77 protein-coding genes and 1 pseudogene are annotated in these 83,957 nt (G+C 55.7%); 25 read left to right on the forward strand and 53 right to left on the reverse strand.

All coding sequences use genetic code 11. From position 1 onward, the window contains the following. Window positions 1-78 precede the first annotated feature (78 nt). From ACT3UM_RS21510 to ACT3UM_RS21545, 8 genes are all read right to left on the reverse strand, one after another. Window positions 79-1,152, reverse strand: coding sequence for a porin (locus ACT3UM_RS21510; protein WP_498902097.1), 1,074 nt, complete (start codon window positions 1,150-1,152; stop codon window positions 79-81). 263 nt (window positions 1,153-1,415) lie between these two features. Further along, the gene (locus ACT3UM_RS21515) at window positions 1,416-2,228 is read right to left on the reverse strand and encodes a ProQ/FINO family protein (RefSeq protein ID WP_498902098.1); all 813 of its coding nucleotides are present in this window, start codon (window positions 2,226-2,228) and stop codon (window positions 1,416-1,418) included. 20 nt (window positions 2,229-2,248) lie between these two features. Next, entirely contained in the window at window positions 2,249-2,788 is a 540-nt protein-coding gene (locus ACT3UM_RS21520) for a dihydrofolate reductase (protein ID WP_498902099.1), read from the reverse strand. After that, the gene (locus ACT3UM_RS21525) at window positions 2,785-3,603 is read right to left on the reverse strand and encodes a thymidylate synthase (protein WP_498902100.1); all 819 of its coding nucleotides are present in this window, start codon (window positions 3,601-3,603) and stop codon (window positions 2,785-2,787) included. The genes ACT3UM_RS21520 and ACT3UM_RS21525 overlap by 4 nt, the downstream gene beginning before the upstream one ends. Before the next feature lie 158 nt (window positions 3,604-3,761). Continuing rightward, complete coding sequence (locus ACT3UM_RS21530) at window positions 3,762-4,298, reverse strand: hypothetical protein (RefSeq protein ID WP_498902101.1); 537 nt, start codon at window positions 4,296-4,298, stop codon at window positions 3,762-3,764. Further along, window positions 4,295-4,594, reverse strand: a complete 300-nt coding sequence (locus tag ACT3UM_RS21535; RefSeq protein ID WP_498902102.1) for a nucleotidyltransferase domain-containing protein — start codon at window positions 4,592-4,594, stop codon at window positions 4,295-4,297. Before ACT3UM_RS21535 ends, ACT3UM_RS21530 begins: the two co-directional genes overlap by 4 nt. Before the next feature lie 133 nt (window positions 4,595-4,727). Then, window positions 4,728-5,516 carry a prolipoprotein diacylglyceryl transferase gene (gene lgt, locus ACT3UM_RS21540; RefSeq protein ID WP_498902103.1) on the reverse strand — a complete coding sequence of 263 codons (789 nt, stop codon included), beginning with the start codon at window positions 5,514-5,516 and terminating at the stop codon, window positions 4,728-4,730. Between the two features lie 177 nt (window positions 5,517-5,693). Next, entirely contained in the window at window positions 5,694-6,893 is a 1,200-nt protein-coding gene (locus tag ACT3UM_RS21545; protein WP_498902104.1) for a response regulator, read from the reverse strand. Between the two features lie 213 nt (window positions 6,894-7,106). Here ACT3UM_RS21545 and ACT3UM_RS21550 point away from each other — a divergent pair, with 213 nt between their 5' ends. Beyond that, window positions 7,107-7,907, forward strand: a complete 801-nt coding sequence (locus ACT3UM_RS21550; protein WP_498902105.1) for an NRDE family protein — start codon at window positions 7,107-7,109, stop codon at window positions 7,905-7,907. A 7-nt stretch (window positions 7,908-7,914) separates the two neighbouring features. On the opposite strand, the gene ptsP is transcribed toward ACT3UM_RS21550, so the two are convergent. Both ptsP and rppH read right to left on the reverse strand, forming a co-directional pair. After that, complete coding sequence (gene ptsP, locus ACT3UM_RS21555) at window positions 7,915-10,176, reverse strand: phosphoenolpyruvate--protein phosphotransferase (RefSeq protein ID WP_498902166.1); 2,262 nt, start codon at window positions 10,174-10,176, stop codon at window positions 7,915-7,917. A gap of 88 nt (window positions 10,177-10,264) precedes the next feature. After that, window positions 10,265-10,756: an RNA pyrophosphohydrolase gene (gene rppH / locus ACT3UM_RS21560; RefSeq protein ID WP_022519684.1), complete on the reverse strand. Its 492-nt coding sequence runs from the start codon at window positions 10,754-10,756 to the stop codon at window positions 10,265-10,267. A gap of 229 nt (window positions 10,757-10,985) precedes the next feature. Between rppH and ACT3UM_RS21565 the strand changes: the two genes are divergently transcribed. Continuing rightward, entirely contained in the window at window positions 10,986-11,642 is a 657-nt protein-coding gene (locus ACT3UM_RS21565) for a histidinol-phosphatase (RefSeq protein WP_498902106.1), read from the forward strand. 267 nt (window positions 11,643-11,909) lie between these two features. Here the strand turns inward: ACT3UM_RS21565 and ACT3UM_RS21570 are convergent, their stop codons facing one another. From ACT3UM_RS21570 to ACT3UM_RS21590, 5 genes are all read right to left on the reverse strand, one after another. Beyond that, a complete protein-coding gene (locus ACT3UM_RS21570; RefSeq protein WP_498902107.1) occupies window positions 11,910-12,326 on the reverse strand; it encodes a PIN domain-containing protein in 417 nt (138 codons plus the stop codon). Then, window positions 12,316-12,549, reverse strand: coding sequence for a hypothetical protein (locus ACT3UM_RS21575; RefSeq protein ID WP_498902108.1), 234 nt, complete (start codon window positions 12,547-12,549; stop codon window positions 12,316-12,318). Before ACT3UM_RS21575 ends, ACT3UM_RS21570 begins: the two co-directional genes overlap by 11 nt. A 229-nt stretch (window positions 12,550-12,778) precedes the next feature. Then, entirely contained in the window at window positions 12,779-13,018 is a 240-nt protein-coding gene (locus ACT3UM_RS21580; RefSeq protein WP_498902109.1) for a DUF2442 domain-containing protein, read from the reverse strand. Beyond that, the gene (locus ACT3UM_RS21585) at window positions 12,999-13,262 is read right to left on the reverse strand and encodes a DUF4160 domain-containing protein (protein WP_498902110.1); all 264 of its coding nucleotides are present in this window, start codon (window positions 13,260-13,262) and stop codon (window positions 12,999-13,001) included. Before ACT3UM_RS21585 ends, ACT3UM_RS21580 begins: the two co-directional genes overlap by 20 nt. A gap of 128 nt (window positions 13,263-13,390) precedes the next feature. Beyond that, entirely contained in the window at window positions 13,391-14,365 is a 975-nt protein-coding gene (locus tag ACT3UM_RS21590) for a malate dehydrogenase (protein ID WP_498902111.1), read from the reverse strand. Between the two features lie 243 nt (window positions 14,366-14,608). On the opposite strand from ACT3UM_RS21590, the gene ACT3UM_RS21595 reads away from it, so the two are divergent. Together ACT3UM_RS21595 and ACT3UM_RS21600 are read left to right on the forward strand one after the other, a co-directional pair. Beyond that, a complete protein-coding gene (locus tag ACT3UM_RS21595; protein ID WP_498902112.1) occupies window positions 14,609-15,730 on the forward strand; it encodes an efflux RND transporter periplasmic adaptor subunit in 1,122 nt (373 codons plus the stop codon). Continuing rightward, window positions 15,714-18,776 (forward strand): efflux RND transporter permease subunit, encoded by a 3,063-nt coding sequence (locus ACT3UM_RS21600; RefSeq protein WP_498902113.1) that lies wholly within the window; start codon window positions 15,714-15,716, stop codon window positions 18,774-18,776. The genes ACT3UM_RS21595 and ACT3UM_RS21600 overlap by 17 nt, the downstream gene beginning before the upstream one ends. Before the next feature lie 363 nt (window positions 18,777-19,139). Here the strand turns inward: ACT3UM_RS21600 and rsd are convergent, their stop codons facing one another. Continuing rightward, window positions 19,140-19,628: a sigma D regulator gene (gene rsd / locus ACT3UM_RS21605; RefSeq protein ID WP_215091320.1), complete on the reverse strand. Its 489-nt coding sequence runs from the start codon at window positions 19,626-19,628 to the stop codon at window positions 19,140-19,142. A gap of 392 nt (window positions 19,629-20,020) precedes the next feature. Here rsd and ACT3UM_RS21610 point away from each other — a divergent pair, with 392 nt between their 5' ends. From ACT3UM_RS21610 to ACT3UM_RS21670, 13 genes are all read left to right on the forward strand, one after another. Next, window positions 20,021-22,306, forward strand: coding sequence for a bifunctional salicylyl-CoA 5-hydroxylase/oxidoreductase (locus ACT3UM_RS21610; RefSeq protein WP_498902114.1), 2,286 nt, complete (start codon window positions 20,021-20,023; stop codon window positions 22,304-22,306). Beyond that, a complete protein-coding gene (locus ACT3UM_RS21615) occupies window positions 22,303-23,046 on the forward strand; it encodes an SDR family NAD(P)-dependent oxidoreductase (protein WP_498902115.1) in 744 nt (247 codons plus the stop codon). The genes ACT3UM_RS21610 and ACT3UM_RS21615 overlap by 4 nt, the downstream gene beginning before the upstream one ends. Continuing rightward, the gene (locus ACT3UM_RS21620) at window positions 23,043-23,510 is read left to right on the forward strand and encodes a MarR family winged helix-turn-helix transcriptional regulator (protein WP_240716280.1); all 468 of its coding nucleotides are present in this window, start codon (window positions 23,043-23,045) and stop codon (window positions 23,508-23,510) included. Before ACT3UM_RS21615 ends, ACT3UM_RS21620 begins: the two co-directional genes overlap by 4 nt. 24 nt (window positions 23,511-23,534) lie before the next feature. Further along, window positions 23,535-24,347, forward strand: a complete 813-nt coding sequence (locus tag ACT3UM_RS21625) for an enoyl-CoA hydratase family protein (RefSeq protein ID WP_498902116.1) — start codon at window positions 23,535-23,537, stop codon at window positions 24,345-24,347. Beyond that, entirely contained in the window at window positions 24,347-25,480 is a 1,134-nt protein-coding gene (locus tag ACT3UM_RS21630; protein ID WP_498902117.1) for an acyl-CoA dehydrogenase family protein, read from the forward strand. Before ACT3UM_RS21625 ends, ACT3UM_RS21630 begins: the two co-directional genes overlap by 1 nt. A 128-nt stretch (window positions 25,481-25,608) precedes the next feature. Next, window positions 25,609-27,276 (forward strand): benzoate-CoA ligase family protein, encoded by a 1,668-nt coding sequence (locus ACT3UM_RS21635; RefSeq protein ID WP_498902118.1) that lies wholly within the window; start codon window positions 25,609-25,611, stop codon window positions 27,274-27,276. 40 nt (window positions 27,277-27,316) lie between these two features. Further along, window positions 27,317-28,459, forward strand: a complete 1,143-nt coding sequence (locus tag ACT3UM_RS21640) for an ABC transporter substrate-binding protein (RefSeq protein WP_498902119.1) — start codon at window positions 27,317-27,319, stop codon at window positions 28,457-28,459. Window positions 28,460-28,522: 63 nt separating this feature from the next. Continuing rightward, complete coding sequence (locus ACT3UM_RS21645; protein ID WP_498902120.1) at window positions 28,523-29,443, forward strand: branched-chain amino acid ABC transporter permease; 921 nt, start codon at window positions 28,523-28,525, stop codon at window positions 29,441-29,443. Then, window positions 29,436-30,512, forward strand: coding sequence for a branched-chain amino acid ABC transporter permease (locus tag ACT3UM_RS21650; RefSeq protein WP_498902121.1), 1,077 nt, complete (start codon window positions 29,436-29,438; stop codon window positions 30,510-30,512). The genes ACT3UM_RS21645 and ACT3UM_RS21650 overlap by 8 nt, the downstream gene beginning before the upstream one ends. Beyond that, on the forward strand, window positions 30,505-31,257 hold the full coding sequence (locus ACT3UM_RS21655; RefSeq protein WP_498902122.1) for an ABC transporter ATP-binding protein: 753 nt from the start codon (window positions 30,505-30,507) through the stop codon (window positions 31,255-31,257). The genes ACT3UM_RS21650 and ACT3UM_RS21655 overlap by 8 nt, the downstream gene beginning before the upstream one ends. Next, complete coding sequence (locus ACT3UM_RS21660; protein WP_498902123.1) at window positions 31,250-31,930, forward strand: ABC transporter ATP-binding protein; 681 nt, start codon at window positions 31,250-31,252, stop codon at window positions 31,928-31,930. Before ACT3UM_RS21655 ends, ACT3UM_RS21660 begins: the two co-directional genes overlap by 8 nt. Before the next feature lie 29 nt (window positions 31,931-31,959). Next, complete coding sequence (locus ACT3UM_RS21665; protein ID WP_498902124.1) at window positions 31,960-32,367, forward strand: acyl-CoA thioesterase; 408 nt, start codon at window positions 31,960-31,962, stop codon at window positions 32,365-32,367. An 11-nt stretch (window positions 32,368-32,378) separates the two neighbouring features. Next, window positions 32,379-32,792 (forward strand): RidA family protein, encoded by a 414-nt coding sequence (locus tag ACT3UM_RS21670; RefSeq protein ID WP_498902125.1) that lies wholly within the window; start codon window positions 32,379-32,381, stop codon window positions 32,790-32,792. A 175-nt stretch (window positions 32,793-32,967) separates the two neighbouring features. Here the strand turns inward: ACT3UM_RS21670 and ACT3UM_RS21675 are convergent, their stop codons facing one another. The 5 genes from ACT3UM_RS21675 to ACT3UM_RS21695 all read right to left on the reverse strand — a co-directional run bounded on the left by ACT3UM_RS21675 (window position 32,968) and on the right by ACT3UM_RS21695 (window position 38,810). Continuing rightward, entirely contained in the window at window positions 32,968-33,846 is an 879-nt protein-coding gene (locus ACT3UM_RS21675; protein WP_498902126.1) for an alpha/beta hydrolase, read from the reverse strand. A gap of 27 nt (window positions 33,847-33,873) precedes the next feature. Continuing rightward, a complete protein-coding gene (locus ACT3UM_RS21680) occupies window positions 33,874-34,374 on the reverse strand; it encodes a disulfide bond formation protein B (RefSeq protein WP_498902127.1) in 501 nt (166 codons plus the stop codon). Continuing rightward, window positions 34,371-36,014 (reverse strand): glutamate--cysteine ligase, encoded by a 1,644-nt coding sequence (gene gshA / locus ACT3UM_RS21685; protein WP_498902128.1) that lies wholly within the window; start codon window positions 36,012-36,014, stop codon window positions 34,371-34,373. Before gshA ends, ACT3UM_RS21680 begins: the two co-directional genes overlap by 4 nt. 130 nt (window positions 36,015-36,144) lie before the next feature. Then, window positions 36,145-38,499 (reverse strand): Tex family protein, encoded by a 2,355-nt coding sequence (locus ACT3UM_RS21690; protein WP_498902129.1) that lies wholly within the window; start codon window positions 38,497-38,499, stop codon window positions 36,145-36,147. A gap of 80 nt (window positions 38,500-38,579) precedes the next feature. Further along, window positions 38,580-38,810, reverse strand: a complete 231-nt coding sequence (locus tag ACT3UM_RS21695) for a DUF1127 domain-containing protein (protein WP_050713691.1) — start codon at window positions 38,808-38,810, stop codon at window positions 38,580-38,582. Between the two features lie 121 nt (window positions 38,811-38,931). On the opposite strand from ACT3UM_RS21695, the gene ACT3UM_RS21700 reads away from it, so the two are divergent. Beyond that, the gene (locus ACT3UM_RS21700) at window positions 38,932-39,792 is read left to right on the forward strand and encodes a LysR substrate-binding domain-containing protein (protein ID WP_035577865.1); all 861 of its coding nucleotides are present in this window, start codon (window positions 38,932-38,934) and stop codon (window positions 39,790-39,792) included. Here ACT3UM_RS21700 and ACT3UM_RS21705 read toward each other — a convergent pair. The 6 genes from ACT3UM_RS21705 to yrfG form a co-directional block, all read right to left on the reverse strand. Further along, window positions 39,782-40,996: an alpha-hydroxy acid oxidase gene (locus ACT3UM_RS21705; protein ID WP_498902130.1), complete on the reverse strand. Its 1,215-nt coding sequence runs from the start codon at window positions 40,994-40,996 to the stop codon at window positions 39,782-39,784. The genes ACT3UM_RS21700 and ACT3UM_RS21705 overlap by 11 nt on opposite strands. A gap of 53 nt (window positions 40,997-41,049) precedes the next feature. After that, window positions 41,050-41,547: a peptide-methionine (R)-S-oxide reductase MsrB gene (gene msrB / locus ACT3UM_RS21710; RefSeq protein WP_498902131.1), complete on the reverse strand. Its 498-nt coding sequence runs from the start codon at window positions 41,545-41,547 to the stop codon at window positions 41,050-41,052. A gap of 171 nt (window positions 41,548-41,718) precedes the next feature. Next, window positions 41,719-43,275, reverse strand: a complete 1,557-nt coding sequence (locus ACT3UM_RS21715; protein WP_498902132.1) for a phosphoenolpyruvate carboxykinase — start codon at window positions 43,273-43,275, stop codon at window positions 41,719-41,721. Between the two features lie 300 nt (window positions 43,276-43,575). Next, window positions 43,576-44,451, reverse strand: coding sequence for an Hsp33 family molecular chaperone HslO (hslO, locus tag ACT3UM_RS21720; RefSeq protein WP_498902133.1), 876 nt, complete (start codon window positions 44,449-44,451; stop codon window positions 43,576-43,578). A 44-nt stretch (window positions 44,452-44,495) separates the two neighbouring features. Beyond that, entirely contained in the window at window positions 44,496-44,885 is a 390-nt protein-coding gene (locus ACT3UM_RS21725) for an RNA-binding S4 domain-containing protein (RefSeq protein ID WP_498902134.1), read from the reverse strand. Next, the gene (gene yrfG, locus ACT3UM_RS21730; protein ID WP_498902135.1) at window positions 44,882-45,574 is read right to left on the reverse strand and encodes a GMP/IMP nucleotidase; all 693 of its coding nucleotides are present in this window, start codon (window positions 45,572-45,574) and stop codon (window positions 44,882-44,884) included. Before yrfG ends, ACT3UM_RS21725 begins: the two co-directional genes overlap by 4 nt. Before the next feature lie 77 nt (window positions 45,575-45,651). Here yrfG and nudE point away from each other — a divergent pair, with 77 nt between their 5' ends. Beyond that, window positions 45,652-46,293: an ADP compounds hydrolase NudE gene (gene nudE, locus ACT3UM_RS21735; protein ID WP_498902136.1), complete on the forward strand. Its 642-nt coding sequence runs from the start codon at window positions 45,652-45,654 to the stop codon at window positions 46,291-46,293. A 79-nt stretch (window positions 46,294-46,372) separates the two neighbouring features. Here the strand turns inward: nudE and ACT3UM_RS21740 are convergent, their stop codons facing one another. From ACT3UM_RS21740 to nrdR, 16 genes are all read right to left on the reverse strand, one after another. Continuing rightward, window positions 46,373-46,798 carry a hypothetical protein gene (locus tag ACT3UM_RS21740; RefSeq protein ID WP_498902137.1) on the reverse strand — a complete coding sequence of 142 codons (426 nt, stop codon included), beginning with the start codon at window positions 46,796-46,798 and terminating at the stop codon, window positions 46,373-46,375. Between the two features lie 2 nt (window positions 46,799-46,800). Continuing rightward, window positions 46,801-47,130, reverse strand: coding sequence for a DUF6036 family nucleotidyltransferase (locus ACT3UM_RS21745; RefSeq protein ID WP_498902138.1), 330 nt, complete (start codon window positions 47,128-47,130; stop codon window positions 46,801-46,803). 44 nt (window positions 47,131-47,174) lie between these two features. Beyond that, window positions 47,175-47,417 (reverse strand): hypothetical protein, encoded by a 243-nt coding sequence (locus ACT3UM_RS21750; RefSeq protein WP_498902139.1) that lies wholly within the window; start codon window positions 47,415-47,417, stop codon window positions 47,175-47,177. 369 nt (window positions 47,418-47,786) lie between these two features. Beyond that, on the reverse strand, window positions 47,787-48,842 hold the full coding sequence (locus ACT3UM_RS21755; RefSeq protein WP_498902140.1) for an oxidoreductase: 1,056 nt from the start codon (window positions 48,840-48,842) through the stop codon (window positions 47,787-47,789). Between the two features lie 55 nt (window positions 48,843-48,897). Continuing rightward, the gene (ilvD, locus tag ACT3UM_RS21760) at window positions 48,898-50,742 is read right to left on the reverse strand and encodes a dihydroxy-acid dehydratase (protein ID WP_498902141.1); all 1,845 of its coding nucleotides are present in this window, start codon (window positions 50,740-50,742) and stop codon (window positions 48,898-48,900) included. A gap of 155 nt (window positions 50,743-50,897) precedes the next feature. Next, entirely contained in the window at window positions 50,898-53,072 is a 2,175-nt protein-coding gene (locus ACT3UM_RS21765) for a methyl-accepting chemotaxis protein (RefSeq protein ID WP_498902142.1), read from the reverse strand. 169 nt (window positions 53,073-53,241) lie between these two features. Beyond that, window positions 53,242-55,410, reverse strand: a complete 2,169-nt coding sequence (locus ACT3UM_RS21770) for a methyl-accepting chemotaxis protein (protein ID WP_498902143.1) — start codon at window positions 55,408-55,410, stop codon at window positions 53,242-53,244. A gap of 166 nt (window positions 55,411-55,576) precedes the next feature. After that, complete coding sequence (lon, locus tag ACT3UM_RS21775; protein WP_498902144.1) at window positions 55,577-58,096, reverse strand: endopeptidase La; 2,520 nt, start codon at window positions 58,094-58,096, stop codon at window positions 55,577-55,579. Window positions 58,097-58,211: 115 nt separating this feature from the next. Next, the gene (locus tag ACT3UM_RS21780; protein WP_498902145.1) at window positions 58,212-59,468 is read right to left on the reverse strand and encodes a DUF945 family protein; all 1,257 of its coding nucleotides are present in this window, start codon (window positions 59,466-59,468) and stop codon (window positions 58,212-58,214) included. Window positions 59,469-59,533: 65 nt separating this feature from the next. Then, window positions 59,534-60,007: a phosphatidylglycerophosphatase A family protein gene (locus ACT3UM_RS21785; RefSeq protein ID WP_498902146.1), complete on the reverse strand. Its 474-nt coding sequence runs from the start codon at window positions 60,005-60,007 to the stop codon at window positions 59,534-59,536. After that, complete coding sequence (thiL, locus tag ACT3UM_RS21790; RefSeq protein ID WP_498902147.1) at window positions 60,004-60,993, reverse strand: thiamine-phosphate kinase; 990 nt, start codon at window positions 60,991-60,993, stop codon at window positions 60,004-60,006. Before thiL ends, ACT3UM_RS21785 begins: the two co-directional genes overlap by 4 nt. Before the next feature lie 36 nt (window positions 60,994-61,029). Further along, window positions 61,030-61,524 (reverse strand): transcription antitermination factor NusB, encoded by a 495-nt coding sequence (gene nusB, locus ACT3UM_RS21795; RefSeq protein ID WP_498902148.1) that lies wholly within the window; start codon window positions 61,522-61,524, stop codon window positions 61,030-61,032. Continuing rightward, window positions 61,521-62,009 carry a 6,7-dimethyl-8-ribityllumazine synthase gene (gene ribH, locus ACT3UM_RS21800; RefSeq protein WP_498902149.1) on the reverse strand — a complete coding sequence of 163 codons (489 nt, stop codon included), beginning with the start codon at window positions 62,007-62,009 and terminating at the stop codon, window positions 61,521-61,523. The genes nusB and ribH overlap by 4 nt, the downstream gene beginning before the upstream one ends. A 46-nt stretch (window positions 62,010-62,055) precedes the next feature. After that, window positions 62,056-63,222: a bifunctional 3,4-dihydroxy-2-butanone-4-phosphate synthase/GTP cyclohydrolase II gene (ribBA, locus tag ACT3UM_RS21805; protein WP_498902150.1), complete on the reverse strand. Its 1,167-nt coding sequence runs from the start codon at window positions 63,220-63,222 to the stop codon at window positions 62,056-62,058. A 111-nt stretch (window positions 63,223-63,333) separates the two neighbouring features. Next, window positions 63,334-64,500 carry a bifunctional diaminohydroxyphosphoribosylaminopyrimidine deaminase/5-amino-6-(5-phosphoribosylamino)uracil reductase RibD gene (gene ribD, locus ACT3UM_RS21810; protein WP_498902151.1) on the reverse strand — a complete coding sequence of 389 codons (1,167 nt, stop codon included), beginning with the start codon at window positions 64,498-64,500 and terminating at the stop codon, window positions 63,334-63,336. Continuing rightward, the gene (gene nrdR, locus ACT3UM_RS21815; RefSeq protein WP_498902152.1) at window positions 64,497-64,976 is read right to left on the reverse strand and encodes a transcriptional regulator NrdR; all 480 of its coding nucleotides are present in this window, start codon (window positions 64,974-64,976) and stop codon (window positions 64,497-64,499) included. The genes ribD and nrdR overlap by 4 nt, the downstream gene beginning before the upstream one ends. A gap of 210 nt (window positions 64,977-65,186) precedes the next feature. Between nrdR and ACT3UM_RS21820 the strand changes: the two genes are divergently transcribed. Together ACT3UM_RS21820 and dsbG are read left to right on the forward strand one after the other, a co-directional pair. Then, entirely contained in the window at window positions 65,187-66,977 is a 1,791-nt protein-coding gene (locus ACT3UM_RS21820) for a sugar phosphorylase (protein WP_498902153.1), read from the forward strand. A gap of 162 nt (window positions 66,978-67,139) precedes the next feature. Then, on the forward strand, window positions 67,140-67,922 hold the full coding sequence (dsbG, locus tag ACT3UM_RS21825) for a thiol:disulfide interchange protein DsbG (RefSeq protein WP_498902154.1): 783 nt from the start codon (window positions 67,140-67,142) through the stop codon (window positions 67,920-67,922). A 74-nt stretch (window positions 67,923-67,996) separates the two neighbouring features. Here dsbG and ACT3UM_RS21830 read toward each other — a convergent pair whose 3' ends face one another. From ACT3UM_RS21830 to ACT3UM_RS21840, 3 genes are read right to left on the reverse strand one after another with little or no spacing between them, the layout of a single operon-like run. Then, complete coding sequence (locus tag ACT3UM_RS21830; protein ID WP_498902167.1) at window positions 67,997-68,401, reverse strand: DUF6691 family protein; 405 nt, start codon at window positions 68,399-68,401, stop codon at window positions 67,997-67,999. A 23-nt stretch (window positions 68,402-68,424) separates the two neighbouring features. Beyond that, window positions 68,425-68,904, reverse strand: a complete 480-nt coding sequence (locus tag ACT3UM_RS21835; RefSeq protein WP_498902155.1) for a YeeE/YedE family protein — start codon at window positions 68,902-68,904, stop codon at window positions 68,425-68,427. Window positions 68,905-68,936: 32 nt separating this feature from the next. Continuing rightward, entirely contained in the window at window positions 68,937-69,803 is an 867-nt protein-coding gene (locus ACT3UM_RS21840; RefSeq protein ID WP_498902156.1) for an MBL fold metallo-hydrolase, read from the reverse strand. A gap of 222 nt (window positions 69,804-70,025) precedes the next feature. On the opposite strand from ACT3UM_RS21840, the gene htc2 reads away from it, so the two are divergent. Together htc2 and ACT3UM_RS21850 are read left to right on the forward strand one after the other, a co-directional pair. Then, a complete protein-coding gene (htc2, locus tag ACT3UM_RS21845) occupies window positions 70,026-71,642 on the forward strand; it encodes a methyl-accepting chemotaxis protein Htc2 (protein ID WP_498902157.1) in 1,617 nt (538 codons plus the stop codon). A 257-nt stretch (window positions 71,643-71,899) separates the two neighbouring features. Then, a complete protein-coding gene (locus tag ACT3UM_RS21850) occupies window positions 71,900-73,513 on the forward strand; it encodes a methyl-accepting chemotaxis protein (RefSeq protein WP_498902158.1) in 1,614 nt (537 codons plus the stop codon). Between the two features lie 130 nt (window positions 73,514-73,643). Here ACT3UM_RS21850 and ACT3UM_RS21855 read toward each other — a convergent pair whose 3' ends face one another. From ACT3UM_RS21855 to ACT3UM_RS21865, 3 genes are all read right to left on the reverse strand, one after another. Then, window positions 73,644-74,864 (reverse strand): glycosyltransferase family protein, encoded by a 1,221-nt coding sequence (locus ACT3UM_RS21855; protein ID WP_498902159.1) that lies wholly within the window; start codon window positions 74,862-74,864, stop codon window positions 73,644-73,646. Window positions 74,865-74,882: 18 nt separating this feature from the next. Next, window positions 74,883-75,845, reverse strand: coding sequence for an HAD-IIB family hydrolase (locus tag ACT3UM_RS21860; protein WP_498902160.1), 963 nt, complete (start codon window positions 75,843-75,845; stop codon window positions 74,883-74,885). A gap of 580 nt (window positions 75,846-76,425) precedes the next feature. Continuing rightward, a complete protein-coding gene (locus tag ACT3UM_RS21865) occupies window positions 76,426-77,439 on the reverse strand; it encodes an OmpA family protein (protein WP_498902161.1) in 1,014 nt (337 codons plus the stop codon). 264 nt (window positions 77,440-77,703) lie between these two features. Between ACT3UM_RS21865 and ACT3UM_RS21870 the strand changes: the two genes are divergently transcribed. Both ACT3UM_RS21870 and ACT3UM_RS21875 read left to right on the forward strand, forming a co-directional pair. Then, complete coding sequence (locus ACT3UM_RS21870) at window positions 77,704-78,369, forward strand: hypothetical protein (protein ID WP_498902168.1); 666 nt, start codon at window positions 77,704-77,706, stop codon at window positions 78,367-78,369. A gap of 4 nt (window positions 78,370-78,373) precedes the next feature. After that, a complete protein-coding gene (locus ACT3UM_RS21875; protein WP_498902162.1) occupies window positions 78,374-78,964 on the forward strand; it encodes a FlgO family outer membrane protein in 591 nt (196 codons plus the stop codon). Window positions 78,965-78,969: 5 nt separating this feature from the next. Here ACT3UM_RS21875 and ACT3UM_RS21880 read toward each other — a convergent pair. The 4 genes and pseudogenes from ACT3UM_RS21880 to glyA form a co-directional block, all read right to left on the reverse strand. Then, window positions 78,970-79,728: pseudogene (locus tag ACT3UM_RS21880) on the reverse strand (SapC family protein). 499 nt (window positions 79,729-80,227) lie between these two features. Next, window positions 80,228-80,743, reverse strand: a complete 516-nt coding sequence (locus tag ACT3UM_RS21885) for a reverse transcriptase domain-containing protein (protein ID WP_498902163.1) — start codon at window positions 80,741-80,743, stop codon at window positions 80,228-80,230. Then, window positions 80,704-81,255, reverse strand: a complete 552-nt coding sequence (locus ACT3UM_RS21890) for a hypothetical protein (RefSeq protein ID WP_498902164.1) — start codon at window positions 81,253-81,255, stop codon at window positions 80,704-80,706. Before ACT3UM_RS21890 ends, ACT3UM_RS21885 begins: the two co-directional genes overlap by 40 nt. 612 nt (window positions 81,256-81,867) lie before the next feature. Next, a complete protein-coding gene (glyA, locus tag ACT3UM_RS21895; protein WP_498902165.1) occupies window positions 81,868-83,133 on the reverse strand; it encodes a serine hydroxymethyltransferase in 1,266 nt (421 codons plus the stop codon). Between the last annotated feature and the right edge of the window lie 824 nt (window positions 83,134-83,957).

Here is an 83,957-nt window from a genome sequence, read left to right on the forward strand (position 1 = left end):
AAAACCGGCCTCTAAGAGGCCGGTTCTATTTAATTCTGCTAGGCAGTTAACCCTTCAAGCGTGGTAATTAAACCAAGCTTAGAAGTGGTAACGAGCGCCTGTCAGGTAGTACATGTCATCGCCATCAGCGGTGATATCAGAGTCCAGGCCATCAACTTCAATGCTGATAGACTGCTGGTCAGCTTGCTGCAGTTCTAGGAACACGTCAAAGTTGCTGGAAACTTTGTAGTAAGAACCCAGCGCCCAAGAAGTGCGGCTGTCAGCATTGTCAGGGCTTACGTCGTAGACGTCAGCAGCAAATGCCCAAGGGCCAGTGGTGAAAGTACCACCTAGACCAACGGTGTCGTAACCACCGCCACGAGTGTTGCTATCGTCGCGAGTTTCGTAACCCAGACGGGCAGAGAACTGGTCGGTAATGTCGTAAGAACCGATCAGGCCATACAGCATTTCACCGTTACCACCACCGTTACCGGAGCTGTTCGGGTCAACGCGCGCTACGTCTTCAACAAAACCCAGACCAATAGTAACCGGGCCTTGTGCGTAACGAACACCACCCTGAGGAGCGATCACAGAGCCTTCACCAGACTGCTGAGCTTCAGTCAAGCCGCGCTCGCTGTAGTGCTTAAGCTGCAAGAATGCAGTAAAGCCGCTCAGGTCAGGCGTGTAGTAACCGATGGAGTCACCACGTGACTGCTTACGGTGACCAGCGAATTCCAGACCACGGTCAATGTAAACATCGAACGGCAGCGAAACAAACTGGTTGTAGAAGCTGTCGAAGTTACCCGCTTGGAAAGTACCGAACTGGTCGCTTTGCAGACCTAGGTAGCTCTGACGGACTTCGTTGAAGCCGCCATCAGTGTTGTTCTCGTCGCCAGTGAAGCGCCACTCAACACGACCGAAAGCAGTCAGGTCGCGAGACACGTCATGGCTCATGCGCAGACCAAGACGCGAGTAGACGTCTACGAATTCAGCGCCGTTGTCGATTTTCTCATCGCTACTGTTGTACTCAGGGCCGCCACCAGCAACACCCATGGCGATGCGGCCATAGACGTCAAGCTTGGTACCGTCTTGATCATAGACAGTTGCTGCTTGTGCTGCAGCAGAGGCACCCAGGGCGCCAACGATAGCAGTCGCTAAAAGTGTTTTTTTCATGATGTAAGTTCCTTAACTCGTATACTGTTTCGATCGTTGCTGCTCAGCTCTTAATAAGCTGGCAGTTGGCTTTTGCGGGCCATGCTCTTTTACCATCCACCGGTTTTTCCAGTGATATTCGGCATGTCCTCAACTAAGCCTTGTTATAGTCCAATGCTCGCAGAACAAACTCTATACCGGGATTCGAGGGAACGCAATAGAAAAAAACAGTGTTTTTTTACTATTTGTACTTTTTTATGGAACCCCTGCCGTCATGCTCGGTCTCAGCGGCCTTTGAATTTTTGCTGTAGGCCTAACAATTTGTCTTCCATGCTAAGCGGTTTACGCGGCTCATTTTTTTCGCTTTCTGCCTGTTCTACCGCCTCTTGACGGGATTTATGCGCAACAGGCTTCGGTTTGGATTGCGCTTTTTTGGGCGGTTGGTTCGCTTGTTTATCGCCACGCTTTTCTGCTGCATGCAGCGCCGCTTGTTTGTCGACTTTACCGGCAGGCTGACCATCCAAATCTACTCGCTCTACACCTTCTCGTACGGCTTTTATATAGCGAGGAAGGTTCACGTAGTTGGCTAAGGCGCGGCGAATCAGTTTATTGGGCCACTCTTCACGCTCGGCAAGCTCTTGATGAATGCCTACTTTTAGCGGCTTGGTGTGCCCCTTAAAAAACGCCTTGGGGTAGCGCTCGTACCATTGATTAAGCAGGGCGTGCGGCGAAGGTGCTGTCGCTGTTTTAGGGTCGCTAGCAGCTTCGCCGCTGGGCGCTTTCTCTGTAGTAACAGTTTCAGGTTCAGGGACTTTTTCAGGTTCAGGGACTTTCTCTTCAGCTGGTTCTTCTTCGAAGGCTTTAGTGTCTTGAGCTGCCGCCTCTGGCGCATTGTCGCCGAGCACTGCTTCGGTATGTGTTTCAGTCTCTATTGTAGTCGCGGCTTCTGAGCTTGGCTCGCTTTGGGCTTGGACGTCTTTCTGCGCCAATTGCTGTTTGAGCCACTGGTTCTCTTCACGCAGGGCTTGTAGCTCAGCTTGTGTGCGGTCAAGACGTGCTTCTAAGTCATCCAACATATTCATTAAGCTGGCAGCCATAGCCTTCTCCTTAGCCCTTTTCAGTCGGCGATACGCTCGTAGACCACAAAATCATAGCTTGGCTGCCCTACTGCTGGCTGCCCTGCTACGCGCTGCACTTCTTGCCACTCGTTAGGGTCGAAGTCAGGAAACGTGGCGTCGCCTTCTACGTCTATATCCACTTCCGTTATGTAGAGCCGCTGGGCAAAGGGTAGCGCCTGGCGGTATATTTCCCCGCCTCCCATGACCATGATCTCTTCTGCTGCTTCTATAGTGGCGTGTTGGTCGGCCAGTTCTAGCGCTGAAGGTAAGTCGTGGCATACCCGTACGCCTTCATGGGAAAACTCGGTGTTGCGCGTCACCACCACATTAAGCCGATTCGGCAGCGGCTTACCAATGGATGCGTAGGTTTTACGCCCCATTACCAGCGGCTTTGCCTGGGTAATGCGTTTGAAGAATTTTAAATCTTCGGGCAGGTACCAGGGTAGCTTGCCCTCCACGCCGATTACTCGATTTTTTGCCATGGCGGCGATCATTGCCACGGGGACTAAGGAGTCAAAGGTATCTTTCTGCTGACTCATACCGCTACCTCGGCTTTGATGTGCGGATGCGCCTCGTAAGCATCAATGTGAACATCTTCAAAACGGAATGCGAACAGGTCATCTATTTCGGGGTTAAGCACCAGCTTAGGCGCTGCTTTGGGGGTGCGCGACAGCTGTTCTTTGGCCTGATCAAGATGATTACTGTACAGGTGGGCATCGCCAAGGGTATGGATAAATTCGCCCGGTTGCAGGCCGGTCACTTGGGCAACCATGGTCAGCAATAAAGCATAGCTGGCGATATTAAACGGTACACCTAGGAAAATGTCGGCGCTGCGCTGATAGAGCTGGCAAGACAGCTTTCCATTGGCGACATAGAACTGGAACAGGCAGTGACAAGGCGGTAGCTGCATTTCATCTACCTGGGCCGGGTTCCAGGCCGAGACAATCAAGCGCCGCGATTGGGGCGAGGTACGAATTTGGCCAAGCACTTTGGCAATTTGGTCAACGCTGCCGCCTTTGGGGTCGGGCCAACTGCGCCACTGGTAGCCATACACGGGGCCTAGATCACCGTTTTCATCCGCCCACTCGTCCCAAATCCGCACGCCGTTCTCTTTCAAATAGGCGATGTTGGTGTCGCCTTTCAGAAACCAAAGTAGTTCGTGAATGATAGAGCGCAGGTGGAGTTTTTTGGTGGTCAGTAGCGGAAAACCACGCGACAAATCAAAGCGCATTTGATGGCCAAACACGGAGCGTGTGCCTACGCCTGTACGGTCGTGGCGGTCAACACCATGCTCCAAAACGGTTTGCATCAGGTCTAAATAGGGTTGCTCAAGCGCGGGCGTTGTAGCAGTCACAGAATTTCCAAATTAACAGGCGATGTAGCGGTTTATTCTAGGCGCCCATAGCGGCTCGGTCTAGCGGTGCCGGCTGGTTAGCGTTATTCGACCAACCCCGGTAAAGCTGCGCGCTGCTTTCGCGGGAGTCGGCGAAACGATGCCCAACCAATCTCAGCCTACTCATCCGGCAAACTCAGCCCCCCAGGGAGATCGGTTAATAACATTTTATTTTCTGCATAATGATGGAGATGGTTATAAGTGCTCATGAGCATAAGACTCGAATTTCGAGCAATATTGATCGATTCTGCAAATGCATGAGCATCTTCCATGTACTCATGTACCAACTGGTTGCGAAGCTTTCTAGCAATTAACCATTCTTCCACGCTATTAACAATGCCCAAGCGCTCAGCACGGCTCAGCGTCTCTATTTGGCTTCCCGGCCTTTCTGCAAGGGCCTGCAACCACCGAGGTAATAGCTTATCCGCCAGAGTGTCTTGCATACGTCCAAACCTAGAGACAAAAGCCTCTAATTTTACCGCTTCCTCTGGCTGTTCATCGAGCAAGTCCACCCACGTATGGGTAATAGACCTATCTTCAGCAAACAGCGAGCCCCAGCTGTAAGCTAAATGCCCACCCTCACGCTTCACGATTTTTAGCGTAGTCGTGAAACGTTCAACAGGAAGAAGACCATTCACGTTAGCCCTATGAGTCATATAAGCTCACTATTAGCAAGCGCTTGCTCATAAATTGACGACATAGCTGTCTCGGGATCATAAACCAAAATATCAATTGGCTGATCGCCCAACCGTAGTTGCAAACGCGCCGTCATCTTCAACATTTTCATTACTTTATCGGGCAATGGTCGGTCGCTCTTGACTAAGATATCGATATCGCCCCCTTTCAGGTGATCATCTAGACGCGACCCAAAAAGCGCAAGCTGGATATTGTCACCAAATACATCGTGACCTACTTGCCGGACAATCGCTTTCTGATCTTCGTTGAGTCTCATATCTCACCTAATCAGCCGCTCTGAACGTTCAAGATGTTTCAGTCATGCCTTAGCTTTAAAAGCTTGACTAGCCAGGAGCAAAACAGAACCACTCCTTCCAGCATTGGTTATACCTCTTATTCGGTCAAATTTTCTAGACTTTTACATCCACTGGCTGGGAGCGTGACCAGGCGATGATGACTAGGCCCAGCGCAATCATCGGTAGCGAGAGCAGCATGCCCATGGTGACCCAGCCGAAGGCGATAAAGCCGATATGGGCGTCGGGCATGCGGACAAACTCGACCATGAATCGGAATACGCCGTAGCAGACTAAGAATAGCCCGGATAAAAAGCCACGGGATGTTGGCTTAGCCGAGACCCACCACAGAATAGCAAACAGTACGACGCCTTCTAACAGGGCTTCATAAAGTGCTGATGGATGACGCGCTTCAGGCCCCATACCGGGAAATGGCATGCCCCAGGGTAGCGAAGTCACGCGACCCGGTAGCTCATGATTAATAAAGTTACCGATACGCCCGGCACCTAAGCCAATCGGCACTAACGGGGCGATAAAATCGGTAAGTGTTAAAAATGCCAGCTGTTTACGACGGGCGAATATCCAGGCAGCGAGCAATACGCCGAGCAGACCACCGTGGAAGCTCATGCCGCCATCCCATACACGGAAGATCCAGAGCGGGTCTGCTGTCCATTGCCCTAGCCCATAAAACAGTGCGTACCCTAAACGCCCACCGGCCACGACACCGATCGCGCAATAGAAGAGTAAATCGCCGATATCGTCATTATTGAGGCCGATACGCGATGCGCGCCGACAGCCGAGCCACCAGGCCGCTACAAAACCCACAACGTACATCAGGCCATACCAATGGACTTGCAGTGGCCCTAAGGAGATTGCCACTGGGTCAATCGTTGGGTAATTAATCATTTAAACTCTCTAATCTGACCAAAGGAATTAATGAGGCCTTCTCGCGGAGGTAGCCATTTAGCAACCGTAGATCGTCACCACAGGCCACCGCCACGAGGCGTGCGCCAATGTCACGTGGGCAATGATAAGTCGGCATACTCAGAAAGCCACCTTTATTGTCATTTAGGCGGCGGAGCTTTAATCGTGCGCACCTGGAAACCAGCGGGCAATCATATTAAGAAGAGTTTCAGGTTGATAGGGCTTGGCGAGCAGGTCATCCATACCGGCGGCTAGACAGGCATCGCGCCCGGCATTGTCGATATTGGCGGTTAGCGCGACCAGCACGCTTTGAGTGCCGCCACGTTTGCGCTCGTACTCACGCCAGCGGCGGGTAGTTTCAAGCCCGTCCAGAGTGGGCATAAAGATATCCATAAACACCAGATCAAAGCGGGCACTTTGTTGGCGCTCCAACGCTTTCTCGCCGCTGCTGACGCCTTCCACCTGCAGGCCTTGGGTTTCCAGCATTTGCCGCGCCAACATCAAATTGACCGGACCATCATCGACGACTAATACACGTAAATGACGCTGAGCTCCGGCGTGCTCTTCGTTCCCCACCTCTGCTTCACTGTTTAGAGCACTTTGTCCAGCATCCTGCTCAGCACCTTGCTGAACGAGATTCACCAATAGCGCACGGATATCCGAGACGTGCTCGTACACTTCCATGATATTTTGTCGAAAGCTATCGGCAATCTCTTTTTCCGCCATAGCACTTAAATGGTCTAACAAGTTATCCGTTTCACGTTGCAGCAGCGTTAAATAGCCTGACTTCAACCGCGACTCTTCCCGTGCTCTTTCACGACCTGCCATTAAGAGCTTGAGCTGGCGCTGCTGGTGATGAAGGTCGTCCAATAGGGTTTGCTCATGCTCCTGCTGGGTGTTCTTAGTCGCGGCAGTGGCCACTTGCGAGCAGTGCATGCAGCGCTCAAGACCGGCTAACACTTCATTCACACTGGCCAAGCGCTGAAGGGGTAGATGTGATTCGTCGGCAGCTCCCGGTGGAGAACATTTATGTTCGGGTAGCGAACGCGCAGCGGTGGTGCACAGGGCCTGACTATGCCGTTCAAGTTCGGTGAGTTCTTGCATAAAACGGCTATCTTTGCGCCTAGCGCGGGCTTTAACCAGCATAAGAAAAACGCCGACGTTTAAACTACTGCCGACAAGCAGAGCCGCCATTAGCCATAGCATGGTGCTCCAGGAAGCGTTGCTGGGCGACATTCCCCACACCATTGCGCCAACCACTAGACAAAGCACAATTAATGCTGCTTGTACAAGCAGCAAAGGCCACAGCAGAGGCCATACAATGGCGTTCCAAAAGTGCTCCCTTTGATAGCGTTGCATGATCTCGCCTTTCTATTGGCCGTATGGCCGCTGATAACGTGACCGCTTTAATCTTTGCGCAAACTGCCGACACTCATAAATCACCCCTTTCTGTGTGATGATTTATGCTACAAATATGATACTGAAGTAAGTGTAAGTGTACGTCTACACTTCGTTACTGTCATGCGGCTGTTGCGTTGAACGCTCTCCACCCTTTTCGTCTAAGAGTTTGTTATGTGCTTGATATCGTTTGCTTGGCAACCCGGCGCACCCACCCCTTTGCGGCTGATGGGTAACCGTGATGAGTTTTATGCTCGCCCTACCGCGCCCATGAGTGAGTGGCAAGATAACCCAGACGTTGTCGGTGGGCGTGATTTAGAGGCCGGTGGCTCATGGATGGCGGCCAAGCGTGGCGGTGTCGTGGCAGCCTTGACCAACGTACGCGACCTGCAACTAACGTTGCCAACCGGCGCGCCTAGCCGGGGCGAATTAGTCGCTAATGCCTTGCAGTGTGACGACATTGAAGCATGGCTAAACGAACTGAGCCAGGGCGAGGCACTGCGCTATGCTGGCTTTAACTTATTAGTCGCGACACCTCAGCGGCTTTGGCACCTGCACCGGGGGCGAGATCGCCTGGCCCTAAGCGAGGTGCCACCCGGCGTGCATGGCTTATCCAACGCCGACCTCAACTCCCCTTGGCCCAAGCTTTTACATGTGCGCAGTACGCTTGAGGACGCTCTTTTGCAACCAGACTGCTTCAAGACATGGCCAACCGCCGTTCAGCGCGCAATGCAGAACCCGCAAGAAGCGGCTGTCGAGGCATTACCGGATACCGGCGTTGGCCTTGAGCTGGAGCGTCAGCTTTCGGCGGCGTTTATTGTCGGCGAGCGCTACGGTACCCGCGCCACTTCGTGGCTAACCCTGGACAGCCAAGGGCACATCAAAATTACCGAACAGCGCTTTGGGCCAAGGGGACGCTTTGAGGGTGAAACCACCCTGGCGCTGGCCAACGATTCGCTAGCATCAACGCTCTAGGTTTCGCCTAGTCACGGGGTGGCATCAGGTGTGTCAACTGCCACTCATCCATACGCCCCTCTAAATGGGTATGCACCTGAGCAGGTGTATCCAGCTCCATCACTTCTTTGAGCAATATCTCGGCATCGCTAAGCGGAACCCGGCGAATGGCCGCACGCACTTTGGGCAAGCTAGGCGCATTCATGGAGAGACTGGTAAAGCCCATGGCCATGAGCAGCAGCGCCCCGGCCGGGTCGCCGGCCAATTCGCCGCATAGCGAAATAGGCTTATTCAACCGCGTGGCATCGTTGGCCAGTTCAAGCAGCGCTCCCAGCAGCGCTGGATGAAGAGCGTCGTAAAGGCTTGATACGCGTGGATTATTGCGATCCACCGCCAGCAGGTACTGAGTAAGATCGTTGCTGCCCACTGAGAAGAAATCGACGCGTTTCGCTAGCGCATCCATTTGATAGATGGTGGCGGGTACCTCGATCATCACGCCCACTTGGGGCCTAATGACAGTAATGCCCTCTTCACCCAGCTCCAGAATGGCGCGATCCAGCAGGCGTAGCGCTTCATCGACCTCTTCGACGTTGGTGATCATCGGGAACAGTACGTAGAGATTATCTAGATCGATGGAGGCTTTGAGCATGGCGCGCAGCTGCACCATCAGCACTTCCGGGTGATCCAGCGTGACGCGCATACCGCGCCAGCCTAGAAACGGATTGGCCTCTTCAATCGGGAAGTAGGGCAGGTCTTTGTCACCGCCAATATCCAGGGTACGCATCACCACCGGCAGCGGCGCGAAACCTTCGAGCTGTTCCCGATAGAGTTTGGTTTGCTCTTTTTCGCCGGGGAAACGCTCGGTAATCATAAACGGCACTTCGGTTCGGTAGAGTCCCACCCCGCCGATGCGGCTTTTGAGCAGCGCAGTGGCATCTACCGCCAAGCCAGTATTGACCATTAGCGGCATGGTGTGGCCGTCGGGCGTAGCGCTGGGCAGATCCTGTTCGTGCTCAAGCAGTTCGCTGAGCGCCTCTTCTTCGGCGATCAGACTTTCATAACGTGCCGTTAGTTCAGGCGAGGGACGCACAAACAGCCGGCCACGGTGGCCGTCCAGCACCACCGGCGCACCGCCTAGCCGCGGCAATGGTAAATCGACCATGCCCAACACTGTCGGAATGCCCATGGCGCGGGCCACAATCGCCACATGGGACGTGCTGGAGCCGCGTACCGAAACCAGCCCTTTGAGCTTATCGCGAGGCACTTCGCCCAACATGGCCACGCTGATTTCATCACCGACCAAAATGGCGTTATCGGGATAGGTTTCCGGCGTAGAGGGAGTATCTTCTTGCAAGTGGGCAAGCACCCGACGCCCCAGGTCGCGAATATCCGCCGCCCGCTCGCGCAGGTAGTTATCGTCCACCCGCTCTAGGTACTGGACGTGACGTCGCACTACGTCTGCCAAGGCGCCGGGCGCCCACTGGCCTTCGCGAATGCGTTTCTCCACCTCATCGGCCAGTGCAGCTTCGCCAAGCATCTGCTGGTAGACATCAAACAGCGCCAGCTCCTGGGCGGAGATGCGGCTTGCCAAACGCTCGGCGGCGGCACGAATTTCGCTGCGGGTTTTGCCAATGGCTTCTTTTAGGCGGGCAACTTCATAATCCTGATCGCGGGGAATCAGGTCGGGCACGCTATTTAAATCGGCAGGCGGCGTAATCACTACCGCTTCCCCCATGGCCATGCCTGGCGAAGCGGCGACGCCTTTAAACATTGCCTGACCACCGGCAAGCGCCGGACGCAACAGGTTGCCGGTGGCTAATGCGTGGGCTAATACCCCTGCCAGCTGCGCCGCCATGGTGACCAGGAAAGCTTCGTCTTCATCGTCGTAGCGACGCTTTTCGGCTTGCTGAACCACTAATACGCCAAGCATGTGGCGCTGGTGAATAATCGGCACACCCAGAAAGCTGGAGTAGCGCTCTTCTCCGGTGGCTTCAAAATAGCGGAATTGCGGGTGGGTCTGGGCGTCTTCGAGGTTAAGCGGCTCGCTGCGTTTGGCCACCAAGCCCACTAGGCCTTCGCCTAGCGGCAGTACGACGCGCCCTACCGCTTGGGTGCGCAGGCCGATGGTCTCCATCAATACCAGCGATTCAAGCTCCTTGTCGTAAAGGTAGAAGGAGCACACATCAGTCTGCATCGCTTTACGAATTCGGCGTACCATCGTGGACAGCGCGGCGTCGAGGGTGCGCGCACCGTTCACTTCCTGAATCACCCGGCGCAACACCTCAAGCATGGACGTTTTACTTTTCACTGTTATTTGCCTCGCTGAGGAATTTCCTGGCAGACTGCTGCCGCCCTACCCTGGGCAGCGGCCAATCGCCCTAATCGTCATCCTGTGCCAGGCGCTGAACGCGGGGAGACAACTCTCGCAGCGCGCGCCGGTATACCTCTCGCTTAAAAGGCACTACCTGCCCTAGCGGGTACCAGTAGCTCACCCACCGCCACCCATCAAATTCGGGGGTTGGGGTTGCCGTCATACAGATTTGGCTTTCCTGGCAACGGATTTTAAGTAAAAACCACTTCTGCTTCTGGCCTATACAGACCGGACGCGAATGTGTGCGAATCATACGTCGTGGCAGACGGTAGCGTAGCCAGCCCCGGGTGCAGGCAACAATATCAACATCGTCGGCGGTTAGGCCGATCTCTTCGTAAAGCTCACGAAAAAGTGCTTGTTGTGGCGTCTCGCTTGCATTGATGCCCCCCTGGGGAAATTGCCACGCATTTTGTCCTACCCGACGTGCCCAAAGCAGCTGCCCCTGGCTATTGGCAATGATGATGCCAACATTGGGGCGAAAGCCGTCAGCGTCGATCACGGACATCACCTTATAAATTTTCAGTTGTCCCCATTTTTCCACAAGGGTGACAAGCGTATCAATACAATATAACGCTAAGTGGTGAATGCTTACTTTGTATTAGCCCTATCGTTGGTGGGAATGGCAGGACGACTCTGCGATAATCCGCGTCCGCTATTTGCCTTACTAGCGTCTTTTACAGCACGACTGATACACCACTACTAACCACTGACTAAAAAAGGGGAGCGCCGTGAGTCTGGCCATTTTCGATTTGGATAATACGCTGCTATCCATCGACAGCGATCATGCCTGGGGCGAGTTTTTACTCGAACAAGGGGCAGTCGACCCGGTGGCTTACCGGGAAGCCAACGAGCGCTTTATGGCCGATTACAACGCGGGCACTCTGGATATGGCGGCCTTTTTGGAAATGGCGCTTAAGCCGCTGGCCGATAATTCGCCTGAACAGCTTTCGGCGTGGCATCAGCAGTTTATGGTCAGCAAAATCGAGCCTAATATTCTGCCCAAAGCGGAAGAGCTGCTTGCGCGCCACCGCACCAAAGGCGATACGCTGCTGATTATTACCGCCACCAACCGCTTTATTACTGCGCCGATTGCCGAGCGTTTGGGCGTGGATCACTTAATTGCGGTGAATCCGGAAGTCAAAGAGGGCCGCTACACAGGTCGCGTTTCGGGCATTCCCAGCTACCGCGAAGGCAAAGTCACCCGCTTGGAAAAGTGGTTGGAAGATCAAGACCTGACCATGGAAGGCGCTTGGTTCTATAGCGACTCTCACAATGATTTGCCGCTGTTAGAAATAGTCGAGCACCCCGTCGCCGTCGACCCCGACGACACCCTGCGCGAAGTTGCCAAAGAGCACCAGTGGCGGATTATGAGTTTGCGGGATTGATTGGTGTGAGGTGTGAATCGTGAATCGTGAATCGTGAATCGTGAATCGTGAATCGTGAATCGTGAAGAGTACGAAACGATTCATCATTTACCACTTACAACTCACATTTTTGTAGCGCGTGGTAACGAGAACGCGAGTTCAGCGAGCGTTTTAGGCACCCGCGGGTGGCGGCGGAACGACGCCCAGTGGCACAACACTAACCCCGGCACCGCTTTGAAACCGTAGTCCTTATAACAATATTGAGGCCTACTGAACGTAGGGAAATGCTTAGCGGTTTAGCAGAGCATCAAGCGAGACCACATTTCCCGCATGTTTCGCTGCTAGCTTGGCGTCGTCAGTGACCAACGTAGCTGCTGCTACGAATGCGGAGGCAGAGGCAGAGGCAGAGGCAGAGGCAGAGGCAGAGGCAGAGGCAGAGGCAGAGATAATACTATCTGGTAGCTTCATCTGGGTAGCACGCCGCACCTTAATCGTTTCACTTTTGACTTGATGATCCAGTTCCATTCTCGTTAACTGAGCCAGTATCGCCTTAATAGCCTGCTCTTCTTCTGAGCGCAAACCGGGAAAGGCCAAGAGTTCAAGCTCTGTGATGACAGAATATGCGTAAAGAGCTGCAGGTAGACGTAACTGGCGTTCAATAGCATTAATGAAGACATTGGTGTCTAGCAGGTAACTACCACTCATCCCGTAGTTTCCTCTGGTATTCGACTCCGTTCTGAGCGGCCAGGGATGGAGCTTTGACAGATGCGAAATCTATTCCAGCTTGACTAGCAGAGACGTTCGATTCATCTATTGTATTTTCATACAGCACAACAATTCTGGCATGTCTGTTCTTTAAATACCCATACTCCTCGGGAATTTTGACGACCCCATTCTGAATATCTGTCTCAAATTCAATGGCATGCATCGCAATCTCTCCTACACCCAAATAACTGATCCACTCATTTGACACGCTTTTTGCGGAAAATTCGAGTAGCTAAATGGGTAAGCTACGAAAACCCACCAATCCAGCTTCGTGCATGAACCCGTAGCGCGTGGTAACAAGAACGCGAGTTTAACGAGCGTTTTAGGCACCCGCGGGAGGCGGCGGAACGGCGCCTGGTGGCACCCAACCAACCCCCGGCACCGTCGCGCGCTTAAGCGACCTTTTGTGAACGAGTTTCCAACATTGCGGCAATACTCAAATGGTAATCAATATCTGGCCACTCTATGCCTGTGGCGTCACAAATAAATTGGTAATGCCGCAGCACCTTAACAGAGGCCTGCTCAAGCTCGGGATACCAGTTCATAGGTGTTGAGATACGCCTCCCATCGCTCAGCTCGACATGGAGGTAATGGTCATCAAAATGGACTTCTTTACCTGCTAAACCAGTCATTCCAAGTCTCCAAAAATTGCTGTTTATGCGAGCTAATCAACCCAAGGCACTCCTTGAGCTCCTGCTTCTTTAATGATGAATAAACCACGACTTCAGTCTCAATCTCCACTTTAGCCCAGCCATCTGACTTCATCACATGCACATGGGGTGGAGGGTGTTCATTGGCGTAAAAAAAGAACTTGAAGCCTTTTTCATTTAGTAACGTTGGCACTTCAATTACCTCTGCCTTTGAGACTAGAAGCATAGCAACCCCTAGCCATACCGTCACTTGCAAAGCCCCAGGCGAATCTCAGCAATAAAAAACCCCGCAAGCATCACACTTACGGGGTTTGGCGTTGACTGACGCTTATCTAAAAGCGTCAGCGGGCGCGTTTAGCCGAGCAGGTGCTCGACGGCTGCACGCTCTTCACGCAGTTCTTTCTCGGTGGCTTTCATCTTCTCTTGGCTGAATTCGTCAATTTCGAAACCTTGAACGATTTCATACTTGCCACCCTGGCAACGCACTGGGTAGGAGTAGATGATGCCTTCTTCGATGCCGTAGCTGCCGTCAGATGGAATCGCCATGCTGACGATGCCTTTGGAGCCCAACGCCCAGTCGTGCATATGGTCGATGGCTGAAGAGGCAGCAGAAGCGGCGGAAGAGGCGCCACGTGCTTTGATGATCGCCGCGCCGCGCTGTTGCACGGTGGGGATAAAGTCGTTTTCGTACCAGTCGCGCTCAACCAGATCAAACGCGGCTTTGCCGTCGACTTTGCACTGGGCCAGATCCGGATACTGGGTGGCACTGTGATTGCCCCAGATGATCATGTTTTCAATGTCAGTGACGTGCTTGCCGGTTTTCTGTGCCAGCTGCGTCAGGGCGCGGTTGTGGTCCAGACGCGTCATGGCAGTGAACTGACCTGCGTCAAGATCCGGCGCGTTGCAGGAAGCAATCAGCGCGTTGGTGTTAGCCGGATTACCGACAACCAGCACTTTCACATCACGGCTAGCGTGATCGTTCAGCGCTTTACCTTGTACGGAGAAGATCGCTGCGTTGGCTTCCAGCAGGTCTTTACGCTCCATACCCGGACCACGCGGACGTGCGCCTACCAGCAGGGCGAAGTCAGCGTCTTTGAACGCGACGTTCGGGTCATCAGTGGCAATGATGTCTTGTACCAGCGGGAAGGCACAGTCGTTAACTTCCATTACCACGCCGTTCAGGGCGTCCATTGCCTGGGGAATTTCCAGCAGCTGGAGAATGACGGGTTGATCCGGCCCCAGCATGTCGCCAGCGGCGATGCGGAAAATGAGTGAGTAGCTGATCTGACCGGCGCCGCCGGTAATCGCAATACGTACTGGATCTTTCATCATTGCTCCTTGATTGGTTCGCCTAGGGATGGTTCTCGCCTGAGGAGTGGCTTAACAGAACTCAAGACGCAAAGATGGTATGCCCAGCCGGGCAAAAACTCAATCAGACATGAGACTACTTGCCATTTGACACACATGCTTTCCACCCCATGGCGTGCCACTCGCTGAAAAGGCTGAGTTGCGCTATGGTGTCTTCGGCTTTTCGCCCTCCTTTCTTGTAATGCTAAGGACATGGACGCCCCCATGCGAAGAATACCCTTCTCTTATGCCTTGGCTAGCCTACTGGTACTGGCGCTGGTGATATGGCTCGCTTTTGGCAATTTTCAGCGTTTTCAAACCAGTGCGCCGGAAACCTCTCCCCGTAGCGACTCGGGGCCACGGGTTGAAATTGCGGTTCAGCAGAGCACGCCCTTTATTCCCCAGCAGATTGTTCAAGGCCAGTTGACCGCTGAACGTGAAACGACCCTACGCGCCAACATAGCGGGGTTTGTGGCTGAAAAACCGGTTGCCCAAGGCAGCCGCGTTGAGGCGGGCGAAACCCTGTTAGTGCTGGATAACGACGCCCTGCCTGAACAACTGCAGCAGGCCCGGGACGAGCTAGCGGTCGCCGAAGCAGAGTACGCCGGCGCGCGCAACCTACGCCAGCGGGAGCTGATCTCCCAGCCAGAGCTACTGCGCCTGCAGAGCGCCTTGAGCGCCAGCGCCGCCTCGGTGGCGCAGTTGCAAAACCAGCTGGATGATAGCCGCCCCACCGCCCCTTTTGATGGTGTGCTCGATCGCGTAAAGGTGGAGCTAGGCGATTTACTGCAGCCCGGCGAAGAGTGGGGCCAGTTGGTGAATGACCGCCGCTTGAAGGGTGCTGCCTGGGTGTCCCAGCAGCAGGTAGGCGATTTGAGCGAGGGCCTGCCGGTCACCGCCCGGCTGCTGAACGGCGACTCTTTAGAAGGCGAGCTGACTTTTATTAGCCACCGCGCCGAAGAGGCCACGCGCACTTTTTACATCGAAGCCACCCTCGATAACCCTGCGGGCAAACGTCTTGCCGGTGGTAGTGCGGAACTGACAATTACCCTGCCCCCACGCCAGGTGCACACTCTGTCGCCTGCCCTGCTCAGCTTGAACAGTGAAGGCCAACTGGCGGTCAAGCACCTGGATGAGAACGATCAGGTGCAGCAGACCGCCGTGGAGCTGGTGAGTGCCGATACGCAACGCGCCTACGTGACCGGCTTACCCAATCAGCTACGCCTGATTACGCTGGGGGCTGGCATGGTAGACACCGGCGAAACGGTCACACCGGTGCCCGTTGAGGAAGCCATTATTTCGCAACCGCAAGCCGGGCAGGATAGCGTTCATGCGCCAGTTGATTGATGCGGCGCTAGCCCACACCCGTACGACGCTACTGCTGTTGGTGAGCCTGCTATTAGCGGGCATCACTGCTTGGCAGATGATTCCTAAAGAAGCCAACCCCGACGTCACCATCCCGATGATTTACGTCTCGTTGTCGCTGGAGGGCGTAAGCCCTGAGGATGGCGAGCGGCTGCTGATTCGCCCTATGGAGCAAGAGCTGCGTGGTATTGAAGGACTACGCAAGTTCACCGCCCAATCCAGCGAAGGCCATGGCTCGATCACGCTGGAGTTCGACCCTGGCTTTGACCCCGACACCGCGCTAACCGATGTGCGTGACCGAGTGGATATTGCCCGCAGCGAGTTGCCTTCGGAAGCGGATGAGCCACGGGTGATGGAGGTCAATGTATCGGAGTTTCCGGTGTTGACCATCGGCCTTTCGGGGCAGTTGGACACCCGCGAGCGAATGACCATTGCCCGGCGCCTGCAGGAAGAAATCGAGGGCATCGCCGATGTGCTCGAAGTCGACATTGCCGGTGAGCGGGAAGACCTGCTGGAAATCGTCGTTGATCCGCTGGTGCTGGAGAGCTACGGGGTCGATTTTGATGCGCTGTTTAATCAGGTATCGCGCAATAACCGCTTGGTGGCAGCGGGCAGCTTGGATACCGGCGCGGGGCGACTGGCGTTAAAAGTCCCCGGTATTATTGAGTCCCTTGAGGACGTCATGAATATGCCGGTCAAGGTCGATGAGGATCGTGTCGTTACCTTTGGCGATGTGGCGTGGATCAACCCCACCTATAAAGAGCCGGAAGGCTTCGCCCGCATTGATGGCCAGCCCGCGGTGGTGCTGGAAATTTCCAAACGCGCGGGGGCGAATATTATCGCCACCATTGGCGCGGTACGTGAACGATTGGCCGAAGCCGACGACCTGCTTCCCGAGCAGTTACGTTTCACCACCATTCTGGATGAGTCGACCACCGTGGAGAATATGCTCTCTGAGCTACTCAACAACGTACTGACCGCCGTGGTGCTGGTGCTGATTGTGGTGGTGGCGGTGATGGGATGGCGCATGGCGCTGCTGGTGGGGCTTACCATTCCTGGGGCCTTTTTGACCGGCATCCTGCTGGTGTGGGCATTTGGCTTTACGCTCAATATTGTGGTGTTGTTTGCGCTGATTCTGGTGGCGGGCATGCTGGTTGACGGTGCCATCGTGGTCAGTGAACTTGCTGATCGCCATTTGCGGGATGGTCAAACGCCTCATGAAGCTTGGCTAAACGCCGCTTCGCGGATGAGCTGGCCTGTGATTGCCTCAACGGCCACGACGCTGGCGGTGTTTATTCCTCTACTGTTTTGGCCCGGCGTGGTCGGCCAGTTTATGAAGTACCTGCCTGCCACGGTGATTTTATGCCTGCTGGCGTCGCTTGCCATGGCGCTGATATTTTTGCCCACGCTGGGGCGCCTGTTTACCCGTAGCGATGCCAAGCAATCAACGACAAATCATGAAGAATCCACAACGTCATTCGGGCGCGGCTATCGCCATCTGCTGTCCAGGCTGCTGATGCACCCTGCCTGGGTGCTGCTAGTGACGGTGCTGTTAATGGCGCTGCTGTATACCGGCTATGCGCGCTTCAATCACGGCGTCGATTTTTTCCCCAGCGTAGAGCCTGATAGCGCTCAAGTATTGGTGCGTGCCCGAGGCGACTTTTCCGCCGTGGAAACGGATGCCATCGTGCAGCGAGTAGAAGCCAAACTGTCTGGCATGAGCGAAGTGCGGGCGCTGTATGCTCGCTCATTTGCCGTGCCTAACGAGCAGATGGGTAACGATGTGATTGGCATGCTGCAGTTTCAGTTTATCGACTGGCATGAGCGCCGCCCCGCCCAGGCTATTTTGGACGATATGGCCGAGCGCGCAGGGGATATTCCCGGTATTACGTTAGAGTTTCAGGAGCAGGAGATGGGCCCTGGCGGCGGCAAACCGATTGTGCTGGAAGTGAGCGCCACGAATGCTGAGGTTGCCGATGCAGGGGTTAATCAGCTAACCCAGCTAATGCGTGAACTGGGCGGCTTTACCGACATTCAGGATAACCGCAGCGTGCCGGGCGTGGAGTGGCGGGTTAACGTGGATCGTGAGGCCGCGGCGCGCATGGGAACCGATGTCACCACCATTGGTAGCGCGGTGCAGTTGCTGACCACGGGACTGCAAGTGGCGAGCTATCGGCCGCCCGAAGTCAGCGATGAAGTGGATATCCGCGTGCGCCTACCGCAAAACTGGCGCTCACTGGATCAGCTCGAGCGCTTGACGATCAATACCCAGCGGGGTCAGGTGCCCATCTCCCATTTTGTGACCCTGGAACCGGCACCTAAAGTCGGTACGCTGAATCGCATTGATGGCCGACGCGCCATTACGATAGACGCCGACCTTCCCCCCGGCTATCTCGCTGATGAGCGCCTAGGCGCGCTGCTAGAGGCTGGCAGCGACAGCCTGCCTGATGGCTTAATGGTCAATGTGGCGGGTGAGCAGGAGGATCAGCAGGAGTCGATGCAGTTCCTGGCCAGCGCGTTCATGATTGCTATTGGTTTGATGGCGCTGATTCTGGTAACCCAGTTCAACAGTTTCTATCAGGCGGGCTTGGTACTTTCGGCGATTGTGTTCTCCACTGCCGGAGTTTTGATGGGCCTACTGATTACTGGTCAAGCTTTTGGCATTGTGATGGTGGGCATGGGCGTGATTGCTCTGGCGGGTATTGTGGTCAATAACAATATCGTCTTGATCGATACCTACAACGAGCTACGCGGCCAAGGTATGACACCCGGCGAGGCCGCGCTTGAAGCGGGCTGTTTGCGCCTACGCCCAGTGCTTTTAACGGCGATTACCACGGTGCTCGGATTGATGCCGATGGTGCTGGGGATCAATGTCGATCTGTTTACCCCTGCGCTCGGCTTTAATGCCCCCTCCGCCCAGTGGTGGACACAGATGTCGAGCGCCATCGCAGGCGGCCTCACCTTTGCCACCGCGCTTACCCTGCTGCTCACGCCTTGTATGTTGGTGATTGGGGGTAAACGTCGCTGAATGCCCTGTAGGAGCCCGACTTGTCGGGCGATTAGACCCTCTACGAGCGATAAATTTTGGCGGCACAATTACTGCTGATCGCTCAATAAATTGAGCTCCTACGAAGTCCGATGCACGCATCCAGCCAATGTAGGAGCCCGACTTGTCGGGCGATTAGACCCTCTACGAGCGATAAATTTTGGCGGCACAATTAATGCTGATCGCTCAATAAATTGAGCTCCTACGAAGTCAGATGCACGCATCCAGCCAATGTAGGAGCCCGACTTGTCGGGCGATTAGACCCTCTACGAGCGATAAATTTCGGCGGCACAATTACTGCTGATCGCTCAATAAATTGAGCTCCTACAAAACCTGGGCTGTTTCTTAGGCAGGTGCTTTGGTATTTTGCGGACTGTGGGCAGCGTGTAAACGTGCGATTAACTGGTCTTCCAGCGCAAAGCGTTCGGTAAGGCCGCGGGCTAAACGGTCGATCCAGGCAGGTAGGCGGGCGATATTTTGCTCGCAGCTGAGCGTGGAGCCAAAATCGGTATCAAACTCCAAGACCATCTCGGTGGACATTTCTAAACGTTCGAGCAATTTTTCCGCAATGACAAGCGCGCTTTCATCACCAAAGGCCTGCGCCTCTTCTGAAAGCTGCGGATAGATCTCAAAGTGTCCGGCGCTGATGTAATCCATCAACAGCTCACTGAAAGTATCGATGGGTGCTTTGCTCACCGCTTCCAGCTCAGCATCACACGCTTCCTTTAGCTCGATAAAGCTAATCAATAGCTGACGACGCTGATCCAGCCAGCGGTCGATCAACGTGTGCACGCCACCCCAGCGCTCCAGGGCATTTTTGCAATCTTCGAGCATGGGGCTTTCTCCTTAAACTCACCTTTTGACTAAGCACCTTTTAAAGACACTACTTTTGACTGTGCTTAGCCGTTCAGAACAACGATAGGCCTAGGTTCGCGCCTCCTCCTACCGCTGTCAATCCCAGCGGGTACGGTTTCTTTGGTACTTAACGTTTACTGCTAATAACGCTTTTGAATACGCCGCATAAACACTGCTCTCAAGCGGCTAACACCAGCATTACATTAATTATATTTATGTTCTCACCTTCCGGTCGCCATTGCGAGTAAAGGCGACTTTCGGGTGTCAAATATTCGTCAAAATATATTTTAAACCTAAACATTTTAAGCTTGAATTTTACACATACCTCTCCTATCTTCAAAACAGAGTGTATTTTCCCGTGGAGAAGAATAATGAAAATCGCCTGCCTGGGTGGAGGGCCTGCCGGCCTCTATTTTGCTATTAGCATGAAGCTGCAGGATCCCTCTCATGAGATGGTGGTCATCGAGCGCAACCGTGCAGACGATACCTTTGGCTGGGGCGTGGTGCTGTCAGACGAAACCCTGGATAACCTGGCGGCGAACGACCCGGTGAGTGCTGAGCGTATCCGTGAGCATTTCGCTTATTGGGATGATATTGCAGTCGTTCATAAAGGCGTAAAAACGGTCTCCACCGGCCACGGCTTTTGCGGCATCGGCCGCCGCCAACTGCTAATTCTGCTCCAAGAGCGCGCTCGCGAGCTGGGCGTTGAGATGCGCTTTGAAACCGATGCAACGGAAGACACTATTGAGCAGTACCGAAAAGAGTATGACCTGGTACTCGCCGCCGATGGCCTCAACTCCCGCACCCGCCAAACCTATGCCGAACATTTCAAACCCGATATTGATGTGCGGGCGTGTAAATTCGTTTGGCTAGGTACGCACCAGACCTTCAACGACGCCTTTACCTTTATCTTCGAGAAGACCGAGCATGGCTGGGTCTGGGCTCACGCGTATCAATTTGATAAGGATACAGCGACCTTTATCGTTGAGTGCAGCGAAGCCACCTGGCAGGCGTTTGGATTTGGCGATATGAACCAGCAGGAATCAATCACGGTTTGCGAGCGCATCTTTGCCAAGCATCTGGATGGTCATGCCTTGATGACCAACGCCAACCACATTCGTGGATCGGCGTGGATCAACTTTCCACGAGTACTTTGCGAGCGCTGGAGCTATGAAAACGTAGTACTGATGGGAGATGCCGCAGCGACTGCCCACTTCTCGATTGGCTCCGGCTCCAAGCTCGCTCTGGAAAGCGCTATCTCGCTGGCTAACTGCTTGCATAGTGAAAACAGTATGCAAGCTGCCGTTGCCCGCTACGAAGAGGAGCGCCGTTTCGAGGTGCTGCGTTTACAGTCCGCAGCGCGCAACTCCACCGAGTGGTTTGAGCAGGTGGAGCGCTACCTGGATCTCGACCCGGTGCAGTTCAACTACTCGCTATTGACCCGTTCCCAGCGCATCAGTCACGAAAACCTGCGGGTACGCGACCCACAGTGGCTGGAGAGCGCCGAGCGTTGGTTTCAAACCCAGGCGGGCAACCCTGACAGTGCCCGGGCGCCAATGTTTGCGCCCTACCAACTGCGCGATATGACGCTGATTAACCGCGTGGTGGTCTCCCCCATGGCGCAGTACAAAGCCGTGGATGGCTGCCCTACCGATTGGCACTTTAGCCACTACGCCGAGCGGGCCAAAGGCGGCGCGGGCCTGGTGTATACCGAGATGACCTGCGTTAGCCCCACCGGGCGGATTACCCCTGGCTGCCCAGGGCTGTACGCCCCGGAGCATGAAACAGCCTGGAAACGGCTATGCGATTTTGTGCATACAGAAACTAAAGCCAAGCTGTGTGCCCAAATCGGCCACTCCGGCGCGAAGGGTTCTACCCAGCTGGGTTGGCAGGAGATGGACGCCCCGCTTGCCGACGGCAACTGGCCGATAATGGCAGCCTCTGAGCTGCCCTGGTCAGCGCGCAACCAAGTGCCCAAAGCCATGGTTCGGCAAGATATGGATCTTGTCCGCGATGAATTTGTCAGTGCAGCGCTAATGGCCGACCGGGCAGGCTTCGATATGATCGAGATTCACGCCGCCCACGGCTACCTGCTCTCTTCGTTTATCACTCCTTTAACCAATCACCGTGACGACGAGTATGGCGGTTCGCTGGACAACCGCCTGCGCTATCCGCTTGAGGTGATTAACGCCGTGCGCAGCGTTTGGCCCGCCCACAAACCGCTGTCTGTGCGTATTTCTGCCAATGACTGGTGCGGCGATGAAGGGATTACTCCCGACGACGCTGTGGAGATCGCTAAACGGCTGCGGGATGCGGAGGTGGATATCGTTGATGTTTCTGCGGGACAAACCTCCACCCAGGCAAAGCCGGTGTATGGGCGTATGTTCCAAACGCCTTTCTCAGACCGGATCCGAAACGAGGCATCGATTGCCACCATGGCGGTGGGCAATATTTATCAGGCCGACCATGTGAACTCGATTCTAATGGCGGGGCGCGCTGACTTGGTCTGCATTGCCCGCCCCCACCTGGCTGCCCCTTACTGGACGCTGCACGTTGCCGCAGGCTTGGGTGATAGCGAGGTCGAGTGGCCTGCGCCCTACCGGGCAGGTGCGGATCAGTTGCAGCGCCTGGCTGAACGTGGCGAGGGGTGGGTATGACGCTGTTCAAAGATAAGCGCGTGGTGATTACCGGCGGTGGCAGCGGCATTGGTGCCGATATGGCATTGGCCTTTGCCGAAGCAGGCGCCCAGGTCACGATTACCGGTCGTCGGGAAGCTGCCCTTCAAGCGGTGGCAGATCAGCACCGTCACCTTGATTTCGCCGTGGTCGACGTTACCGATGAGGCCGCCATGGTGGCGCTGTTCGAAAGAATTGGCAGGGTCGATATCGTCATCGCCAACGCCGGAGCAGCTGAGAGCGCTCCGTTCGCCAAGACCTCTTTCGAGCAGTGGCAGCGGATGCTCAACGTTAATCTAAGCGGTGTGTTTTTAACCCTGAGGGAAGGCTTGAAACAGTTAAATGACGGCGGACGATTGATCGCCGTGGCCTCCACCGCTGGGCTTAAAGGCTACGCTTATGTGGGCGCTTACTGCGCGGCAAAGCATGGCGTGGTAGGCCTGGTTCGTTCTCTGGCGGCTGAAACAGCCACACGCAATATCACCGTTAATGCACTCTGCCCTGGATTCACCGACACCCCCTTACTGGCAGCAAGCGTCGATAATATTGTGGCCAAAACCGGCCAATCCGCCGAACAGGCGACCTCTCATTTTGAATCTACCAACCCCACCGGACGCTTAGTCACCCCCGCCGAGGTGACCGCCACAGCCCTCTGGCTATGCGGCCCTAACAGCGGCGCGATTAACGGCCAGGCGATCTCAATTTCAGGGGGTGAAGTATGACGGCAGGGGATGTGGCTGGAAACAGTTTAAGCAAAGAGCGCCTGCGCTTATGGCTGCGCATGCTGCGGGTTACCCGCCAGGTGGAGTCGGAGCTGCGTGAACGGCTACGTACCGAGCACGACTCTACGCTGCCCCGCTTCGATGTGATGGCTGCACTCTATGCCGCTGAGGAGGGTTTGAAAATGAACGAGCTCTCCAAGCGGCTGCGGGTTTCCAACGGCAACGTTACCGGGATTATTGATCGCCTGGTGGAGGATGGTGCCGTGGAGCGTATTGCCATTGAGGGCGACCGACGCGCTACGCGGGTCTGCCTAACCGTGGCTGGCAGAGACACCTTTAGAGGCATGGCCGTTGAGCATGAGCGCTGGATCAATGCGCTATTTGAGGGGGTGAGCGAAGAGGACGCCCACCATATCGGCGAGTTGCTGCATCGCTTACCCGCTTCTCCTAACGATGCCCATTAATCACCGACAGGCGAGAACAACAATATGAAGAGTATGGCTGGCTTAACCCCCGAGCACTTTATCTGGGAAATGAGAGGTGGAGTCGCCGTTATCCGGCTCAACCGCCCGGAACGCAAAAACCCGCTGACCTTTGAGAGCTACGCTGAGCTGCGCGATACCTTCCGCGATCTGGCCTACGCCTCCGATGTCCACGCCGTGGTGTTTACCTCCAACGGCGAGAACTTCTGCTCCGGCGGCGATGTGCATGAAATCATCGGCCCCCTGGTGGGCAAGGATATGAAAGGCCTGCTCGAATTTACCCGCATGACGGGGGATTTAGTGAAGGCCATGCTCAACTGCGGCAAGCCGATTATCGCTGCTGTCGACGGCATCTGCATGGGGGCGGGGGCAATTATCGCCATGTCTTCGGATATCCGCTTTGCCACTCCCCGCGCCAGCACGGCGTTTTTGTTTACCCGTGTAGGGCTAGCAGGCTGCGATATGGGGGCCTGCGCCATGCTGCCGCGCATTATCGGCCAGGGCCGCGCCGCCGACCTGCTCTACAGCGGTCGTAGCATGAGCGCTGAAGAGGGCTTGCAGTGGGGCTTCTACAACCGGGTGGTCGAACCGGGAGCCCTTGAAGAAGACGCCATCGCCTACGCTACCCGACTAGCTAAAGGCCCTACCTTTGCTCACAGCATTACCAAAACCCAGTTAAACCAGGAGTGGTCGATGAGCCTGGAGCAGGCCATCGAATCGGAAGCCCAGGCCCAAGCGATCTGTATGCAAACCAATGATTTTGCACGCGCCTACCACGCCTTTGTAGCCAAACAAAAGCCTGAGTTTAAGGGGGACTAATGAGCGACAAAAGCTTTCTAGCATGGCCCTTCTTTGAGGCTAAACATCGCGAACTTTCCGAGCAGCTTGAGGCGTGGTGCCGTGCTGCACTGCCCCGCGACCACAGCGATGTGGATGCCACCTGTATTCAGTTAGTGCGCGACCTGGGCAAAGCAGGCTTCTTAAAAGGCACTGCGGGTGAGCATATCGATGTGCGCAGCCTGTGCCTGATTCGCGAAACGCTCGCCCGCCACGACGGCCTGGCCGATTTCGCCTTTGCCATGCAGGGCCTGGGAACCGGCGCGATTAGCCTATACGGCAGCGATGAGCAGAAGCAGTGGCTGGACAGAACCCGCAGCGGTGAAGCGGTCTCCGCGTTTGCCCTTAGCGAGCCCCGCTCTGGCTCTGATGTGGCCCAACTGGATACCACCGCCGAGCGCGATGGCGATAGCTACCGTATTAATGGCGAGAAAACCTGGATCTCTAACGGCGGCATTGCCGATATCTACACCGTCTTCGCCCGCACCGGTGAAGGCCTCGGCGCCAAAGGGCTTTCGGCCTTTTTAGTGCCCGCGGATACGCCCGGGCTAGAGATTCTTGAGCGCTTGGAATCAGTGGCGCCTCATCCGCTAGCGCGGCTGGGCTTTGACGACATGGTGCTGCCTGCTAGCGCTTTGATCGGCCAGCCTGGGCAAGGCTTTCGGATTGCCATGTCGGTGCTGGACGTTTTCCGCTCCACGGTCGGCGCCGCCGCGCTGGGGTTCGCCCGCCGTGCGCTGGAGGAGTCGCTTTCCCGCAGCCGCTCTCGCGAGCTGTTTGGCGCCACCCTTTCCGATCTGCAAATGGTGCAGGGTCACTTGGCCGACATGGCACTCAATGTGGATGCCGCCGCCCTGCTGGTGTATCGCGCCGCCTGGATCAAAGATCAAGGCGCCGAGCGAGTAACTCGCGAAGCGGCCATGGCAAAGCTGTTTGCCACCGATCAGGCCCAGTTGGTGATTGACCAGGCGGTACAACTACACGGCGGTGATGGCGTTCGCAAAGGCCACATTATCGAAAGCCTCTACCGGGAAATCCGCGCGCTGCGTATTTATGAAGGTGCTTCGGACGTACAGAAAGTCGTTATCGCCCGCAGCATGCTCGCGGAGGGGTAAGCAGCAAAAAGCCGAACAAGGTTTTACACCAAACAATAAAACACAACGCCAGACACCGTATCCCTGATAACGCTTCATGTAGAGGCGTCGTTAGGAATAAACAACGACTCTAAATACGGAGGTTGGTCATGTACATCCAGTCGGCCCATGCTGATACTTTTGCGCGGGATAACCTGCCACCCATTGATCGTCAGCCCGAGTTTCTGCTCGCGGGCTCCGAGTACCCTGAGCGAATTAACGCCGGCGTTGAGCTCTGCGACCGGCTGCTCGACCAGGGCCACGGCGAACGCATTGCCCTAGCGGGCAACGGACGACGGCGCACTTATCAGGAACTCACCGAGTGGACCAACCGCCTCGCCCATGTGCTGGTGGAAGATCTGGGTGTGACTACCGGCCAGCGGGTGTTGATTCGCTCGGCCAATAACCCCGCCATGGTGGCCTGTTGGCTAGCGGCTACGAAGGCAGGCGCCGTGGTGGTCAACACCATGCCCATGCTACGCACCAAAGAGCTTTGCCAGGTGATTGATAAGGCCGAAATCAGCCTTGCTCTCTGTGATACCCGCCTGCTGGATGAGCTGGTTGAGTGCCAGGCACTGAGCCCAGCACTTACGCGTATTGTCGGCTTTGATGGCACCGCCAATCATGATGCGGAACTTGACCGCCTGGCACTCAGCAAACCTGCCACTTTTAATGCCGTGGATACCGCCGCCGACGATGTGGCGCTGCTTGGATTTACTTCGGGCACTACTGGTTCACCCAAAGCTACCATGCATTTTCACCGCGACCTGCTGGTGATTGCCGATGGCTACGCCAAGGAAGTGCTACAGGTAACCCCGGAGGATGTGTTTGTCGGCTCACCGCCACTGGCCTTCACTTTCGGCTTGGGTGGATTGGCAATCTTTCCGCTGCGCTTTGGCGCCACCGCCGTGCTGCTCGAACACGCCTCCCCACCCAATATGATGGATATTATCCGCGAGTATCAGGCCACGGTAGTATTTACCGCACCCACGGCTTACCGGGCCATGCTCTCCGTACCCACTCGTCATGAGGATTTAAGCAGCCTGCGCGTCGCGGTTTCCGCTGGTGAAACCCTGCCCGCGCCGATTTATCATGACTGGATCAAGCAAACCGGCACGCCCATCATTGACGGCATTGGCTCGACGGAAATGCTGCATATCTTTATCTCCAACCGCCTGGATGACCATCACCCCAACTGCACCGGTAGACCGGTAACAGGCTACCAAGCACGTATTGTTGATGACGCGATGAATGATGTACCTCGCGGCACGGTGGGTAAGCTTGCCGTACGTGGCCCTACCGGCTGCCGCTATCTAGCCGATCAGCGCCAGCAAAAATACGTCAAAGATGGCTGGAATATTACCGGCGATGCGTTTTATCAAGATGAAGAGGGGTACTTTCATTTCGCCGCCCGCAATGACGATATGATTGTCTCGGCGGGCTATAACATCGCAGGCCCTGAAGTGGAGGCGGCACTACTGGCCCATCCCGCTGTTAAAGAGTGCGCGGTGATTGGCGCACCCAGCGAAGAGCGGGGTCAGATTGTCGAGGCTTTTGTTGTTCTAAACGATGGATTTCAGCAAGATGAAGAGTGTCAGCAAATGTTGCAGGACTTCGTGAAGCAGACCATCGCGCCGTATAAGTACCCTCGCTCCATACGATTTATCGAGGCACTACCTAAAACAACCACGGGTAAGGTTCAGCGCTTCCGGCTGAGCCAGGAACATTACCCCAGCGCTGACTCTCCCTGCACCCATATAAACAGCACCAACGTATAACCCTCTAAGCAATAAAACGATTAAAAATGAGGAATGATCCATGAAAATGATATCCTGCTTTGGCCTTGGCTTACTGCTCTCCTCCAGCCTGGTAACAGCTCACGCCGACGACGTTAAAATCGGTATGATCACTACCCTTTCAGGCGGCGGTTCGCATCTGGGTGTGGACGTTCGCGACGGTTTCATGCTGGCGCTAGAGCAGTCGGGTCGCGACGATGTGGAAGTCCTGATCCAAGACGACGCTAGACGTCCTGATTTGGCGCGCAGTTTGGCCAATGAGTTTATACAGCGTGATGAGGTCGACATTCTGACCGGCATCATCTGGTCCAACCTGGCAATGGCGGTGGTCCCCTCCGTGACTCGCCAGGGCACCTTTTACCTCTCACCCAATGCCGGGCCCTCCGATTTAGCGGGTCGCATGTGCCACGAGAACTACTTCAACGTCGCGTATCAGAACGACAATCTGCACGGCGCCATGGGTGCCTACATGCGCGAACAGGGTTATGAGCACCCGATCATCATGGCGCCTAACTACCCGGCAGGCACCGATGCGCTGGCGGGCTTCAAACACCTTTATGAAGGTGAGGTCGTCGGTGAGCTTTATACCCAGATGGGCCAGACCGACTATGCAGCCGAAATCGCCCAGATTCGTGATAGCGATGCCGACAGCCTGTTCTTCTTCTTGCCCGGTGGCATGGGCATCTCGTTTATGAAGCAGTGGGAGAGCTCCGGCGTTGAGATGCCGATCTTTGGTGCCGCCTTCTCGTTTGACGAAATCCTGATCAAGGCGGTAGGCAGTGCGGCGATTGGCGCACGCAATACCTCACTGTGGGCTTATGACCTCGAAAATGACGCCAACGCTCGCTTTGTAGAGGGTTTCCAAGCCGCCTATGACCGCATGCCGACGCTTTACGCGGCACAGGGTTACGACACCGCTAACCTTATCCTCAGCGCCCTCGACGTTGCCCACCCCGATGATCAAGACGCCTTCCGCGAAGCACTGCGGGCCGCTGACTTTGACAGCGTGCGCGGTGAGTTCCGCTTTGGCCCCAACCAGCACCCCATTCAGGATATCTACGTGCGTGAAGTCGTGGAAGGTGACGATGGTGAACCCACCAATCGCCTGATCGGTGTCGCGATTGAAGATATTCAGGACGTCTACTTCGAAGAGTGCCAGATGTAATATCGCTGCGGCTGGGCGTGGTCGCCCAGCCTTTGCTCTTTTCCTTCGCAAAGGATGTTTGACGTGTCCGTTACCCTGCTAATTGAGCAACTACTTAACGGCGTTCAGCTCGGCACGATGCTGTTTTTGATGGCCAGCGGCCTCACCCTGGTGTTCGGGGTCATGGGGTTGATCAATCTTGCCCACGGCTCTTTTTACATGGTGGGCGCCTACGCCACGGCGGCGGTCACTGCCTCGACCGACTCTTTTCTGATTGGGCTGAGTGCAGGTATTGCAGCAGCGGCATTGGCCGGCGCGTTAGTGGAACTGATTGTCATACGCCGCCTCTATCACCGCCCCCACCTTGACCAGGTATTGGCGACGTTTGCACTGATACTGATTTTTTCGGAAGGCACACGCTGGGTCTTCGGCTCATCGCCGCTATGGCTTAGCCCCCCCTCCTGGCTTACCGGGTTCGTCACCCTGCCGGGAAATACCCGCTATCCCATCTATCGGCTGATGCTGATTGGTGTGGGCATTACTATCGCGATTGCCCTGTACCTGCTTATCTCACGGACGCGATTAGGCATGCGCATTCGCGCGGGTGAAAGTGACCGCGAAATGATTGGTGCCCTAGGTGTGAATATTTCAAAGCTGTATACCGTGGTGTTTGCCTTGGGGGCTGCGCTGGCGGGCCTGGCCGGTGCGTTGGTGGGAGCACTACAGTCCGTGCAGGTCGGCATGGGCGAGCCGGTGCTGATACTGGCCTTTGTGGTCATCGTGATCGGCGGTATTGGCTCAATTAAAGGCGCACTATTCGGTGCGCTGCTGGTGGGTATTGTCGATACGCTGGGGCGCGTCTATCTGCCGCTTTTTTTCCAAGCCTTCATGCCACCTTCCGAAGCCACCGGGGTCGGTTCTTCACTGGCCGCGATGCTGATCTATATTCTCATGGCCGTCATTCTCGCGTTCAAGCCCAAGGGACTGTTTTCTGCCAATGACTAATACTACTCCCCTTTCTACTACTCCCCTTTCCCAGAACGCTGGCCGAGGCGCTGCTGACACTGTGCCAACCACTAGCACCGATAGCCACTTTGATCGCAAAGGACTTGTACAGTTAACACTGCTCGGCCTGTTATTTTTGCTTCCAGTAGCGGCTTACTTTCTGGGCCATGTTTACTACGTCAATCTTGCCTCGCGAATGACCATCATTGCCATGGCCGCCGTTGGCCTTAATCTGGCACTTGGCTATGGCGGCATGGTGAGCTTTGGCCATGCCGCCTATTTTGGTTTGGGCGGTTACGTGGCAGGTATCAGCGCCTATCACGCCTTTGATTTAACGCCGTTTATGAGCTGGCCCTTGAGTGTGCCGGGCAGTCATAGTTTGCTGGTGGTGTGGCTTGCAGCTGTCGCTCTGTGCGCGCTGCTGGCACTGGCGATCGGTGCCATTTCGCTGCGCACCACCGGAGTGTACTTCATCATGATCACCCTCGCCTTTGCGCAGATGATCTACTACTTTGCCAACTCCTGGCCCACCTATGGCGGTCAGGATGGACTGCCTATCTATATTCGTAACACCCTCCCGCTGGTCGACAGTAGTGATGCATTGACCTATTTCCTGATCTGCTTCACCGGGCTGGTACTGGCGATGGCGATCACCTCGCGGCTGATGAAATCCCGCTTTGGCGCTGCACTGACCATGGCGCGACTGAACGACGTACGCCTGGCAACAGCGGGAATCAGCCCCTACCCCATCCGGCTGGTGGCATTCGTTATCTCTGCGGCGATCACCGGGCTTGCCGGTGCACTCTACGCGGACCTGAACGGTTTTGTCAGCCCATCGATGCTCAGCTGGCACTTTTCCGGCGAGCTGATGGTCATTGTCATTCTGGGCGGTGTTGGCCGCCTTTATGGCCCGCTGGCCGGGGCGGTGCTGTTTGTGATGATGGAGACCTTCCTAGGAGGTATCACTCAGTATTGGCAACTTTTTTTAGGCTTGGTACTGCTGGGCGTGGTGCTGTTTGCCAAACACGGGGTGATGGGTTGGTTAGCCGGGAGGGAGCGCAATGAGTGATATCGTCCTCTCGCTGCAACAGCTGCATAAACGCTTTGGCGCGCTGCAGGCGACCCACGATGTTTCGCTGGATCTTCAGCAGGGCGAAATCCACGCCCTGATTGGCCCCAATGGCGCTGGCAAGTCGACCTTGATCGGCCAAATCGCCGGTAACATACGCCCGGATGAGGGCCGTGTTTTTCTAGCCGATACCGAAATCACCGGTATGAGCATTGCCCAGCGCGCTCGATTGGGGCTGGGGCGCAGTTTTCAGGTTTCCTCACTAGCAGAGCCCTTGTCGGTGATGCGCAACGTGATGATGGGCGTTCAAGCGCTGCAGAGCCACAGCTTTCGTTTCTGGAAACCCGTCGCCCGTGACCGGCATCTGCTTGAACCCGCGTATGCAGCGCTAGAGCGCATGCAGCTTAGTCATCGCGCCTGGACGCCGGTATTTGAGCTTTCCCATGGTGAGCGCCGTCAAGTGGAGGTGGCTTGCGCCCTGGCGCTTAAACCCCGCGCCCTGCTGTTGGATGAACCCATGGCGGGCCTGGGCCCGGAAGGTTCGGCAAAGCTGACCGAGCTGCTGGAAGCGCTGAAGCTGGAAGTGCCCATTCTGCTAATCGAGCACGATATGGAAGCGGTGTTTCGGCTTGCCGATCGTATTTCTGTGCTGGTCTCCGGTAGCGTTATCGCCCACGGCGATAGCCAAGCGATTAGGCAGGATCCGCGCGTTCGTGAAGCCTACCTGGGAGATTCTGATGCTTAAGGTTGCTGACATTGAAACGTTTTATGGCCCCTCCCAGGCGCTCTTTGGCGTCAACCTCGAGGTGAACGCCGGGGAAATGGTGGCGTTAATGGGCCGCAACGGCATGGGCAAAACCACCACTATTCGCTCAATCTTTGGCCTTACCCCGGCCAGCCGCGGCACCATTGAATTTGAATCCCAGAACCTGCGCCGCCTGCCCGCCTACCGTATCGCCAAAGCAGGATTGGGCTTGGTGCCTGAAGGTCGCCGCTGTTTTCCCAATTTATCCGTCCGTGAAAACCTGCTGGTCACCGCGCGCCCTGGTGAGTGGACACTGGAAAAAGTGGAAACGCTGTTTCCGCGTTTGGAGGAACGCCGAGCGCAAATGGCCAAGACCCTCTCTGGCGGTGAGCAGCAGATGCTGGCCATTGGCCGGGCGCTGATGACCAACCCGCGCCTGCTGGTGCTTGATGAAGCCACCGAAGGGTTAGCACCGGTTATTCGTCAGGAGATTTGGCGGGCGATTCGGCTGTTTAAGGAGCAGGGGCAATCGACGCTGCTGGTGGATAAGTCGTTAAGCGAAATCCTGCCTATCGCTGACCGCTGCACCATTCTTGAAAAGGGCAGCACGGTGTGGGTTGGAGAGCCAGCGGCACTGGACAGTTCGGTGCGTGACCGTTACCTGGGCGTGTAGTTGAGAATAAAGCAGGGAGGAAAACAATAATGGCGTTCACTACCCAGCGAAAAGTCCGTTTTCAGCACTGTGATCCAGCGGGAATTGTTTTTTATCCCCGCTATTTCGAGATGATTAACTCGGTGGTGGAGGATTGGTTTGAGGAAGTTCTGCACCACGACTTTAACCAGTTGCATGTGGAAACCGGGAGGGGTGTGCCTACTGCCGCTATCGACACGCAGTTCCATGCACCTAGCCGGTTGGGCGAACGGCTGACCTTTAAGTTAACGGTTCAGTCCGTGGGGCGTAGCAGCCTGACCATCCAGGTCGTCGCTTATTGCGGCGAGCAAAAGCGCCTAACCAGTGATTCAACCCTCGTATTTGTGGATTTAAGTAGCGGTAAGTCTATGCCATGGACCGAGGCAATACGCCAGCACATTACCGTCGATAACCTATAAGGATAGCCATCATGAGTGACGCCAACGTTCATCAGCTTTTGCACCCTTCTCATTGGAAACCGGCCATCGGCTACGCCAACGGCGTGCTCGCTTCCGGCCAGACGGTTTTTGTCGGCGGTCAGATTGGTTGGAATGCCGATCAGGTCTTTGAAAGTGATGATTTCGTTGTTCAGGTGAACCAGGCGCTGCAGAATATCGTGGCGATCTTAAAAGAGGCCAACGCAGGCCCTGAGCATATCGTCCGCTTAACCTGGTATGTGACCAACAAGCGGGAGTATTTAGCACGGCTTAAAGAGGTGGGCGGCGCTTATCGCGAGGTACTTGGCAAGCATTTCCCGGCGATGACCATGGTTCAGGTGGCAGGGCTTGTGGAAGATCAGGCTAAGGTGGAAATCGAAGCGACGGCGGTGATTCCGGCTGGTTAAGGACAATCAAAAGTGCCTCTAGCAGAGTACAAAGAGGTGCGCCGGATCGAAACAGCCTTCCGCGGGGGCGCTGTGAACCCGTCCTTGGGCGCTACTTTCGCCATCCATGGCGAAAGACCCCCGCTTCAGGCTATTTCGATCCTGTGATGAGAACGTTCATCATATCTACATAATTTTAATCAAGCGGAACGCTATCGTGAAATCCTTTAATCCACTCAACAAAACAACCATCGTTAAGATAGTGCTCAAGAATCGAGAAGTGATCGTCGTTGGGGAGTAGCTGCTGGGTGACCGTTTGGCCTTGCTCTCTCACATGCTCAGCATAGCAACTCATCTGGCGCTCAAACTCGTCAGACTCTAAGGCCCCTGCTACCAGATTTATCGGTGCAGCCACTTGGCACGGCAGCCATAGCGGGCTGAATTCCTGCACATCACGACCACTAAGTTGCAGCTTGGGCTGTAGCCACGACCAAGGAAAGGGGCGCAAGTCGTAGAGTCCGCTCACACATAGCGCGCCACGAATCAGTTGGTTGGGTAGACCAAAGCTGCCTTGCCAATCCGTTGACATCAGCATTGCGCATAAATGCCCGCCCGCCGAATGCCCCGAAATACTCAGCTGCTCCGGGTCAACGCCTAGCTCAGCGGCATGGGTGTAAACATAGGCCACAGCGGCCTGCGCCTGACGCACTAACTCACTAAAACGAACCTGGGGGCAGAGTGCGTAATTAACCACTGCCACCGTGATACCGGCTTTGACCAAATCATCGACGATAAAGCTAAATTCACGGTGACTCAGTGAGCGCCAGTAGCCGCCGTGGAAAAACACGTGCACGGGGGCGTGTGGGCTATTGGTATCAGGCGCACCGGCATGAAAGATATCCATGCGTTCTGCCAGCGAGGGGCCATAAGATAAATCGAGCGTTGTACGGTGAAGCTCCCGCGACGCTTCGCTACGCTCACGCCACGCCTTTACCAACACCGCCGGGTCTCGACCCAGCATCGGGTCGTAGGCGCGGTCGATCTCTTCTTGAGTCGTAAAGTGTTGATAAAGCATGTAAGTCTCCTTACCACAAACGCACGGCTAGCCCCGTTGTTTTAAAAACAGCATACGCAGCGGGGCGATTGCCAGAATGGCAAACCCAATCAACGTCCAGGCGGGTAGCGAGAGGCCAAGTAAGGAGAAATCGATGTTGGCGCACTCGCCAGAACCCGTTAACACCATGGCAACAACGTCCTGCATGGGCAGGATATCCATCATGTAATCGAGTCCAGGGCCGCAAGAAGGCACTTCATCGGCGGGCAAGCCTTGTAGCCATACATGGCGCCCGGCGATAAAGGCACCGGTGCCAACAGCAACCAGTGACAGCAGCCCGTAAATGACTTTACCCGCACGCCCAGCGGGGCTGTGGATAGCAGCAATCGCAAACACGATGCCCGCGGCGATCACCGCTACGCGCTGAAAGATACACAGCGGGCAAGGTTCATAACCGCCGATGTGCTCTAGCCCAAGGGCTACCGCCATCATTAAAACGCAGAAGGCTAAACCGGCCAGGGCTACCGAGCGAAAGGAGTGCAAAATCATTGACGAACCTCAGATGGCAGCGCCGACAGAGCGCGGGATTCACGTGCTTTAGTGAAATAGACCTGTAAGAACTCTTCAAACGTTTCTTTGTCAGCGGCTTCAATATCGTGCTGCTGCTGGTGCGATGTTTCGATCAACTGGGCCAGTAGCGCTTCGCGACTACGCTGCATCGGCTCGGCTTTCAATTGCGCGGCCTGCTCTTGAGCAAGGCTTAACATCAAATCGCTTAGCGAGCCGCCGTTCTCCTTCAGCCGTTGAAGCACTTGTGCCGATGGCGTTAGCGAAGGGTCTGCCAGGCGTGGAGCAAGGCTTGCCAGTGCGTCAGCATGAGGGGTTCCCTCCTCGACCGCATCCAGCAGGCGGGCGACTTCTCCCATCTCTGCGAATATCTGCTCGCCCCATTCCCGTACCGAGGTGGATTTACCGTGGTTAAACAGCGTGAGCTCCGGATCACGGCCGCGCTCAACCACCCAGCGACGGTTGTCGTCCAGACGGTCGCACTCTTCGTCGGATATCCATGGGCTGTCGCTGAGCAAGCACCACATCAAGAAGGTGTCCACAAAGCGCATCTGCTCTTCAGTGACGCCGAGAGGGTCGAAAGGATTCAGATCCAAACAGCGCACTTCGATGTACTCCACACCGCGTGCTTCGAGCGCCTGGCTGGGCGTTTCGTTGTGCTTGGCGACCCGCTTGGGGCGAATATCGCTGTAGTATTCGTTTTCGATTTGAAGAATATTGGCGTTTAGCTGGCGCCACTCACCATCCACGTGAACGCCCATTTTTTCATAGTCGAGCCACGGCGAAGAGATGGCATGGCGAAGGGTGTTAACGTAGTTAGATAGCGAGTTAAAACAGATTTTAAGCTGCGACTGCACCTTGTTTTGATAGCCCAGATCCGACATGCGTAGGGTTGTCGCGTAAGGCGCGTAGTAGGTATCGTCACTGAGGGAGTGCAGCTTTTCAGGCACTTTTTTGTCGTCGGGCAAAAAGCTCTTATCGATGGCCGGGGATGCGCCAAACAGATAAAGCAGTAACCAGCTATGGCGACGAAAGTGGCGAATCATGCCGAAATAACGGGTAGAGCGGTAATCGTTGAACGGGATATTGGTGGCTTTTTCCATTTCACGCAGGGCGTGCCACATATCATCCGGCAGCGATACATTGTAGTGAACGCCTGCAATCGCCTGCATGATGCGGCCATAGCGCATGTCCAACCCTTTACGGTAAACATGCTTCATGGTGCCCACATTGGAGCTGCCGTAGTCGGCAATCGGCACGCTGTCGTTACCGGAAAGCCTGGAGGGCATGCTGCCCGGCCAGATCCACTCATTTTCAAGATGGTGATAGGTGAAGGTGTGCAGGTCAGAAAGAAAGCACAGCGCTTCGCCCGGCAGCGAATAAACCGGCGTAATGTACTCTAACAGTGACTCTGAATAATCCGTGGTGATATGCGGGTGGGTTAACTTGGAGCCCAGCGCGTGGGGGTGCGGCGTTTGCGCAATGTGGCCATTGGCATCAACCCGTAGCCCCTCTTTCTCAAGTCCACGACGCAGGCGGCCCAACCGACCAAGGCGCGCACCGGGGATCAGGCGCTCGACTTGCGCGGTCAGCGCAGATGGCACAGTGAGTGGTTCAGGCAAGATGAACACTCCTTGTCAGTAAAGCCCGCCGTAAGCGGGCCTTGTTGTAGTCAGGTGGCATCGCCATCATCGCTGTTCGAAAGTAGACAACAGGATATGGCGGCAACGATCATTTTTTCAAGGCGCGCGACTATTTGCCGCCACGTGCTTTTAGCAAAGCAGCCCCCAGCGCGCCCATGGGCGCTGGTTCGTCGGTCTTGGCGCTATTACGTTGGTTCCGAGACGGGTTGCGGTTGGCCTTCCGCTGATCTCTAGTTGAGCCATCGTGCTTATTAGCATCGTTTTCTGCCTCTGGCTGGTCATCCAGGCGCATTGAAAGCCCCACCCGCTTGCGGGGTATGTCCACACTCATGACTTTGACAGTCACAATATCCCCTGCCTTAACCACGCTGCGTGGATCGTCGATAAAGCGATCCGACAGCGCTGAAATATGTACCAGGCCGTCCTGATGGACACCGATATCCACAAAAGCACCAAAATGTGTCACGTTGGTAACTGTGCCTTCGAGCACCATGGAAAGCTTGAGATCGTTGAGTGTTTCGACCCCTTCGCGGAACTCGGCAGCTTTAAACTCTGGGCGCGGGTCGCGGCCGGGTTTATCCAGCTCTTTGAGAATATCGCTGACCGTTGGCACCCCAAAGCGCTCATCGGCAAAGTCGGCTGGCTTTAACGCTTTCAGCGCAGCGCTATCGCCAATCAAGCCGCGCACTTCACGGCCGCTCTGCTTAGCGATACGCTCTACCAGTGGGTAGGCTTCAGGGTGTACGGCGCTGGCATCCAAGGGGTTATTGGCATTATGGATACGCAAGAAACCCGCACACTGCTCAAAAGTTTTTGCGCCCAGTCGGCTGACGTCTAACAGCTCTTTTCGACTTTTAAAGGCGCCTTTGGCATTGCGCTGGGCAACGATATTTTCGGCCAGCGCAGCACTCAGCCCCGCTACCCGAGAAAGCAACGCGCTGGAGGCGGTGTTGAGATCGACGCCCACGGCGTTAACACAATCTTCAATCACCACTTCAAGGCTGCGGGAGAGTTGAACCTGGGAGACATCGTGCTGGTACTGGCCAACGCCGATGGATTTGGGCTCGATTTTCACCAGTTCGGCAAGCGGGTCTTGCAGGCGACGGCCGATAGAGACCGCGCCACGTACCGTGACATCGAGATCGGGCATTTCACGCGAGGCGTACTCAGAGGCGGAGTAAACCGAAGCGCCCGCCTCAGAGACCATCACTTTGCTTAAGCGGTGTGCGGGGGCCAGTGCTTTGAGCAGTTCGCCCGCCAGCTTGTCAGTTTCACGACTGGCGGTGCCGTTACCCACCGCAATCAGCTCGATGCCGTGCTGTTTCACCAGCTTAGCCAGCACGCTCAAGGCTTCATTCCACTGATTTTGTGGCGCATGGGGGTAGATAGTGGTGTGATCGACAAACTGCCCAGTGGCATCGATGACCGCGACTTTACAGCCGGTACGCTGGCCGGGGTCGATGGCCAGAGTGACTTTCTGACCCGCCGGTGCCGCCAGCAGCAGGTCTTTCAAGTTGGCGGCAAACACTTCAATCGCGGTTAATTCGGCCTGCTCGCGTAGACGCCCCAGCAGCTCGGTTTCCAGGGCGGTGTAGAGCTTTACCCGCCATGTCCAGCGCACCACTTCGGCCAACCATTTATCCGCCGGGCGGCCCTGATCACTGATACCAAACTGCTTGGCAATCGTGACTTGAGCGGGATGAACGGGAGCCTCCTCTTCGCCGGGCAGCCGGATTGACAGGCTTAACACCCCTTCATTGCGCGCACGGAACATGGCCAGGGCACGGTGGGACGGCGCTTTGGCGAGTTTTTCATCGTGCTCAAAGTAGTCGGAGAACTTGGCGCCCTCCTGCTGCTTGCCTTCCAGCACCCGGGCGCTTAGTTCGCCCTCTTGCCATAGTCGTTCACGCAGTTGGCCAATGAGTTCGGGATCTTCGGCGAAGCGCTCCATCAAAATCTGCTTGGCGCCATCCAGGGCGGCCTTGGCATCTTCAATGGCGGGAATATCGCCCTCTGCTGGGCGTAAATAGTTCGCCGCTTCGCTGTCAGGATCAAGGGATGGATCGGCAAGCAGCGCATCCGCCAACGGCTCAAGCCCTGCTTCGCGGGCGATTTGTGCTTTGGTGCGGCGCTTTTTCTTAAACGGCAGGTACAGATCTTCCAGCCGCTGCTTGGTCTCGGCGGCGTCAATGCTCGCTTTAAGCGGGCCGTCTAGCTTGCCTTGCTCGTCGATGGCGGCCAGTACGGCGGCTCGGCGCTCTTCCAACTCACGCAGGTAGCGCAGGCGCTCATCGAGCTGGCGCAGCTGGATATCGTCCAGCGCGCCGGTGACTTCTTTACGGTAGCGGGCAATGAACGGCACGGTGGCGCCACCATCCAGCAGCTCCACCGTAGCCGATACTTGCTCGGGACGTACGCCAAGCTCAGTGGCTAGGCGGGAAATAATACGCTGATTGACATCCATAAATTGCAACTAACTCATGCAGCATTTTTAAGTGTCCACAAGGTATCACAAACCCGCTACGGCTGGCATAGCTTGAGGCATTAGCGGCGCCACCCGTGGTCGTCCCAAAACGGCCGACGTGATTCACGCTGAACCGCTTCGCGACTAATGCCAATATCTTTAAGCATATCGTCGCTTAAATGACGCAAGGTCTCACGCTCACGACGCAGTTGCTGCCAGCGATAGAGCCTTTCCCGCCAGGTGACTCTCGGTTGCCGTTTCTCAATCGACTGGCACTGTTGGTTTTGCAAGCAGTGTAACGAGCGCTCCATTTCAACCTCCCTTCGCCGCTAGATACGGCGGCATGAATAAGTGTTGAAGGAAGTATTGAACAGCGCCTACAATCAATCCAACGAATACTCTTTATAAACAACATCAGAAATATTGATACCCATGGCCACACTACCCACCATCGATCACGAGCTGCTGCGTACCTTTGTTGCCATAGTTGACCAAGGCGGCTTCACCCGCGCCGCTCAGACGGTGAACCGCACCCAATCGGCCGTGAGTATGCAGATCAAGCGGCTTGAAGAGGACGTTATTCAGCGTCCGCTGTTTGTGCGCCAGAGCAAGCCGCTGCAACTGACCAGCGAAGGCCACACGCTGCTTGGCTATGCGCGTAAAATTTTATCGCTGCAGGGAGAGGCGCTAACGCTTCTGCGCCAACCCGATATGGTGGGCCGCGTACGCTTGGGCGTACCAGATGACTATGTAATGCGCTTTCTGCCCGGCATTCTGAAAACCTTTTCCCAGGCCTGGCCGTTGGTGGATGTGGATGTCCACTGCGCCCCCTCGTCAGTGCTTTCCCAGCAGCCGCAAGGAAGCCTGGATCTGATTATTATGACGCGGGAGATAGGCGATGAGATTGGCACCATCTTAAGGCGTGAGGCGACCGTGTGGGTATCGGCGGAGAGTCACTGCACCCATTTACAGACACCGGTACCGCTTGCCCTATTTGAAGCCCCCTGCTTTTGTCGCCGCCATGCCTGCAACGCGCTTGACCGCGCAGACCGGGCTTATCGAATTGCTTACAGCAGCCCAAGCCTGGCAACGCTGCAAGCTGTTGTTGGGGCGGGGCTGGCTGTTTCTGCCTGGATGCGCAGTCTAGTTACCCCCGATATGCAGATATTGGGGGTAAAAGAGGGGTTTCCCGAATTACCCGAATCATCCATCGTGCTACTGCGCACCGCCTCTACACAGTCACCCATTATTGATAGTTTGGCTGAGCATATTGTTGAAGGGTTTAGGCTTTAATTGGCTGAGGTAAGTCGCCTGCCGTCGGTTGATAAAGGCAGGAGCGGTCTAGCTGTGAAAGGCTGGTCAGCCCCAGCAGCGCCATGTTGCGCTCGATTTCACGCTGTAATAGATCAGCCACATGCTCGACCCCGGCTTGCCCTGCGCAGGCGGCCGCGTAATTGAAGGGGCGACCGACAAAAACAAAGTCGGCGCCTAGTGCCAGGGCCTTGATGACATCAGTGCCACGCCGGAAACCGCTGTCGATCATAATGGGGATATCACTAATGCGGCGTTTAATCTCAGGTAGCACCTGCAGTGGAGAGATCGTGCAGTCCAATTGGCGAGCGCCATGGTTGGAAAGAATAATGCCATCGACCCCCGCTTGGTGGGCGCGTACGGCGTCTTCAGGGTTGAGAACGCCTTTGACGATCAAGGTATCGGGCCAAAGGCGCCGCACCAGATCGAGATAGCCCCAGTCGAAATGGCGCCGCCCCGAAAAATCCCGCGCGGCTTGACGAGATATGACGGGGGCACCCCGTTCGGCATAATTGTTCTCAAAGTGCGGCATGCCATGCTTCCACAGCGTGCGCAGGAAGGTATTAATCAGCCAGTCTGGGCGCATCAATCCATCAAACGCTAAACGCAGGCTTGGTTCCAGCGGGGAGGAAAACCCCGAGCGGCGAAAATTATCGGGATTAGGCGGTACCGGGTAATCAAGGGTGACCACTAGCTTTTTAAAGCCAGCCCGCTGGATCCGCGCAAGCAGCGCTTCGATACCCTCAGGCGTTCCCGGTAGGTAGGCCTGAAACCAATCGGCTCCTTCCACTTTGGCTACTTCCTCCATGGGCACCAGCGAAGAACCGCTCATGATCATGGGCAGATTTCGCTTGGCGGCGGCTCTTGCCAGCACTAGGTCTCCTTGATACGCCGACAGTGCGCTGATCCCCATGGGGGCGATACCGAAAGGCACTGCGTAGCGTTTGCCATAGAGCTCGGTGTGCAGATCAATCTGCGAAACGTTAACAAACGCTTTAGGTAAGAAGCAGTACTCATCAAAAGCGGTCAGGTTCGCGTGCTGGGTTCGCCCATCCTCGGCGACATGGTCGATATAGCCAAAAATTGGCCGGGGCAGCTTCCGACGCGCTAGCCGCTCAACGTCGTGTAGATTATGGATACCTGAGAGCTTTTTTTGAGCAATCAGTTGTTGAAGCTTTCCTTTCACACAACGCTCCTAATCATTGTTTTATATCGCTCCCAACGATCATGCTCGCTTCTTCAAGCAGGCACGAAGCGTAAAGCAACGCCGTTGTTACACCAGCGCAGTCCAGTGGGGTCGGGGCCGTCTTCAAAGACATGGCCTTGATGGCCACCACAGCGGGCGCAGTGGTATTCGGTACGAGGCCACACCAGTTTAAAATCCAGCTCGGTGAGCATATGCCCTTCTACGTGCTCGAAAAAGCTTGGCCAGCCTGTACCGGAATCATATTTCATTTCACTGGTAAACAGCAGTAGATCGCAACCAGCGCAGCGATATTCGCCCTCTCCCCACTGCTTGTCTAAAGGGCTTGAAAAGGCGGGCTCTGTGCCATGGTCGCGGAGAACGTCATAGGCTTCATCCGAAAGCCGTTCGCGCCACTCGTCTTTACTCAGTTCCAGTTTTTCCAGACCTGGGGCGGCTTCCAGGTCAAGGCGTGGAAAGCCAAACGAGATCCCGGGCAACGCTCCTACAATGCCTGTGAGGCCTGCCAGACCTAAAAATTGACGTCTTTTCATGGGTGTAGCTCCCATCATGCTTGGCGAGGTAAGTAGCCAATAAAAATGGGACAGTGCCATAGCGCTGTCCCATTTTTCTATCTTTTATGACTACTTAGTCGTTCTGGCGTTCGACTACTTACACCGATCCAGTGATTTTTTAGAGCGTCTAACGTGTAGGTCAGTTGCCCTTCAGGTTAACTGAGGTCCAGCCTGAATGATTGCTTCGTTGACGCCTTCGAACTTTTTGAAGTTATCGACGAATTTGGTCGCCAGCTCTTTAAGGTGGCGGTCGTAGGCATCCCGATCTTGCCACGTTTCACGCGGGTCGAGCAGGCTGGAGTCGACACCAGGTACGGCCACCGGCACTTGTAGATTGAGGCCGTCGATATGTTTGGTATCGATGTCGCGAAGTACGCCGGACTGAATCGCACTGATAATGGCGCGAGTGGTCGGAATGGAGAAGCGAGCGCCACCTTCACCGTAGGCACCGCCGGTCCAGCCGGTATTGACCAGGTAGACCTGGGCATCTTTTTTCTCGACGCGCTTGATTAGCAGGTCTGCGTACACACGGGCGGGACGCGGGAAGAACGGGGCGCCAAAGCAGGTAGAAAATGTGGCGGCGAGACCTTCCGAGGAGCCCATTTCAGTGGAGCCCACTTTAGCGGTGTAGCCGGACAGGAAATGATAAGCCGCCGCTTCTTTGGAAAGAATCGACACTGGGGGCAGTACGCCGGACATATCGCAGGTCAGGAACACAATGGCATTCGGCTCGCCCGCCAGGTTTTCGGCTACGCGCTTCTCAACGTGCTCTAACGGGTAGGCGGCGCGTGAGTTTTGAGTCAGGCTATCGTCGGCGTACTCAGGCTCACGGCGGTCGTCCAGCACCACGTTTTCCAGTACGGTGCCAAACTTGATGGCATTCCAGATGACCGGCTCGTTCTTTTCGGAAAGATCGATACATTTGGCGTAGCAGCCACCTTCCATATTGAAGACGACTCCATCCCCCCAAGCGTGCTCGTCATCGCCGATCAAGAAACGCGCCTGATCCGCCGAGAGCGTGGTTTTACCGGTGCCAGAGAGACCGAAGAAGAGGCAGGTTTCGCCATCTTCGCCAACGTTCGCGGAGCAGTGCATGGGCAGCACGTCGGCGGCCGGGAGCAGGAAGTTCTGCACCGAGAACATGGCTTTCTTCATTTCACCGGCGTAGCGCATACCCGCGATCAGCACTTTTTTGTCGGCGAAGTTGATGATCACACAGCCATCAGAGTTGGTGCCGTCGCGAGTAGGGTCACACTCAAAGTCTGGGGCGTTCACAATCGTCCACTCTTCTTTAACCGCTGGGTTGTAGGCCTGAGGGCGTACAAACATGGTGCGGCCAAACAAATTTTGCCAAGCGGTTTCGGTAGTGACGCGTACCGGAAGATAGTGAGCGGAATCACTGCCCACGTGCAGCTCAGAGACAAAGTGCTCTTGGCTGACCAGGTAATCATTGACCCGATCCCACAAGGCGTTGAACTTGCCTGCGTCGAAGGGCTGGTTAACATTGCCCCAGTCGATTTGGCTGCTGGTGGAGGGCTCGTCGACGATATAACGATCTTTCGGTGAACGGCCGGTACGTACGCCGGTCTTGACTACCAAGGCACCGTTGGCGGAGAGGCGGCCTTCGCCACGTGCCACTGCACGCTCGATTAGTTCGGCGCTGCTGAGATTAACGTGGGTTTGGGGAGCGGCTTGAGTCGTGGTCATGTCGATTCCTGGGCTTCTCTCGATTTACCGGGCGTCACCGACGCCTTAAAGTCATCCCAGCCACTGCAAAACCGGCTGGGCGCGCTGAAGTTCGGCGCATTATGGCAAAAAGAAAGCCCCCAGGAAACGGGGGCGAAGATCAAATATGTTGTAGTTAAACTACTACATAGACACTACATTTTGTGTTGCAGTGCAGTAAGAATTCATACAGCCGTTTGCAAGAACCGCCAAAATCATTGAATACAATGGCGCTCCTAGTACGGCAGGTAGACGCTTTGGCATACGCTTTCGACTACACACTTAGTGAATCGTGGGCGGTGGCGCTTCGGGGTCGTCCAACAAAGTTTCAATATCCGCTGCTGTGTAGTGATATTTCGTGTGGCAAAAGTGGCATTGGGTATCAATAGCCCCCTGCTCGTGCAAAATATCGCGCAGTTCCTCCTTGCCCAGAGAGTGCAATGCGTAGCTCATACGCTCCCGGGAGCAGGTGCAGCCAAAGCGCAGTGCTTTGGGCTCAAAAACGCGCACGGTCTCTTCGTGGTAGAGACGATGCAGTACCTCGCGCTGCTCAAGGCCGAGCAGCTCTTCTGTTTTGATCGTATCGGCAAGTTGTACGCTGCGATCCCAGGCATCCACATCCTGGTTTTGTGACTCTTCGGGTAACCGCTGCAGCAGTAATCCGCCCGCGCGCTTCTCATCGGCGGCCAGCCAGAGACGGGTTGGCAACTGCTCGGATTGGCTGAAATAGGCTTCCAGGCAGCCACCCAGTGACGCTTGATCCAGCGCAACAATGCCTTGATAGCGATTACCTTCGCGGGGATCGAGGGTAATCACGATCTGGCCTTCGCCCACCAGCTCACGGAAGCTGGCACGCTCACTAGGCAGCGCGGCGTCTTCTGCTATGCGGGCAATCGCGCGCAGTTCGCCACCGGGATTGGATTCGGCCATCAGCAGTGAAAGGACGCCGCGCCCGCGGACTTCGATACTCAGCGTGCCATCTAACTTAACGGTATCGGTAAGCAGTGCCACAGCGGCTAACAGCTCGCCTAGCAACTCATTGACCGCCGGTGGATAGGCGTGGCGATCCAACACTTCGTGATAGGCGGCCGCCAGGGTGACGATCTCGCCGCGGACATTTGTGTGATCGAACATAAAGCGTTGAATTTGATCGGACATAATTGGGCAACCTAATGTTTAACTGGGTAACTAAAGCCGCGGGATTATTCTCCCGGTTGGCGCTGAAAACGCTGAATATCGCGGCGCTGCTTTTTATCGGGGCGTTTAAGGGGGTGCTGCATCGCTTCGTTGGTAAGCCGCCGGATTTCGGCTTCTTTAGCACGACGCTGCACGCTCTCTTCGGTTTCCGCATAGAGCGTGCGCGCTTCTGGCGCGCCGCGGCGTTGATCAGAGAGGGATAATACTTCTACCTCCAATATCTCCCAGCCCTGGGGCACGCGAATAAGTGCACCGATTTCCACCTGTTTGCTGGTTTTAGCGCGGCCACCGTCGTAATTCACTTTCCCGCCCTCGATGGCTTTTTTGGCCAATGCGCGGGTCTTAAAAAAGCGTGCGGCCCACAGCCATTTATCCAAGCGTACGCTGTCACTCATTTAGGCACTCCTTGAGTTGCTGACACCTGTTGAGGAAGCTGTTCGGGTAGCAGATGCGCAAAGCGGTCTAGGGCAATAAATTCCTGTAACTCTTTTTCAGGCCGCTGGCTGTCGGGCTGTTTAATGCCTAGCAAATGCTTAATGCCAAACTCTCGAGCGCTCTCTAACACACGGGCGTTATCATCGATAAACAGCGTACGCGCGGGATCAAAGGCCTCAATTTCCTGCAGGGCAAACCAGAATGCTTGCTCCTCTTTGGCGGCTCCTACGTCCTCAGAAGAGACAATAGCGTCCAGGTAGCCTTCTAGGCCGGTGAGGGGTAGCTTCAGGGCAAGACTGGCGCGATCGGCGTTAGTGGCGAGCACGACCCTCGGGTGGGCCTGTTTGAGCCATTTGAGGAAATCCAGAGCGTCGCTACGTAGACCGATCAAGTGCTGAACTTCGCGCTTCAGAGCGACGATATCCACACCCAACTCGCGGCTCCAGTACGCCAGGCTGTACCAGTTTAGGGTGCCCTGTCCGCTAATAATGCGTGCGCGCAGCGCTTCCTGGGAGGCCTCATCCAGTTGGTGCAACTCACGGTAGCGCCGCGGCAGATGCTCCAGCCAAAAGTGGCTGTCGAAGTGTAAATCCAGCAGCGTGCCGTCCATGTCTAAGAGGACGGTGTCTATCTCGCGCCAATCAATCATTGCCGCTCCAGTCACGTTAGGAGTAAGCGTGCTATTGTAGCGTAACCGCCTTTTACCAGCCATGGAGGCCCACTGTTATGTCGACGTTCCCGCCAACGCACAACCCCTTCAATCACCCTGACGATGCCAACGTTAACCGCTCGGGGTACCAGCAAAAGCCACAGATTTTGGCGCGCAAGCGCGTTGCCGAAAGTCGCTTATTCCAGATTGAGTCATTGGATTTGCGCTTTTCTAATGGCGAGGAGCGCCAATTTGAGCGCTTAACCGGCGCTGATCGCGGTGCGGTGATGATGGTGGCGATGCCCGATCCCGACCATGTGCTGCTGATCCGGGAATATGCCGCAGGGTTTGAAGATTATGTGCTGACCCTGCCAAAGGGGCTGGTCGACCCCGGTGAAGATATTATCACCGCAGCCAACCGCGAACTGATGGAAGAGTGCGGCGTTGGCGCGCACCGTATTGAGCCGCTGGTCGAGCTTTCATTGGCACCTAACTATATGCGCCACCGCATGCAGGTACTTCTCGCCACCGACCTTTACCCAAAGCGCCTACCGGGAGATGAGCCCGAGCCGTTAATTGTGGAAACCCATGCCATCGAGGAGCTACCCGCCCTACTGTTGCGCGAAGATTTTCACGAAGCCCGCGCCATCGCCGCACTCTATATCGCCCGAGACCGGTTGCGGGAAGAGAAGCGCAATAACGAGACGGATTTGCTTTAAAACACTGGTTGGTTTTGACGAAAGTAGTCATAAATAGAACAGCGGCTCCCCGTCACTGACGAGGAGTCCGGAAATACCATTAAGCACTTAAACCATGTCGATGTGCTTTAGCGTCAGCATAGATCCGTGTTTGCAAGGGCAACAGTGCTTTGCGAAGCGAAATGGTAGTATCAGCCAGCCCCCATCGCTTGCTAGGAGAATATCTGCCTTGGGCAAGTACATCGTCGCCCCCCAGCAGTTGGTGGTATCGACTGGTCAACTGCTGCAAATGTCGTGCAGTATCACGCCGACAGACAGGGTACTGGCTGAGCAATTCGAGCACACAGAGCGAACGCTGAAACGCCTCAAGTGGCACGACGGAACGGAGTGTTTCGAGCTCAGCCCACGTTGGCTGATAACCTTTATACCAAATGGTTTCCGCAAGTTGCTTAACGTCTTCAACCGCATTTTCAAGCGAGCGAGCCCCCACTTGGTATAGCAGCTTGTGTTTGACAGAAGCTTTCATCACTAACCCTCGCTACCATGATAGTCGTCTAGCATCACCTTAAGGTTACCCGAAATGCGAGTTCCATCCCCCACATAGTAGCTGATTGCTTCTCGAGCTAACCGTTCAAATTCTTCGATGTTTATATACGGAAGCTGCAGCAGCGTTAGGATTTCATTTTGATCACGGTCACCAAAACGCCCAAGTTTGGTAATTGCCACATCAAGCGCACTTGCGACGTAGACTTCTACGTTGGGTACATGGCTTTGTGTCACTAAGCGAATGACGCGATCTTCGTAATCTTCATGTAAAGGAGCCAGCGTCGTATTGAAGCTAGCATCCAGTTCTAGCATTTGCACTACGCCATCTTCATCTGTGAAAACATAGGTGTCTTCATCTAGGAGCGCAACAATGTCAGATTTTTGGCCAAACCATGGGACGCGACCTCGGCGTCTATATCCGCACTCCCCCGCGCTTGAGAATGAATGTGAACCGCGCAACCCCCAAAGACAATCACTTGAAAGATGCCTTTCTCACCACTTGCATACACGGGCTCAAGCACATCGAAAAACTCGACGAGCGCACGCCCTAACGCTGTACTGGGCTCAATTATCGGGTATTCACCAGGTTCTATCGGCATGTTTCCCCCTAAAAAGCCCGTAACGAACACTGCAACAGCGGTTGGGACTAGCTTAACAAACCTAATGGTAGTAGTGATCCCTAACCCCGGCACCGCTTCGCGCTGCTTTCGCGCCGGGCCGCCGCTGCGGGTGCGCTGACGCTTACGCCACGCTACGAAAACCTAAAGATTCAGTTCGAGCACGTACCGTAGCGCGTGGTAACGAATCTCGCGAGGCACGAGCGAATGAGGCACCCGCGGGAGGCGGCGGAACGACGCCCAATGGCACGGAACCAACCCCGGCACCGCTTCGCGCTGCATCCACGGGTGCGCTGACGCTTACGCCGCGCTACGAAAACCCACTCACGACTCACTCCTCACCCCCTCACATCAATGATTTTTCAATGCGATCCAGCGCCTTTGTCGGTGGCTGTCGAGGCCTGCTTCCAGCAGGGCCATTGAGCGCAGGGCATCGTCGACACTGACCGGTAGCGGCGTTTTATCACGGATAGCGGCGGTGACGCCTTGGTAATAGGCAAGGTAGTCTCCCGACAGAGTTGGAAGTTCACGACGCGTTAGCGGAGCGTTTTCGCCCTCTCCTTCGCGCAGTGTCAGGGTGCCATGTTGGGTATCTTCGCCCCATTGGGATGTCGGCACTTCGCCTGCTTTTAAGCGATCCTCTTGAGGGTCTAAACCGTATTTTATGAAGCTGCCTTGGGTGCCATTAATCCGAAAGCGTGGCGTCGGTTCCGCCACCAGCGTGCCCGCTGCCAGGGTAACCCGAAAGCTTTCGTAGTCGAGCAGTGCCAGGAAGTCATCGTCGGCCTTGGCGCCATCCCGCAGTGCGCCTAGCTCCAGCAGGATTGCGTGGGGCATGCCAAACAGTTCGCAGGCTTGATCCAGAAGGTGTGGGCCCAGATCGTACCAGATACCACCACCGGGGGAGGCTTTCTCGCGCCAACGGTCACGAACTTCCGGACGGAAGCGGTCAAAATGGGATTCAAAATTCACCAGCCGACCTAATGTCCCCGCCTTAAGCAGATCTTTAACGGTCAGAAAGTCGCTATCCCAGCGGCGGTTGTGGAATACCGACAACAGACACTCTTTGTCATCTGCCAACTTTTTGAGCAGTTTGCCTTCTGACAGCGTGACCGTAAACGGCTTATCGACCACGACGTGCTTGCCCGCCGTTAAGGCCGCCTTGGCGAGCGAAAAATGCGTGTCGTTAGGGGTTGGGATAACAATCAAATCAATGTCAGGGCGCTGGCATAGCGCCAGCGCTTGGCTCTCAACCTCAACATTGGGAAGAGACGCCTGCACCTTGGCGGCATCGCTTGACGACACTGCCACCAAATCCAGGCCTTCCGTGGCCTGGATCAGCGGTGCGTGGAAGGTTTGGCTAGCGAAACCGTAGCCAACTAATCCAACGTTAATAATCGCCTTCATTTGATTCCTTACTCGGATTGTTGCGAATGTCGATTGCGTGTATCAGCTGCGAGTATCAATCGAGCTTGCTTAGATCCCGAACCGCCCCTTTGTCGGCGGAGGTTGCCAACAGCGCGTAGGCTTTAAGCGCTGGGGTGATCTTGCGAGGACGCTGTTCGACTGGCTTCCAGGCAGTGACACCTTTGGCATCCATCGCTTCGCGGCGAGCCGCCAGCTCAGCGTCGGTCAATTTGACATTGATCGCCCGGTTGGGGATATCGATACGGATCAGGTCGCCCTGCTCAATCAAACCAATCGCGCCACCCGCTGCGGCTTCCGGGGAAACATGGCCAATGGAGAGCCCTGAGGTGCCCCCCGAGAAGCGCCCATCGGTCAGCAGCGCGCAGGCCTTGCCTAGCCCTTTGGATTTTAGGTAAGAGGTCGGGTAGAGCATTTCCTGCATACCGGGGCCGCCTTTGGGGCCTTCGTAGCGAATCACTACCACATCGCCCTCTTTGACCTTATCCGCCAGCACATCGGCAACGGCCTGATCCTGGGACTCCACCACATGGGCGGGGCCTTCAAACACCAGGATTGAGTCATCGACACCGGCGGTTTTGACCACACAGCCATCCAGCGCGATATTGCCGTAGAGCACCGCCAAGCCGCCCTGCTGTGAGAAGGCGTGTTCAAGGTCACGAATACAGCCGGTAGCGCGGTCGCCATCCAGACTCGGCCAGCGAGCACTTTGGGAAAACGCCGTTTGGGTGGGAATGCCGCCCGGCCCGGCTTTAAAGAACTCAACCACTTCAGCGCTTGGCGAGCGCATGATATCCCACTCATCCAGCGCGGCTTTGAGGCTATCGCCGTACACGGTGGGTACCGACGTATCCAGCACCCCGGCACGATCCAGCTCGCCTAGAATGGCCATGATACCACCGGCCCGGTGAACGTCTTCGATGTGATACTTCTGGGTATTGGGCGCCACTTTACATAGCTGAGGCACTTCACGGGAGAGGCGGTCGATATCCGACATGGTAAAGTCCACCTCGGCTTCCTGGGCCGCCGCCAGGAAGTGCAGGATGGTATTGGTCGAGCCGCCCATGGCGATATCCAGGGTCATGGCATTTTTAAACGCTGCCTTGGAGGCAATGGCACGGGGCAGCAGGTGCGCCTCGTCGCCTTCGTAGTAGCGCTTGGCCAGCTCGACAATGCGATGCCCCGCGGTTTCAAACAGGCGGCGGCGATCCGAGTGAGTGGCCAGCACCGTGCCGTTGCCCGGCAGCGCCAAGCCCAGCGCTTCAGTCAGGCAGTTCATTGAGTTGGCGGTAAACATACCCGAACAGCTGCCGCAGGTGGGGCAGGCGCTGCGCTCTACTTCCGCCAAGGTCTCATCGTCTACGCTGTCGTCAGCAGCCATGACCATGGCATCGACCAGATCCAGCCCATGGTTGAGCAGCTTGGTTTTACCCGCTTCCATGGGTCCGCCGGAAACGAAGATAACCGGAATATTGATGCGCAGAGCGGCCATCAGCATTCCTGGGGTAATTTTGTCGCAGTTGGAAATACACACCAGCGCATCGGCGCAGTGGGCGTTGCACATATACTCGACGCTGTCGGCGATCAGATCACGGCTAGGCAGTGAGTAGAGCATGCCGTCGTGGCCCATGGCGATGCCATCGTCCACCGCGATGGTATTAAACTCTTTGGCAACACCACCGGCTTTTTCTATCTCACGCGCCACCAGCTGGCCCATGTCTTTTAAGTGAACATGGCCCGGCACAAACTGGGTGAAGGAGTTGGCAACTGCAATAATCGGCTTTTGAAAATCACCATCCTGCATACCCGTGGCACGCCATAGCGCGCGGGCACCGGCCATATTGCGGCCAGCGGTGGTGGTACGTGAGCGATACTCTGGCATAGCGTCCTCTACTCTCTATTTCTACTGTCTATTATTTATCAGCCCACTGCATAAAAGGCGTGGGCTGGGGGCAACCCAACGGCCTTAGATTGTGGCATGAGCGATGCGTAGAGACTAGATGCAGGATTTGAAGCGCCCTCCATGGCGCGGATTTATCAGAAGGTTGCCCACGCCTCTTCGGCTGGCTGGGCTTGGGCAGTACGCTGAGGCGATGAGTTCTGGGAGGAGGTTAATGCAGGGGCCGTCGCTAATGATGGCGTGGGCGCCAGTCCCGCTTGCTTAAGCAAGCGCTCACGGGCAGTCTCACTGCTTTCTTCGGCAGCCCCCTCTAAGCGGAAAGCGGCGATAACGTTAGCGAGGCTCAGGGCTTCTCGGGTGAGATTTTGAGCGGCGCTGGAAATCGACTGCACTTTAGAGGCGTTCTGCTGGGTAACATGGTCCATTTCCGAGACGGCGGTATTTATTTGCGCGATACCGTTGCTCTGCTCATCGGAGGCGGTGCTGATCTCCTCCATAATATCGCTGACTTTCATGACTTGGTTGACGACTTGATCAATAGCGGCTTCGGCTTCTTTTACCGCCTCGGCGCCGCCGCTGATCTCCTGGGAGGAAGTGTCGATTAAGCGGCGAATTTCGCCTGCGGCATCGGCGCTTCGCCCGGCTAAGTTACGCACTTCGTTAGCCACTACCGCAAAGCCACGCCCCTGCTCGCCGGCCCTTGCCGCTTCCACAGAGGCATTCAGGGCCAGAATATTGGTTTGAAAAGCGATGCCGTCAATCACGCTAATGATATCGGTCATTTTATTGGCGCTGGCGGCAATGCGCTCCATACGCTCGACCAGCGCCTGCATGCGCTCGCCGGTTTCACGGCTGGTGGTGGCGTTTTGCATAGCCAGTTGATTGGCCTGACGGGCGTTTTCGCTGTTTTGCTGCACGGTAGCGGTCATTTGATCCATGCTAGAAGCGGTTTGTTGCAGCGAGGACGCCTGCTGCTCGGTGCGCGACGCCAGGTCTTCATTCTGCTGTTTGATGTGTTCAGAGGCCGGTGTCACCACATCGACTTTGTTGCCCACCTCGCTGATCAGCCCCGACAAGCTGGCACGCATGGTTTCCAGCGAACTCAGCAGCTCGCCTAACTCGTCATTACGTTTTAGGGTCACTCGGTTGGCGAGATTTCCCGCGGCAATTTGGAACGTAACCCGGCGCGCCTCGTTTAGCGACTTAATCAACGATTTGAGTACGGCCATGCTCAGGCCGACCATTAATATGATGCCTAGCAGTAGAACGCCTAACTGGCCGTATAACAGGACTTGCTGTTGATGCTCGGCGTTTTCCATCAAGGTATGGGCGGCCGCGCGCTCCTGGTCCACCAATACATTGATAGTGGCACTAATACTCTCAGAGGTAGGTTGCACAGTGTCATTAAAGGCTTCAAAGGCGGCAAAGCCGTTGCCATCCCGGATAGCCGTCAGGGTGGCATCGGCACTTTCAGTAAAAGTGGTGAGATGTGCTGTTAGCCCTTCCTGCACATCGCCGATTTCGCGCTGAGCCGTATAGCCTTGCCATGACGCTTCAATAGCGGTGCTCATGGTGGCTAGCTGTGTGTTCAGAACGTCGAGATCTGCACGCCGCGGGTTACGCACCGCTGGCTCTAACGCCTGGATCACTTGGCTAACGCGCTGACCAATCTGCTGAAGATCGGTGATGCCTTCAAGGCCGGTTTGATTGAGTGTTCGCAGCCGTTCAGCGGAACTGGTTAAGCCGTAAACCCCTGCGGCCCCCGCCATCACTAATAAGATAATAGACGCCAACACCATCCCGATTAGCTTGGCCTGGATACTACTGAAACTAAAGCGCTGCACCCAACCACGCACCCCCGTGCGTCGTAATGCACCATAATGAAGCTTAAAGCCGCGCATTTTGCCCTGTTGCATCGCGGCGTAAACACGCTCTGCCCGGGCAACGGCCTTAGCCGAGGCTTTGCGCCGGATGGATGTATAGCCCACAACGCGCTCACCATCCAGCAGCGGTGCAATGGTGGTATGTATCCAATACGCTTCTCCGCTTTTGCGACGATTTTTGATCAGCCCTTGCCAGGTTTTACCTGCCTCAATGGTTGCCCATAAGTTTTGAAAAACGCCTTTTGGCATTGTCGAGTGTCGGAACAGGCTATGGGCTTCACCCATGATCTCGTCCAACGAGTAGCCACTCACCTCTACAAAGGTCTGGTTGGCGTAGGTAATTCTGCCTTGCAGATCCGAGCGCGAGATCAATACTTCGTCATCGGCTAGCTCATACACAGCGGATGTTGCTTGTTCGGCATTATGCATTTAGACCCCCTACTTTTTATTGAAGGCTTGCGCCATCTTTAGGATTAGCGGTTCCCTGGCGCTAAGCCTTTTCAATTAGAGGTAATGCATGAAATATGCCACCGCAGAGGGTGGCATGTAATTAAAGCGAATAAAGGAAAATCAAACACCTAAAGCGTTATCTGGCGGGCTAGAACTCTTCCCACTGGTCAGCGGCACGAGGCTGTGTTGAGGGTGACTTAGCGCGCTGCTCAGCAGGCGCAGGTAAGCTCTGGGCTGCTTTACTGAGTGCGTGGTTAGCGCGTTGTAACTTCGCCCGCGCCTCTTTAATACTCTCATCCTGAGCGCCTTCCAAACGGAACGCATCGACCACATTGGCGAGCTCAAACGCTTCAAGGGAGAGGTTATCAGCTGACGCCGCAATCGACTGAACTTTGGAGGCGTTCTGCTGTGTCACAGTATCCATTTCGGCAATCGCCGAGTTAATTTGCCCTATCCCACTGCTCTGCTCACTGGACGCCGTGCTAATCGATTCCATCAGCTCACTGACCCGACTAACTTGCTGAGAAACCTCCTCAATCGCCCGTTCCGCCTGCTCGACAGCACTGCGGCCACCGCTGACTTCCTGGGTGGTACTATCAATCATCTTACGGATTTCCTGGGCGGCATCCGCGCTGCGGCCGGCCAGGTTGCGTACTTCGCTGGCAACAACCGCAAAGCCACGGCCATGTTCGCCAGCACGGGCAGCCTCAACCGAAGCGTTGAGTGCCAAGATATTGGTTTGAAAAGCAATGCCGTCGATCACGCTGATCATCTCGGTCATCTTCTCAGCACTCTGGGCGATACGCTGCATGCGTTCCACCAGCTGCTGCATCTGCTGCCCGGTCTCCCGAGTGCTTGCCGCATTTTGCACCGCCAGGTCAGTGGCCTGGCGGGCATTCTCGGTATTCTGCTGAACCGTCGAGGTCATCTCCTCCATACTCGAAGCGGTCTGCTGAAGCGACGATGCCTGCTGTTCTGTACGCGAAGAGAGCTCTTCGTTTTCAGCGGCTATCTGCTGAATCGCCGGGGTGACGACAGACACTCGACTCTCTACATCACCCACGATGCTGGAAAGGCTGAAGCGCATGGTGTCCAGGGAGTAGAGCAGCTCGCCCAACTCATCGTTTGTTTGGCGACGCTCACGGGCAGCCAAGTTACCCGCGGCAATTTGAAACGTGATATAGCGCGCGCCGGACAAACTGCGAAACACCGACTTCAGAATCATCACGCTTAGGCCGATCATGACTAAAAAGCCCACAGCCAGTAGCACCAATTGCGCTATTAGCAGCTGTTGACGCCCGCCTTGCGCGTTGGCGACCAACGCTTCGGCATCGGCACGCACCTTTTCGACCAGCGTGCTGTTCATCTCACGTAGTGATTCAGTCGTCGGCACAACTGTGTCATTAAAGGCTTCAAAGGCCGCAAACCCATTGCCCTCTTGAATCGCTTCAAGGGTTGTTTGCACCCCGTTTATCCAGGTAGCCAACGTACTGTCAAAGACCTGGGCGGACTCATCCGTCACCGCATCACCCGCGTAGTAATCCGCCCATAGCGTTTGCATGGCTTCGGTGTATTGGCCTATGTCTGAGTTGACGGCATCCAGGTCAGCGCGGCGGGGGCTGCGCACTGCAGGCTCCAGCGTCTCAAGCGTTTGGCCAATATGGCGTTCGATATGCTGCAACGAGGCGACATCACCCAATCCGGAGCGATTGATGGTTTCTAGCCGTTCACCGGAGATCATCACCGCGTATACACCTAACCCACCCGAAAGGCAGAGCAGCAGCAGCGATGCCACGACCATGCTGGTGAGCTTGGCTTTCAAGCTAGAGAACTGAAAGCGCGACAGCATACCTGTCAAGCCTTTACGCCGCAGCGTACCTTGAGCCAGCTTATAATGGCGGGACTTGCCCTTTTCGCGAATGTCGGCGTAGACTTTTTCGGCCCGGGCAACGGCTTTACCGGCAGCTTTGCGGCGCACAGAGGTGTAGCCAACGATACGCTCACCGTCCCGCAGTGGCGCGACAGTAGCGTGTACCCAGTAGTGATCGCCATTTTTACGGCGGTTTTTGACTACCCCCTGCCACGTGACCCCAGCCTGGATGGTTTTCCAGAAATCCGCGTAAGCAGCTTCAGGCATATCAGGGTGACGAAGGAGGTTGTGGGGAGAGCCGATCAGCTCGTCACGGCTGTAGCCGCTGACCTCAACAAAAGTGGGGTTGGCATAGGTCACGTTGCCCTTTAAGTCCGAGCGGGAAATGAGTACCGCTTCTTCGCTCAGGACATAATCGCGTTGGGTCACGGGCTGATTATTGCGCATTAGTTCTCCAAGAATTAGATATTATTAATTTTTGTTAAAGCATGCGCTATTATGGCTGTAGTTCTTGTTATCGAACCAGTGAACAAATATAAAAAAAGCGCCTTACTTTGGTAAGACGCTTAATAGGGGGCCAATAACCTGTGCAAGGAAATAAATAAACGCTTTATCAGCGGCCAAACACCACATTGGCCACATCACGGTAGCGTTTGGCAAAGTGCACCGTCATACCCTCTTTCAGATAGTCCGGCAACTCTTCGTAGTCACGCTTATTGGCATCGGGCAGAATTAATTCAAAGATATCGCTGCGCCGCGCGGCAATCACTTTCTCACGAATACCGCCAACGGGAAGCACCTGACCGGTTAGTGTTAGCTCACCGGTCATTGCCAGTGGCCGATCGATCGCATGGTGCTTGGCCAGCGAGAGCAGTGCGGTGGTCATGGTGACACCGGCCGAAGGGCCATCTTTGGGCGTGGCACCTTCGGGAACATGCAAATGCACAAACGCCGAGTCAAAGAAGTCTGCATCGGCGCCATACTCCTGTAGATGCCCGAGGGTATAGCTGTAAGCGATATTGGCGGATTCCTGCATCACCTCACCAAGCTTGCCGGTCAGCTTAAAACCGCGATCCAGCGAGTGCACTTTGCCCGCTTCAATGGGCAGCGTTGCGCCCCCCATGGAGGTCCATGCCAGGCCTGTCACCACCCCTTCGCCGGTAAGCACCTTTTCCTTGCGGAAGATCGGCGCACCCAAGAACTCCTCCAGGTTTTTAACCGATATCTTGACGGTTTCGGGCTCCTCTTCGAGCAGTTTAACCGCCGACTTACGCACAATGCGGTGCAGCTGTTTCTCCAGCTGACGCACCCCGGCTTCCCGGGCGTAGCCTTCGATTACCTGCTTTAAGGCCGCATCGGACAGACTGATACGCTTTTTGGTCAGGTTGTCGCGCTTGAGTAGCTTTGGCCACAGGTGGTGCTTGGCAATCGCCAGCTTCTCTTCAGCGATATAGCCCGAGAGGCGAATCTGCTCCATACGATCCAGCAGCGGCCCAGGAATCGAATCCAAGGTGTTGGCAGTGCATATAAACAGCACCTTGGAGAGATCCATGCGCACATCAAGATAGTGATCGAGGAAGTCGACATTCTGCTCAGGGTCGAGCACTTCTAACAGCGCCGAAGCGGGGTCGCCCTGGAAGGACTGCCCTAGCTTGTCGATCTCATCGAGCATGATAACGGGGTTTTCGACCTCGACCTCTTTAAAGGCCTGCACCAATTTGCCGGGCATAGCGCCCACATAGGTACGCCGATGCCCTTTGATTTCCGCTTCGTCACGCATACCACCCACCGAGAAGCGGTAAAACTGACGCCCCAGGGCTTCAGCAATAGAGCGCCCGATGGAGGTTTTACCTACCCCCGGCGGGCCGACCAACAGCACAATCGAGCCGCCTACGTCGCCTTTAAAAGTGCCCTCGGCGAGAAATTCGATAATGCGCTCTTTAACGTCTTTCAAGCCGTCGTGGTCACGATCCAGCACTTGGCGGGCGTGAGGTAGATCCAACTGATCCTGGCTGGTCACCCCCCAGGGCAGAGAGGTGAGCCAATCCAGGTAGTTGCGCGTAGTGCCATACTCGGGCGAGCCGGTTTCCAGCACGCTGAGCTTATTGAGCTCATCGTCAATGCGCGATTGCACGCGCTCGGGCACGACCAGCGATTCAAGACGCGCTCTAAAGGTATCCACATCGTTTTCCCGATCATCTTTGGAGATACCCAGTTCACGCTGGATGACCTTGAGCTGCTCGCGCAGGAAGAACTCGCGCTGGCGATCCTGCATTTGCGCGTTGACCTGCTCGCTGATCTCGCCCTGCAGCAGTGCCACATCGATCTCTTTACGCAACAGCGGCAGCACTTTCTGCATCCGCTCTTCCACCGACAGGGTGGCCAGCACATCCTGAAGTTCAGGGCCTTTGGCGGAAGTAATGGCAGCGGCAAAATCGGTCAACGGCCCCGGCTGATGGGGGCTAAAACGGTTGAGGTAGTGCTTGAGCTCTTCCCCATACAGCGGATTAATCGGCAGCAGTTCCTTAATGCCGTTGATAATCGCCATGGCGTAGGCACGGGTCTCTTCATTCTCCGCGTCAACCGGCTCTTTCGGATAGGTGACTTCGACTAGGTAAGGGGGTTCTTTAGACAGCCAGCGAGTAATTTTAAAGCGCTGCAGGCCTTGGGCGATAAACTGAATCTGATCGTCTTCGCCTTTGAGTTTATGCACTTTGACCGCGGTACCGATCTCTGGAAAGCCTTCATGATCCAGGGAGGTAACGCCCTGCTCGCCCACAAAGGCAACACCCAGTGTGTGATGCGGCGTATTGCCCACACGGCGCATGGTCTCTTCCCAGCGCTCACGATTAATTACCAGCGGCTGTACCTGGGCGGGGAAGAAAGGCCGATTATGAATAGGCAGGAGATAAATGCGTTCGGGCAACATGTCGCTGGCGGGCACCAACGAGTTGACCCTTTCGCCGTCTGAGCGGTAGTCATTGCCCCCTTGCTTGCTACCCTGCTCTTCACCGCTCTTTTCAGCACGCTCTTCATTATCATTACGGGGAACGTCATCAGTGGATGATGACGGCTGTTCATCAAGTTCCCACTCAAAGTGTTCAGCGTCGTGTTCGTAATCCTGGTCGCTCATGCGTCCTCCAATGAACCGATACCGGCGGTGAGAACCGCCTAGCGTTGTCCATGGAATGCGGGCAGTACGCCAAAACTTCAACCCTTCACGAGTAGAACAGTCGGTTTAACAGCACTTATTCAGGCCAGAGTTCGGGCATCGGGCGGCCATTGACACGCCAAACGCCGCGCACCACATCGAACTGCAGTTCGCGAGTGCCGAGCGGCAGCCCTAACCATAGCGCGGCGACGGTGGGCGCGTCATGCCAGGTGAAGTCACCATCAATACGCTCCAACCACTTCGCCTGCTCTTTCTTATTATCCAGATTAACCACACTCAACTCATCCAACTGGCGGGCATCAAAAAACAGTGCGCCATCCGCATCCAGGCGAATGCCCAACAGCGGACTGTCGATGGCCACGGTCATCACATCTAAACGCGGCGAGTCGCTAAGCACTTTGCGCAGATCCGGCTCAAGGCGTGCCAGCAAGCCTTCGGCCATGGGTAGGCTAGCGTCTCCCCAGGCGGCTTCCTGGCGCAAACGGCGAATCACGTGGCGAACCGCATCGGCATTCAGGCGGGAGAGCTCCATCTCTATGCGGCCATTAAGTAGCGGCATGTCCGGCGCTTCTGAGGGCACCATCACATCGCCTACCTCTAGGTCGCCTTTGATACGCAGCTCGCTCTCATCCAGCACCATATGACTATTCAGGTCGAGGGGCGAAAACTGGATATCGTAGGAGGGGTAGCTCAGCGTCAGCGTTTCAATATGCAGGTGGTCACGCTGAGCAAAGTGGTAGGCACCGTCGGTATAGGTGTAGCGGCTTTCCAGTTCCGTGGGGCCTAACGCTAGCTGGGCCATGCCATCGGTGAGGGTGAGTTGGTCAAACAGCGCGCGTAGCCGCCAATCGCCAAATACGCCTTCCAAGCGTAGCCGACCGCCGCGGACAGCTAAATCGCGGCCATTTTGCTGAATAACAAAGGGAGCAAGCGCTAGGCGCAGCTCACTGTGGCCGCTCAGAGTATGATAGCGCCCTTGCCAACGCGGCACAGAGGGGGCGGTAACTTCGCCCACGGCCTGCTGCAATACGGTATCCAGGCGCGGCAGCACAGTACCTTCGACATCCGTGGTTAAAATACCGTGACGCGCACTATAGGTCAGCTCAAGACGCCAGGGACGACCCAGCAACGGTGACAGAATCAGCCTACCTTGAGAACTTAGCCATCCCTGGTGACTCTCAGTTCGGTTGACGCGCCACTCTCCCCGCGCCTCCAAATCTTCGAGCGCTTGGCGCAGGCTGCGTTCAAAAAGAACGCTGGAGAGGAGCTGCGCTGCCATCCACACCACGGCGATAATTGCCAGTGTGGGGACAATCAGACGTTCCTTGCGCATGCTACCTCCTTGAAGCCAACGCACTCGATGATGCTATCAGCCTACAGTGCTTTGCATCCGTGCTTTTAGTGAAGCCAGAACCACAGGTGCATAGTACTCCAGGCGTAGGCCCCGGCCATCACATCATCAATCATAATGCCAAAACCGCCCGCTACGCGGCGGTCTGCCCAGCGTATCGGCCAGGGTTTAAAGACATCGAAGATGCGAAATACCACAAACCCCCATAGCGCAGCTTCCCACGAAAAAGGCACCGCCGCCATGGTCAGCCAGTAACCTACAAACTCGTCCCAAACGATGCCAGAGTGGTCGTGGACGCCTAGATCGTGAGACGTTTTATCGCATAGCCAAACGCCAATAACAAAGGTGACAAAACAGATACTCAGGTACCACCCCAGGGGCAGTTCCGCCATCATCCAGTAGAACGGAATGGCTGCCAGGGTACCGAAGGTACCGGGTGCCCAAGGCACAGTGCCACTGCCTAAGCCAAAAGCAAAAAAATGTGTTGGACGGCGCCAGACACTTTTAGGTGCACGATTCATGGCGCTTCCTCACTAAAATGCTGCCAGCCAACGTAGCGGCTGAGATCACTCTGGTCAGAGGCCCTCACGCCGAGCGCTTCACAGCAGTGGCCAATGACGGTCAGCGTCAAGCCTAATGGCGCAAGGCGCTGCTGCGCCGTGGCTACATCGTCAGCACTCAACGTCACTAGCAGCTCATAATCATCGCCGCCGGAAAGCGCCGCCTGTAAAGCAGCCTCCCGACCTAACGTGCTTTCCAGCTCATCAGCGAATGGCAGCGCGTCTAACGCGATGACGGCCCCTACTTGCGAAGCCTCGCGAAGGTGCGCTAGATCCGCCAGCAGTCCGTCGGAAATATCCAGCGCCGCGGTGGCTAAGCCACGTAGCGCCAGGCCCGCGGCTAAGCGCGGCTGCGGCAATAGATAGCGACTTAGCAGCGGATGCGCTACATCACGCTCGCCCCGCTGCCAAAGCGCCAGCCCACCTGCCCCGCCGCCCAATGCGCCGGTGACGGCGATCAGGTCACCCGCCTGGGCACCGCCACGGGTCAAGGCTTCACCCACTGGGACTTCGCCCATCACGGTGACACCCACTGAGAGCGCACCGGAAGTGACATCCCCCCCCACCAGCGTTGTGGCGTGCTGCTGGCTAAGGGCATGAAAGCCACGCGCATAGTCTGCCAGCCAAGCATGAGCAGCGTCGTCATCGGCAAATTGACGCTGATCCAGGGTCAACGCCATTAAGCACCAGCGTGAAATCGCCCCCATGGCGGCCAAATCGCTCAGCGCAACGGCCAAGGCACGATGACCCACCGCAAATGCCGGGGCTTCGCGGGGAAAGTGTACATCCACCACCGAGGTATCAACGCTTACGACCAACTTTTGGCCTGCTGGCGGTACCAGTAGCGTGGCATCGTCTCCACATCCCAGTGTGACGCCATTTGACGCGGCCGACGCCTCCTGCGACGACATAAAGTAGCGTCGAATCAAATCAAATTCGGCAAGCACAAAGGCCCCTTAAACGCATCGTCATACCGCTCGCGTTCAGAGACGACGAGCGGTGACCTCGGCACTGCGCAAGCGAATCGCCAGCTTGTCGAGAATGCCATTCACGTATTTATGGCCGTCGGTGGCGCCAAATGACTTAGCCAACTCAACGCCTTCGTTAATCACTACACGATAGGGCACTTCCATGCGCCGGGAAAGCTCATAAGCGCCCAATCGCAGAATTGCCAACTCAACCGCATCAAGATCTTCCAGGCGGCGGTCTAACAGGGGGGAGATTTCACGATCCAGTTCCGCTTTGAAACGCACGGTATTATGGAGCAGTTCGTGAAACAGCGCTTTGTCAGCAATCTCCATCACTTTGACCCAGTTTTCATAATCCTCCAGATCGTCATCTGCGGTCTGACTACGAAACTCGGCTTCAATCGTGGTGATGGATTTACCCGTCATGTGCCACTGGTAAAGCCCCTGCACGGTTAACTCACGTGCCGCGTGGCGGCCCTGCTGAGCGGCAGAGGGTTTGCGCTCGCTCATTGGCTATCTCCTAACGGTAGCGCGCGCAGTAAAGAGACCATTTCCATGGCGGCCATGGCAGCTTCTGTGCCCTTGTTACCGGCTTTTGTGCCCGCACGCTCAATCGCTTGTTCGATGGTTTCAACGGTTAATACACCGTTAGCCACCGGCGTATCAAACTCAAGCTGCAAGTGATTGATCGCCGTATTGCAGCCACCCGCCACGTATTCAAAGTGAGGCGTTCCACCGCGGATGACCGCACCCAATGCAATCACTGCATCGGGTTTCATCACTTTTAGTACCCGCTTCACTGCCAACGGCAGTTCCCAGGCCCCCGGCACGTGAACAATGTGAATATGTTCGGCGTCTACACCGTGGCGGGTCAAGCTGTCGACGGCGCCTTCCACCAGGCTATCTACCACGTGATGGTTAAAACGGCCAACCACGATGACATAGCGGCCATCGACGTCAACAAAGGTACCTTCAACTTGAGTGAGGGAGTGCATCAATTTATTCCTGCTAAATTAGTCTTGCTGAACTAGTTCTGCTGAATTAGTCCTGCTGAGAGGTTGGCTCGTACGCCGTGTCGTTAGGCCCCAGGCGCTCGACGACTTCGAGGTCAAAGCCGGACAGCGCGGAGAACTTCCACGGTGAACTCAGTAAGCGCATTTTACCCACGCCTAAATAGCGCAGAATCTGCGAACCGGTGCCGATGGTTAAGTAGTTACCGGCGCCGTCGGAATCACTGGTACGCGGCTGACGCACGCGATCCAAAAAGATATCCAGCTGATCTTTTAAATCCTGATGGGGGCGACCGTCATCGATCAGTACAAACACACCCGGCGCGGCACCGGCAATCTCTTCCAGCGCCCGATGAGCATCCCAACGGCACTGCTCGTCTTTCATTAAGCCCATCACATCGCGCAGCGTATCGGTAAGATGCACGCGCACCGTGGTGGCTTGCTCAGGCGTGGGCTGGCCGTTCACCAATGCCAGGTGATGGGCGCCCTGTATACGATCACGGAAAACGTGCAGCGTCAGCTCGCCATGGGAGGTCATCACCGTTGACGCTTCCAGATGGTCGATGGTCTGCTCATTAACGATGCGGTAGTGAATCAAATCCGCAATGGTGCCAATTTTAATACCGTGCTCATGAGCAAAGGCTTCGAGTTCCGGGCGCCGCGCCATGCTGCCATCATCATTCATGACTTCGCAGATCACACCGCTGGCGTCACAGCCTGCCAGAGCCGCCAAGTCACACGCCGCTTCGGTATGCCCGGCGCGACGCAGCACACCGCCCGGCTCTGCCATCAGCGGAAAGATATGTCCTGGCTGCACGATATCCGACGGCTTGGCATGGGGCGCCGCCGCTGCCTGTACTGTGCGCGCTCGATCCGCCGCGGAAATACCGGTCGTGACCCCTTCGGTTGCCTCAATCGAAAGCGTAAATTTGGTACCAAAACCGGAGCCGTTATCACGCACCATCAGCGGCAGGTTAAGCTGCTCGCAACGGGCACGGGTCATTGGCATACAGATCAAGCCACGGGCAAAACGGGCCATAAAGTTGATATGCTCGGCCTGCACTTTTTCGGCGGCCATGATGATATCACCTTCATTTTCGCGATCCTCATCGTCCATGAGAATCACCATTTTGCCCTGGCGAATATCTTCAACCAGCTCGGCGATAGGGGCTAAGCCTCTAGAGGAGGGGTGCGCCATGGAATCTCCAATTTATGTTTTTGCAAGCGGTTGTCATGAACGGTTATCACGAACGGTTTTCGTGACATTTTTCACGAAAACCGTCGCGTCTGTTAGTCATGATTTTGCGCGTCAGGGTACCTTGCTCTCGTTCAATGCGCTAGTCGCCTGAGGAGAAGCGATAATGCGCCAATCACGTCCCACCGCTCGCATATCATGAATGGTTAAACGCCGCTGGTCGGCCATACGCGAGAGCCCTGGCAGCGCAAAAAGCGGCCGTGCTTCGCCACCTAACAGCGTGGGGGCGACGAACAGCTGCAGTTCATCGACCAGCGCCGCGTCAAGCATAGCGCCCGCCAGCGTCGCACCGGTTTCCACCAGCAGTTCGTTAACCTGTTCATTTTCCGCTAACCACTGCAGCATTGCCACTAGATCGATACGGCCATCGCTCCCAGCGGGCACTATCTGAACTTCCGCACCCGCTTGGATTAGCCGTTCGCGCTTCTCCTCCGCGTGCTCTGGCGTGGTGATCACTAGCGTCCGTCCTGGTTCGCTTAAACAGGCCGCCGCCAGGGGTAAGCGCAAGTGGGTATCTAAAATCACCCGCAGAGGCTGGCGGCGAACCACGTCGTCAACATTATCGAGGTACAGCTGCTCTTTGCGTAGCGTTAGCCGTGAGTCGTCCATAATAAGCGACTCCACACCGCTCAATATGGCGCTGGAGCGCGCCCGCAGCCGCTGCACCTGGGTACGCGCTTCGGGCCCGGTAATCCACTGGGACTCCCCGGATCCCATGGCGGTACGGCCGTCTAAACTCATCGCCATTTTCAGGCGCACAAAGGGACGCTGTTGGGTCATGCGAGCAATAAAGCCGGGGTTCAACCCACGCGCTTCACTCTCAAGCAAGCCCACAGCAACCTCGACACCGCCCTCTTCAAGCATGCGAATGCCGCGACCGCTCACCTGGGGGTTAGGATCCACCATCGCGATCACTACCCGTGACACGCCGGCCTCCTTCAAGGCTACCGCACAGGGCCCGGTGCGCCCGGTGTGAGAACAGGGCTCCAGAGTCACGTAGGCGGTCGCCCCTTGGGCCCGCTCACCGGCGGCATTCAAAGCGTGGATTTCGGCATGGGGTTCACCGGCGCACCGATGAAAGCCTTCACCGACAATCTGCTCATCACGCACAATCACACAGCCGACCCGCGGGTTGGGATCAGTGGTGTATAAGCCCTTTTGCGCCAGTTGCAGCGCCCGCGCCATATAGCGGTGGTCGGCGTGGCTAAAATCGCTGCTCATTGTGACGGCCCGCTCTTGTTTGGGGGCTCTTGGGAAAGCCGATCAATCTCAGCGCGAAACTCATCCAGATCCTGGAACTTGCGATACACCGAAGCGAAGCGGATATAGGCTACGTGATCAAGGGTTTTAAGCGCTTGCATGACCGACTCACCGATATCCCGGGCGTTGATCTCACGATCACCCCGAGCGCGCAGGGTTTGACGAATGCGCTCCACCGCCGCTTCAATGGCTTCAGCACTGACCGGGCGTTTTTCCAGTGCGCGCAGCATGCCTGCCCGCAGTTTGGCTTCATTAAAGCTCTCCCGGGAGCCGTCAGACTTCACCACCCGCGGCATGACCAATTCAGCGGTCTCGTAGGTGGTAAAGCGCTCATGGCAGCTCGCACACTGGCGGCGACGGCGCACCTGGTCACCATCGGCTACCAGCCGCGAATCGGTCACTCGAGTATCGTTTGCACCACAAAAAGGGCAATGCATGGCGGTCAACCTGTTGTCAGCTCGTGTCGGCGTGCCCCACGAGTTAGCGTGTTATAACCTGTCAATGTGTGTGCTATTAATGGCGTTTCGCAGTAGCAACTGCCACAAGCTAATATATCTTAGCGTTTAAACGCGATATTAACCTCGTATTGTAACGATTTGGCACACAAGCTGCAGCGTTTGTGGCAGATTGTTTATCAGGAGTCCCCCATGCCCCCCTTTGAGAAGACCGTTCACGACACATTTTCAAATACCGTTCATGACTACCTCAGCCACCTTTACGGGCCCCGGGCGGGTGAAGTGCAGCGCCGTTTAAACCAGCGCCTGGCACATTTCCAGTCGCTTGCCCCATTTTCACCCAACCCCGTAGAAACCAACGCCAATAATGCACCTTCCTGGAGCGAAAAAGACCAGTGGGTGATCAGCTATGGCGACTCGATCCTTGAAGAGGGCGAGCCACCGCTGGCCGTGCTTAGCGATTTTCTTCAAGCCCGGCTGGGCGATCGCATCAGCGGCGTGCACGTTTTGCCTTTCTTTCCTTGGAGCAGCGACGACGGTTTTTCGGTGATCCACTATCGGGAAGTGAACACCGATCTCGGCGACTGGTCGCATATCCGCGAGCTGGGCAGCCATTATCACTTAATGGCCGACCTGGTGCTCAACCACGTTTCAAGGGAGTCTCTCTGGTTTGTCGATTACCTGAGCGGCAGTCTGCCGGGGCGCGACTACTTTATCGAGGTCGACCCGGATACCGATGTCTCCCAGGTGGTGCGACCGCGCAGCAGCCCACTGCTAGTCCCTATTTCCACCCGGCGCGGCACCCGCTATCTGTGGGCGACATTCTCCGAAGACCAGCTTGATCTAAACTTTGAAAACCCGGATGTACTGCTCGAGTTCGTGGGTATTTTGCTGTTCTACCTGGAGCAAGGCACGCGGATTGTGCGTCTGGATGCGGTGGCCTTTCTGTGGAAGAAATTGGGTACCGCCTGCATTCATCTGCCGGAAACCCACACCGTGGTGCGGCTGCTAAGGGCGATTGTGGATCACGTGGCTCCAGGCACCCTACTGATTACCGAAACCAATGTGCCCCACCAGGAAAACATCAGTTATTTTGGCTTAGATCGTCTTGCGGAAGGTGAGCCCGACGAGGCCCATATGGTGTATCAATTTGCCCTTCCCCCCCTGCTGTTGCATACCCTCACCCGTGGCGAAGCGAGCACCCTGCAAACCTGGCTTGCCAGCCTTCCCGTGCTGCCTGACCACTGCACCTATCTCAACTTTACGGCCAGTCACGACGGTATTGGCGTGCGCCCACTGGAAGGCTTGCTGCCCGATCACGAGCGCGATGCGCTGCTGGAACTGATGCACAAGTTCGGCGGCTTTGTCAGCATGCGCAGTAACCCGGATGGCAGCGATACGCCCTATGAGATCAATATCACCTGGTTTGAAGCCATGCGCGGCACCCGCCGCGGCCCCGACCCGTGGCAGATTGCGCGCTTTCTATGCAGCCAAGCGATTATGCTCAGCTTACAGGGCATCCCCGCGCTGTATATCCATACGCTAACGGGCACCCTCAATGACGTGGAAGGCGTGGAGCGCAGTGGGCGCCTGCGCTCGATCAACCGTCGGCGCTGGCAGCGTAGCGAGCTTGACCTTCTACTCGATAGCCCGTCAACGCCCACTCACGATGTTTTCCACGCCTTAAACCGGCTATTAGACCAGCGCCGCAAGGAGCCCTGCTTTCACCCCAATGCCGCTCAACGGGTTGTGGTCTCAGCACCGGAACTGTTGGCGGTAGAGCGCGGCCCGCTCCACGATGGTCGCCGTCTGCTAGCGCTGTATAACGTCACCGACCTACCGCTTCCTTTAGAGAACATGGGTGAGGCAGTTACCCTGGCACTTGAAAAACACGCCTGGCAAGCGCTGGATCCTGACAACCCTTGGGTCGCCGAAGGCGCCCTTCCGCCTTACGCGGTACGTTGGTTGGTGGCTGACAGCTAATACCGTCAGTTGCGGCATAATGCCTCAAGTACAGAGCATATAATCCCTAAATAATGTCGTGCTGCGATAATACCAGCACAGCATTATACTAGGGATTGCCAGTGTTAAGATGGCGGTTATTAGATCTCTAGCCTCCCACTCTTATTCGAACAAGGCGCTGGCATGCACTTGAAACATCACCCTTTCCTTAGCGGCTTTCTCCTACTGACAGCTCTTTGGGGCACTTCCCTCAGCTATGCCGATGAGCTTCCCGCCCCTATCCAGGCACTGGCCGATCAAGGCTTGGAGATTCATGGCCAATTCGATGCCCCCGGCGGATTGCGCGGCTACGGCGCCAGCGTGCAGGGTCAAGACATGGCGATTTACTTGACTCCAGATGGCGAGCACGCCGTCGTGGGTACGCTAATGGACAGCGAGGGGAATGATCTGACCGAAGCCCAATTGGATGAGCACGTGCGTGCCCCGCTGGAGGCACAAACCTGGCAGCTGTTAAGCGACAGCCACTGGGTTCAAGACGGGGATCTTGATGCCCCGCGGGTCATTTACACCTTCACGGACGCCAACTGCCCCTACTGTCGCCAGTTTTGGCATGAGGCACGTCCTTGGGTAGACGCGGGAGAAGTGCAACTGCGTCACATCATGGTCGGTATTTTAGCCGCCGACAGTCCTGGCAAAGCAGCCGCCATTCTCGGCGCTGACGATCCAGCAGCGACCCTGCATGCCCATGAAAGTGGTCAGGAAGAAGTCGTGGCCAGTGCCCAGCCAAGAGAGATTGAAGAGCAGGTATACGCAAATAACCAGCTATTTGAGGAGTTAGGGCTATATGCCACGCCCACCTCGGTTTTTCAGCGTGAAACAGAGAATGGAAACGTGCGCCTTGACCGCATTCAGGGTATGCCCAGTGATGAGCGGCTGATCGAGATGATGGGTAGCGAAGCGCCTTAACATTCGCGAGCTAAAGCTCCCTCCCACAAATGACTTTAAGCACCAGTGCTAATATCGGGCCTGGTGCAAAAGCATTAGACAAAACGCTTAGCAACAAACCACCCCAACACCATCGTCACCAGCATGGCCAATAGCGGTAACGAAAGGCCGCCGATGGAGGCAATCGCTGGGCCTGGGCAGTAGCCGGAAAGCCCCCAGCCAATGCCGAACAGGGCTGCGCCGCCTAACAACTTTGCGTCTAATTCTTGCTTGGTAGGCAACTGAAAGACGCCACCCAGCAACGGTGCTGAGCGCTTAAACACAAGCCGGTAACCGATAAAGGTGGTCACTACCGCCCCGCCTAACACAAACATCAGCGTGGGATCCCAGGCGCCCGCTACGTCTAAAAATCCCAGCACGCGCGCGGGGTCAGTCATGCCTGAAATAGCCAAACCGAGGCCGAAAAGCAGTCCCGCTGCATAGCCTGCCGCTGTTTTCATCCAACGAGGCTTGTTTGACTGATTCATGCTCCACCGCCTAGGCCTAGCAAGTGTCGCGAGATATAAACGGTCACTAGCGCCGTCAGCAGAAACATCCCAGTGGCTGCCATGGAGCGGGGTGCCAAGCGTGCCAGCCCACATACGCCATGGCCGCTGGTACAACCACTGCCCAGCCCCGTACCCAACCCCACCAACAGCCCAGCCACCAGCATTAGTCCAATGCCACCCGCTGGTGCGCCAATCACTGCACCGGAGCTGTCGGCCATATTTGACGCTACGTTGCCTAAACCGCCCCCCAGCGCCATAATCACTAACGGCCCGCTGATTAGCCCTAACAGAAAAGCCACTCGCCAAGCGCTATCGCCCTTGGGCCGTTGGGTAATCAAGTTGCCAACGATGCCACTAATACCCGCGATACGGCCCAGCGTTGCCATTAGCCAAGTAGCCGAAAGCCCAATCAATACCCCGCCTACCAGCCCATGCAGGCTTGCTATCCAGTCCATGCCCATCCTCCTGCTTTAACATTTATTGATGGTTAGAAAAAATTGAGCGGCACTTTAAGATACACCTGACCGTTATCTTCCGCTGGCGGCATCTCCCCCGCACGCATATTGACCTGCACCGAAGGAATAATGAGCTTTGGCATGCCTAGAGTGGCGTCACGCTCAGTGCGCATCGTCACGAACTCGTCTTCGCTGATGCCTTCGTGTACGTGAACATTGTCCTTTATTTGTTCGGCGACGCTGGTTTCATGTTGAAAGGTATCGCGGCCTGGGGCTTTGTAGTCGTGGCATAAAAACAGCCGCGTCTGCTCGGGAAGCGACAATACTTTTTGGATAGAGCGATAAAGAGTGCGCGCATCGCCGCCCGGAAAGTCGCACCGTGCGGTGCCATAATCCGGCATAAATAGCGTATCGCCGACAAAGGCCGCATCTCCCACAACGTAGGTTAAACAGGCGGGGGTATGGCCTGGGGTATGCAGCACATGGGCCTTCAATTGACCAATCGCGAACGTATCCCCCTCTGCAAATAGTGCATCAAATTGGCTGCCATCCCGGGCAAATTCCGTACCCGCGTTAAACGCCTTACCGAATATCTCCTGCACTTTCACTATGTTGGCGCCAATGCCGGTTTTGCCGCCTAGCTGCTCATGCAAGTATGGCGCTGCTGAGAGGTGGTCGGCATGCACATGGGTCTCCAATATCCACTCGACATCAAGCTCATGTTCGCGAATATAGGCGATGATGTTGTCAGCGGAGCGTACGTCGGTTCGCCCAGCGGCGTAATCAAAATCGAGCACCGAATCGATAATCGCGCAGGCACGGCTGTCGGGGTCTTGAACGACATAGCTAAAGGTGTTCGAGGGTTCATCAAAAAAGTGGGTAACGGTTGGGCGCTGCATTGATTGCCTCCCAGGAAGTGGTGATTGCTTTCTCGTGTAACAACAGCATAGTGCATTTTAGGTTCTATGGTTAGACGACTAAGGAATATAAATTAATTGCCACTGACAACATAGCCATTCGCAAAACAGCATTGATGAATAATTTTGCTAAGGTCTGTTCTGTTTAGGCCGATAGTGAAGAAATAGTGAAAGAGTTACTCAATTACAAAAACTAGGAAAAACATGACGCACTTAACAACGACTCAAAAACTGTGGGGAACACTGGGCATTATCTGGGTTGCCATGCTGCTGTTGGTTGGCTGGTTAGCTTGGGAGAACCGCCAGACGATTGAGAGCGAACGCCGCGACAGCATTCAGCACGTAGTGGAAAGTGTGCAAAGCCAAATTGAAGCGCTGCAAGAACGGGTCGCCGCTGGCGAGCTCAGCCTGGAAGAAGCACAACAGCGTGCGATCGATAATATGTCTAGCGTTAGCTTTGGGGCGGGGGAGTATATCTTTTCTTTTAACAATGACTTACTGATCATCTCGCATCCAAGTCGTGACGCCGGCACTGACATGACCCACTATGAAGACGCCAGCGGCATGGCGCTCTACCCGGAGCTGCTGCGTGTTGCCCAGGCGGGCGGTGGTCACGTGAACTACTACTCAACCCGTGCGGGTGGCGACGAGCAGCTGCCCAAAACCAGTTATGTCGCGCATCTCCCTGAGTGGCAGTGGTCACTGGCGACTGGCGTTTATGTGGATGATATTAATGCCGCTTTTATTGCCGGCTTGATTCGCTCGATAGTGATACTGCTGATTATTGGCTTGCCAGTAACGCTGCTGATGGGCTGGGTTATTCGTGACGTTTCGCGGCGTTTAGGCGGTGACCCTCGCTACGCCGCTAGCGTGGTGCGACATATCGCTGACGGAGATCTAACCCAAATCACTCAGCTTTCGGCCAAGGATCAACAGAGCTTACTTTTTAATATCAATCGTATGCGTGAGGCACTCGCTGAGACGATTGGCGACATCCACCGCGGCGCGACTCAGGTCAATAGTGGCGTAGAACAGATTGTGGGCGTTAACGAAGAGCTTTCTACTCGTACCGAAGAGCAGGCTGCCTCGTTGGCCGAAACCGCTTCTAGCATGGAACAGCTCACTGCCACGGTTAAGCAAAATGCCGAGCACGCAGACCACGCCCGTACACTTGCCACCCGAGCGGCTGACAGCGCGCAGCGCGGTAGTGACTCAATGTCCACGGTAATCACCACCATGGCAACGATCAACGAAAGCGCCACCCAGATGAGCAGCATCGTTAACACCATTGATGGCATTGCCTTCCAAACCAATATCTTGGCGCTTAACGCCTCGGTAGAAGCCGCACGCGCAGGCGATCAGGGGCGCGGCTTTGCCGTTGTCGCCAATGAGGTGCGCCAACTCGCCAGCCGTTCGGCCGCCGCCGCCCAGGAGATCAAAACCTTGATTGAGGCGTCGGATAGCAAAGTGGTGGAAGGCAGCCGTCAGGTGCGTGATACCGGTGATGTGATCAATAGCATGGTCGATGACATCAAGCAGCTCAGCACACTGGTTCAGGAGATTTCTGCGGCCACCATTGAGCAGAGCAGCGGCATTGAGCAGGTCAACCAGGCGGTAACGCAAATGGATCAAATGACCCAGCAGAATGCCAGTCTGGTACAAGAGAGCAACCACGCCACCCAGGCGCTTGCACAGCTCAGCGATCAGCTGCGCCAACTGGTTGCCCACTTCCGCATTAACCAACAGGACATGGAGCACACGCAGGCATTAACCGCCTCCACGCCTGCCCCACGGGCAGCCCATCAGCACAGCGACTTTTAGCGTCGGCTATCAATAGCGCAGTCTTTGACGGATATATACAACGAGGGGGCCGCCGCGAGGCCCCTCTCATCGAGCCGCGTTCTCTTACTCGCGGCTTTCTTTTGGTACCAGCCTTATCATCCAAATAAAATTTTATATTTAGACCTTTTAAGGGCCCATAAAAACGTCGTTATTCTCCTAAGTGGTGATCGTGCATTAGGCTAAAGTATCACTCCATCACAGGATCAATGCTTTTACCAACATCGCTTAGGAACAACATGACTCGCTTAACGACGACGCAAAAACTCTGGGGAACGCTGGGCATTATCTGGATCGCCATGCTGCTGCTAGTCGGCTGGTTGGCCCTGGAGAATCGCCAGACGATTGAGAACGAACGCCGCGACAGCATCCAATACGTAGTGGAAAGCGTGCATGGCCAGCTTGCAGCCCTGCAAGAACGGGTAGCCGCCGGTGAGCTTAGCCTTGAAGAGGCTCAGCAGCGCGCCATCGACAATATGTCCAGCGTTAGCTTTGGCGGCGGTGAGTATATTTTCTCCTTTGATGACGACCTAAGGATTGTTTCTCACCCCAACCGCCCCCGCGGTGAAGACATGAGCGCCTACCAGGATGCCAGTGGCATGGATCTCTACGCCGCTTTTCGAGAGGCAGCTCAGGCCGGTGGCGGGCACGTTGATTACTATTCCCGTCGTATCACTGGCGATGAGCAGGTACCGAAAATCAGTTATGTGGCCTACCTTCCAGAGTGGCAGTGGTCGCTCGCGGCGGGCGTTTATGTCGACGATATTAATGAAGCCTTTATTGCCGGTTTGATTCGCTCAATAGTAATACTGCTGATCATTGGCCTGCCGGTAACGCTGCTGATGGGCTGGGTTATTCGTGATGTCGCGCGCAGGTTAGGGGGCGACCCACGTTATGCAGCCAGCGTAGTACGCCATATTGCTGACGGTGACTTGACCCAAACCACCCAGCTTTCGCCGAAGGATCAGCAGAGCTTACTTTTTGATATCAACCGTATGCGTGAAACCCTGGCCAATACCATTGGCGATATTCATCACGGGGCGAATCAGGTTAACAGCGGTGTTGAACAGATTGTGGGGGTTAACGAAGAGCTTTCCACACGTACTGAAGAGCAGGCCGCCTCGTTGGCCGAAACGGCCTCCAGCATGGAGCAGCTCACCGCCACAGTTAAGCAAAATGCCGAACATGCGGATCACGCACGAACACTTGCCACACGCACCGCTGACAGTGCCCAGCGCGGCAGTGACTCAATGTCTACGGTGATCGCCACCATGGGGACGATTAACGAAAGCGCCACCCAAATGAGCAGCATCGTTAACACCATTGATGGCATTGCCTTCCAAACCAATATCTTGGCGCTTAACGCCTCGGTGGAAGCTGCACGCGCCGGTGAACAAGGGCGCGGCTTTGCCGTTGTCGCCAATGAGGTCCGCCAACTCGCCAGCCGTTCGGCCGCCGCCGCCCAAGAGATCAAAACCTTGATCGAAGCGTCGGATAGCAAAGTGATGGAAGGCAGCCGTCAAGTGCGTGATACCGGCGATGTGATCAATAGCATGGTCGATGACATCAAGCAGCTCAGCACACTGGTTCAGGAGATTTCTGCGGCCACCATTGAGCAGAGCAGCGGCATTGAGCAGGTCAATCAGGCAGTAACCCAAATGGACCAAATGACCCAGCAGAATGCCGGTCTGGTACAAGAGAGCAACCACGCCACCCAGGCACTTGCACAGCTCAGCGATCAGCTGCGCCAACTGGTTGCCCACTTCCGCATTAACCAGAGTGTAGAGCGTACGCAGGCATTGCCCACCTCCTCACCTACCCCTCTGGCTGCTCGACAACACAGCGATTTTTAACAATGGCGAACGCTAAGTGTTAAATATCAAGGGCTAAGAAAAAGGCCAGTTGCACTAGGTCAACTGGCCTTTTTAATGGATAAACGGTTTTTGAGGTAATCATGAATAAAAAGACAGCTAAATAGAGCCGTTACACCTTACCTTGATTATCTAGTTCGACCGCCTCGTGCATACGTGTAAGCAGGTCTGGCACCGCGGCCTGCACCCGATTCCAACTGGGGATAAAGGGCCGCTCTCGTGGGTTATCCATAAACAGATTGCCTGCTTCGAGTAGGTTACTGGCAAACAGCTCTACGGCCTGCTCTTCACTATGGCGGTCAAGGCTTAGCCCATTCATGGTGGCATCGTGATCGTAGGCTTCAATCAAATCCAGCGCAAAGCGGTAATAGGTGGCTTTAAGGGTGCGGAAATCTTCGCTGCTAAAAGTAATGCCCTGGGTGGCCAGTTTGCGATAGAGCGCTTTTGAAATATCCAGACTCATGCGGTTTAGGCCGCCATTGGGGTCGTCCTCACTGACCGGCTGATGTTTATGGTCGTAGGCATCGGCAATATCCACCTGGCAGAGCTGCCGCAGAGAGTAATTACGCTGCAACTCCGACAGCACACCAATTTCCAGGCCCCAATCCGCCGGCATACGAATTCCCTCAAGCACTTCGCTACGCATCGCAAACTCTCCCGAGAGCGGATAACGAAAACTATCCAGGTAATCGAGATACGGCATCGGCCCGCAGACAGTTTTAAGCGCCCGCAACAGCGGTGTAACTAACAGACGTGATACGCGCCCGTTCAGCTTGCCCTCGGCAATGCGTGGGTAATAACCTTTGCAGAAGCTGTAGTTGAAATTGGGGTGAGCCACCGGATACATCAAGCGCGCCAGCAGTCCCCTCTCATAGGTCAAAATATCGCAGTCGTGCAACCCCACCACCGCCGAACGCCCTGACGACAGCATATAGCCTGCGCAGTACCACACATTGCGCCCCTTGCCGGGCTCCAGTGAGCCTAGCCCATGCTCTTCCAACTCTGCATCCAGGGCGCGCAGCCGTGGGCCGTCGTTCCATAAAATGCGCGTGTGCTGGGGCAGGCGAGAGAAGAAATCGCGCGCGTACAAAAACTGCTCCCGATCGGCACGATCCAGGCCAATGACAATTTCATTGAGATACGGGACTTTAACCAACTCATCGACGATCGCCGACAGTGCAGGCCCTTCCAGCTCCGAAAACAGCGACGGCAGAATCAGCCCCATGGGGCGTCGTCGAGCAAACTGGCACAGCTCTTGTTCCAGCTCCTCCACCGAGCGCCGGGTAAGGTTGTGAAAGTCGGTAATAATTCCGTTTTGATGAAAGTCACTCATGCACTTACCTCCCTGCATTCAAAGAACTGTACTCAAAGAACTGGATTCCGAGAACACAGCAGCATCTTTCTCCGCCGTCGCTAAACGGCGGTCATCTCGCCCCCACCAGTAGGCCACCCCCTCGGCCCAGCCGGTTGGCCCTGTTGCCTCGGTGCGATAAAGCGAAGTGTTATGGGGCTCAACGGCTAAGTCGTGGCAACCACGGATCACGACCGCTTGATCGACTGCTTCGAGCATGGTGATATCGTTCGGCCCATCTCCTAACCCTAAGGAAAGCGGCGCGCGGCCTCTTAATGCCGTAAAACGTTTAACCAGCCACTCGACGGCATTGCCCTTATCGGCGGAGAGCCCCATAACATGCCAAAAACGCCCGCCTTGAGTCAGCTGTAGTCCATCCCCTTCTAAAGCAGCGCGAAACGCCTCCAAAGCCGCTTGGGTGTCCTGCCACAGCAGCGGCTCACTGCCTTCCCGCTGCCTTGCATCCCGGGCGCGAACTGCGTCAAGCCCAGTGAGTTCCATCACCTCGGGGACACTCAGCTCCCCCATGCGAGTGAAACGAATATCCAGACGTTCACGCCATACCTTCAATCGGGCACGAATAAAGCCAACATCCACACCAGGATGCTTGATAACGACACCATCGCGACCACTTCCTGGGCGGTCCAAGCGCGCATGGCACCAGCCTGGCGGCAGACCAATAACCGCCCCGTTTTCCGCAATAAACGGCGTTGCTGTGAGGCCCAGCGCTTCGCGCAGGGGAATCAGTTCGGCACGGGTTTTACTGGTCACCGGAATCACCGGCACCCCCATCTGCTTTAGACGGGCAAGCCAGGGGGCCGCAGGGCTGAAGTCATAACTGTGATGATCAAGCAGCGAGCCATCTAGATCGGTCACTACCAGCCGAGGCTGCAGAGCGGGATCAACCGACGGAGTTGATGCTGCTGAAGGCGTTGATGCGGAGAGACGAGCGGATTCAGGCATGGCACTACCTCTTTTCGGCCTTAACGCATGCTGACGACATCATGTCTAGAACATCAAATGGGCGCAGACCAGCAATTAATTGACTATCAAGAGCATAGCAATTTATAAGCCAAAATGGAGAAGTGCCGGTTCAACAACGAGTTACACCGAATCTTACGGGATAAAACATTCGGAAAACCCACAAGCACCAAAAAGGGGCAGTCTAGGCGCGCCAAAAGGGTGCATGAAACAGATCGGTGCGCCTCTTGTTACTACAAACCTTCTACAACTTTCTGCAACCTCTACGTTTTTCTAAGAAAAAAGCGCATTAGCACTGACTAAAGTGGCAATAAAGCTATAAATAAACGTCACAGCACTTGGCAACGCCTTATAAATAGCTATACTAGACCTGTACCCACTGGTGATCCTGTACACCCCTCACCTGATGCCAGTGGGCTGCAGTGAGCCAAGCCCTTTGATGCCCGCCTCCCCCGGCGGGCTTTTTTTTGCCCCACCGAAGAGGGCGCCTGCGGCACCCTTCGCGCGCTGGAAGCGCCCTCCTACAATTTAATAGAACCTCGCAACAGTGAGTATTCACCCACTACTCGACATGAATCACCACTTCAACCCGCCGGTTGCGCGCACGCCCTTCCGCTGTGGCGTTGCTTTCCAATGGCTTTGTGGCCGCCAAACCTACGGCGCGTAGCCGCTCAGCATCCACTCCGGCGGCTTCCAGCGCTTCCACGATGGCAATAGCGCGAGCGCTAGACAATGCCCAGTTAGACGAGAACTCATCAGTGCTAATGGTCTGACTATCCGAGTGGCCCTCAACCCATACTTCGCCATCATAGCGTTGAATTGTCTCCAGCAAACTGCCCACTAGTGACGATCCATCGCTGGTTAACTCAGCCGTTGCAGATGGGAATAGCAGTTGATCCTGCACGCGAAGACTAATCCCTTCCGCCACCCGCGAAACTTCCACACCGTCAAGATCGGGCAGGTAAGTAGACTCTGCAACGCGCAGGGAGAGCGCCTGATCCAGGGCAAGGGCTCCCGCTACCGATTCATCACTCACTGCTTGCACATTCACTGGGGGGCGATCAGTTAACACCACCATGTAGTCTGCCAAGGGCGATGTAAAATTTTCGCTGCCCGCGGGCATCAGCAGTTTTGGCAGAGTGATCGTCGGCTCGACGGGGGGCGCTGGCGCTGCCAAAAGCGGCGGGACACCAAAGCTTGTTCGACGGCGCGGTAAATCCGTCAGCGTGGGCAGCCCTGCCACGCCGAGCGCCGCGCTAATGGCCATAGGGTTCAATCCGGCCTGGCGCCACCGGACAACGCTGGCACGCTCATGGTTTACCTGGGCCAACGGCTCGGGTAGAGGGACTTCCCATGCAGGTGTTGATGTGTAGGCGTATTCGCTAGCTTTCTCGCTATCCTCCTGATTCCACTTAGGGATTACCGGCCCAGCAGCGGCGATAATGACCACAAATAGCGCTACCAACAGCGTCATAATATCGAGGTAACTAATCATCCATCCGCTACCGCTATCGCTTTCATGGTAAGCCGACATCAGCGAATCATGGCGCGGGCCGCTGCGGTGATCTTCAAGCATTGGTATTATCGCTCATTCAAGTTTTTAACCTCTTGGCCGATCTAGCTAGGTATAATCAGAATTAAGTAAGTCGAAATGGGTACTTAAAAACTCAGCAAATCACGTTAGGCACGCCGTATTAGGCATGGCAAACTAAGCAAAGTGAACAGTCTATCAAAAGCCGTTTTGTAGCGAAAAAGGAACCCGCAGGTGCGCATCCGTCCCAGACTATTTCCATTTCCCTCTTTTTTTATACGTCCTGTGAGCCTGGGGCTGGCAAGCTTAATGCTTAGCGGCTGCTTTTATGCCAATACCTCCCAAGCGCCGATTGCCACTACTTACCCCTATAGCGAACAGCAGCGTATGCAGGCCGCCCATCACTGGGATGTACTGGCCCGCCACGAAGCTACCAGTATTTTGCAGCGTGAGCGTGTTCGCAATCGCGATTTACACATCAGTGAGTCAGATAGTGAAGCACTGCACGCCTACAGTGGCGGTGAATTTGGCCGCGGCTTTCGCGCCCTGCTGACCAGCGAACTGGTCTCACGGGGCGCCAACCTCACCACTGTGCCCACTGCAAACAGTGCCAATATTACCTTTGATGTCGAAGTCGTCGAACACCGGGACCGTGGTTTTATCCGCCCACCCGTCGGTGCATTTACTGCACTCACCGCAGGCATCGCGGTGGCCACTATACCGTTTAATCACTGGAGCGAACCTGCTCTGGGCTTAATCCCTGCGGGCATGCTCGCTGATACCACCAGCGGTAGCTGGACGAATACGGGCAACGAAGAGATCATCGTGACCACGCAGATTATCGACGGCGAGCGAATTCTCTACTCTTCGTCCAACATTTACTACATTAATGCCGGTGATCGTCGTCAATATGCGCCAAACCGCGTGCCTCAGGCACCTGCCACCCCTTCCGTTCCTCTTACTGATACGTGGTAATTTCATGCTGATGACACTTTTCGCTACACGGCGCATTCGCTCTATTAGCCACACCTCCCAAGCGGTGGCCATTGGCATGACGCTACTGTTACTGGCTGGCTGCGGTGCGCTGGGCAATGCTAACAACATGCCCGCCGAACCGGAACCCGATCTTTCTGAATTGGTTCATACTGCTGCCGAGCAGATGGTTGCCAGCAATCCAGAGCTAACGCGCTATAGCCCCATGATTGCCGCTACCTTTGTCAGCATCGATAATTTAAGCCAGTCCTCCACGCTGGGGCGTATGACCTCAGAAATTATGGCCTCAGCGTTATCCCGCCAGGGCATGCAGGTACGCGAAGTTAAAATGCGCGACAGCATGTTTATTGAAGAGAGCGTGGGCGAGCTAATTCTTTCACGGCAAGTTCAGCGCTTAACCGCCCAGCACAACGCCCGATCAATATTGATGGGCACCTACGCGCAAGGCCAAGACTACGTCTATGTGAGTGCTCGGGTGGTGCGGGCAGGCGATGCAATGGTGCTCGGCAGCGCCGATTTCCGCCTGCCGCTCAATAACAACACCCGCAGCTTGTTAGAGGGTCAAGGGGGTTGGTGATACTCCTAGTTGACTCCTCTTAAACAGCCAATGATGTCATTGGCTGTCTCATTTTTTTTAACGCACTGCTCCAACTTATGGTTATGAAATAGAGAACTATACTGATAAATCCCTAGTTCCAATGCATGGTGCATTTGCAGGTCAGCGAAGTCGTCGCGGGGTAAACGGCTAATAGCATCAATATCAACGCGATAAAGCGGCATAGTGGGTTCTTTAATCTCAACCATCATTTTTTCTGATTCAGAAATAAGTATCAGCAAGCCCTTGCGTGCTAAGAGCTCGCAGGCGCTATGGACTATTTCACTATCGATCTGTAAACGATGCAGCAGGTGGAAGCGGTTCGTTACTGCTGATGAGAACTGACGATTTTGCGCAAAAATGGGCAAGGCGGTCTTCTCATGAAGCGGGACTATGCACTGCCGGTCAATGCCTAGTTGAAAGCCGCTTTTAGTATCCTTAGAGGGCATTAGCGAGAATGGATACACTTGCACGCAGTGAGGTACAAACATTCAATTCAGCGAATTACTATTTTTAATTTTGATATTTGGCAGAGAAATAACACCAGGTACGACAACCATCAGCCAGCGCTTCTGATAGCGCATAATGACAATAGGAAAGTGGGCTGATGCCTCTGCCATCTCGCTCAAGCTGATGGGAATCCACGTGTACTTACGCTCCAGTACCTCACTTTTGTTACAGCGCCAACCCAACTCGGCGTGTTCGGTATAGCTCAACAGCACTTGTCGCGAATACCAATTTATCATGGAGCCCCCTAACAAAGGGAAAGGACGCTGCGCACCATGCCTGAGGTACCAACGAGTATAGGGTAAGTTGCCTCCCCCGTCCTCTCACACCACCGGGCACCGAAGCGTCGGACCGACGGTTCCGTACTACGGCGGTTCATGCAGAACGTTTGAGCCATCTTACCGTATCGAGTATCGAGATCAGGCCCTGGTCGTAGAACCATTTCCTTGGCAGGGCCTGATTCATGTGCGAGGCTCCGGCGTTCCACCAGGGCGGGCCCTCGACCATTGCCCGCCGATTTCCAAGCACGGTACGCATCCAGTCCTAGCCCTCGGAGTTTACGGCGTTGAGTCGCCGGACCGCTTCCATTGCCGCCAGACCAAGCCGCGTAAGTGGCGGAGCATCCATTGATCCAGCACGTCAAGGGGCCTTCACATCCACAAGGCTAGGCGCCCCCGACTGAAGTAGTGAGCCCATCCCTGCAGGAGTGGCCTCAACCCTTCGATTGTCCGCTGGATGTTACCCACTGCCACGTTTCAGGATCTCACGGACACGCTGCATCATACGCTTCAGGCTGGTCTTGGCCAGCGTCAGTTTCGACTGCTTGTGCTGGGTGAGACTGTAGCCTAGATAGCCGCGTTTCCATGGCCGATCCACCGCACTTTTCGTGCGGTTAACCGTCAGCTGAAGTGAGCTCTCGAGATGCTCACTCAAGCTGTCCATGACACGCTCGCCTGCCCGCCGACTTTTGACATACACCTGCACGTCATCGGCATAGCGGCAGAAGCGGTAACCTCGGCGTTCCAGCTCCTTGTCCATGTCGTCGATGTTCACCAGCAGCGGGCTGAGTGGCCCGCCTTGGTGCGTTCTCTGCTTTCTCGGCGTGGGTAAGCCGTGCTGGAGGAACATGCCCGCCTCCAGGTAGCGGCGGATCAGACGCAGCACGCGCTTATCGTCAACGCGCCGCGCCACCCGTGCCATCAGCAGGTCGTGATTCACTCGGTCGAAGAAGGCTTCCAGGTCAAGATCAACCACCCAGCGGTGGCCGTTGCCTTCATGGCCGCGACGGCTTGCTTCGCGCTGCGTTTGGGGCGGTAACCGTAACTCGACGCGGAGAACGCTGGGTCGAAGATCGGCATGAGCACCTTGGACAGCGCTTGTTGGATTAGCCGATCAGTGACCGTGGGAATGCCGAGCTGTCGTGTCCCGCCCTTGGGTTTGGGGATGGCGGCGGCTCGGATCGGGCTGGGGTGACACTCGTCGGCCAATAGCCGCTCGCGCAGCGTTGGCCAATGCTGTTTTAGGTGATCCGCCAGTTGATGCACCGTCATGTCATCGACACCCAGCGCGCCTTTGTTGGCAACCACCTTACGGTAAGCTCGCGCCATGTGCTTCGGGTCAACGACCCGTTCCATGAGCGAGGCTGACTCCGCTTTCGTCCATGATAACGACGTCCGGCTCGTCTCGACGCTCACCGGCCGGAACTCGGGGTACTGCCCCTGCCCCTCTGGATAAGTGACGGCATTAGCGTCGGTTTCTGTCTTCATGATCGATCCTCGAGACGTTATCGCCTACTCGTGGTTCTTCATGTTCGGCCCTTGGTGCCGGGGTGAATCGACACTTACTATGACCTCGGCTGACGTCTGATGACCCACCCCGTCGCCTCTCGACACCGGTAGCACCGTGGCAGACCACCAGACCTCCCAGGGTAAGACGCGCGACGTTGTTCGGCGCATCCATGCGCCTCACCTTTCAGGCTTACGCTCAAATTCGTTCCCGACGAATTTGTCCCGCTTATGCCTATCAGATTTACGTTATGGCGTTCCGTGCAAGTATTGGGCTTTGGTGAGTGTTGCCACCTTACCCCGCCATGGCGCCTCGTATCCTCTTTCTGTTCGGCTAGGCGCCCCCGTCGAGCCAGCGTTTTGCATCGGGCCTCCTTCAGATTCCCCCCACGCGAGGGACCCCCTTGCCGTCGGCTAGCACTTCCCCTTGCCGGGCGTGCAGGGGACTTTCACCCCCAAGTAATCCTGAGCCCCCCAGTAACAGCGCCAGTCAAGGCGCTGCGCGCCATGACTGGCGCCCAACAAAAAACGGGAGGCCCCATGGGCCACCCGTTTTTTGGGCCTTCCTTAGCCAAGGAGACTGGTTATGGCTGCTTACTTATAAACTGGCAGCCGCGCACAAACCTCGGCTACTTTATCCAACACCTGGGCTTCGATGGCGCTGGTGTCTTCGCCTTTGGCCAGTACATCGAGAATGTCACAGATCCAGCCTGCTAGCTCGGTACACTCTTGTTCGCCAAAACCGCGCGTGGTCACTGCCGGCGTGCCAATGCGCAAGCCGGAGGTGACAAACGGGCTTTGCGGGTCGTTAGGCACAGCGTTCTTGTTGACGGTGATGTGGGCACGTCCCAACGCCGCATCCGCATCTTTACCCGTTACACCCTGTTTGATCAGCGAGAGCAGGAAGAGGTGGTCTTCGGTGCCGCCGGAAACGATGTCATAACCGCGATCGATAAACACCTTAGCCATCGCCTTGGCGTTTTTAACCACCTGCTGCTGGTAGGTTTTAAACTCTGGCGCCATGGCTTCTTTGAAACACACTGCCTTGGCCGCGATCACGTGCATCAACGGGCCGCCCTGGCCACCAGGGAAAACCGCTGACTGCAGCTTTTTCTCGATATCAGCGTCGTTTTCCGCTGAGAGAATCACGCCGCTGCGGGGTCCACGCAGTGTTTTATGGGTAGTGGAGGTGACCACGTGGGCATGGGGCAAGGGGCTGGGATAAACACCGGCGGCGACCAGGCCGGAGACGTGGGCCATATCAACCAGTAAGTAAGCGCCCACTTCATCGGCAATTTCACGGAACTTGGCCCAATCAATGATTTGCGAGTAGGCGGAGAAACCGGCGATGATCATCTTGGGTTTGTGCTCACGAGCAAGCTGGGCTACTTGCTCGTAATCGATCAGCTCTTGCTCATTCAAGCCGTACTGAATGGCATTGTAGTGCTTGCCCGAGAAGTTAGGTTTGGCACCGTGGGTTAGGTGGCCACCCGCATCCAGGCTCATGCCTAAAATCGTATCGCCGGGTTTAACGAGCGCTTGGAACACCGCGCTGTTAGCTTGCGAACCCGAGTGGGGCTGAACGTTCACGTAGGTAGCGCCGAATAGCTCTTTGGCGTAATCGATGGCCAGATTCTCAGCGATATCGACGAACTCACAGCCGCCGTAGTAGCGCTTGCCGGGGTAGCCTTCGGCGTATTTGTTAGTCAGTTGGCTGCCCTGGGCTTCGAGTACGCGGGGGCTGGCATAGTTTTCGGAAGCGATCAGCTCAATGTGGGCCTCTTGGCGCGCCACTTCTTTCTGCATGGCATCAAACAGCACATCATCGAATCCGGCAATTGTCATATCGCGGCTGAACATCGGCGGGAACCTCGTAACGAGAAAGGGTCATCATGGGAAAAGCGAGGGCGCCATCATAACGCAGCCTGACGCGACTTTCATCGCATCCTCGTCAGGTCGTACATGAGCAGCATTCATCTTAAAGATTTGAGGGGTGGTCTGCTGAGGGGGCCTGATCGCCCGACAAGTCGGGCTCCTACATTGGCTGGATGCTTGGAGCGGGTTTTGTAGGAGCCCAATTTATTGGGCGATTAGGAAATATCGAGGTATTGCAGGTCATTACTGCTAGATGGCCTGATCGCCCGACAAGTCGGGCTCCTACATTGGCTGGATGCTTGGAGCGGGTTTTGTAGGAGCCCAATTTATTGGGCGATTAGGAAATATCGAGGTACTGCAGGTCATTGCTGCTAGACGGCCTGATCGCCCGACAAGTCGGGCTCCTACATTGGCTGGATGCTTGGAGCGGGTTTTGTAGGAGGCCAATTTATTGGGCGATCAGGAAATATCGAGGTACTGCAGGTCATTGCTGCTAGATGGCCTGATCGCCCGACAAGTCGGGCTCCTACATTGGCTGGGTGCTTGAAGCGGGTTTTGTAGGAGGCCAATTTATTGGGCGATCAGGAAATATCGAGGTACTGCAGGTCATTACTGCTAGATGGCCTGATCGCCCGACAAGTCGGGCTCCTACATTGGCTGGGTGCTTGAAGCGGGTTTTGTAGGAGGCCAATTTATTGGGCGATTAGGAAATATCGAGGTACTGCAGGTCATTGCTGCTAGATGGCCTGATCGCCCGACAAGTCGGGCTCCTACATTGGCTGGGTGCTTGGAGCGGGTTTTGTAGGAGC

It is taken from the genome of Halomonas sp. AOP13-D3-9 (assembly GCF_052379125.1).
Classification (GTDB): Bacteria; Pseudomonadota; Gammaproteobacteria; order Pseudomonadales; family Halomonadaceae; genus Vreelandella.

Excerpts from the sequence above, each read along its gene's own strand:
- ACT3UM_RS21515 (WP_498902098.1), bottom strand. The coding sequence starts at position 2,228 with ATGGCTGCCAGCTTAATGAATATGTTGGATGACTTAGAAGCACGTCTT.
- ACT3UM_RS21830 (WP_498902167.1), bottom strand. The coding sequence starts at position 68,401 with ATGAAAACAGCGGCAGGCTATGCAGCGGGACTGCTTTTCGGCCTCGGT.
- ACT3UM_RS21875 (WP_498902162.1), top strand. The coding sequence starts at position 78,374 with ATGCTGATGACACTTTTCGCTACACGGCGCATTCGCTCTATTAGCCAC.
- ACT3UM_RS21610 (WP_498902114.1), top strand. The coding sequence starts at position 20,021 with ATGAAAATCGCCTGCCTGGGTGGAGGGCCTGCCGGCCTCTATTTTGCT.
- glyA (WP_498902165.1), bottom strand. The coding sequence starts at position 83,133 with ATGTTCAGCCGCGATATGACAATTGCCGGATTCGATGATGTGCTGTTT.
- ACT3UM_RS21890 (WP_498902164.1), bottom strand. The coding sequence starts at position 81,255 with ATGAAGACAGAAACCGACGCTAATGCCGTCACTTATCCAGAGGGGCAG.
- nrdR (WP_498902152.1), bottom strand. The coding sequence starts at position 64,976 with ATGCATTGCCCTTTTTGTGGTGCAAACGATACTCGAGTGACCGATTCG.
- ACT3UM_RS21545 (WP_498902104.1), bottom strand. The coding sequence starts at position 6,893 with ATGCAACGCTATCAAAGGGAGCACTTTTGGAACGCCATTGTATGGCCT.
- ACT3UM_RS21625 (WP_498902116.1), top strand. The coding sequence starts at position 23,535 with ATGAAGAGTATGGCTGGCTTAACCCCCGAGCACTTTATCTGGGAAATG.
- ACT3UM_RS21725 (WP_498902134.1), bottom strand. The coding sequence starts at position 44,885 with ATGAGTGACAGCGTACGCTTGGATAAATGGCTGTGGGCCGCACGCTTT.
- ACT3UM_RS21590 (WP_498902111.1), bottom strand. The coding sequence starts at position 14,365 with ATGAAAGATCCAGTACGTATTGCGATTACCGGCGGCGCCGGTCAGATC.
- ACT3UM_RS21855 (WP_498902159.1), bottom strand. The coding sequence starts at position 74,864 with ATGAGTGACTTTCATCAAAACGGAATTATTACCGACTTTCACAACCTT.
- ribD (WP_498902151.1), bottom strand. The coding sequence starts at position 64,500 with ATGAGCAGCGATTTTAGCCACGCCGACCACCGCTATATGGCGCGGGCG.
- ACT3UM_RS21520 (WP_498902099.1), bottom strand. The coding sequence starts at position 2,788 with ATGAGTCAGCAGAAAGATACCTTTGACTCCTTAGTCCCCGTGGCAATG.
- ilvD (WP_498902141.1), bottom strand. The coding sequence starts at position 50,742 with ATGCCAGAGTATCGCTCACGTACCACCACCGCTGGCCGCAATATGGCC.
- msrB (WP_498902131.1), bottom strand. The coding sequence starts at position 41,547 with ATGAAAAGACGTCAATTTTTAGGTCTGGCAGGCCTCACAGGCATTGTA.
- ACT3UM_RS21620 (WP_240716280.1), top strand. The coding sequence starts at position 23,043 with ATGACGGCAGGGGATGTGGCTGGAAACAGTTTAAGCAAAGAGCGCCTG.
- ACT3UM_RS21785 (WP_498902146.1), bottom strand. The coding sequence starts at position 60,007 with ATGAATCGTGCACCTAAAAGTGTCTGGCGCCGTCCAACACATTTTTTT.
- ACT3UM_RS21770 (WP_498902143.1), bottom strand. The coding sequence starts at position 55,410 with ATGCGCAATAATCAGCCCGTGACCCAACGCGATTATGTCCTGAGCGAA.
- ptsP (WP_498902166.1), bottom strand. The coding sequence starts at position 10,176 with ATGCTTGAGGTGTTGCGCCGGGTGATTCAGGAAGTGAACGGTGCGCGC.
- ACT3UM_RS21665 (WP_498902124.1), top strand. The coding sequence starts at position 31,960 with ATGGCGTTCACTACCCAGCGAAAAGTCCGTTTTCAGCACTGTGATCCA.
- ACT3UM_RS21600 (WP_498902113.1), top strand. The coding sequence starts at position 15,714 with ATGCGCCAGTTGATTGATGCGGCGCTAGCCCACACCCGTACGACGCTA.
- htc2 (WP_498902157.1), top strand. The coding sequence starts at position 70,026 with ATGACGCACTTAACAACGACTCAAAAACTGTGGGGAACACTGGGCATT.
- ACT3UM_RS21650 (WP_498902121.1), top strand. The coding sequence starts at position 29,436 with ATGACTAATACTACTCCCCTTTCTACTACTCCCCTTTCCCAGAACGCT.
- ACT3UM_RS21570 (WP_498902107.1), bottom strand. The coding sequence starts at position 12,326 with ATGAGTGGTAGTTACCTGCTAGACACCAATGTCTTCATTAATGCTATT.
- ACT3UM_RS21765 (WP_498902142.1), bottom strand. The coding sequence starts at position 53,072 with ATGCATAATGCCGAACAAGCAACATCCGCTGTGTATGAGCTAGCCGAT.
- ACT3UM_RS21750 (WP_498902139.1), bottom strand. The coding sequence starts at position 47,417 with ATGCCGATAGAACCTGGTGAATACCCGATAATTGAGCCCAGTACAGCG.
- ACT3UM_RS21780 (WP_498902145.1), bottom strand. The coding sequence starts at position 59,468 with ATGCGCAAGGAACGTCTGATTGTCCCCACACTGGCAATTATCGCCGTG.
- ACT3UM_RS21870 (WP_498902168.1), top strand. The coding sequence starts at position 77,704 with ATGCTTAGCGGCTGCTTTTATGCCAATACCTCCCAAGCGCCGATTGCC.
- ACT3UM_RS21675 (WP_498902126.1), bottom strand. The coding sequence starts at position 33,846 with ATGCTTTATCAACACTTTACGACTCAAGAAGAGATCGACCGCGCCTAC.
- ACT3UM_RS21615 (WP_498902115.1), top strand. The coding sequence starts at position 22,303 with ATGACGCTGTTCAAAGATAAGCGCGTGGTGATTACCGGCGGTGGCAGC.
- ACT3UM_RS21550 (WP_498902105.1), top strand. The coding sequence starts at position 7,107 with ATGTGCTTGATATCGTTTGCTTGGCAACCCGGCGCACCCACCCCTTTG.
- ACT3UM_RS21575 (WP_498902108.1), bottom strand. The coding sequence starts at position 12,549 with ATGCATGCCATTGAATTTGAGACAGATATTCAGAATGGGGTCGTCAAA.
- ACT3UM_RS21585 (WP_498902110.1), bottom strand. The coding sequence starts at position 13,262 with ATGCTTCTAGTCTCAAAGGCAGAGGTAATTGAAGTGCCAACGTTACTA.
- yrfG (WP_498902135.1), bottom strand. The coding sequence starts at position 45,574 with ATGATTGATTGGCGCGAGATAGACACCGTCCTCTTAGACATGGACGGC.
- ACT3UM_RS21630 (WP_498902117.1), top strand. The coding sequence starts at position 24,347 with ATGAGCGACAAAAGCTTTCTAGCATGGCCCTTCTTTGAGGCTAAACAT.
- ACT3UM_RS21690 (WP_498902129.1), bottom strand. The coding sequence starts at position 38,499 with ATGGATGTCAATCAGCGTATTATTTCCCGCCTAGCCACTGAGCTTGGC.
- ACT3UM_RS21850 (WP_498902158.1), top strand. The coding sequence starts at position 71,900 with ATGACTCGCTTAACGACGACGCAAAAACTCTGGGGAACGCTGGGCATT.
- ACT3UM_RS21640 (WP_498902119.1), top strand. The coding sequence starts at position 27,317 with ATGAAAATGATATCCTGCTTTGGCCTTGGCTTACTGCTCTCCTCCAGC.
- ACT3UM_RS21755 (WP_498902140.1), bottom strand. The coding sequence starts at position 48,842 with ATGAAGGCGATTATTAACGTTGGATTAGTTGGCTACGGTTTCGCTAGC.
- ACT3UM_RS21745 (WP_498902138.1), bottom strand. The coding sequence starts at position 47,130 with ATGCTAGAACTGGATGCTAGCTTCAATACGACGCTGGCTCCTTTACAT.
- ribH (WP_498902149.1), bottom strand. The coding sequence starts at position 62,009 with ATGCACTCCCTCACTCAAGTTGAAGGTACCTTTGTTGACGTCGATGGC.
- ACT3UM_RS21510 (WP_498902097.1), bottom strand. The coding sequence starts at position 1,152 with ATGAAAAAAACACTTTTAGCGACTGCTATCGTTGGCGCCCTGGGTGCC.
- ACT3UM_RS21835 (WP_498902155.1), bottom strand. The coding sequence starts at position 68,904 with ATGGACTGGATAGCAAGCCTGCATGGGCTGGTAGGCGGGGTATTGATT.
- ACT3UM_RS21820 (WP_498902153.1), top strand. The coding sequence starts at position 65,187 with ATGCCCCCCTTTGAGAAGACCGTTCACGACACATTTTCAAATACCGTT.
- ACT3UM_RS21695 (WP_050713691.1), bottom strand. The coding sequence starts at position 38,810 with ATGGAGCGCTCGTTACACTGCTTGCAAAACCAACAGTGCCAGTCGATT.
- ACT3UM_RS21595 (WP_498902112.1), top strand. The coding sequence starts at position 14,609 with ATGCGAAGAATACCCTTCTCTTATGCCTTGGCTAGCCTACTGGTACTG.
- lon (WP_498902144.1), bottom strand. The coding sequence starts at position 58,096 with ATGAGCGACCAGGATTACGAACACGACGCTGAACACTTTGAGTGGGAA.
- ACT3UM_RS21680 (WP_498902127.1), bottom strand. The coding sequence starts at position 34,374 with ATGATTTTGCACTCCTTTCGCTCGGTAGCCCTGGCCGGTTTAGCCTTC.
- ribBA (WP_498902150.1), bottom strand. The coding sequence starts at position 63,222 with ATGGCGCACCCCTCCTCTAGAGGCTTAGCCCCTATCGCCGAGCTGGTT.
- nudE (WP_498902136.1), top strand. The coding sequence starts at position 45,652 with ATGTCGACGTTCCCGCCAACGCACAACCCCTTCAATCACCCTGACGAT.
- ACT3UM_RS21700 (WP_035577865.1), top strand. The coding sequence starts at position 38,932 with ATGGCCACACTACCCACCATCGATCACGAGCTGCTGCGTACCTTTGTT.
- lgt (WP_498902103.1), bottom strand. The coding sequence starts at position 5,516 with ATGATTAATTACCCAACGATTGACCCAGTGGCAATCTCCTTAGGGCCA.
- rsd (WP_215091320.1), bottom strand. The coding sequence starts at position 19,628 with ATGCTCGAAGATTGCAAAAATGCCCTGGAGCGCTGGGGTGGCGTGCAC.
- ACT3UM_RS21740 (WP_498902137.1), bottom strand. The coding sequence starts at position 46,798 with ATGAAAGCTTCTGTCAAACACAAGCTGCTATACCAAGTGGGGGCTCGC.
- ACT3UM_RS21670 (WP_498902125.1), top strand. The coding sequence starts at position 32,379 with ATGAGTGACGCCAACGTTCATCAGCTTTTGCACCCTTCTCATTGGAAA.
- ACT3UM_RS21530 (WP_498902101.1), bottom strand. The coding sequence starts at position 4,298 with ATGACTCATAGGGCTAACGTGAATGGTCTTCTTCCTGTTGAACGTTTC.
- nusB (WP_498902148.1), bottom strand. The coding sequence starts at position 61,524 with ATGAGCGAGCGCAAACCCTCTGCCGCTCAGCAGGGCCGCCACGCGGCA.
- ACT3UM_RS21535 (WP_498902102.1), bottom strand. The coding sequence starts at position 4,594 with ATGAGACTCAACGAAGATCAGAAAGCGATTGTCCGGCAAGTAGGTCAC.
- ACT3UM_RS21660 (WP_498902123.1), top strand. The coding sequence starts at position 31,250 with ATGCTTAAGGTTGCTGACATTGAAACGTTTTATGGCCCCTCCCAGGCG.
- ACT3UM_RS21635 (WP_498902118.1), top strand. The coding sequence starts at position 25,609 with ATGTACATCCAGTCGGCCCATGCTGATACTTTTGCGCGGGATAACCTG.
- ACT3UM_RS21715 (WP_498902132.1), bottom strand. The coding sequence starts at position 43,275 with ATGACCACGACTCAAGCCGCTCCCCAAACCCACGTTAATCTCAGCAGC.
- ACT3UM_RS21840 (WP_498902156.1), bottom strand. The coding sequence starts at position 69,803 with ATGCAGCGCCCAACCGTTACCCACTTTTTTGATGAACCCTCGAACACC.
- ACT3UM_RS21580 (WP_498902109.1), bottom strand. The coding sequence starts at position 13,018 with ATGACTGGTTTAGCAGGTAAAGAAGTCCATTTTGATGACCATTACCTC.
- ACT3UM_RS21865 (WP_498902161.1), bottom strand. The coding sequence starts at position 77,439 with ATGCTTGAAGATCACCGCAGCGGCCCGCGCCATGATTCGCTGATGTCG.
- ACT3UM_RS21655 (WP_498902122.1), top strand. The coding sequence starts at position 30,505 with ATGAGTGATATCGTCCTCTCGCTGCAACAGCTGCATAAACGCTTTGGC.
- ACT3UM_RS21860 (WP_498902160.1), bottom strand. The coding sequence starts at position 75,845 with ATGCCTGAATCCGCTCGTCTCTCCGCATCAACGCCTTCAGCAGCATCA.
- dsbG (WP_498902154.1), top strand. The coding sequence starts at position 67,140 with ATGCACTTGAAACATCACCCTTTCCTTAGCGGCTTTCTCCTACTGACA.
- hslO (WP_498902133.1), bottom strand. The coding sequence starts at position 44,451 with ATGTCCGATCAAATTCAACGCTTTATGTTCGATCACACAAATGTCCGC.